The organism is Chryseobacterium pennipullorum, from assembly GCF_003384725.1.
Lineage (GTDB): Bacteria > Bacteroidota > Bacteroidia > Flavobacteriales > Weeksellaceae > Chryseobacterium > Chryseobacterium pennipullorum.
In genome coordinates, this window is record NZ_QNVV01000008.1 from 115,344 (window position 1) to 208,445 (window position 93,102).

Sequence of the window (93,102 nt, forward strand, 5' to 3'; positions counted from 1 at the left end):
CTCCAGAGGCTGCATTTCCCAGGTATAGGTATTCAGTTCAAGTCCTTCCAGCTTATTTTTATTGGGCGAGTATCCGAGACTGCCCTTCTGAAAAAAGCAGGAAGCCTCCTCCAGCGTTCCGAAGACAGAATGGCTATTGAACTCTGCTGTTTCTCTGGCATCGATTGATGTTTCCAGCTGATCGGAGCTTTTAAAATCGATATGATAATTCTGATCGTTTTCTTTGACATTAAATCGGGCATGGTAGTGCTTACCCGGAAAAATGCGTCCGCCCACCCATGTATTAATCCTGGATGAGGTGTCTCTTCTCGGAATATAAACGCCTGATTTAACCTCTCCGCCTTCATCCCATTCAACCGCGATCCGATGCGCTCCATTCTCTGAACTAAAGCCCATAAAATCCGGAAGACCTAAGGCTTTTATACCTTTAAGCCTGATGAGGCAGATGCCAACTATGGCCTTATTCTTATAAAGCTTTGGCCTGAATGGAAAAGGAATGATCTTTTCTACCACCTGTGGATCTGCTGTAAAATTGATAAGGATCCTTCTGTCTATATAACCATGGATAACCGGTAATTTCATCGTTGTTGATTTTTTGGAAAATTTGATGCCATAGCCTGGAAAGCGCTGCAGTTCAAAAAAATTATTGAGGAGACCTGTATTTTCGGATCAGAACATCAGAGGCCCGCTCACTGATCATGTACACTGCACTTACAATAAAGAATCCTGGAATTTTTGCAAACACACTGGCATCTACAACCCGTAATCCTTCCGTTCCTCTCACACGAAAGTCGCCATCCAGTACAGCCATCGGATCATGATCAGCTCCTATTTTACAGGTACAGGATGCATGATGCCCCCATGCTTCGTTGTGTACAAACTCTGACAGAGCGGCCCGGCTGTCTGCATCTTTGCCAGGAATAAGTTCCGTCTTGATCATTGTGCCAAGACGGTCGGCAATTTCGCGGGCGATCTCTATCCCTTCTACGACTCCCTGCATGTCTTTTCCCTCTGTATCATTTCCCTCTTCAAAATACCGGAAATTAATCGCAGGACGTTCTCTGGGATCTGCTGACCGAAGCTGGACAAACCCTGATTTATTTTTTGTATGGGCTTTGAGAATGACAAAAGTTAGCCGGTCATGAAGTTCTGCGGACTCCCCGGAATAACCGGGATAATATCCTTTGAAGCTTATAGGCAATGCAAGAATAAAAAGATCCGGATCTTCCTCTGCTATACTGGATTTGGTAATGAAAGCGGCTAGTGATCCGTTGGTAGAATACGGCCCTCCTTTGGTATTGCTCCATTCCCGGAACAAAGGATCCCCCGGTTGTCCTTTTTCCGGCACATCCAGGGTTGCTTCTTTGAACAGGGAATACTCTTCTTTTAACTGATAGACCAATCCTACTTCATACCGATCCTGTAAGTTTTCGCCTACTCCCGGACTGTCGACTACAACATTTATTCCATGGGATTCAAGCTCTTCGCGGGGGCCGATTCCTGATAATTTGAGGATTTGAGGAGTATTGAAAGCTCCTGCCGCAATAATAACCTCTTTACTGGCAAATGCCTGAAATATCTTAGGCTCAGGCAATGCTTCTGAAGCTTTCGGATCGGCACTGTAAAGGTGCTTCCCGGATAAGTATTCCACACCGTAAGCCCGATTGCCCTCAAAAATCACTTTTTTCACCAGTGAACCATAGCGTATCGTTAAACGGTCAGGATATTTTTGAAGCGCTGATAAAATACGTTCTCTGGCCCCGTTTCTTGTGCCATCTCCTACGGCAACAGGGACAAAAGACATTCCCTCACCTCCGCTGCTAACAAAACGCCAGTCATTGGGATCATTGGGAAGTGCGGTATCCGCCGGAGTCTGGTATTTTTCACGGCTTATTTCCTCCATTGCGTTAATGATATCCAGAAAACGGGGTTCTCTTCCGGCAAGTTCCGGATTGGCCCGTGAAACCTTCAGCCATCCCTCAAACCCATGTCTTGATCCATCATGGGGTGCAGCAGGCTTTTGACGGTCCACATCAGGACCCTGCCAGTTTTCAATGCGGATGTATCGGTGTCGCATGGCTTCAGCATTCCAATCTTCATTTCCTGTAAGTCTGGCCAGATGATCCCAATCACTGTTATGGGGATAGACATTCACCATGGCATTGGTAGCGGTACTTCCTCCTAAAGTTGCTCCGCGGGGATACAAGACTCCATCATTGCTTTTCATAAATTTGCTGTCTTTCGCCTGTACGGTATCAGATGCATAATGACGGACAAAAAAATCCCAGCGCATTTCTGCATCTTCACTGGCTCTTCCCTGCATAATAGGAATATTGTAATAGTCACAGCTGTGATCTGTACCGGCTTCGAGTATCAGCACGCTGAACCCTTCTTCAACCAGATTTGCAGCCAGCGGACCTCCACCGGCACCGGAACCTACAATAATAAAATCATAGGTCCGATGTTCACTTTTATTGTTTTCTTCCATTTTTTATGCTTCGTTTTAGTCAGACCGAAAAATATTAAAATAGGTTACTTATTCATCTGCTCTTGCCAATCCGGTGGTACTTTCCCTTCCGGTCCCGGTACAGGCTGAGAAAGCGGACGACTCTGAGGATCTGCCAATTGAGGCCCTTCGAAAAATTTTCTGGTGCCATAATGATAAAACCAATTTTCTCCGGGTTCAAAACTTGTGATAATGGGATGCCCTGTGGTATGGTAATGCTTGGTAGCATGCTGATGGGGAGAATTGTCACAACAGCCGATATGACCGCATTCTGTACAACGGCGCAAGTGAACCCACCAGGTTCCGCTTTCAAGGCATTCGACACAACCGGTTCCGCTCGGCTCCACTTCCGGATTAATATTTTGCTCTTCAGGATTCATCGTATTTAATTTTGGGGTTCTTTACTCATTTAAGCCTCCTCTTATTACTTTCTCATTTGTGGCATAGAAATAACAATTGATTACTTGATTTATAAACAATTAGAGGTAGAAAAAGGTACAAAATTTATTTGAATGGGAGTAAAGCCTTTCAACAAATAATAACAGTTAATAGTATAAACAACGATCCCACCCCATACATTACAGGGTTGGATATTTAAATTCAGTTTTTAGCGGGAAACTATTTTAATTTTTAACGTTTTCCTGTTTTTGGAATGTAAAGAATCGCTGTTATTTAAGTAATGATCTGATATTCTCACAAAGCTCATCCAGCTCATCGCGCTTAGGCAGACTGTGATAACTTTCATCAAACCTCAGCCCAAAACCATCATTAGTGAATCTTGGAAAAACATGCAGGTGGGTGTGAAAAACTTCCTGTCCGGCCGCTTCGCCATCAGCCAGAAAATAATTAATTCCTTCACATTGCACCTCCGATTTCCGGATGGCCCGGTTAATCCTAGAAGCCATGTTGAACATCCTGGAGGTCAGGTTTTCATCCAGTTCCGAGATAAACACTTGATGTATTTTCGGGACGACTAAAATGTGTCCGGGATTCACCGGCTGTATATCCATAAACGCAATGATGTGATCATCTTCATGGACGATGCTTGCGGGAAGTTCTCTATTGATTATTCTGCAGAATATACAGTCTGTCATAAGGTTTATTTATGGTGATAAAATTAATAAAACCATTTTGTATTGCCAGGTTAACTTTTCGATAAAATCGTATACGCTTTCTTCACAGTTTCCTTTCCTAGTCCGTTTGCTGCAGGTTAAAAACCGTTCCTGCCGGATCAGTAATCCAATGCATATTTTCCGGCAGTTCTTCAATTTCATCACAGGTTTCTACGTTGTTTGCCTTCAGATACCGGGTGGCTTCTTCAACATCCGGAACGGTCAGTTGCAGCCACGTCTCAGAGTGGGTATAGTTGTCCACACAATCCAGCCATATGATATTATGACCGAATTTTACCTCATGTGTTCTGGAAACCGTTGGGTTTTTAATCGGCTTTTCTTCGACATGCAGCTTGAGAACATCTCTGTAAAAAGCCACTGTTTTTTCATATTTATTTTTTGGAATTTTTATAGCGATATTGATTCCTGCTTCGAATTTTGTATGCATAATGAGTATGTTTTTACACGAGTTAAAAAAAATGGCTGGTATTAGGGGAACCTTTGAACTACACAAAAAGAATTTCCATCCGGATCCAGCAATACCACGTAATCCGCATCTTTTTCATAGTCCCAGTTTTCAAGCTTCGATGCCCCTAGCTTAATCAGTCTTTCCACCTCAGTTTTTTGATTTTCAGCCAGTAAATCAATGTGATGACGTTTGGGTTTTTCTGAGGTTGTTAGTTTTAATGATAACTGGATCCCCTGCCCTTTTTTGGGGACTAGAATGGCAAAATCCTGATCAGGTTCTCTTTTCAATTTATAATTCAACGCTTCGCTCCAAAAAGCAATCGCAGAATTTAAATTTTTAACGCCCCAAACCACTGAAAGAATTTTTAGGCTCATATAAGTTTAATTTAATTGGATTTTCAACAATTCAAATAAAGCGGTTAGTCCGCTACATTACCCGTCACCACTTCGCCTGCTCTTTTGTAGTGGGTAATAATCACTCCTTTTGAGGTTACATGGCTTTCGCTTAATGTAAATGCTCCCGGAACAGCTATATTATCAAAAAGCTTCTTGCCTTTGCCAAGGAGGATCGGATATATTTTCAGCCGCAGCTCATCGATGAGATCATGCTGTAATAAAAGCTGAATCAGCGAGCTGCTGCCCCAAACCTGGAGGTTAGGACCTTCAGAGTTTTTAAGTCTTTCAATATCTTCTTTATTTCTGAGGAAAACCGTGTTTTTCCAGTCGGAATGTTCCATATCTCCGGATAGCACATATTTTGTACCGTCATTAATCGCAGGCCAGACCTCAGCATGAACAGGCCAGTAGGATGAAAAAATGTCATACGTTTTCCGACCCAAAAGATAATCTGCCGGTTTCATTTCTTCTTTCATGATCTCCCCGAAAAGCTCATCATCATAGGAGACCGTCCAGCCTCCGTACCGGAAGTCTCCGGAAGTATCTTCACCGGGTCCGCCCGGTGCCTGCATCACTCCGTCCAGTGTAATCATTGATAAAACAGTTATTTTTCTCATTGTCATTTATTTTTGTGTGGGGTATTGGAAGGGCTATAAATCCTGGTCACTTTAAAAAACTGTTCAGATAATTCAGAATGGTTGCGGTCTGCATCATCAGGCTCACGTGTCCCTGCCCTGGAACAACAGCAAGCTGGGATTTGGGCATCGACGACAGGTCTCCGGATTGATCCCCTCCCAATAACCGATAGGTTTTGATGAGCTCAGCTTTATCCAGCCCGTCATTATCTCCTGCTATGATCAGTACAGGTGCTGTAATTTTTGAAATATTGGAATCACCCATATCGTATGGAGTTCCGGCTGAAGCGATCATCTGCTCCAGAAAGGGTGTCCATTTAGATTTATCCGGAGCTACTGCATCGTATGCATCATGCATTGGGCTCTTCTCAAAGAGCGCCGGCTTCATCGCTTTAAAGGCATTGCGTACTTCGGGCAGCCAGCCGCTGCTTTTATAAGTGGCAGAAATAATCACCAGATTGTTCAGCCGTTTGGGATTCCGGATGGCAAACTCATAGGCGATGGCACCGCCAAAACTATATCCTACAATATCTGCACGCTCTATTTTAAGATGATCCATCACTCCTGCCACATCACCCGCTAATGTAGAATGTGACAGCTTCCTGTCTGAAAATGGGGTGTGCCCATGTCCCTGAAGTTCAACAGCTATTACTTTATGATTTTTTGACAGCTCTGGGATCAGCTGCCCCCAATTCATATCAATGGTCATAAAAGCTCCATGCAGCAATACAACAGGCCTCCCTTCTCCATATACTTCATAGTAAACCTTAATACCATTCACAGAAGCGTAACCGCTGTCAGAAGGTTTTATTTTTTGCCCATACGCTAAACATGCTGTCAGCAGCATGAACATCATTATAAGTAACAGCTTAAATGTCTGATAAGGTTTTAATAGATTTTTCATAATGTACCTGGATTTGGTTTAAATTTTATAGACCTCAGCCATCAATCCCATCAACTTTTAATCAAAATTACCAAGTGTTTATGAAAGCCTACTTGCCAAAGGGCAAGATTTTGCAAGAAAAAAAAAATACTGTCAGCGATCAGTTTTTAAAAAGGAACTATAGCCCCCATTAGTCCGCACTCTTAACTTTGTTTTAAGAAAAATTAAAAATAAAATGCCTTCTAAAAGCATTCATTGAAGATGAAAAATTTTATAAAAAATTTACTTCATTTAATGAAAATTGATTAATTTCGAGAACAACTAAACTTTATTATTATGAAAAATTTAAAAAAAATCGAAAGACAGGAATTGAAAACAATTAAGGGCGGAATCAATTGTCCAGGCGGTCAGATCTGCTTAATCGGCGGCAAATGGCAATGTATGCCATACGACGGGTGTGGTGGTGGAAATCAGCCGTAAGCGGTAAGTATAACCAATTCTTTTTATTATGAAAAATTGTAAAAAAATTTCAAGAGATCAGTTGAAAAGTATTAACGGCGGAGCGTCAGGTTGCTCTCAAGCATGCTGCCCACCTCCGGGAATCAAGAGATGTCCATGGGTAATTTGTGTAGCACCGTGTGATATATTAAGTTAAAACTAAAAAGTTAACTATAAGTGCGGAAGGACCTATAATTGCAGAAAATATTCATGGGTACATTTTCGCAAATTGTTAGATATTTGTATGGTATACATACAACAGCCTGTCTCATTGTGATGACAGGTTTTTTTTAAGTTACACTCAAGAAAATCGTATTATCTCCGGAGACAGGGCGGAATTTGTTCCACTTTTATATGATCTATTGAAAATCATATCATGAATTTACAATCTTGCTTTCTACCTCTGATAAAATGAGTAACACCATAGGCAAGTGAAATCTATTCAGCATTTTTTCTAACCACATCGATCATGTGGTCAATATCAAATGGTTTCTGAATAAAATCATCAGCCATGCAGTCTTCAGCAGTCTTTGCAATATTATGTGCGGTAGAAGTAAGAACAGAAGAAACATCTTCCGTCTCAGGATCAGACTTGAGTTCTTTAATGACCTGTGATCCTTTTTTGGGGCCTTTGATATGATCATCCACCACCACAACGTCCGGATCAATTTCCTCAATCTGTTCAATAGGCTCTGTTGTAAGAGACGAAGTTACATCGTACCCCTCGTCCTCCAGCACCTCGTCCATAATATTCAGGATATCTTCATTCTCCTGAATAAGTACAACCTTTTTTTTCATACCGTGTAATTTTATGTAAATATATGAAGGATTATTGAATTTGGATATAAGGGATTAATTTCAAAAACTCAACACTGGAATCTTTTTGTGAAAATTTATCCAATCCTCTTGTCTTACAGCTTTCTTTTAGCACAAATCAATATGGTATGTGATCACTGCGATAAGTAGTTAATGGGTTAATTTACATTTAGAACAAACTTCAGATCCGCAAAATCTGTATCAGCTTCAACTAATGTGCAAATTCCGTTGTGGTAAGTGTACGTCGTCGTATTTCCGTTCGGCAGATTCATCCTATACTTCTGGGAATTAATCTTCTGAATAGAAATCATTTTTTGAAATTTTTCCGAAAAAACAGATCTTATATTTGCAGGCTCATTAAAATAAAGACTTGCCGTAGAGCAAACAATGGACTGTTTCAGAGAACCATTGGAACCATCTTTATCCCAAAGGTTATAAGAACTTCCGTTCCATGCAGCAGTATTGTTCACTTTTATTTTCCCGTTCATGGTTCGGTAAAGTTTGGCTTGCTGCAGCATATTCTGTTTAAAAGTAGCCCCCATTTTGTCGTAAACTTCAATACTATAAAGAATTTTAACTTTAGCGCGGGATTCAAAAAGATATTCTGTGATATCGCCTTTAAAAGAACGTTCCACACGGATACTGCCAATTGTTTTATTGTCTTTTATAATGGAATAACTCAGATAGTCATTCGTAATTGCTGCTGCACTCTTAGGCTGGAAAAAATGGTACAACATGATCGAAAAAATGAGGAATGTTTTCATTGTATTTTATTCTTTAATAATTGATGGCTTATGGTATAGATTTTCTATGAATGCATAGTGAAGAAGCGGAAAGATTCTGGTAGACGTGCTTATAAGAAGAGTACGATTTTCTTCAAACAAATTCTGATGAAATTGTGATGACTACTTTCAGGTCAGCAATGTCCCCAGTTAACTGCTCATTTTAGTTAGTTCTTCATTCATCACTAAAATTTATAATGCAAAATTACGCATAGGAAAAACCTACAATGTTCAACAGGATAAATTGGAACCCATCAATCCAATAGTGTTTAAATAACTGAAAATAAGATATTTACATAAAGCAGGACGTTCCAATTTATAATCCTGAACTTTGTTTTTTTAAACTCTTAAAGAGATCTTCTAAACAAGACTACTAAATTTCAATATAGAATAGAAAAAAATAAAAGTTTTTTATTTAAAAATAATATCGTAATATTGCGATATTAAATTATTCATTATGGGAATTACCAAAACTGAAATATATACCGATGAGCAAAATAAATTGGCTTCGCTTCTTAAAGTTTTAGCACACCCTGCCAGAATTGCTATTCTTCAATATATTATTGATCAAAAAGCTTGTATCTGCAATGATCTTGTTGATGAATTGGGCCTGGCACAAGCAACCATATCACAGCATTTAAAAGAATTAAAGAGCATTGGAATTATTCAGGGATCAATAGAGGGAAAATCCGTTTGTTACTGTATCGAAGAGAAGGCATGGAAACAATTTCAAAATGAATTCAATACATTTTTCAATCAGGACGTCAAAATAAACCAATGCTGTTAAAAGCATTTTTTTAAATTTTAATATCGTTATATTGCTATATTACATTATTATTTTAACAAGCAAATCATTCTAAAATTTAACTATTATGAAATTATCAGAAATCAAAGAAATCCTACCAGCATTAGAAAACGTTGAGTTCCAGTTAGAAAACGGAACATTGATTCCCGAACATTTCCATGTTACTGAAGTGGGCATCATAACCAAACATTTTATTGATTGTGGAGGAACAATAAGGAGTGAAAGGGTTGTCAATTTTCAATTATGGAATGCTAATGATCTTGAACATCGATTAAAACCAAGCAAACTATTAAACATCATTACGCTATCGGAAGAAAAATTAGGAATCGAAGATCGTGAAATAGAGGTAGAATATCAGAGCGAAACAATTGGCAAATATGATCTGAACTTCAACGGAAACCACTTCATATTAAGAAACAAACAAACCGCATGTCTGGCAAATGATGCTTGCGGTATTCCAACTGAAAAACAAAAAGTAAAATTATCAGAGCTGAACAATGCCTGTTGTGCACCTAACTCAGGATGTTGCTAAACAAATCTAACATGGAAATAAGGACAATCACCCAACATAATTTTCCGGAAGTCACAGAAATCTACAAACAGGGATTAGCAACAAATATGGCTACATTTCAAAATGATATGCCACAATGGAAAGAATGGGATAAAGGACATCTTGTTTTTTGTAGAATCAGTATTTATGAAAATAATAAAATGCTTGGCTGGACAGCTTTAACACCAATTTCGAGCAGGTGTGTGTATACCGGTGTTGCAGAAGTAAGTGTTTACATCGCCGAGAACGAAAGAGGAAAAGGCATCGGTAAAATACTCCTTAATGAGTTGATCATACAAAGCGAAGCAAACGGAATATGGACGCTACAGTCGGGGATATTTTCTGAAAATCAAGGAAGTATCATGCTGCATGAAAAATGTGGCTTCAGATTAGTGGGTTTTCGAGAGAAAATCGGTAAGAAAAATGGTGTTTGGAAAGATAATGTTTTAATGGAACGAAGAAGCAAAACCATTGGATGGAACTAACAAATATTAAATTAAAAAGATAACTATGTATTCTCTATTATTGCAGACTATAACCCAAGTACAAGATATTACCGAAGAACGCAAAATCGTATTACAGTCATTAATAGATTTTATCCAACAAAAAGTAAGTAGCCGACAGGAAGTAAAACTCAATTTCATTTGCACCCATAATTCCCGCAGAAGCCATTTATCTCAGGTCTGGGCACAGGTTGCCGCCTCACATTTTAATATCCCTGATGTCCTTAGTTATTCGGGAGGAACGGAAGAAACGGCATTGTTCCCGAAAGTTGCTGAAACATTATCTGATCAGGGATTTAACATCTTCAGGATTGCGGAAACCAATAACCCTGTATATGCTATCAAATATGGCGATAATGCCTTCCCAATCATTGGCTTTTCAAAAAAATATGATCATCCCTTCAATCCTTCGTTCGCATTTGCAGCTATTATGACCTGCTCACAGGCAGATGCTGGATGCCCTTTCATTACAGGAGCGGAGAAGAGAATACCAATCACTTATGAAGACCCAAAAATTTCAGATAATACTCCCTGGCAAGCAGAGGTATATGCAGAAAGAAGCTTACAGATAGCATCAGAAATGTTTTATGTCTTTTCAAAAATTATTAAATAGCCCATGCAACCCAAATTAAAATTTCTTGATCGTTACCTTACGTTATGGATATTCCTTGCGATGGTGATCGGTATTGCTTTGGGATACTTTTTTCCGAACATTTCCGAGATCACAGATTCTCTATCAACAGGCACTACCAATATTCCATTGGCAATCGGGCTCATATTGATGATGTACCCGCCATTGGCAAAGGTTGATTACTCTCTTTTATCTATGGCGTTTAAGGACAAAAAAATAATAGGCATTTCTTTATTCCTTAACTGGATCATAGGGCCTGTCCTAATGTTTGTATTGGCTATAATTTTTTTACGTGATGAGCCTGATTATATGATAGGCTTAATCCTGATTGGATTGGCAAGGTGCATTGCGATGGTGATTGTTTGGAACGACCTGGCAAAAGGAAATAGAGAATATGCTGCATTGTTGGTAGCATTGAACAGTATTTTTCAGGTATTTACCTATAGTTTTATGGTTTGGTTACTTGTCAATATCCTGCCAAGCAGATTGGGCCTGGCCAGTTTTAATGTAAGCGTGTCAATGAAGGATGTTACTGAAAGTGTCCTGATCTATTTGGGCATTCCTTTCTTAGCAGGTTTTTTGACCCGTTATATCCTGGTAAGATCAAAAGGAATAGGATGGTATAACAGAAAATTTGTACCGAAAATATCGCCCATCACATTGTGTGCTTTGTTGTTTACGATAGTCCTTATGTTTAGCTTAAAAGGCAATAAAATTATAGAACTGCCAATGGATGTCGTGAAAGTGGCCATACCTCTGGTCATCTATTTTGTCCTTATGTTTTTCGTAAGCTTCTTTATGAATAAATCGCTGAACGTACCTTACGATAAAAACGCATCCATCGCATTTACAGCTACAGGCAACAATTTTGAATTGGCTATTGCAGTGGCGATAGCGGTATTCGGCATCGATTCATCACAAGCATTTGTAGGTGTAATAGGGCCTTTGGTAGAAGTTCCGGTATTGATATTACTGGTAAGAGCAAGTTTATATTTAAGGAAGAAGTATTATATATAAAACTTATAAAAATAAAAGGGCGCCATTTGTTATTAATGGCGCCACTTATTGCGGAGAGTGAGGGATTCGAACCTAAATTCTACAATCAGCACTCTACCTAATATTTCTATCTTTGCAAATAACTACTGCCATGATTCTGCCATAGTTTCAGTTATTATCAAACTTAACTTTTTAGTAATTTAATCCTTTACAAAAATAAAACTTTTCATGACATCTACAAAGTCCTTTTAAGGGACCTCAGCGGTGTATTTTCCGAACACTTTTGTAGAAGATTTGGATAAACTCGCTAAACTCTCATCATTCATTATCTCATAAAAGTTCCGATTTAATACTCAATAAAAATCGGCAATATTTGTTAAAAAAGAGTTACATAGGTATACGGAAGTCTAATTAAGGTTAGTTAGGAATAAAAAAGATTTAAATGATAGTTGATGTTTTATTTATTCCATTTTAGATTTTGGGCATACTTGGTATGAGGAGCAATTTCATACTTGAACCCTTTTGCACCTGCATCATGTCCCAAACCTTGAATAATTTCATCTGTAACCCAAATATAATTCTCGGAAGAATTTTCTTTCAGTTTTTTTAAAATAGGTAATTGTTCATTATTAATTACCAGATCAAAGACATCATAAACAAACATTCCTTTCCCCTTCATATTCAAATCTATTATTGGGGTTTTAATTGTTTTTTTAAATTTATAATCTATATATCTGAATTCCCATCCTGGTAAAATTTTCGTTGTAAGAAGCTCTTCACAAAATTCTCTCCAAGGAGAAGTTTCTCGATCTTCTTTTGAATCATACCATTTAAAAAATTCTATTACATTCTTACCTTTTACATACACTCTCAAATCATTTTTAGCAATTCCTTTTTCTGTTTCAAATTTTCTATCCGGTCTAACCTCTAATTTTTCGTAAATCTTTTCTGAACCGGGTAATGTTTTATAACATCCTCCAACAGGCTGAAAATAATTTCTGGTTCTACTTTTTACAAGAAGATATTCGTTCTCAACTTGAATTCTGAATAAATAAGAAATAGACAATCGAATTTCTTCTTCTCTGTAAAGCACTTTTGTTTTTAAAAAGAAGCCTAACCTATTGTAGTTTTCCCATAGAAAGTTTACTAATAAAGTTAGCACTATTACGTAACCTGCCCTTGAGTATGATGATTCATACAGATTATGTTTATCAAAATAACCAACCGCGATTAGAACAATAGGAACGGATAACTTTGTTAATATACTTTTCATACAATTTTGGGGCTAGGATTAAGTTTTTTAATTGTCTCGGCGACAGTTTCAAAATCTAAAGCTTTATCCGGGAAACATTTTGCAACAGCTTCTGGCAATATTCTTAATCTTATATCTGAAAAAGAAAAAGATAGTCCATTGTTCGATTCCTCTCCTGACAGGTTAGCCAATTCCTCTAACTGCTTATCTGTAATTTCAACACCAGCGAGAGAGGTTTTAAAAAGAAGCACTCTTTCCTCAAAAGTGGGACGCTCAAATTCTAAAATAATTGCCGCCCTTCTCACAATAGCTTCATCAAGAAAATGCAATCTGTTTGTCGACATAAACAATATTGCTCGCCCATTTAGTTCACGAATTTCATCAATTTTTTGAATTAATGTATTTACAGCTGCTTTTTCTTCCTGATGCATCTGCATGGTAGATCTTGCCGAAGCAATTGCATCAGCTTCGTCAATTAGTAAAAAAGCTATTCGTTTCTTACCTGCTTGAGTTTTTAGTTCAGCAAATGCATCATTTACTAAATTCCCCATTTGACCATGAAGACCTTCTCCTCTAACTCTTGTACTCAGTTTTAGAAAAAAACCTTCCTTTTTCAATTCCCTAAGCATTCTGTCCGCAATGGCCTCGGCAGAAACAGTTTTGCCTGTTCCTGCGTCACCTGCCAATATAATTAATGGATATTTTTCTTTCAGTTGTGAAATTACTGGAAGTTCTGTTTTATGAAATTTTTTGCTCCACTCAACAAGACCTTCTTGATCCAGCAAGAGCTTTAAGTTCGAAAGTATCCTATTATATTTGTTTTCAAAACCAATTAAGTGTTTAGCTCTTTCGGCAATTTCTCTACTAGGAAGTTCTGTTATATTATCGAAAATTGTACTCATATTTATTTATAATTCTTTTTTTGTAATTCATATCCATTGCTTGCATACAACTGTGCGTCTGACTGTTGAAGATGCGGAAAATTAGTATTAATATCTGTACTACCCCAACTGAGTTTTAATTCCTTTTGAAAATTTGTTTTCTCTTCAGAAGTTAGGTTCCTCCATTTCTGAGTATGAGATAATATAATTGATAGTGAAGTGTTATCAGTATCTGGCCAATCATTATTTTTCCCAGCACGTTCGCTGTCGGTTGCATCACCTAAATCATTTACAATAAATTTAGCTGCTTTCACGGGCAAACCCGTATTTGTATTAATCAAGGTTATGCTTACTGATTGTAAATAATATTTTTCTGCATATTTGAGCACATCATGGAAAACCTTATCTACATATTCCATTGTCCACTTATTAGTGCGTCTGGCAATTGTTCTGATATCTGCCTCACAGCTTTCAAATGTTTTTCTTATATCAAGGACCGTATAAGTATTTGTTTTTGTATTTGTTCCGTACATAGTTTAATTTATTTAATGTTAAAGGTTGGACCGAAGACACTTTTCCATTCTTGTATAGTATCTCCTTCATTATTTCTTGCTTGAGCAAAGTTCAAAGTATCAAATGCCTCTTCAGCCTCTTCAATAATTTCGTTCCATCTAGGTTTGGTCATTCTCTTTGCAACATTGTTTTCCTTATTAGTGTTGTCTGCTACATAAATAGCTGAATCGTATTGCGACGGAACACTACGAATGGAATCTTGAAAAATAATTTCTGGAAATTCAGTAGAACTTACAAATTCAAAAAACCGAATGATTCCTTCTTCGATATTTGTTTGGATTCCTTTATTTATGTCAAGATAGGCAACAATCAATTCAATAGTAAAAGAAGATAATCCTGGTTCATTATCAGAAGGTTTTAATTCTTTGTAATTTCTCCACCATTTTATAGCTCTTACAATTGAAGTGTAAGCAGAATTTTCTTGTCTTCTGTTAAGTGAAAAACTTAGCTGCTTGGAAATACTGGTAATATACTTTTTACCATTTCCGTGTCTGCTGGGTTGCCATACATAATCCTTTGGTGTGCTTAATGGGACTACAGGAACAATATCAACACTTAATCCTGAGCCTGAAAAATAAATGGTTACCGACTTTGTATTTCCAGCAGCATCCACATCTTTAGAAATGTCTTTTTGTGGATAAATTTCTTCCAAATATTCTACAATAAAATCAAAAAGCTTCCCAATATCATTATGAATATCTTCGTCACCAGTAACAAAAAGCACAAGATCAATATCTATGGGATGATCTCCTGTAGGCTTCAAAATCGTATGCTTTTTCCAAGAACCAGCAAGAAGATATTTCTCAACCTTTAATCCGTGTCTGTCATCTTCAGCAATTTTTTTATCTAATTTTTCTTTCAGGTTGTTTACCTGATCTCTATACTTGCCCATGTTTTCAGGCTGCAGTTTGATTTTACTAATAAAAAACTGTAAATCTTTGTCTGATAATTTCATTTTTTTGTTTATTAAATTTATTACATCAAACTTTTCTCCTATAATAACAGTAATGACAAACTGTCATAAAAGTCTGATTTTAATATAAATAGAGCCAAATGTAATTTTATTTTTTAAAAATATATTACGGAAATCCGTAAGCATATTATAATCTTTTAAAGAACCTCAAAAAACTACTACCTCTTTCTGATTTATATAATGATATTAAAAATTGGTAAACTCCAAGTATCATTTTTAGGATACCTGGAGCTTAAATGGAGTTACTTTTCCTTGGTAACTCCTTTGAAGGGAGTGTTACTAGAAGTTTTCACATCCATAAATCTACCTGTAGCAGTATCACGTTTTACCCAAGAATCTGTTTGTGGATTGTAGGTTTGTGAACGCCCTTTAACTGCTCCATTTCTGTGACCGTCTCCAGTCGGTTTGTTAGTTGCCATAATTAGTAAGCATTTTTTCCTTTAACATTCTAGGTCATAAAGGAATTGACCATTGAACAAACTTCAATCATATACTAATTCCATTAGAAAGATTTTTTTAACTTTGAAGTATATGAGCCTATCCACTCATATACTAATTCCATTAGTAATGCTTTTTGGTATATAGATGAATGTAGAACAAAAAAAAACCGATGAAATAGTTTTTGAGACATTACCCAGTGATGAGCTTATAGATTATATTTCTTTTAAAGAAGAATATCCTGAAGAAGCTGCTGCAGCGTTTACCGAGTTTTGTAGTAGGTTTGAAAGAGATATTTTGCAAAAAGCAGAAATATATTGTAATAAATTTAATTACAGTGAGGTTGTTGCACTTGAAATAGCAACTTGTGCTTTTGCCCGCGTTTGGAAATATCACTCTTTTAATAAAAGTAAAGCCAAGTATCCGGATGATATTGATCGGTCGATTTTGTTATGGCTTTATCCAATAGTATATACTCAATTGGTAAAATATGGAGATGTAAATACCTGTGCGGAACCTGATGAAGACGATTTATCAATTGTAGAGAATATTGATGATCTAATTTCGTTAACAGTAGGAGACGACGATATACAAAAGAAAAGAGAGCTGAAAATTAGATTAGAAATCATTGAGAGAGCTATGCTAGGTTTATCGGAAAAACATAAGATTGTGTATCTTACATATAAAGCTTACGAAAATACCGGAAAAAAAAATATACCAAGGTCAGTGGGTAAAAAATTGAGAGACAGATTGAATTTAGTTCAAAATTCAATTCAGGTTTATAAAAAAGAAGCTAATGATCACATTAATAACTATCTAAAAGCTTTCAATGGGAATAGATAAAAAATATATAGGAAAGGTTACAGAGACTAACCTTGATGATTGGTTACACTCAACAGGTTTTTTATTTCCTCAGACTAAAACTCAGATAGAGAGGTTTAATAAACTTTATGAAGATTATGATTTTAAGTTGAAAAACACTAGCATCAATGTTAAATCAATCATTGATGGTTCTTTTTGCGTTGAAAAAGAATCAAAAATTTTATCAATTGACACAAACCTAAGTCATGAAATAGAAAGTTTGAAAATGGTCGCAAGAAAAGGCCAAAGTAATATTTCTCAAAGCGTCTTTGACAAAATGAAACAGAATCAGAAAAAGAAGAAAGGTGATTGATAGCAGTTCCTTATCAAAAATAAAAAAGCTTGCTGGAACCATTAGTGGAAATTTCAATACTGAAAAAATAATTCCATTAGATCTTATTGCAGAATCTGAGGACATTGAGGTGTTTTATGATCATTATGACAAAGGAACTTTTGATGGAATGACTGTATATGAGGACAATGAATTTTATATTCACATTAATATTGATAATCATAATAGGTATAATTCTCCACGCTCTAGATTTACACTAGCCCACGAACTTGGACACTATTTTATAGACACACATCGCGTTGGACTCAAACTGGGAATTTTAGAACCTCATCCCTCGAAAATTGACAAGATTCAATTCGATAAAATTGAAAGAGAAGCAGACTATTTTGCAGCTTGTCTCTTAATGCCAGAAGAATCTTTTCAACGAGATTTAAGGAAGAGAAAAAAATTTAGTTTTGATGTAATTGATGAGTTAAGCAGGGAATATAATGTGAGTAAAACTTCATGTGCACTCAGATTTGCAGAAATAGGAAATCATCCTATCAAAATAGTTTATGCTGAGAATGGATTTGTGAAATGGCAAAAAAACAGTCAGGGCTTTCCTTTCTGGCACCTACTTAATGATAAAAAAGTTCCTGAAGGTTTAGCTATGGCTGATTATTTTAAAAATGTAAAAACTTTAATTGAAAATCCAGAAGAAATTTTTGCCATAGATTGCTTTGAAGGTGTAAAATCTGAAGACTCCAGAAGAACTTTCTATGAACATTGTATAGTGTATGAAAATTGTGCACTAAGTATTATTTGGGAAGATTAAGATTAAATTTATAAATATACTTTTATAATCTACAAATAATATTTATCTACAATAAAATACAACTTGATAAAAATGGTATTTTATTTTCATTCGGCACATCCAAGAACATAGTTGCTACAATTTATACAAAATTCTAAAAAAGAATTTTAAAATATATTTCTTCATAATTAATAAATTCTACATTAAAATAACTTCTTGAAAATACGGAAAACCGTATTTTTCAAATTTTTCATTTCATCCTTTCCTGTTGAAGATAGTCATATCTTAACTTCAGCCACTCAAAATGCTCTTTCTTAAATTGTCTTCTAGACAATTCCTTATTTACAATTTTATCAAGAATACCTTCAACTCGTCTTGTAAACTGTCTCATAGTAGCAATAAGATCTACCTCTTCAATTTCTTTTTTTCTTCCTATCAAACTTAAATTGCTACCCCATTTATCAATGCTTGTCATTGCTAATCTATAAAAATCAGTGTCTTCGTCTTCTCCAGCATTTATATAACTGGTTGTATGTGAGCCAAGTTTATTTCTAAGTTCGATAATTTTTGCAGATTTCAGATCAGCTCTAATTTGCTTTTGTCCCTCAACATTAAACAATCTTATCAGATCAGTAATAGCTCCCAACTGAAGATAGTAAGCATTCAATACTCCATATAGTCTTAAATACTGTTCTCCATGGGAATTAGATTCAGTAATTAATCCATTTTTAAAAACTTCGTCGATAGCATATTGTGAATCCTCCAGTAAATCTATACAAGCTCTGAATAAGTCCGGATCATAATTATTTTCAAATTTCAGCACTTTTGTTAATTTACTTTGATATTCATCCTCATCACAAAAATTTTTCACAGGTACATATCTTAAAATTCCTAAAAGTATTTCTGCATAAATAGCCACCGTTGAGGTAGAGTCCAAATATTCTTTATCAGTCATATTTAATTCTATAATGTGTATTAAAAATTAGGTCTATTTTTCAATTTTAAACAATGGGTTTAACAAATTACATTGACGAACTCCCCATTCATAATATTTCTGTTGATTTTCTGTATACAAATTGTTTTCAAGAAGGAATCTTTTTCTTTCATTTAGATAATTTAATATTCGTTGTGATTTGTCAAAATTTTCTGCATCTATCATCAAATTTTCAACTTCCCTTTTTTCATCTTCAATCTTTTTTTGTTTCTCTTTTTCCTGCTCTCTAATAATCGCTTGTTTTCTCCAACTTTCTTTTAGCTCCAAATGATATTCATGTGAATACTTCGCATAAAGTTCAATATATGCCACAACACGAATTAATTTTTCTTCAATGGCAGAATACGGTGTATCTTTCCATTCTTTACGGTTCCATGTATCTTCATACATTTGTACACACAAGAATTCTGTCATCACAAAATCTCTTGAACTATACTTACTATCATCATTCGTTACATACTTTCCCACATTTCGAATACTTAAATGAATTTCTCGATCTAAAATTTTAATAATGTTTTGATCATTAATGTCAAAACCGAAATGATGCCCTCTGAATTCAATTAGTTTTACCAGAAAATCCACAATAAGCAGTGTTCTTGCTAAATACTTCTTATCTACTGCTATAGGCACAATTAATTTCTTCCTTGCTTTTTTTTCCCAATAGTTCTCGGCGGACTCAAACCAATCCTTAGTATTTGATGTAATCTCGTGAGGGTTCGATAACCTTTTTAAAAACTTTATTGGAGCACATTTATCATTTTCGATCTCCTTTATTCTGTCTTCAATTTCTTGTCGGGGTATGGTTTTGAACATAATGAATCATCTTTTTATTTAAGTACATTATAGTTGAGTTATAATTTTTAACTACTAAAAAGCTATTCTTTCACCCATTTTCACATAGGTCTCAAATCCTTTCTTTGTATTTTCGATAATATCACGATCGATTGTTATATGACCTTTTTCGATAAGCATCACGATTGTCGAGCCACCAAATGCAAAATATCCCATCTCCTGCCCTTTTGAGATCTCTGTATATGGTTTAAAAGTGTTGATAATACTTCCAAACATGGTCGCTCCCACAGCAGAAATCAATATTTTACCTTTCTGGTCTGTTGATAAAATGGTATATTCTCTTTTATTCTCGCAAAACACTCTTCCAAAATCTTTAATCAAGGCATAAGGTGATACCGACAAATAATGTCCCTTTATCTTTACAGGTTCCGATGGGATTCCGTTATAAGGAAAATGAAAGCGATGATAATCATTGGGGGCAAGCCTTAAAATAAAAATTGATGAGTTTTCAAAAGAGCGTGCTAATTCCTTATTTCTAAGAAAGCCTTCCAATGTAAAACGCTGTCCTTTGACATAGAACTCATGTACATCTGCCACGTTTTCGAAAGCGATTATTTTTCCATCGCCGGGCGAGACAAGTCCGTCCTCTATAGTTCTTGCCCCTGTCTTCAGCTTTCTGAAAATAAAGTCATTAAACGAGGAAAAGTCGCCCATATTTTTTTCGGACTCAGACAAATCAATTTTCAGAGTATCTACAAAACTTTTAATCCTCTTTACAGATGATTTTTTATACATTTTTCTGCCATACCAATCCGAAACAATTTTTTGCTTAACCAAGGGAAGAATAGCCGTTTTTCCGAAAGGATGATGGTACAAAAATTTAAGCATACGTTCCGCTGGCGGCACTTCTCTTTGAATTTGTCCTGTTTTTCTTACAATATATTTTATTTCCATATTTAGGCATTCTTTTTATTTGAAAATCTGAATTCATCTTGGTAAAATTAGCAATAATTATAAGTTGACACTAAACAGACAGATCCAACATGCAAATTAAAACACTGATTAAGCGAGATTTACAAATACGGTATAAATAGTGAATTTTTATCCGGAATTCAAATTATGGTAATATTATGAATACTTGTGGTAAACTTAATCACTTCTGAACACTAATGTTATAAATCAACGACTTGTTTTACAAGTACTTACACCACAATCCGATATTAGATTGTTACCTATGAGATGTTCCGTAAGAAAATGAAAACAGCATTATTCAATAATTTTGCTCCTACAAAATAGTGAACAAGGAAATTATACTTTTCGTTTACTGAAAGTGTTGAAATATCTTAAAATAATATAATGTTATTTACCAAATATAAAATTCCGGATACTTACAAAGAGTATGTGACGAAACATGTAAAGGCCTTTAGTTTGATATTTTTAATGCTGGGGACATCATTTTTTGTCAAAAGCAGAGAAATTATACTTCCAGAAATGGCAGCACTATCCATCGGCTCTTTCATCTACCTAAAAGACGATTGGCGAAGAAAGCCTTTGCATCTATTCTACCTACCATCTATTACCGCTATAATTGGTTTTGGCATCAATATGTTAGATATTTCAATGGTAATGAAGCTTATCATCTCTCTAATATTGGTATTAGCCGTATTAAAAATTGCAGAAAACTTCTTGGCTCCTGCAATTGCAACAGGCCTTCTACCAATCATCACCAATTGTTCATCATGGGAATTTTTAGCCTCCATTTTCTTTTTTACTTTTATTTTGGGTTTTTCTATTTTTATTAATAAAAAAAATAACCCTGTAAATTCTATCAACAAATCTTCCGCAGGTAAATCTATTCATCTTTTTACCTATCTATTCATTACCATTGTATGGTTTATAATTTGTGATATGTACGAGCATATGGAAATGGCTGCTATCCCCCCAATAATAGTCATTGCATTTGAAAATATGACTAAGACTTCGTACACTATTACTACACTGGTCACACAAATTGTTGCTATGTCAATTGCATCAATGATTGGCTTTTATTGTTATAATTTCTTTAATCAGCACATTATAATAAGTGGAGCAGCGAGTTTTACTCTTATTACTCTGGTACTATATACTTTAAAGGTAAAACTACCACCTGCCTACGCAATGGCAATTCTTCCAATGATACTGGACAGGCAGACGCCTGTCTATTTTACCACAAGGACTTTAATAATGTCTTTAACTTTGTTCACTTTGATTTACATTTCAAAAAGGCTGATCGAGAATTACTCAACCCATCAGAAATAGCCGTCACAAGAAATAATAAGTTGCTAAAAATCATTATTTGGTATTATACAAAATTCTGCTGTCTGAAAATAAATACAAAATTAGTTGACTAAAGCAACTAATTTTGTATATTTGCTCTATGAAAAAGCAAACTGCACAAATAAGATCGTTTAACAGATTTTACACAAAACATATTGGCCTGTTAGAGAGTAGTTTTCTGGATAGTGAATATTCTCTTACCGATGTAAGAATTCTCTTCGAAATTGGTAACAATGACCAAATAACTTCTCAACAAATCAGTAATGCGCTTAATGTTGATAAGGGCTACCTCAGCAGAATTCTAAGATCACTCATTGCAAAAGGATTAGTCATTAAATTTCAATCCATCAATGATAAAAGAAATTTTAATCTGAAACTTTCAGAAAGCGGAGAAATTCTTTTGCAGTCTTTAGACAGTAGATCAGACAATCTGGTTGAACAATTAATCAAAAATTTAAACGGAACTGAAAAAGAATTGCTTATCAATTCAATGAACAATATTAAAACCCTACTGGAACCTGATTACAATAAATCAAGTTTAGCGGATAGGGTTACATTTAGAGAGGAATTAAAACCTGGAGATATCGGTTATCTTATCCATCTTCACGGAAAACTATATGCAGAAGAATCGGGATACAGTTTAGATTTCGAAAATTATGTCATTAAAACTTTTTATGAATTTCTTCAACATTATTCACCTGAAAAAGATAGAATTTGGCTTGCTGAATATAATGGGAAGATTGAGGGTTGCATTGCCATTATCGGTCAAAGCAATAATGAAGCACAATTGAGATGGTTTCTTATAACACCACTGCTTCGGGGAACAGGAATTGGTAAAAAACTGTTTACTTCTGCAATAGAATATTGCAGAAACCGAAAGTATGACAATTTGTTTTTAATGACTACTAATAAGCAGGGAAAAGCTATCTCAATGTACGAAAAAGCCGGATTTGTAAAAACGGAATCTATAAAATCACTCCAGTGGGGGCAGGAAATGGTGGAAGAGCGTTTTGATTTAAAACTTTCATGAAATGGATGATTTTCTAAACTCAATGGGACTCATCCCCGTATGATGTTTAAAAAATCGCGTAAAGTTGGCAGGATATCCAAATCCCATCTCAAATGCAATCTCATTCAGTCGTTTTCGGGGATCAAAAATTTTATTCTTAGCAACTGAAATAATTTTCCTATGTATATACTCCTGAGCTGAATAGCTAGTTTTCTTCTTTATAAGATCGCCAAAGTAGTTGGCAGATAAATTCATTGCATCAGCGCACCAACCCACGGATGGAAGTCCAATGGTTTGTGGTTTCTCAGAGTCGAAATAATGATCAAGCAGCGCTTCAAAATCAGATAAAATACCGCTATTAATCTCTTTTCTGGTATCAAACTGGCGATCGTAAAACCGAAGAATATAATTTAACAGCAATTCAAGATGGGCAATAATAAGTTTATTACTGTATTGATCATGCCCATTTTTAAGTTCAGTTTGAATGTTAAGAAAAATATCAGTCACAATCTCCCTCTCATTATCAGCGAGATGTAATGCCTCTCTTGATTGGTAAGTAAAATAGTGGAATTCTTTAATCTGTTCCGCCAGATTTGTTCCATGAAGTAAATCCGGATGGAAAATCAATCCTATTCCCATTGGTTGATAATGCTCTGATGAGCCTTCATAACCAACGATCTGACCTGGTGCAAAAAAAACAAGAGTACCGTTCTGATAATCATACGTCTCCTTTCCATAAATAATGTCTCCACACGCTATATCTTTTAGAACAATACTGTACAAACCAAGATACATCATTTTTTCATTTCCCGGCTTGGACTTGGAATAATCTATTATATTAATGAGCGGATGAAACGTTGGATGGTTATTATAACTACTATACTGATCTACAGTCTCGAATCGAATGATATTTTCCACTGAACTGAAAGTTTTAATCAAAATTAATACTTTTTTCTCATTCAGTCTCACATATAACTCATACTGTAATAATGATAAGTAATACCGTAATCTGCATAACAGAATTTCGTGTTATAATGCTGAATTTCGTATTACTAAAATTTAAAATATGCAAAAAAGAAAATTAGGAAACAATGGGCTTGAAGTATCAGCGCTGGGGCTGGGATGTATGGGACTTACCTCGTTTTACGGACCGGCAACTAATGAAAGCGAAGCAGTCAGCCTGATAGAAAGAGCGGTAGATTTAGGTATTACCTTTTTTGATACTGCAGAAGCATACGGATGGGGAGAAAATGAAAAGTTATTAGGAAAAGCGTTAAAACCATTTCGGGAAAAAGTCGTCATTGCAACCAAATTTGGATTTAAGAATTCTGACGGCTATCAGGGATTCGACAGCAGCCCAAAAAACATTAGAACAGTTGTTGAAAATTCTTTACGTTTTCTAGAGACTGATGTTATTGATCTGTTGTATCAGCACCGTGTTGATCCCAATATCCCGATTGAAGAAGTCGCAGGAACCGTTAAGGATCTGATAACAGAAGGCAAGGTGAAGTATTTCGGATTAAGTGAGGCAGATGCAGAAACCATTCGAAGAGCTCACGCAACACATCCTGTTACAGCGTTGCAGAGTGAATATTCTTTATGGTTTCGTGAACCGGAAAAAGAAATCTTTCCGACGCTGGAGGAACTGGGAATAGGATTTGTTCCGTTCAGTCCTTTGGGAGGAGGTTTTCTAACAGGTAACATCTCTGAAAATCATGAATTTGACAAGAATGATTACAGAAATATTGTCCCTCGTTTCTCAAAGGAAAACCGAATCGCTAATCAAACTTTTATTGAACTACTTGAGAAAATGGCGAGGGATAAAAACGCAACAAAAGCTCAGGTAGCGTTGGCGTGGGTAATGGCTCAAAACGACTGGACTGTTCCCATTCCCGGCACAACAAAGATCAATCGTTTGGAAGAAAATATAAAAGCGCTTGATATCACACTTAGTGCAAATGATCTGCAACAAATGCATTCAGCTCTTTCAACAATTCAGACTCAAGGATCGAGAATTCCTGTCGTTGAGTAAATACTAAACCTGAGTTACATTTTAAAATCAAAAAAGGCTGCTTAATCAGCAGCCTTGCAGAATCATCATAAAGGCAAAATTAATTCGATTTTAGCAGATCACTTAAAATCTTAATTAACGATTCTGAAGAATAAATACCGGATTCACGCCACTTCAATTCATTACTTTGAAATATCATGGTTGTCGGAACACTTCTGATCTGTAAATGAGAAGCTAATTCATGATTTTGGTCTATATCGATTCTCTCATACTGAATCTGATCTCCTATGGATTCAACAACTTCTTCTAATTGAGGTTTCATCATAACACAAGGCATACACCATGTCGCATGAAAATTAACCAATGTTGGTTTATCGGATTTTATAATTTCATCTAAATTCATCTCTAACAGTTTATAATTTTTATATTGTTTTACTTTCCATAAATAAAATGGTAAGTTCTTTCGATTTCCGGATTTAAACTGTTTCCTACGGGACACATTTTCGTCGCGGCAGTTTCCAGCACTTGTTTCTGCTCATCAGAATAGTCTTCTTTATAGATGTAGCACGTTATATTAATTTGATCCAGTCGGCTCATATCTGGCAGCGGTTCATAGCTGATTTCGGTTCTTGCTTCGGAAAGGCTAAAGCCTGACTCACCGGCAATTTTATCCATTACATTCATCATACAGCTTCCGTATCCGCCAATCAAAAAGTCAATAGGTCTGAATTTTTCTGAATCTGCATTAAGTAATTCTGTATTTAATGGTGATACAATTGCAGATTGGTTGTTACCAAAATATTTTGTTTCTATAAATGTTTCCATTTTGTTTTAATTATTTTTAATTATAATTTCTTCTTCCATTGGAAGATTATGTGAAGAGCATTTTGTCTATTTTAAAGTTTTTGCATATCAATAGTAAAGCGATACTTTACGTCTCCCTTAACCATTCTTTCAAAAGCTTCGTTAATTTCATCGGGCCTGATTAATTCCACATCAGCTGTAATCTTATGTTTTGCGCAGTAATACAACATTTCCTGCGTTTCTTCGATACCGCCGATGAAAGACCCGGTAACTTTTCTCCGTTTACCTGTTAATGCGTGCGCGTGAAGCGTTGAAGGTTCAGGAGGAACCCCAAGTAGAATCATCGTTCCATCCTTCTTCAGCAGATTTAGATAGGTATTATAATCGTGTTTTGCCGAGACCGTATCAACAATAAAGTCGAAATGATTGGCCAGCGAGGCAAACTGCTCTTTATCAGATGTATTGACAAAATGATGGGCTCCCAGCCTTTGTGCATCATCTTCCTTTGCGGCAGAACTGCTTAAGACGGTAACTTCTGCGCCGAATGAGGCTGCAAACTTGACTGCCATATGTCCCAGGCCGCCTAATCCCAAAATAGCTACTTTATGTCCTTTGCCCACTTTATTATGCTTTAAAGAGGAATATGTTGTGATTCCGGCACAAAGAAGAGGGGCTGCACCGGGTTGATTTAAAGTCTCAGGTACGCTCAGTACATAGTTTTCATTAACAACAATGCAATCTGAATAGCCTCCTTTTGTAAATGTTCCATCTGATAGTTTTCCGTTTTGAGTTGGGGTTATCCCATTGTCGCAGAACTGCTGTTCCTGGGTAATACAGCTGGGGCAGTGTCCACAGGACAAAATAAAGTACCCTACTCCTACCAATTCATCTTCTTTAAACTTTGAGACCTTTTCTCCGATAGAACGGATGCGGCCGATAATCTCGTGACCGGGAACGAGCGGATATTTTGTATTGCCATACTCATTTTTACTCTGATGAACATCGGCATGACAGATTCCACAGTATATAATATCAATTAGAACATCATAGTCGCCAGGTTCTTTGCGCTCAAAGGAATATAATTCCAAAGCTGCATCTTGATTGTGTGCAGCATAACCTTTTGCTGAAATCATAAAATTCGAGATAAAAATGCTGTCACGAATGACAGCATTTGTTAATCAATCTAATTATTAAACAACACTGTAGATATCTATTACAGGATCCGCCTTCAGGTAAGGTTTCAAAGCTACGACCACATCATTGTTGAAAAGGTCAGTAGACAGATAATCTTTGGCTTCTTCCACCGAATCAAATCCATGAAGAACCTGAACTTTTTCTTCACTTACCAAAAGTTCTTTAGATTTTGCTCCTTTCACAGTATCTAAAAATGGAGCTTTATACTGATTGTATACCCCTGCAGCACTTGCTCTGTCTGCGTCGTCGATCTTTAAAGTGATCTCTAAATATGCATTAGCCATAATGAATTGTATTTTGTATGACAAAGTTCAATAAACTGGCATTCACAAGCGGTGACCGTTAACGAATAGAAATGGTAATTTTACGAAATAGACTTCCTGAACTCCAATGGTGACTGATGGCTATGTCTTTTAAAATACTTTACAAAGTAAGAGGGATCTTCAAAACCAAGCCGATATCCAACCTGAGCAACATTCAGACTCGAATGCAATAAAAGGCGTTTTGCTTCAAGAATAATCTTTTCCTGAATCATCTGGGAAGGAGTTTTTCCTAAAAACTGATTGGTGATATCAAGCAGAGTGCGGGTTGATATGGACATCAGTCCGGCATATTCGGCAACAGTAAAACCTTTTTTAAAATTTTCGTCAAGAATGGTTACAAACTTTAGCAGTTGCAACCTTTTCTCATTCTGAGTAGCATCCACATCCATTTGCTCTTTCCCGAAATCATTTTTACATCGTTGAACCTGTATCAGAAACATTTTAAGAACGGATCTTAACAATTCATTTTTTCCGAATGAATTGATGTTTTGTAATTCTTTCTTTATAATCGAAAGATACATTTCAAGATCAGGAGTAATCGCATTTCCAATACAGCATGACGGTTGCTGAAAAGGACTGTTAAACATATTGCATTTTAAGAAAAATTCGACTTCATCATCATTCTGCACGAGGAAAGATTCATTAAAATGCAGAAGCACTCCCTCATAGTTGGGATTTTCATCAAAATAATGAACTTGATTTTTGGCAATGAAAAATATGGCATTATCATGAACGTCATATGATTTAAAGTCTACAAAATGCTTCCCAACCCCTTTTTTAAACCAAATAATCTGGTAAAAACTGTGGATATGGGGCTTGGTATTGTGGTGATTGTTTACTTTCTGATATTCGTTCAAATCATATACCGTGAACTGAGGTTTACCTTCTTCCAGGCCACTCAAATGATACTCATTAATTTCCTTTATTGCTTTTATCCTCATATGACTTCTGATATTTTGTCTAAAGCACAATGATCTTCCAACATGTAGTTTTAACTATTAAAAATAGGTATTTAAAGTAAATAATATTGTATCGGTTCTCAATATTACCATTTTTTTTCACATTTGTACATTCACTAAAAAAGAGGATATTTCGAATTTTGCAGTCATGCAAAAAGACAAAAAAATTGTTATTATCGGTGGCGGTTTATCCGCATTAACGACAGCTTATTACTTATCAAAGCACAATATAGATTCTGTAATTTTAGAAGCTTCATCAAGGTTAGGCGGAAGAATCCAAACGGTTAAAGGAGTGCTGGACACGCCGTTGGAACTCGGAGCCACCTGGTTTTCAGGAATACACACCCATCTTTTTTCATTAACTGAAGAGTTGGGACTAAAGAAATATCCGCAATTTTCTGATGGTATTTCATTGTTTCAGACAAAATCTTTTGAACCGCCACAGAGATTTTTTGTTCCGGAATCTCAAACGCCGTCTTACAGAATTGCAGGCGGAACACAAAAACTGATTGATACTTTAGAAGAGACGTTACGTCGTGAGCAGATATATCTGAATTGCAAGGTTACTGATGTTGAAGAAGCCGGAGACGGGCTTTTAGTGAAAACAGAAAGCGGAAAACGGTTTACTGCAGATCACGTAGTAGTATGTATACCTCCTCATCTTGCCGCAAACAAAATCTCTTTTACTCCTGAGCTACCAAAGGAATTACAAAGCTTACTGCCAACCGTACAAACCTGGATGTCAGGAGCTATTAAGTTTACCATTGAATATTCAGAGCCATTCTGGCGTCAGGAAGGATTTTCCGGAATGCTTTACAGCCATGCTGGAATCGTTGTTGAGATGTATGATCATACGAATTTTGAGGAAACAAAATTTGGTTTTACCGGTTTCTTAAACGGAGGCGCTGCCGGTTACTCACAAGAGGTCCGTAAAGAATATGCATTAAAACAATTAGCCGAACTTCTGGGCGAAAAAGCATTGGAACCGGTCAGTTACTATGATAAAGTTTGGACGGATGAATATATTTCAGGAGGGCCTCAGATGATCAGCAGACCTCATCAAAACAACGGGCATCCGCTTTTACAGTTCGGATATCTTAATGATAAACTGTTCTTTTCCAATACAGAAACATCTGCGGAGTTTTCAGGTTATATGGAAGGAGCCGTTATTTCTGCAAATAACATTGTAGAAAGATTAATAAAATAAATTCTTATAGATGATTAAACTGTAATTTTGCTTTCATCTTTATATATAATGTTTAGACCTTATGACAGAAAATAAATTAACGCATAAAGCAATTCAAGATCTTTATTCTGATGACTTAGCGCATTGCTTTGGCTGTGGAAAAAACAATAAAGAAGGACACCAGCTAAAGACTTATCTTATAGAAAATGAAACCATTGCTCACTTTACACCTGATGCAAAATATACCGCAATTCCGGGTAGTGTATACGGTGGGCTGATAGCCTCTTTGCTTGATTGCCACGGCACAGGATCAGCAGCAGCCTTTTATTGCCAACATGAGAATATACTGTTAGAAAATCCACTTCCTGTCCGATGCGTAACTGCATCACTTAAAGTAGATTTTAAAACAGCAACCCCTATGGGAACGAAGTTAGAACTTAAAGGCAAACTTCAAAAAATCGATGGAAGAAAAATTTGGGTTGACATGACACTTTCTGCTGACGGTATTGTATGTGTTACAGCTGAAATACTTGCAATAAAATTAAAATAACAGTATCTAATATTAAAAAAGCCTTTCTTGTGAAAGGCTTTTCTTATGATATATCATATTATGGTTTTACAATATCCCAACCTTCATATTGCCGAAGAATAATGATATGATTTTGGACTTGCTTTAGCGATTTGAAACTCTTTTATACTTGATGTTTGCGCATTGATTTGTTCGCAAACAATGCTAAAACAATCATTGCTATTTTGATACCTTGTCTCATATTACTTTTTTAAAAGTTCATCAATCTGTTCATAAAAAGACTCCTTACTGTAATCAGCAAGTCCCTGATGATGAAACTGGATTTGTCCATTCTTGTCGAGCACCACTGTTGTAGGAAGTGATCCGCTAAAGTAAGGTGTTGGAATTTCACCATCAGGAATAAGAAAAGGAACAGTGAAGCCCTTATCTTCAAGATAGACTTTGCCCAATTCAGGATTATCATCCAGATTGACAGTCAGAAACACAATATCGGGATTGGTCTTATACTTTTCATAAAAAGTCTGAATAGATGGAAATTCAGCCCTGCACGGCGGGCACCAAGATGCCCAGAAATTGATAAAAATTACTTTCCCCTTAAGGTCTGCAGTATTAATGACTAGTCCATCCTGTTTTCTTACTCTAAAATTGATCGTTTCTGATTTATTTACATCTGATGTTTCTACTTTAGGATCAGGAAACTGTGAGTTCAAAATTCCTGTAGAGGCTATCTGGCGCATTAGCCATGCTTTTGCATCTGTATTGAAAAGAAGTACAGCAAATAGTACAACCATTAAAGCAGTCGACCAGTTTTTTCTGATCCATATTTTAAAATTTTCCATATGTTCTACTTTTCTAATAATTGTTTTATGGCTTCATAAATCTTAGGATCATTAAAATCCATCATTCCCTGAATATTTCCCTCCAATTGACCCTCTTTATTATAAATCAAAGTTGTAGGCACAACATTTTTAAACAAGTCTGGCGAAACAGTTTTTCCAGCAACATAAACGGGTAGATCAAGTTTTCGTTGCACCATAAATTTTTTGGCCTTTTCCAAATCGGCTTCAATATTCAGCATTACAAAAACGATGTCTTTATCTTTAAATTTCTTCTTTAGTTCATTAATTGATGCCATTTCTTCAACACAGGGTCTACACCAAGTCGCCCAAAAATTGACAAAAACGACTTTACCTTTCAAATCACTTAATGCTATCTTTTCTCTTTTTTCATTAACAAAAATAAGATCATCGCCTGTTAAGGACGATACCAATTCTGAATTTACATCATTACTGTTCAATTTCTTTTCTTTCGCAAAAATAAAATTCTGAAAGAATATAAAACCAAGGATTAAGAATGTATTTAATTTCATTGTCTGTTTCATTTTGAGAGATTTTTATTAATTAATTTTTCCTTCTTTAATTTCTTCTGAAGGTTTTTTAAGTATTTTATCATTAACCGACAGATCACCGAAAACTTCTGTCATATTATCGGAGGTAATTCCTTCTTTTACAGGAATCTTCTTTATTTCATTATTATTTAAGAGCAAAACAAAAATGCCCTGCTGTGACTGAACAATACTCTTTTGAGGAACAAAAAGTGTTGGAGCATTTCTTTTAAGATGCAACCTTACCTGCGCGTATTCTCCACCTTTAAGCAATGGATTGTTTTCAAGATCAAATTCTACAGTCAATGCTCTGTTTTCATCATCAATCAGATGCGAATCACGAGAAAGATTTGCTGTAAATGATTGCCCAGGAATTGAATTAACAGTAAAATTTACTTTTGTTGACTTACTGAGAGATGAAGCATATTTTTCCGGCACGGAGACGGTCAAACGAAGTCTTTCTTTTTGTGCAATTTTAAAAATAGGAATCCCTGTATTGGGTCCGGTTAAAGCTCCAGCTGAAAGATTTCTTTCTGTGATCACTCCATTAAACGGAGCTGTAATGCGCAGGTATTCGTTCATTTGGGAGCTCCTTCCCGCTCCTGCTTTGGATGATTCATAAGCTGACCTGGAACTTTCCATTAAACTTTTAGCTCGCTCCAACTCAATATCAGCAACAGCCCCTTTAGTTTTTGCCGCATCCATTAATCTCTCATAAGCCTGTTTGTTATAAAGAAAATCCGTGTACATCTTCTTCTGGGAAGATTTATCGGCAAGATAATCCTGATTCATTTCGGGAGCTTCAAGAACTGCTAACAATTGACCTTTCTTTACCATTGATCCTCTATCCACATAGATTTTCTTTATAAAACCCTGAACTTTTGCAAATAGCTGAGCCGATTCATAAGGTTTCAGTTCACCCGGAACAGAAACTGTAAAATCAGGATTCATTTCTTTGACATTGACAGTTTCATAGGATACTGTAGATTTTCCTGATGGTTTAGTCTGCTTTTCTGTTTCCTGTTTTGAGCATGCTATTGATACTAGAAAAACAGTGGTTAAGCAACTTAGTTTTATATACTTTAAATATTTGATTTCGTTTGAATTCATAATTATAATGAGGAGTTTGATTGTACATAATATCTGCTGTCCTGATCTTCCGGATCAAGTGACGGATTGACAAGCGATGCCTTCGACATGAGACCTGAGAAAAAGTGAGGCAGAAACAAGAGAATAGTAATCGTTGAAGCGATGATTCCCCCAATTACCGCTCTACCTAACGGAGCAACCTGCTCAGAACCTTCACCCATACCTATCGCCATCGGAATCATTCCGGCTAACATTGCCAATGCGGTCAGCAGAACAGGTCTGAGTCTTGATGCTGCAGCCATCTGTGCAGAATGTACAGAACTTAGTTTGTACTGCTTTCTGTAGAATTCTGCCTGATTGATCAGCAGAACGGCATTGGAAACCGATACACCGATAGACATAATAATTCCCATATAAGACTGAAGGTTTAAAGTACTGCCTGTTACAAATATCAGAATCATACTTCCCGCAAGTACAGATGGAATTACTGACAAAATCACCAACGGAACTTTAAATGACTGATAAAATGCTGCCAGCATCAGGTAAATAGCCATTACTGCCGCGACCAAACCAATTCCTAAACTCGATAACGTATCATCCAGCAATTGAAGATTTCCTTCCGTCCATACAGATACACCTTTCTGTGGCTTTCCTGCTTTTTCAATGGCTTCTTTGACTGCTTTAGAAGCTGATCCCAAATCTTTTTTGTAAGTATTCCCCAGAATTGTTACATACCGCATCGGTCCTTTACGATTGACCTGAGCAGGAGCCGTAATTTTTTTGATGGTTGCAATATCTTCAAGCAGCGGTCTTGGACTGTCTTTTTTCAGAGGCAATGATTTTAGCATTTCTTCAGAATTCATAATCCCTTCAGGAATCTGAACCTGCGTCTGAAATACCAAACCTGACTTCGGATCAACCCACAGATTTTTATCTGTATATCGCGTCGATGATGTCGCCGCCACAAGGCTTCTGGTTACATCCTGCATACTGATTCCAAATTGAGCTGCTAAATTACGGTCTACATTGATCTGTAAGGTTGGATATTGAAGTGGTTCAGCGATTCTGACATCTCTTAAAAAAGCAACTTCACTAAGATTTTGCTTGATTTTATTGGCGTGCTGAGCTGCAAGCTTAAGATTGGCAGCACCCACTTTTATTTCCAATGGAGTCATAGAACCCTGTCCTATGATTTTCTCTGTCAGTTCCATTGGTTCAAAATTTATTTTAGCTTCAGGATATTTTTTGGCAATACTTTTTCGGATCTGTTCTTTGAGATCTTCCATAGAGCCATCATACAATTCCCTTTTAATAGCCACCTGTAAGACTGCCTGATGCGTTGCATTGGTAAACAAAAAGATTGGATTGATTGGTGAACCTGCGGGCTGTAACCCTACATAAGCCGAACTGATATCGATAGCATCTTTAGAGACTATTTCTGTGATATCAGCTAATATATTTTTGACCAAATTTTCGGTTTTCTCAAGTCTGCTTCCTTCCGGAGCATCAATTCTGATTTGGAAATCTCCCGATTCAGAAACAGGCATTATATCCGTTCCCGTTGATTTCATTAATAAGAAAATCACCAATCCACTCATCAAAATATAACCCGAGAACAGCATTAAGCTTTTTGCAGACCATTTTCTCATTGAATGGCTGTAACCGGTTCTGAATTTGTAAAAAAAGCTCCGGTCTTTGCCTATGTGCTTTTTTAAATGCGTATTTTTCATCATCCAGTTAGCCAGAATAGGAACAAAGGTCTGTGAAGCGAGAAAAGAAGCTATCATTGCAAAAGCAACTGCAAGGGAAAGAGGCAGAAACATATCTTTTGGGATTCCGGTCATTATAAATGCAGGCGTCAGTACAGCCAGGATACATAACAGGATTAGTAGTTTCGGAACGGATATTTCAAGAACTGCATCTAAAATAGCCTGTGGTTTGGATTTCCGCATTTCCATATGCTGGTGAATATTTTCAATGGTAACCGTTGCTTCATCTACAAGAATTCCAATCGACAAGGCTAAACCACTCAATGTCATAATATTAATTGTATACCCTGAAAAGTAGAGAACACTTACGGCAGCCAATACAGCAATCGGAATGGTAAAAACAACAATTAAGGCACCTCTTAAGTCACCAAGAAACAGAATAATAACCAAACCTGTAAACAATGCTCCCAGAATTCCTTCGTGAATCAGGTTGGAGAGTGACCTCTCAATATACTTTGACTGGTCGAATTCGTATCTGATGTTCACGTCATCCGGAAGCTGATCTTTGAGTTTTGGAAGTGCATTTTTAAGATTTTCGACCGCGGATAATGTTGATGCATCCGACTTTTTGATAATCGGGAGATATACAGATCGCTTTCCATTGATTAGTGCGTATCCTACAGTCTGATCTGCTGCGTCCTGAACATTCGCAACATCGCCCACATATAGCGTTCTTCCATTTTCAGTTTTAATAGGAATATTCAGAAATTCAGAAGGATCTTTTGCAATAGAATTGACAGGTGCCATATAGTTGGTCTCTCTGATTCTGATATTTCCTGCTGGCGAAGGATGATTATTTTTAGTGATTGCCATTGTGATTTCCTCCGGGCTCAAGCGGTTACTCTGCATTGTCTGAGGATCAATGTTGATGACAATAGATCTGATATTTCCTCCAAAAGGTGCCGGAGCCGTAATACCGGGAATTTCAACAAACATAGGCCTGATCTTGGTCAAAACCATTGTTTGCAGTTCCGTAACGGAATGATTGTCGCTCTCAAATACCAATTGACCAACAGGCAATGAATTTCCATCAAAACGTACGACCATTGGAGGAACTGCTCCCGGTGGAAGGAAGCCCATTGCCCTGGACACCTGGGTCGAGACTTCTCCTGCCGCCTGTGCCATATTGGTGCCGGGATAAAAAGTAAGCTTCATCAACGTTAATCCCTGAACACTTTTGAAGTCAATATTTTTAACGCCTCCAACGAATAAGAGAACTTTTTGGAATTCATTGGCCATAAAGCCATCCATATATTGAGGGGATAATCCACCATAAGGCATTGCGATATACATTGAAGGTAATTCGACCTCAGGGAAAATATCAACTTTTATTTTTTTAATTGCACTGAAAGAAATAATCCCAATAGCCAGTACCAGTACCATTATCGCTATCGGTTTTCTTAAAGCAAAGCGTATTAGATTCATATTTATTTTTTAGAGATTATTAAATAGATAATCAAAATCAGTAGTCATTTCTGCAAGGTTAATCACCTGTTTCCAATACTCTTTGACAGCATTAAGCTGGTTATTTTCAGCTGTTTCAACAATCTGCTGAATCTGAAGAAGTTCTGTTAAACCAATGAGTCCACTTTTATATCGGGCAAAATACATTTCGTAAGCTGATTCTGCTTTTTTAACTGCTTCTGCCTGCTTGCCAAGCTCATCAAATTGTGCAGAAATAGTTTTCTGCAGAGCACTGGTTTCAATCTGGATAGCCGTTTTAGATTGTTCTTCAAGATAAGCGAACCGGTGAGATTCTTTTCTGAACGCATCAGCTCTTTTACCATTGGTATATACACTGGTAATATTCCAGGTAACTCCAAGCCCTATCAAAAAATTATTAGCCGGATTTGAAAATCCTTCTATCCAATTGCCTGACGAATAACCTTGACTATTAATACCTGATCCTCGATAGGCATATCCCGCCAAAGCTTTAATGGATGGTAATGATGCTTTTCTTTGGATTTCAGCTTTCTTTTGAAAATACGCGGATTCAAATTCTAAAGTTTTGGTCAGTGGATGTGTAGTATTTAGTGACAATTCAAATCCAGATAGTGGTATCGGCTCAAGAAAATGAGCAGATTCTAATTTCGCCGTATCAATCTCTTTCGGATAAAACTCTTTGAGTTTCTCCGTCGTTGAAAGAAGCATACCATTAAGATTATAACTTACAGCCGAAGCCTGAAGGTAGGAAGAATACGTTAGGACACTATCTGCCGGAGGTCGTAGACCTGAACGTGAAAGAGCGCTATTTATCGCATGGATTTTCTGTATTCTGCTTTTATTTTTATCAGCCAAACGCAATTTTGAAACTGCGAATACTGCATCCACATATTTTTCGAAGACAGTTTTTTGAAGACGAATCAAATAGGCACTCTGGTTGCTCTTTGCCTTTGATGTCAGTAAAGACGCAGCATTTTGATCTGCTTGTTGTCTTCCGAAATTATAAATCTCATATTCTGTGACCATCGAAACAAAAGTGTTTGCCGAGAATGCTGAACCATCAGAACTTACCCTGCTTCCACTTACAGTAAAAAATCCCTGCTGCGGAAAGGAAGCTCCATTACTCCCTTCAAAAGTCCCATAGGTATTTTGCAGTTGGGTTTTAATCTGCGGTAAAGCATTACTTTTAACAACCGTTTCATTGATTTGGGATGATTCAACTGCTGATCTGGAAGCAAGAACTCCCGAATAGTTTTTCTCCGTTTCTGACCAGATATCGCGGAGCAACGACACCTGCTGTCCATATAAATCAGAACAGCTCAGTATTAGCCATCCGTACAGAATGGCTAAAAATGTTTTTCTTATCATTTTATAGATTATTGACTACCAGACAATCTGGTAGGATTAATATATATTTTAAAAACAGCTAATCACGTACTGACACGTGTTTGCTGAATCAAATGATAAGTTTTCGGTATTGGAGGAAAATAGGAAGCGTTCCCCGTATTTTAGAAGAATTATAGAAAGGATGATTCGGTGCTTTAATCAGTAAAAAAGCTCCGCAGATAACAAGAAAAGTAAATGTTAAAATTTCCTGAGCATCCGCTAACGAGAAATCCTTCAGATTATGATCCTTAGCCAGGATTTCTCTATCCTTGCAAAATTTACACTTTAATGCAGCTGAAACTGAATAGAAATTGCTTTTCCCAGATGAAGTGGTTTGAGAATGGGAAGCACTGTCAACATTTAAGAACTGTTTGATGCTATTCTTAACCGCACAGGACGAGATGATAATACAGAAAGCAAAAACCACAGCCAAGATGGTTTTAATTTTAATGTTGGTATGAATTTTCTGATTATTCATCGCTCACAAAATTATATTATTTGTGCTGAATTTCAAAATTTTCCACCTCAAATACTTCGGATAAAGCTGTAAAAGATATAAAACAGCAGTTTTTTGATCCACGTTATTTAATGTTCATATGAAACTATATCGTTATTTTCGTAAGACTGTACCTTTTATTTTGATTTGTACTTACTGATTAAAGCTATTGCGAATCAGTTCATGAACATCAGACAATTTGTAGTATAATTTTCCGCTGATGGTATAGTATGGCAGTTTTTTTTCAGACCTATATCTTTGCAGGGATCTTGCACTTATCTTCAGCATTTGAAGTACATCTTGATTATCAAGCAGCTGTTCTCCATCAATAGTATTGAGTTCATTCTGCTTTGCATTTAATTTTTCATGAAGAATATCAAACCTGGTCATAATCTTCTCCATCCATTTAATAAATTCAGTTCTCTCAATATTCATAAGTAAAGTATTTTATAAAGGTTAATGAACTTCACATCATACCGTGATGTTTAATTTTAAATTCCTTACGTTTACCTTACAAATTTGAAAAAGTCCATTATAAAAAAATCACTACTTTCTCGTAATACCGATAAAAAATTACTTACAAATTTTCACTGTCAATAAAATGCTGATTAAGATTATCCGTCAATAACTGAAGAAATTTAGTCGTACCATTTTTCCGGCTTCTGATCTCAAATATTGTTTTATGGTAATTTCCAAGATCAATATTGAATGTTTTTTCAGTAAACTTCATGACTTCACTCAATTCAATATTTCCTCCGTTAAAACAGCGCATTTTATGCAGTCCATAGATCAATTCGATCAAAGCAACCTTTGTGGCAGACCATGCTATATTCTGATGTTCCGATTGACTAACAGTTGTACCATCGGCTGCTTTAGCGGCCATACGCTTATAAAACAGTTCAAGTTTTTGATACGCAAGAATCTGCGCTGCATGATGATCATGGGAGGTGGTGAACGACTCATCATAATTATAAAAAGTCTGAGGCATTTTCATTTTTATATCAAAAGCATTCCGAACAAAGTACTTATGATCCATATAAGTAGCATTCCTTCGAAAATAGCTGTAAAATTCTGCGTTTTCCTCATAAAATACATTGAGTTTTTCAATTTCATTTTCATAATACTTTCGTAATATCTTCTGACCTGCTATTGGACGGCATGTCTCCACGTTCAGTACCGTTGAATGATAGATATAAAGAGAAATAAACTGTGGCTTTATTTCTTTAAAGAAATAGATCTCTTCGGCAATATTTCGGAATTGATACTCTGAAATTAATGCTTTTAGCCGTCTTGTTACTTCATCGATTTCCATCAGGCTGAGTTCTGAAATTACAATAGTTTCCTGCTCCTCTAATTCAATTTCACTGAGTCTCTGTTTAAGCTTTTCATGCATTTCTGCAATCTGTTTAAAGATATCAATATGTTCCATGTCCCTTTTTTAAAGGAAATTACAAACTTTTATTCAAACAGTAAAGAATTAAAATATTAAAAATCAATCACCTACATTACATATTATATTGAACTATACAATTAAATCGGCAGTTCTTATATATCCACACCGACCTCTTCTTTTCGCTTTCTGATGTAGTCTTTAGGCCGGATTCCGTTTATTTCATAAAACAGCGCTGAAAAGTTCTGTCTTGCAGCAATTCCGCATTCTTCTGCTAAAGCCTCAATAGTATAGTTTAAGTATTTTTTATTGGTATTCAAAAGATTAGTGATGTAATTGATTCGGAGTTCCGCCATATAACGTGTAAAACTCATCCCTTTATTTTCATTGATTAAAATAGATAAATAATGAGAGTTCGTTCCCAGTTTTGTTGCTACACTTTTCTGTGTTAACCCTTTCCTTGTAAAATATAAAGTCTTTTCGAAGATCTTCAGTTTTTCAAGTAATTCCTCTGTTAATTCCGGTGATAAAGATGCCTTTCGTAAAGGAATATCATCAATGGTTTCGTTATCATTTCCTTGCTCATTGCTATTAAGTTTTTTTTGTAAAGTTTCATATTGAATCCTGATTTTACGATCACGGTATAAGCGAATGCAGAAAATAATGATAATCACTGCGGAAATTCCAATGAGAACAAGTGCATTACGCAATTTCCTCTTTTCCTTTCTCTCCAGACTTTCCTTTTCTTTTTTCAATGATTGTACATCGTATTCCCTGCAGATTTTAGAAGCGATATATGAAAAGTCTTTATTGATGGTATGATCAGCTTTTAAAAGCTGGTTGGTGTAATACAACTGCTTGTCAACATTATCTGTTTTTGCAGCATTATTCATAAGATAACGATAGCAATCGGCTGCTTCCGGCAAAATAAACTGCTGTTTGTTAAATATGGAATCGATTTTCATGAAATTATTCATTGATTTGTCCACTTCATTCCGTGCAAAATAAATCTTCCCCAGATGCAGGTAAATGATGGAACATGTGGCGAAGTCATTTCTTTTTACGATTCCGGGCAACGCTTTTCTTAAACTTATCTCTGAATTTTTGTAATCCTTCTTATTAAAGTACACAAGCCCCTTGCTTTTGTGAAAATAGCTGTTTTCCAGGAAGTAGTCCGGTTTACTGACTGTATTTTTAAGACCGAGTTCAGCCAAGCTGTCAACTTTATCAAACTCACCCAGATACCGATATACAACAGCCAGTTGATGCAAACTGTTATAATACCCTTTACTGTAATTATACAGTTCATTTTCATGCAGATCTTTTTCTAAGGAGGATTGGTAAAAGAGCGTACAATCTAAAAAATGCTGCAATGCTTTTTCATAATATCCAAGATGGCTTTTAACAATTCCCATGTGATAGATCACTTTGTATTTATGATACTGATCTTTAGAATGTTCAGCAAACTGGTATGCTTTAAGATACTGATCTAAAGCTGCTTTATACTTTTTTGCATTAAAATAGAATAAGATTCCTTTGCTGAGATAAGCCTTGCTGATTTCGGCAGAATCATTCAAAGCTATAGCTGCTTGAATCGTGCTGTCGGCATATTTAAATTTTTTATCCAGCGATATGCAATACTGACGCGCATCACGGTATCCCTGAACCAGTTTTTCCTGATTTTTCTCTTTTTTAGCTTTATTAATGTACAATTTAACGAAAGGAAGTGCTCTCCGATCGTCATTTAACATTTTTTCATAATTCTTGCGAATATCGCTGTATGTTTCAGCACTGTTTTTTTGGGAATATACCCACAGTGAAAACAGCGAAAATACAAACAGGCAGTATTTACACTTTTTCATAGCTCTTTATATTAACCACACCTCTCAAAAGTAGCCATTTTAAAACGTAATAATTCAAATTTCATAGAATTACAGCAGAGAAAAGAGCTTTTACTGCAGAAGTGTTTATAGTAGCCATATTACTGCAATTTCTATATGTCTCAATTTTAAAATTAAGACGTCTCAATTTTAAAATCACACCTCCGGTAACTGTTTTCTCGTCCCTAATCCGATTAATTTTGGATCAACAATTCAATTGAATCCGGCCGGGATCAAGTCTCAAAAAAATGAAAAAATGAAAAAATTAACCTTACTTATCAGCACAATATTTTTGACATTGATTTTACATCAATGCACTGATCGTAGCCTTAGTCTTGAGCAGACCGAATTACCACTGGATAGATCACTTGCAAAACAGGAAAAGGAACATAACTCCGCCAAAGATTCGACAAAGTCAGGATCAGAAATACTAATTGTAAAAGATCCTCCGGTTCGTGATGGAGACGACTGGCGGCAAAGTTCAACAAAATAAAGAATGGTGATGAATCCTCAAACTTCTTTATCAATTGCCACAGGGTCACCATGTCCGACCAGTGGTATTTGGGAGAGTGTGGGGAGTTTTAAAACGACCATCGCTCTCATGGAGGGTGTTGAAATGCCACCTTACTGTGGCAGAAAGGTACTCTGGAAATTACTGATAGCCTGTTAACTAAATAAAACTAATGCTATGACACAATTTATTGAACGGTTGTATACTTTGGTCTGCTTCTTTTTCATCCTTTTATTTTGCTATGCTGCCATCGGCAAGATCATGGACTTTGAAACGTTTCAGGTTCAGATTACCCAATCGCCTTTATTGAATATTATTTCAGGTTTGGTATCGTACGGAATTTTAGCCGTTGAACTTGTAATCTGTGGGCTTCTTATTTTTGAGCGCTCAAGGCTTTTGGGTTTATATGCTTCATTTACTTTAATGGTCTTATTCACCTTTTATATTTATATTATTTTACATTACAGTGAGTTTGTTCCCTGTTCATGTGGTGGTATTCTGGAAAAGATGGACTGGAATACCCATCTGGTTTTCAATATCGTCTGTGTGATTATTGCTGGTGTTGTGCTTATTGTAAAAACAAAGATCTCTGGCCATCGCATCATAAAACCTGCGATCCTGCTGTTACTAATTTCAATCCTATGTGGAATTTCATTGGTACTACTCTACCAGAGATCCGAGTATATGCTTGTTAAAGAAAACAACTTTACCCGTCGATTGCTGAAACATCCTTTTGATTTGGAAAAAAAGTATAACCTTGAACTCGATTCCTATTATTTTGCAGGTTCCAGTGAAGATTCCATTTATCTGGGTAACAGTAACACACCGTTTTTATATTACAGCATTGATGCGAAACTCAACTATCTAAAACAGCATACCGTTATTCCGGATCACTTTAACTTTGAGTTCAAGAGTCCACGTATAAAAGTTAACCATCCGAATTTCTATTTTTTCGATGGAACAGTACCCGTTATTTATCAGGGGATTGTGGGAAAAGAAAAGATGCGTACCATCAGTTTTCATCAGAGCTATTTTTTGCAACTTCAACCAATGATAGAAGATCATTTCGCAATGATCGGTTATTCTAAAAAAGAAGATATTCAGTCTTTAGGGCTGTTATCAACAGGCTCCTACCCTTCATCACTGTTGAAACCAAATCTTTTGGAGAAAATCAATGACGGAATCTTTGATACCGATGGAAAATTGTTATTTGATGAGACTGCGGAGAAGTTGGTCTATGTCTACAATTATAGGAATCAATTTGTCGTTGCAGACCAGCAGCTTGAACACAGCCATACTTTTCAAACCATTGACAATCTCCAGATCCCAAAGATTGAGGTGACCCAGCTGTCCGACGGAACTAAAAAAATGAAAAATCCTTCAACGACTGTTAATAGAAACGCATTTGTGTATAAGGGTGTTCTTTTTATCGAATCACCCCGTATGGGAAAATCCGAAGATAAAAAGCAATGGAAAAAATCTTTTAGTATTGATATGTATGCTATCAGTGAGCAAAAATACCTGGGTAGTTTTTATCTGCCAAAAACCTCTGAGTCGTCGATGACGGGACTGATGGTCAGTAACAATACCCTATTTACAATTATTGGAAATGAGTTGATCAGATATCGTTTAGCGCAAAACATTACTCAACATTTCATTCAGGGGAAGCCGAAAACCTGATCCAAGAGTAGGCACCAAAACAAATTTTACATCATGAAAAAAATGAGAAAAATCGCGCTGCCTCTAGCTATTTTCGCTTTAGGAATCGGAAGTGCGTACGCTTCCACAGCGTCAGACAAAACAGAAAGTGCAATTCAAAACGGATTCCGTTATGATCCAATGGCTCCGGTAGGAGAAGAATGTGTCGAAACCACTAATTCTTGCAGCACAGAATTTAACGATGAAATCTGTACTTATACAGACTCTTCGGGACAGCACAATCTCTTTGATCAAGGTTGTGTCAATGTATTGTTCAAAATACCTTAACCATCAACCAATTAACCAAAGAAGGATGCTAAACAGCATCCTTCGTTTGTTTCAATATCCACGGAACATTTCTTTTACCTTTTAAAAAATACTGCCACCATTCTATTATTCTCGTTGTAAGATCTTTCTGAAGTTTGGAATCTATAATACCGTGATTTTCGTCAGTATAGAACAATGCGATGACCGGCTTTCTATATTTCCTAAGAGCACTGAATGTTGACTTATTTCCTTCGGGACTGACATTTGTATCCTTCAGACCTGACCATAGCAGCATAGGAGCTGTAACCTGCTCCATATAAAATAAAGGACTGTTTTTAATATACTTTTCCTTATTTTCTGAAAAATCTCCAAATGAATACTGTCCATGTTCCAAGCGTGCATAGTCAGGAGAATAGCTACCATAATTAAACGCAAATGCGGAATGCATAGGGTCTGAAAAACCAGTTCCTGAAATATAGGCTGCAAATCGGTTCGATTGCGTTGCAATAAAATTGGTTTCGTACCCTCCAAATGACCTTCCCATCAGTCCTACCTTTGTCATGTCAGCCTGCTCAATTTTCGAAAGCTGATCCATTGCCTGATTCACACAATAGAGCGCTGAAATTCCCGGACCTTCAGATCCCTTTGTAATATCCGGCAACATCACCATAAAACCTGCTTCCAGCAATAGCCGAATGCTGAATCCATCCTGATTTCTGAAAGTGGGCTGCAAATAATCATTGTGATACTTTCTTTGAACTTCATAGATATATACTACTACAGGCAATTTTTCATTCTTCTTTATGTTCGGCGGTAAATACAACAAAGCAGTTAAGTCTTCATTATTAGGCCCTTTGTACTGTAATCGCTCCATCCCAATTTTTAACGTAGTATCCGGCTGTTTTGAGTCATACAGTTGCTCCGCTGTCTTTTTTGCAAAGCCTTTCTTCATGATCACCGGATTTTTATTGTAATTTTCAGCAATCCAATAGTGTGATTTGGAGGTATTATTCCCGGACAGTGAACTAATTTTATCATTCGTCTGATTAATAACCGTTTTGACAACTCCATTTTTCCAACTGATAACCGAATGTTTTACATCATCTTCAGCAATAACTTTTAACAGCAGTTCCTGATGCAAATCGACAACAAACCCTGAAATATTGCTATCATTAAAGATAGGATCCTTTCTCGCGTTCAGAACCTCCAGTTTCCCCTCAAAAGTCTTTAGCTTGTGAAACTTCGAGCTCTTCATATCCTGAGACCACAATTCATTGTTTAAAGTCCATAATACCGTTTCACCTGCGAAGTACGGAGAAGCATCAATTCCAATAGACAGGGCTGTTTTTTTCCCTGTAGCTATTTCGTAGCTTATCCATTGTCCATCTTTTTTATACAACAAAATTTTACCTAAAGGATCAACCATTGTATATTTAAGAATTTCGTCAACATAAATATCTAATCCCGTTTTCGTATCATACAAAAAGGTCTTTTCAGGGACAGGACTGATTTCCGTATCCCTGTAATCTACTTGATTAGGATTCTTTTCAATCGACAGGTACATGCCTGATTTTCCTGCTGCAATACCGTCGATAAAACGGCTGTCTATCTGTTGGATTTTATTTTCTTCAGGAAACCAGATCACACGATTAGGTTCATAAACCTTACGAAAGTGTCCTGTGAGATTGACTTCATTGCCATACCAAATATCGAGTCCGTCATTGTTCATTTTTTCGTAATTCCCTAAAAACAAAAACAATCCATCTTCATTAGCCGACGGCTTATTACTGATTACATCAAAGTACTTTTGCCCATTCACTACCAATTCTTTCGATTGATGATTGTGATCCACGTAGATAGCTTTCAAACCTTGCTTTTCCATTACAGTTATCAACCATCCGCCAGATGCTATTTTGGATTCCGCCAGTGAATACACCTCACTTTTTCCGCTGTATATTTTTTCTGATTTTTTTTGAACACTGCTGAAAATTGAAATTTCCTTCAATTCATCAGTACTTGTGTAGAAAGCTAAATTCTGATCTAACGGCTTAACCCGGTCGACTTCAGACATTTTGTAAATCACTTTCAAATCTTTACTGTACACTTCAACCGCGTTAGCCTTTTTCGCATCATAATGGATCCAAAAAAGATCATTTGATTCAATGGATCCGAATGCTTTTACGTTTTGAAACTCTTTTGTCGTTCCTTTTACCGGGTCTTTAAACTCTACTGCACTTCCCTTTTGGATCAGCAGATTATGATCATGGATAAACAGTATATTTTTAGCATCAAACTTCATCATCTTTTCAGGATGTTTTGTATCTATGACCTTCATTTCCGAAGGTTTTGTTTCGTATACTCCCTGCCACATCATCCATCGTCCGTCTCTCGATACTTGCAACAAACGAATTTCTTCGGATTGCTGAACTATTTTCTCTAGTTTCTCAATATTACTTTGTGCGGGAAGCTTTTGTAACAACGCCATCACAATAATGATGAGCAGTTCTATAAGCCTATTCAATATTTTCATTGTTTTACTTCTTGTTAATTTTAATTATCTCATCCATACACTTTTCTTTAGTACCCTTCATTTTGAGGATTCAAATTAGGATTCAGCAGAAGTTCTTTCTGAGGAAGAGGCCACTGACGATGGTAAGATTTCCAGTTTGCTTTTACAGAAAGCAGCTGATCCAATTGCCCCCATCTCTTTAAATCAAAAAAGCGGATCCCATGTTCAGAGAAAAACTCCTTTCTTTTCTCCTGCTTTAATTCTTCTTTAGCGGAAGTGGGATTCAATCCTGTTGAAAGGGCTGACAGACCAGCTCTTTGCCGGGTTCTATTGATATAAGGAATTGCTTCAGCAACTTTATTTTGCTGAATGAGAACCTCGGCATACAAAAGGTAAACTTCCTCCAACCTGAAAATCACGGAGTCTTCAGAAGTGTTGGCTCCGGCAAGGTTTTTATATTTTACCGCTCTGTAATTAGTCTGTCCTTGGGACGTCACGGTAGCAATATAATTCTGCTTACGCAGATCATTTGCCGAAAAACTATTCACCAGATTTACATTGAGCATATAGGTTGTCGGAATTCCTGAGAAATTATAGAGGGCTGCTTCCTTTGTGGCATCACCGCTGTTTTTGGGTTTCAGCTGCCAGATGATGTGCGTACCCGTTTTCTGAAAAACCTTTGTGATATCATTTTGAAAAGCATAATCCGAGGACTGCAATACCAATTGCAGAAGATTTTCAGCCTCAGGCCATTGTTTACGCAGTATTTTCAATTTTGCCCAAAGCAGATTTGCGATGCTCTTATTCACATAAATCCGTTCGGCATTCCGGTATGCAGAAGGTAAAAGATTCACTGCCTGCTCCAAATCAGCATCTATACGGCTTAGCAAATCATCGGCTGAAAGCTTGGAAAGTTTGCTGTTAATCTGATAATCTGTCGTATCGGTGTATGGTATCTCTCCATAGATCTGCTGTAAATAGAAATACAGTAAAGATCGGATGAAGAGAGTTTCTCCGGTGATACGGTTTCTGGCACTTTGAGAAAGGGTTTTGGAATTCTTTACCCCTTCAATGATACTGTTTGCTGCATAAATATGCTGATAAGCATTTGTCCACACATTGGATACAATCAGGTTGCTTGATATTTGCTGATTGTAATACAAATCAATAATGCTGTTGCTTCCCGGTGAAGACACTGAAGCAGTATCATCGGTATACAGACCTAATAGAAGCCCCATTCCGTCTGATCCTCCGGAGATCAAAGAATTATTCCATAAGTTAGCATAGAGCCCGGCTAAAGCAGCCTCGGCGGTCTGTTCATCTTCAAATACCAGTTCTGTGGGTAATTGATTGGAAGGAAAATCTGTTTCTATCCACTGCTCACAGGAAACAGTGGTCAATGCTGCAGAAACAGCAATTATGATCATATATGGTTTTACTATTGTTTTCATTATAATAGAACATAGAGGTTAAAAAGTGAGTTGAAATCCTAATGAGTAGGTCTTCAGAGGAGGAAGGTATCCTACCACTGTAAACTCGGGATCAATTCCAAAATAGTTGGTCAGCGTAAGAAGATTCTGTCCCTGCACATAAATCATGGCTTCCTTGATTCCCGTCTTCTGAACAGGAATACTGTAGTTGATCTGTACATTTTTAAGACGTATAAAAGAAGCATCACTGATGGCTGCCGTGGAATTCTGGAAATAAGAATGTAAAGAATTTTTCTGTGCATTTGTTCCTGAACTGTACTGCATATAAGTTCCACTCGGATTTGACGGCGACCATGCATTTAATACTTCCAGAGGCTGATTGCTCATCATTCCCGGAATCAGCATACTTTTATTGTAGTTCCAGTTTCTTTGTTTGACAAACTGGAAAAGAAATGATGCTGACCACCTTTTATATTTCATAGCAGCGGTCCATCCACCGAAAAACTCCGCGCCTATTTTCTCCACCACTTTATTATCATCGGGGGAACTGATCTTTCCGTCACCATTAAAATCCGTAAAACTGTAGAGCCCCGTCTGAGGGTTAACTCCTTCAAACTGATATACTTTAACCAGGGTCATGGGATATCCGATGACGTATTGGTTCGCATAGGTTGAACCTTCAAGATTCGGAAATTCTAACAACGTATTTCGGGGTATGGACAGGTTCAAAGATGATTCCAGGCGTAGCTCTCCAGCTCTCAGTATCTGTGCTGACAGATCAAATTCCCATCCTGTATTTCTGACTTTTGCAGGAAGATTCGACTGAATCGTTGGAAATCCCGTTGTTGCCGGCAGCGGAATACCTACCAATTGATTGGATGAGGTATTGCTGTAGTAAGCGGTTGACAGATTAATTCTGTTCTTCAGAAACCCCAATTCAAGGGCAATCTCTTTTTTGGTTGTCTTTTCCCAGCTAAAATCACGGTTGTACAACCTTGAGGGAGACAATCCGGTAATGCCATTGTAGATATTGGTGGTTACCGAATAAGTATTCAGATACTGATAATCTCCGATTTTATCATTCCCTGTTGTTCCGATGCTTCCCCTAAGCTTTCCAAAACTCAGCCATGATAATTTCTTCATCCATGGCTCATCTGAAAATATCCATGCTGCACCCAAAGCACCGAAATTTCCGAAACGATTTTCAGGACTGAACCTGCTGGATCCGTCTCTCCTACCCGTAAGATTCAGAATATACCTTTTCCTGAACTGATAATTGAACCGGGCAAAAGCAGCGGTATAATAATACTGGTTGACCACCTGATCCGATACCGTCTTTGTCTTGGCAGCTCCCAGGTTCTGAATCAGTGCATTGCTTTCGAAGCCCACTCCCTGTATGGAGCCCTGCTTTGTTTCGGTCTGCTGTAAAGTTGTTCCCACCAGAATATCAAAATGATGATCCTTCCATTTAAAATCTGCATTGATCTGCGGTTCCAACAGATAAGAAAACACGGTCTGACGATTAAGAGATGAAATGGAATTTGCGCTGGTCAATCCGGATGCGGGATTATACATAGTATGAGGTTTCAAACTTCTTTCTTCAAAATCCTGATAGGTTACCCCTCCATTTAATTTCAGAGACAGGAACGGAAACAGGCGGTAAGAAATATTTGTCCCGTTGTTGATGAATGTTGTTGAATTCAGATATTGACTGTTAAAGGTTGCGACCGGATTGGTAAACGTATTGTTCTCCCAATTCAGATTTCCATTAGTATCATATAAAGCCGGGGCATTGGGACTTAGCTGAATACTTTTTTTGGTCATGTCATCATTCTGAACATTATTCTTCTGAAACGAAAACGTATTGTTCATATTAGCCTCCAGTTTTTTATCAGGTGACCTGAAAGTAAAATTACCCGTCAGATTATTCGTTTTATATTTAAAATCCGCTGGAAAAACCGTGCCCTGCTCCTGATGTCCGTAACTGATGAGATAGGATGAATTCTCTGCTCCACCACTTAGAGACAACTGTACCACGGAAGCATCGGAAGTGTTTCCGATCAGTGTTTTCTGCCAGTCCGTATATCGATTCTGATCCCATGCTTTGAGATCATACGCCGAAGCAGGAATCGTTGTCACTCCATCATTGACATAACCTTCACGTCTCATATTGAGATACTGCTCGGTGTTCATCATCTCCATATGGTTGGCTACTCTGCTTAGAGAATAGGCAGTGTTCAATTTCAGTTCCGTTCTTCCTTTCCTCCCCTTTTTGGTTGTCACAATTACAACCCCATTGGCTCCGCGCGAGCCGTAGATAGCCGTTGCATCGGCATCTTTTAATATTTCAAAACTTTCGATATCATTAGGATTAATCGCATTCAGCGGATTAATTGAGGCAGATGGCAGAATCGTTACAGCATATAAAGAGGGCGTTTCCGCACTTAAAGGCACCCCATCTATTATATAAAGCGGCTCGTTTCCTTCCTTTCTCAGGCTGTTCTTACCCCGAATCTGAATATCAAATCCACCTCCGGGAACTCCTGAGTTCTGTGTAATGCTAACCCCTACCATGCGTCCCTGTGCCGCAGAAAGCACATTGGTGACAGGCTGGTTCTCAATATCTTTAGCCGATACCTTGACAATACTTCCCGTTCTCTCTTTATCTTTTACTTTATAATATCCTGCATTGATGATCACTTCCTCAATTCCTTTGATCTTAGTATCCTGATCAGCATTACGATCAATACTATTATTAGCACTGGAGTCAGAATCAGAATCAGAATCAGAATCACCATGCTTACCATGACGATCACCATCCACATTATCACGCAACAGGTCTACATCAATGACCATTTGTCCTAATCCTGCTGTACCAGTATTACTAGCCTTCTCATCCAAAATAACAGGAATCGCTCTCTCTTTGTATTGCGGATGCTTAAACAAAAGAACAGGCTTTTGTTTATTGTAACGGGCATCACTCATCTTCAAAGTGAGCATAAAAACACCTTGGGAATTGGTTAGGGTGGTTTGATTGGAATTCTTCTCTGAAACAGTCACCCCGGAAAGAGGTTTATTTCCTGCAGTGACCGTACCTGAGATAACTTGAGTCTGAGCACTGACATGCGTGCACACTACTGTTAACATTAGGGTAAGAACAATGCCTCCTATGTTGATATAGGATTTTTTCATAGCTTTGTAAAGGTTTTTAATTAACTTTAAATTCTCACGCTCTTTCCCGATGTCGTCAAACTGTAAGGGAAAGGGCTTTTTTTATATTTTCATTTATATTTCGTTTATCAGTATTTCTTTCCAGTCATTATATATGATAGGGTTCCTATAAAACAATAGCGTAAATTTTCGTCGTTTAAGATTCTATTTAATCAGGATAAATTAAAACTTTCCAGGTGCCCATGGTATAAACAAAGGGTGTGTGGTCCAAAAGAGCTCAGTGACCTCAGACACCGGAAAGCATATGAATGAAAATTTGTCCCATGTAAGCTTAAAAAGCCACAATAGGCTGTACCCTCCTATTGTATCGTGCACTCTGATACTTATGTTGTAAGCGGGCTTAGATTTTAATGTAGAGATAAAGCGAACAGCATGAAATAAAATGGCATGGGAACTCTACATTATCCGATTCGAGGTACTGGTATACCTTATCCCAAGATAAGAGAGACCCACGCCTAGGTCGTGAGCCGCATACTTATCGTCTTAGGGATTAAAAATTACCAGTTTTCGAACCAAGACTCTAAGCAATAGCTTCTAATATTTCGTTGAAGTATCGCAAAGTTACATTTATAATGTAACTAAAGCAAATATAGTAAAATAACGACATATACGTCGTTGAATATGCAATTTTTTATAAATTATTTTACAGCAGTGCAATATCAGAAAAAAGTTTTTAGGTATAAAGTTGCTGTAGGCATTATAAACAAAAGATTGAGGGAAGCAATTTCCATCAATAGTAAACCTATGACTCAAATATATTTAAATAATGATATTAAAGAAAAATACAATATTGACTGGAACTGTGCTAGAGAAGAGTCATTACCTAATACGACTCTTCAAAATATTTTTTTAATCTGTGATTACTTTAATATAGATGTTAGCAAATATTTTGAGATCGTAAAAAATGTGTCAGATGAAGAAGTTGATATTGCTATAAATTCAAAGAAAAAACTAACAAGACTTTACTCAATATATTTAAAATACTAAATCCTGACAATCTCGGGATTTTTTTATTTCCCAATTGCATTGAATTAGCTTTCAGAGCATTGTTGGAGAACTTCTTCTGTTCCTTTAAATTCATTTTTGGCTTTGCTGTAGTCTTTGTTTGCTTGATAAAGAGCAATTGATAAAACAATAATTGCAATATTTGAAAAAATTACCGTAGATTTTTATTGCTTTCATATTTGTGGTTTTTGTAAAGATAAGCAATGCATAAGATTAATAATTGGAAAAATGATTTTATTGAGCCTAGAATCAAAATGTTGTGATTAACTACACTTCATATCTTCAATTCTATGCTTATATTTGACTACTTTTATAACTTAAAAATATAATAAATTTACATTTATATAAATGACTAGCACAATTCAAAAACAAGAATTACTCAATAAAATATGGAAAATCGCCAACGAAGTAAGGGGCGCAGTAGACGGATGGGATTTTAAACAATTTGTTCTGGGCACACTTTTCTATCGATATATAAGTGAAAATTTCAGCAGTTACATTGAGGCAGGTGATGAGAGTATTGATTATGCAGCTTTACCCGACAGCGTAATTACGCCAGAAATTAAAGACGATGCCATTAAAACAAAAGGCTATTTTATTTATCCAAGTCAACTTTTTGAGAATGTAGCTAAAAATGCCAATACAAATCCAAATTTAAATACGGAATTAAAGGATATCTTTAATTCAATCGAAAGTTCCGCAAATGGCTACCCTTCAGAACAAGACATTAAGGGTCTGTTCGCTGATTTTGATACAACCAGCTCACGTTTAGGAAATACTGTTGCCAATAAAAATAGCCGTCTAGCAGCTGTTTTAAAAGGCGTTGAAGAACTTAATTTCGGAAACTTTGAAGACAACCAAATAGACCTTTTTGGAGATGCATATGAAATTCTAATTTCTAATTATGCTGCTAATGCAGGAAAATCGGGAGGGGAATTCTTTACACCTCAAACCGTTTCCAAACTTATTGCGCAGCTAGCCATGCACAAACAGACTTCAGTAAACAAAATTTATGATCCGGCGGCAGGCTCTGGTTCTTTATTATTGCAGGCAAAAAAACACTTTGATAGTCATATTATAGAAGAAGGTTTCTTTGGACAAGAAATAAATCACACCACCTATAACTTGGCACGTATGAACATGTTTTTGCATAATATCAATTACGACAAGTTTAATATTGCACTCGGAAATACTCTTTTAGAACCTCACTTTGGTGATGACAAGCCATTTGATGCAATTGTCTCCAATCCTCCGTATTCGGTAAACTGGATTGGTTCCGATGATCCAACTTTAATTAACGATGACCGGTTTGCTCCGGCAGGCGTGTTAGCACCTAAGTCAAAGGCTGATTTTGCATTTGTACTGCATGCTTTAAGTTATCTTTCCAGTAAAGGTAGAGCCGCTATTGTTTGCTTTCCTGGTATTTTTTACCGTGGCGGTGCCGAACAGAAAATCAGAAAATATCTCGTAGATAATAATTTTGTAGAAACCGTAATTGCATTAGCACCGAATTTATTCTATGGCACTTCTATAGCCGTAAATATTTTGGTTCTTGCCAAAAATAAAACAGAAAATAAAACCCAATTTATCGATGCTACTGGTGAGGACTTTTTTAAAAAGGTTAGCAACAACAATGTATTGAATGACATTCACATTGATAAAATCATGGAACTCTTCGACACAAAAGATAATAATCCACATATAGCTGTAAATATTGACAATACTAAAATTGCCGAAAACGATTACAATCTTTCAGTAAGCAGCTATGTAGAAGCTAAAGACAACCGCCAAAAAATTAACATCTTTGAACTCAACGCAGAAGTTCGTAAAACTGTCGAAAAATTAGGTAAACTTCGTACTGATATTGATAATATTATTAAAGAGATTGAAGCATGAGTTTTTTAGAAAAATTATTAGAAGGAGCGAGGGTTGAATGGAAAACTTTGGGAGATATTTCTGAAATATACGGAGGATTAACAGGAAAAAACAAAGCTGACTTTGAAGGTGGCAATGCAAAATATGTATCATATAAAAATATATTTAATAATATCGAAGTAAACTTTAAGCAACTAGAAAATGTAAAAGTATCTTCAAATGAAAAACAGCATAAAGTAAAATACGGTGATATCCTTTTTACTGGATCATCGGAAATTGCCGATGAAGCTGGAATGTCATCCGCTGTCACTAAAAGTTTTGATGAAAAGGTTTATTTAAATAGTTTTTCTTTTATTTTAAGATTTAATTCAGAAATTGATATAATTCCTCAATTTTCAAAATATTTATTTAGAAGTCATTTTATGCGTAAAGCCATAGCTAAGACGGCAAGTGGTGTTACTCGCTTTAATATATCAAAAGATAGATTTAAAAAAATCCAAATACCAATCCCCCCTCTCAAAATTCAACAAAAAATAGTTGCGATTCTAGATACTTTTACAGAGCTTACAGCAGAGCTTACAGCAGAGCTTACAGCTCGTAAACAACAGTATGCTTATTATCGAGAGAAGTTGCTGAGTTTTAAGGAAGGGGAAGTACAATGGGAAACTTTAGGAAATTTAGCAGAAAATTTAGACTCTCTTAGGAAACCCGTAACGAGCGGATTCAGAGAATCAGGCGAAATTCCCTATTATGGCGCTTCTGGAATAGTAGACTATGTTAAAGATTATATTTTTAATGGCGACTTCCTGTTAATTTCAGAAGATGGAGCAAATTTACTTGCAAGAAATACACCAATAGCATTTAGCATTAGTGGGAAAAGTTGGGTAAATAATCATGCCCATGTATTGAGATTTGACACTTATACAGAACGAAAATTTGTTGAATATTTTTTCAATAATATTGATTTAACTCCATATATTTCTGGTGCAGCCCAGCCCAAATTAAACCAAAGAAATTTAAATAACATAAAAATTCCTAATCCTTCATTTGAAGAACAAGAACGCATCGTTTCTATCCTCGATAAATTCCATACCATTACAACATCCATAAGCGAAGGTTTGCCTAAAGAAATTAAATTGAGAAAACAGCAGTATGAATATTACAGAGAGCTATTATTAAACTTTCCTAAAGATGAAATAAGAGAATAATATGGGACAAACAATAACCGAAATAGCCCAATCTTTAAAGGATGCCAATAAAAAAGTGCAACTAATTTATGCATTTAATGGTACTGGTAAAACTCGTTTATCAGGTGAGTTCAAAGAATTGATAGCACCCAAAAATCCAGAGACTGATGAAGAAGGTAAAGAAATCAAAGTAATGTATTATAATGCATTTACTGAAGATCTTTTCTATTGGGATAATGATTTGCATAATGATGTAGACAGGAAATTAAAAATACAACCAAATACATACACCAACTGGATACTTGTGGAACAAGGACAAGAACCCAATATAACAACGCACTTTCAACGTTACACTAATGATAAATTAACACCTCATTTTAACGAAGATTTTACTGAAGTTCGTTTCTCTTTTGAGAGAGGAGATGATTCACTTTCGGATTTTATTAAAATTTCTAAAGGCGAAGAAAGTTGTTTTGTTTGGAGTGTGTTTTATAGCTTGCTGAAAGAAGCTATCGATGCATTGATTCCATTAGGAGAAGCACAAGAAGAAATAAAATCTTTATCATTATTAACCGAATCCAAAAATAGAGAAACAAAAAAGGCAGAAGATCTGGCTAAAAAAACAGGAAAGGAAGAGGATATCAAAAAAGCAGAAATATTAAGAAATGAAGCAGAAGTAGCTAATATTGAAATGAATAGTGCACAGGAAAAACTAAAAAGCTTAAGCGGGCTATTTAATAATTTAGATTATGTATTTATTGATGATCCTGTAAGCTCTTTAGATGATAATCATTTAATTGAATTAGCTGTGGATATAGCTTCCCTGATCAAATCCAGTAACTCTGAATTAAAATTTATCATTACAACACATAATCCGCTTTTTTATAATGTATTATTCAATGAATTCAATAACGCAGATTCGAGTTCCGGTTATAAAGTAAAACATTGCTCAAAACATCGTTTTGAAAAATTAGCAGATGGTACTTACTTACTGAACGAACAATCAAATGATTCACCTTTTTCCTATCATTTATTTCTTTTGTCTGAATTAGATAAAGCTATATCGCCATCAGGTAATATTCAAAAGTATCATTTTAATTTTCTTCGTAATATTTTAGAGAAAATGTCCACTTTTTTAGGCTATAATAAATGGAGAGATCTTTTACCTGAAGAATCACGTGAAGCATATTACAATCGTATAATTAATCTGTCAAGTCATAGTAAATTTTCAGGCGAAGAAACCTCTATGATCCTTGATAGTGATAAAAGAGTTTTAGAATATTTGGTAAACCAAATAAAAACAAATTATCGTTTTAATTCTATTAGTAACACAATTATAGAACAATAACAAAATGTCACAATATAACACCATAGCAGAATCAAATAATTTTATTGTTTTAGATAAATACACCAAGCATTCGTCAATTACTGATACACCTGCAGGTTATCAAACAGAATCGGCTTTAGAAAGTGAGTTTATACAGGATCTTATCAACCAAGGTTATGATAATCCTACTGAAATTAAGTCTTCAGAAGCAATGTTTGCTAATGTTAGAGTGCAACTTCAAGCACTCAACGACATGCAATTTACAAATATTGAATGGAAACGTTTTGTAGAAGAATACCTAGACAATCCAAGCGATACATTGGTTGATAAAACCCGTAAAATACACGATAATTACATCTATGATTTTGTATTTGATGATGGGCATATCCAAAATATTTATTTAGTTGACAAAACAAATATCGTCCGTAACAAGGTGCAAGTTATTAAACAGTTCGAGCAAAAGGGAACGTATGCCAACCGTTACGATGTTACCATTTTAGTCAATGGATTACCTTTGGTACAAGTTGAACTTAAAAAGCGTGGGGTTGCCATTCGCGAGGCTTTCAATCAAGTTCACCGTTACAGCAAAGAAAGTTTCAACAGCGAAAGTTCTCTTTTTAAATATTTACAGATATTTGTCATTTCCAACGGTACTGACACCCGATATTTTGCTAATACCGTACAACGTAATAAAAACAGTTTCGACTTTACGATGAACTGGGCAAAGGCAGATAATTCTTTAATTAAAGATCTTAAAGATTTTACGGCTACTTTCTTTCAAAAAAACACGCTGTTAAATGTATTATTAACCTATTCTGTTTTTGATATTAGTGACACATTGCTCATTATGAGACCATATCAAATAGCAGCTACCGAGCGTATGTTGTGGAAGATAGAAAGTTCTTTCAATGCCAAAAACTGGTCTAATACCGAAAGTGGCGGATACATCTGGCATACTACAGGTTCAGGGAAGACCTTAACCAGTTTTAAAGCAGCTCGTTTGGCTAAAGATCTCAATTTTATTGATAAGGTGTTTTTTGTAGTAGACCGTAAAGATCTCGACTTTCAAACAATGAAAGAATACCAACGCTTTTCCCCCGACAGCGTAAATGGCTCCGATAGTACTGCTGGTTTAAAACGAAATATAGAAAAAGAGGATAACAAAATTATTGTTACCACGATTCAAAAGCTCAACAATTTAATGAAAACCGAGGGAGATCTGGCTATATACCAAAAGCAGGTTGTTTTTATTTTTGATGAAGCGCACCGTTCACAATTTGGCGAAGCTCAAAAAAATCTTAATAAAAAGTTTAAAAAGTTCTATCAGTTTGGTTTCACTGGAACGCCTATTTTTCCACAAAATGCTTTAGGTGCAGAAACTACGGCCAGTGTGTTCGGTCGAGAGTTGCATTCATACGTAATTACAGATGCTATCCGAGACGAGAAGGTGCTGAAATTTAAGGTAGACTATAACAATGTACGCCCAAAATTTAAAGGAATAGAAACAGAACAAGATGAGAAAAAATTAAGTGCTGCAGAAAATACCAAAGCCTTATTGCATCCTGTTAGAATCAAAGAAATTTCTCAGTATATTTTACAGAATTTCAGAATTAAAACCCATAGGACACAAGGTGGTAATAAAGGTTTTAATGCTATGTTTGCTGTGAGTAGCGTAGATGCGGCAAAATGTTATTATGAAGAGTTGAACAAATTGCAAAAAGACAGTGACAAGCCTTTAAAAATAGCAACTATTTTTTCTTTCGCGGTCAATGAAGAGCAAAATGCAGTGGGAGAAATTCCTGATGAAAATTTTGAGCCAACAGCTATGGATCAAAGTGCCAAAGAATTTTTGGCTAAAGCCATCAATGATTATAATGCTATGTTCAAAATGAATTTTAGCGTTGAGAGTAAAGGTTTTCAGGACTATTATCGTGATCTTGCTAAAAGAGTTAAAAGTAAAGAAATTGATTTAATTATTGTTGTAGGTATGTTTCTTACTGGATTTGATGCCCCTACTCTTAACACACTTTTTGTAGATAAAAATTTGCGGTACCATGGTTTAATGCAGGCTTTTTCCCGTACAAACCGTATTTATGATGCTACCAAAACCTTTGGGAACATTGTTACATTCAGAGATCTAGAACAAGCAACCATTGATGCCATTACGCTATTTGGTGATAAAAACACCAAAAATGTAGTACTTGAAAAAAGCTATAAAGAATATCTGGAAGGTTTTACAGATGTGGCTACGGGAGATGCTCGCAGAGGTTTTGTAGACGTCGTAAATGATTTGATTACCAGATTTGCTAATCCAGATGAAATTGTTACAGAGAAAGATAAGAAAGAATTTACCAAACTATTCGGGGAATATCTTCGTGTAGAAAACATTTTACAGAACTACGATGAATTTACACATCTAAAAGCATTACAGCAAATTGATTTAAACGATTCACAAGCTGTCGAAATTTTTAAGGAAACCCACTTTGTAACAGATGAAGATATTACTTTGATGCAGGATATTACATTGTTATCAGACAGAACAGTTCAGGATTACCGCTCAACGTATAATGATATCCGCGATTGGTTCAGACGAGAAAAGCAAGGCAAAGAAGCCGAAGAATCTAAGATAGATTGGGATGATGTTGTCTTTGAAATCGATTTATTAAAATCACAGGAAATAAATCTTGATTATATTCTAGAATTGATTTTTGAACACAACAAGAAAACCAAAGATAAAGGAGCTTTAGTTGAAGAAGCGCGTCGTGTTATTAGAGCCAGTATTGGAAATAGGGCAAAAGAAGGCTTGGTCGTTGATTTCATCAATGAAACAGATTTAAACAGTATACTAGATAAAGCGAATATCATTGATAGGTTCTTCGCATATGCACAAAACAAACAAAAAGAAGAAGTTTCAGAATTAATTACAGATGAAAATCTGAATGAAGAAGCTGCCAAAAGATATTTGGCCACATCATTAAAAAAGGAATTCGCTACTGAAAATGGAACAGAACTAAATGCAATTTTACCTAAAATGAGTCCTCTAAATCCACAGTATTTAACAAAGAAACAAAGCGTTTTTAAAAAGATTATTGATTTTGTTGAAAAATTTAAGGGTATTGGTGGGCAACTTTAAGGATTGTAAGTATTATTTGTGTATTATTATATGCTATCACAAATATTTAATAAATTATAACCGTTAATCATATTAATTCAATGTTAGATGTTAAAAATATACCACTACATGGAAGGAGAATTATAATGATAGCTTCTGATGATTCCAAATTGAAACAAAGAAAAATTGACTGGTCAAAAATTTTTATTTCTGAGGAAGATGTATCGTTTTATAAATCATTATTAAATATCAAAAAAGATTCTTCTGATTCAAGAAGTATAATAAAAAAATTCAAAGATAAATTTCATAATGAGGTAAAGGATGGGTTTGCATATTATTTTAAGGAAAAGAGATTACCTTTTGTTATTTGCAAAATAGATGATGTTATTAATAATTTTAAATTTCCTCCACAACATCCAAAAAATGGATTTGTATATGCATGCAGTGATGCAGAGCCAGATTTATATCTTCCCTTATCTATGTTTCATTCGTATATGTATCAGTCTAAACTCTCAGCATTTAATGAATTGTGTTCAGCTTTGGGTGCAAAAACTTGTCGAGTTATATCTGTAGAAGAAAACGGAAAAATTATTACTAATAATATAGAGATTGATAAAATACCTTCTAAGTTAGGATTACTTTCTTCCAAACTAACGTTAAAAACAACTAAAAAAACAAATAGTGAATCTATAGTATATTTAGAACTACCTAAACCAAACAAAATAAAATCATACGAAAGTCTATGGTTAGATTCCGAGCCGACTTGGAAATCTCTTCAAAAAATTAGGTTAAATAATGACCTGCTTAAATATACAGTGGATCTTAATTACACTGATGAAATGGGAGTTGACACCAAATTAGCGGCATCAATAAATTCCATAGGTGGTAATATTGGTGGCACATTTACTGGAATTACTAAAGTAATGTACAGGTTTGAGGTAGAGTTTTGGCCAAAAGATCAAATTTTGTAAAAAAAATTAGTAGCTAGAATTTAAACTAGACTTTCCGTAGAAAGTCTAGTTTAAATTCTTGTCCTAAACCATTTTTTACGTACATAAAGATATCGTTAACCTTTGCAAGAAAGCAATAATCTTCAATCTGATTAATTTTACTTAAACTTAGATTTGATCTGGTAGAGAATTCCTTTTTTGAGCACATACGCATAGTTTTAAGTCTTAGCCCAATAAGAAAAGATTGATATTGATATTCAAATATTTCTCTATTTAAATTAAGCTCTTCTAACAAACTTTCTTTTAAAATCTCCCAATCACTCTTAGCTTTTTCATCTGGTTTATTAAACATATCATCTGGTATAGAAAAAAGAAACTTACTATATTGCTTATAAAAGGATGTTCTTACCTGCTTATCAAAACCTAAATTTTGATAATCGGGATATGTCCCAAAATCAGTATAATAATCGCAATTATCAGAAAGATATATACCCGCTTCTAACATGAATAACATCCTCATTTGTCTATTACTATCTAACGACTTTAGATATTTCAAAAACTCTTCCATTGAAAAACCATAATAAGAATTCATAACTTCACATTATTTTTTTAGTATTAGCAACTATATAATAGTTATTATAAATAAATCAGTCTTGTTAAATTCATAATCTTTTTTTTCGAATTTAATTTTTTGTAGTAATGCAGTTAATACTATATAGGTTCTAATATATTCTATTTAGTATATTTGAGAAATAGAAACTAATATAGAATGAAGATTAAGTTAAATTCCTTTAGCACCACAACTGAAAATACTAAAGATCTATCTAGATCCTAATTTTATAAAATTTACAATAAGTAATTCTGCTCATCGATTTACCATGAAAACAAATATTTTTTTTAACAATATAAAAAATACATAGTTAATTTTATTATAAAATTAAGACACTAATTGTATTTCCGTTAAAAAGACCTCAAACATCCTTATATTATTTTCTTAGTAATAGCAATATTAGAAAGAATTTACAGTAAATACTTTGGAAATATTATAGGGATCATTTAAAAATACAAAATGCATTTATTTACAAAACACGAAAATAATCTAAAAGCTTTAGAAGAAAAAAACTTTAAGTTGGAAAAAGATATTCAAAACATTTTCGAAGCCAATTTAGAAATATTGACTGGATGGAAATTCATCAAATCAGAATTTACAATTAAAGCTAATAGGATTGATACATTAGCATACGATACAGAAAACAATTCTTTTATTATCATTGAATATAAAAAAGAAAGACATTTCTCTGTGGTTGACCAAGGAGTTTCTTATCTTAATTTAATGCTTGAATATAAAGCAGATTTTATCATAGAATATAATGAAAGCCAAAATGAAAGCATTAAAAGAGCGGATACTGATTGGTCTCAATCTAAAGTTGTTTTCGTCTCCCCTGCCTTTACAGATTTCCAAAAACAAGCTTCAAATTTTAAAGATTTACCCATAGAATTATGGGAAATAAAACAATATGAAAATGGAACTGTATTAATCAATCCTATCAAAAAATCTAAAGCGGCTCCTAATATTAGGGAGGTTAAATCAGAGCAAAACTCCGCTATAAATAAAGTGACAAAGGAAGTTACTGTTTATACTGAAGAGCTATATCTTTCTAGCAAAAATGACACAGTTATTGAATTGTATGAAGACTTTAGACGAGCAATTTTGAATCTATCTTCAGAAATTGAAGTTCACCCAAAAAAATGGTATATTGCTTTTAAAACAAAAACAAATATTGTTGACATTGAAGTTCAAGCCAACACATTAAAAATATGGATCAATTTGAAAAAGGGGCAGTTAGATGATCCAAAAATATTATGAGAGATGTTTCTGAACTTAAAGGACATAATGGAAACGGTGATTATGAAATTATTGTTAGAGATACACTGCATTTAGAATATATAATGAGTTTGGTAAAACAAACTCTATCATAAAAAATACGATCAGAATGGATTACGACTATATTATTGTTCATAGTATTTTAACAAACGAAAGAGGAAAACATGGCCCCATCCACATAAAGCCTCTTCCTGGACAAGCCCCCTACTTGGAAACAATGTATGTACAATGTTCAAAAAGCATGTCAAATGACTACCCTGTAGGTACAAAATTTAGAATAAAGGCTAAAATCGTATACCCTGAAAATAAACGGCCATTTATTTCTACACACTATACGTGGAAATATGATGTTCTTGATAATAATTAAACTTTAAAATAAAAAATGCTATAATGACATTACATGAAGCTATAGTTAGAATTTTAAAAGAAAATGGACGTCCAATGTCTGCTGATGATATTGCATTAGCAATTAATTCAAACAGATACTATGAACGAAATGATAGAGAACCACTTAATAGTAATCAAATCAATATTCGTGTTAAAAATTATCCTTCCTTATTCGAAAACATAAATGGAATAATTATTTTATCAGATGATTACCATTGGAAAAATATCATTACAAGCTATTTATATCTCAAAGAAATACTAAGAGGAATTTTCTCTGAATCTCAAATTCAATTTATCATTGCTGTTTTATTTTTTTATAAAAGATTGATTGATATTAATGAGCGACCGGGTAGAGGATATCCATTTAATTTTATAGATTTAGAACCTTCTATAAATCATTTTATAGACGGAGGAAAAGAATGGATAGCATCTCTAAAAGAGATAGATCATCTGTCAATTGCTCCAGATCGAATTTTCACAGATCTTGCAGAGGATATCCTCAAATTAGATTCAACAAAAAGAGAAGCTATTAGGAGAGTGATTTTACAAGTAAACACTTCATCATTTTCAGATTTTGAATTTGGAAATATATATGAATATTTACTTTATTTAAGCTCTAGAGAACATTTTAATTATGAAAACTCAACACCTGAATCAATCAGAATTCTTATTTCTAAATTACTTAGACTATCCGATGGAGATTCAGTATACGATCCAGTTTCTGGACTAGGAGGACTACTTACTAAGGCATATAATTTAAACAGAAATATACGCATTAAAGGTTCGGAAATTAATAAACGTATTGCACAGCTTGGCAATATGAACATCATGATGTATGGCGGAGATTATCTATCTTCTATCGTTGCTGAAGATTGCTTTTCTGAAATAAATAATGAGAATAAATATGAATATATCATTGGTGATTTACCTATAAAAGGTATAACAAATTCTTACGAACATTTTATGCTTTATAATCAATATAATGTTCAGCCCGCAAAATCAGGAAAAAGTTTTAACTCCTTGGTTCTCTTTAGCTATTATAAGCTTTCTGCTGCTGGCAAAGCAATCGTAACAGTTTCTGATAGTTTTTTAACAAAAAGAGGAAAAGAAAAAGAAATAAGAAAAATACTAATAGATGATGATGTAGTAGAGGCAATCATAAGCTTACCACGTGGGACATTTAGGCCATATACTGAAGCCAAAGCATCAATTTTAATAATAAATAAAGACAAACCTTATTATTTGAAAAATAAGGTGAAGTTTATTAAAATATCTGCTATAGAAGAAACTAAGAAATATCTACTACTTGATAATGAAAGAATAGTTCGCGAATATTTTAGTGAAACTTCGAGTCCTAAATTTACTCAGATTATAGATATTGAGGACCTAGACAGTGAATTAAGCCTATCGGCGGAAAAATATGACATTGAATTTTCAATAATAAATTCAATGCTGAAAGATGGAACCGGTAAACAATTAAAAGATATTGCGCGTATAGTTTCTGGTAAACAACCATCTAAGCAAGAATTAGTAGCTAGCGGTGACTTACCAATAATTAAAATTGAAAATTTATCAAAAGATATACTAGATATTAATCTTAATGTAAATTATTCTGACTTAGATATTGTCTGGACCGAAAAAAAGTTTTCAGCTTCAGTGATTGATCGGGAGTCTATTCTTATAGCTAAAATCGGCGATAATTTAAAACCGACAATATTTAAGCCTAACGAATTATTACCAAAAATTTTAATTCATAGCGGAGTATTTGCTTTAATGCCACTAGAAAATGTGGATATCGACTTAAATTACTTGTACTATCAACTGAATTCAATATTTATTGATAATCAAATCAGCTCACGAAGAGTAGGATCGCCGATACCATACTTAAATAAAACGGATATTGAAAAAGTTATTATACCTTATGATACCTTAGAAGTACAAGCAAAATTCATTAATACTCAAAAAATTAATTTAATTGCTGAAGAAAACAGAAGATTCGAAGAAAGAAAAAAAGCTTTAGGTTATGAGGAGGAAATTAAAGATACTGAAAGCACTATAATAAAGGCTCTAACTCATCAATTAAATCCAAAATTTCTTGCTCTTTCGAACCTTACAAAAAGGATTGAACTAATTGTTAAGAACAACAAATTAGGAGAAATAAAAGAGTATAATGAAATACAAAATATCGACCCTGACTTACTTGATCTTATTACAGAAGCTGAGAATAATAGTCTATCTGAGTTAATATTGACATTTGTAAATGATTCGGAATACTTAGCTGAAACGATTGATAATGTTGATAAAGCATTAAATATGGCCATTTCTCCAGACGCATTTGAAAAAGTAGATATAAAAGAGTTCTTAAACGAGTATGTTAAGCAAAAAAAAGTAATTATTGGAGAAGCTTACAAAATAGTTGTAAAAGGAAATTCTATTATTACTTATATTGATAAATCTTTTTTTAAAGAAGCGCTGGATAGCTTGTTAATTAATGCGGAAAAGCATGGTTTTATTAATAAAAACAATAAATCATATCAGATTCTTTTTAACATTAAAGAAAATTCAAATACTAACACTCTAATTATTGAATATTCAAACAATGGAGAGAGATTTAAATTAACTCAAAAAGATTTTGTAACTCCATTTGTAAAAGGTAATAAAAGTGGTGGATTTGGAATTGGAGGTAATTTGATTAGTAAAGTGATTGAGGGTCATGATGGAGCTATAAAAATTGATGAGAAATACAAAAACGGATTTTTTTTAACCATAGAAATACCAATAAAAAACAACGAAGAATATGAATAACATAATTCTAATTGACGATGATCCAAATTTTTGCACAAGTTTTGTAAACATGGCAAAAACCAGAGGGATAAATGTTGCTACAGGAAACAATTTTAATGACCTACAAGAGCTTTTACCCTCACAAGCTCACAAATTTGCTGCCGTAGTTCTAGACATTAAGGGCATAATCGATGAAAATCAAGCAATTGAAGATTCTTCCTTTATTCCGGTTGCTTTACAATACTTAGACATTTCTATTCCTGGATTCAAAAGATTCTTGTTTACAGGTGATAAGTCAGAATACGATAAATTTAAGAGTTTATTTAAGAAAGAAGCTGTTTTTATTAAAAAACCGACTGATCAAGAAGCATTACTTGATCAACTCGAAATTTGCATACAAAATTTTGATCAATTTAAATTCAGAAGAGAGAACATCGCAGTTTTTGAAGCGTTTGAAAACAATAAATTACCTGCCGCTAAAGAAATCAAGATGCTAAATATTTTAAAAAACTATAATGAAAGTAATCCTGTAAATTTTACTGGACTTATAGGAGATATTAGAGAGATACATGAGGAAGTTTACAAATCGCTAAATAGCAGGAATAAAAATATAGTCCCTAACAGATTTGTGAATTCAAATGGTTCTCCATCTTTTACTGCTAATTTTTACAAACATCTTCTTGGCAATCCCGTACGTCCTACATTCGTACCAACCTCAATAGTTTACCAAGATAGTACGGTTCAGAGCCAAACTAAATTTATTCATAGTACATGCAGTGAATTTTTACATGGTAGTTCTAGTACAGGATATAGTATTTCTTCATATACACTAAAGAGCCTGATTAATAGTCTGATGGAAATAATTATATGGTCAAAACAATATTAGAAAATATTAAGTATCACTTTTTAACAATTTAAATAAAAAGTGGTACTTAATTTATCAAATATTGTATTTAAAACAGTATAAAAATCTAAAATTACTTCTAACAAAAATATTGATAGAAATATAGAAAACATTCATTGTTGCAAGCTTAATTTTATAGAAAAGATATAATTAAACTGCAAAATCATGTAAAATTTGTATAAAAATTCGAGCAAAATGAAGTTGCTCATCACTTTCGATCTTTTTTGCTCCAAAATAATAAATCAACGTTGCCAAAACAATAGCACATAAAATACCAATCCATAAATTCGTGTACCATCGAAGCTTAGATTTAATAAAGGCTACATCAGCTTTGTGCTCCTCATCATTATTAACGATTCTTTCAATATCTTCATCCGTCAGTAAATCAGTATATCTTTTTTTAAAATCCTCATAACTTTTTTTGAATCTTTTCTCCTGCTGTATTAATTCAGCTCTTGAAACAAGCATATATAGAAAGGTAACAACGATAAAAACACCAGTAATCAGAGTACTATAAAGAATAAAATCTTCATTATTTTTTGGAGCAGCCAACACCTTAGTTACAATCAGCGAAGAAAAAAAGGTGACAAGCGCCAATGCAGATTTTTGAAAACCACTTGCAAAATTATCAGTTATTGTTACTACTCGCTTACTGTAGTCCAGCAACTGATCCGACATTTTATTTCTTACCTCAATATATTGTTTTATATTTTGTTTCTCATAAATTTTGAAACTTGATTTCAGCGATTCGAATACATTCCCTTTAAGCTCAAGCAATGCATTATCTTTAAGATGAAGAGAAATAATATTACGCGCCAAACCAATTTTATCTACAATATTTCCACCTACATAAATCCATTGGTAAATATTGTAGAAATCTTCTAAGTTTTTGGTACTAATATCCTCAATCTTCTCGGTATGACTTATAGATTTATATCCATTTAGTTTATAATAGAATACATTGCCTGCAAGATCAGTAATATCGAAGATAGCAGAAATAACCAAAACTTTGGCAACTTTTTCAATGTGCTCCTTAACACTCTGTTTCAATGATCCATCTCCTTCGAAAATAAAATCTTCAGGCAAGACCTTTAGCTTTCCAAAAAATGACGAGTGGTTATTAGCAATGATGTTGTTAAATCGTTTTTCTCTGCCTTCGAATTCCTCAATTTGTGGATCATATGAAGTAGCGATGGTAATTTTATCACTGCTTAGAGTTCCCACAAAATCTCTGATAACAATATTTATTTTTGAATTGTGATCAAAAAAATCACTAGAAAAAAAACTTGCCAAACCATATGTATCAAATGATTGAATATAGTTAAAGAAACAGTCTCTGGAGTAAAAGTAAAAATTGTTTTTGTCGTTTTCTTTATAAATATTTATTTTCAGATTTACAATCTCACCTTCCTCGTGTCCTGAAAAAAGTATTTTTACATTTTCTAAATCTGACGTAAAGTCAACATCTTTAGTAATAGCTATAGCTTCTCCATCATCAATAGAAAAGAAAATCTCACATTTATCTTCGGCTCTAATTCTGTTAAAAAAGTATCTAAAATTTTCTTCCTTTGGCAAGTTGATACTTGAAAACTCATACTCCAATTCTAAAGTTTTGAAGTTCTCACTCTCAGATACAATAGCTGAAGGATTACCAAATAATTCTATGAAATTCTTATAGCTCATCATGAAGGTTTTTTAAATTCTTCATAGCCTTTAGACGTTTTTATAAAAATTCCTTTCTCTTGATTACCATTCACAAAGCCTTCAATAGTTCCGGAATGCACTTCTCCTTTAAGCACAAGATCTATGTTTTCCTCAAGCTTAATCGTTGATTTAACCTTTGCGGTTATTGCTTTTCTAACTAGACTAAATCGAGTATCAAAGTTCTGTTTTCTTGGCAGCTCCCGTATTGTATCTTTAAACTTATTTAGGTCCAGATCTTCAAACTCAGGAGTATAGCGATTGAAACATTTTTCAATATAATCGTCAATATCAAACTCATCATTTGATCGAAAATAGTGGATTGTAGTACTTCTAAGATTCCAGTAATCAGGATTAGATTCTTTTTTGATCTTTGTCAAAACTTTTGAATCGATCATTGTAAAGGCTCTTTTGGTATTTTCCTCATCATCATACTTCTTTGATAACTCCAAAAATCCATCCCACCAATACCTAGGAATGGTATCATTAATATCATTTATTAATATGTCTGTAATTTCATGAGATTCATCAAAAACAATTTGGGCTGATTTAAAGATCTTTTTCTTGATAGGAAAACCATCTTGCTGTGTAAAAGTTGTTCTTTCAATGTAAGACAGGGTTTCCGCTTTACAAATAATAATTTTTTCTGTTCCCCGGTCAGTTATATGAGAAATAATCAATAATCCTTCATGTAATTGTTTCCCCAATTTTGCGATCTGTTCTTGAGCATCAATTTCAACTCTCAACAGTCTTTCTGCAATAACTTTGACCTCCACAAATTCTTGAGTTCCGTCCAAGATTCCATTAATAATACTTAAAACTTCAGTATGCTCACTATTAACGACAAACTGACGACCATCTTGAGTCGAGACTTCATGTACGATTCCGTGTACGAAGCGTAAATAATCTTCATCACTTTCTGCAACCTCTAACTGTGAAAGTTCTTTTTTCTCAATATCTAAAATAAACGCTGAAGTATTGTGAATTTGAAGATCACGTTCTGGAATATGTTCTTCTTCCGATGAATTATTACTTTCTATCATATGACTTTAGTTTTTAGAGGGTTATTAGTTTATATTATTACAAAGTTTTAAGATAATTCAAATATATCAAAAATACATTTGTGAAAAATATGGATTCCCGTAAATATAAAATTAACAAATAATTGTCTTTGAAATTCAGCATATAGTATTTAAAGAAATGATAAATTCAAAACTTTCCTTCTGTTTTTTCATATTCTAAAACAAGATTGCATTATTAATAGAAATTACTATTTTTGGTTTATATAGAAAATGACTTAAAGTTGATCAAAAAAGGAAAAAAATATGGATAAGGGAAAAAAAACAGGATACAGTGTCCCTCTAAAATATTATTGGGACGAGCTTTATCGAAAAACAAAAAAACTGTACCCTAAATTTTCGAATGACAATATTTTTGCATTATTGAGATACAACATTTTAAACTCTGCTTCTACGGTAGACCAAGACATACAAAGTAAAGATTTAATAGTATCCGGTTTAGAACTATGGAGAGAAGATTCCAAAGGGGAACTACTGCATATTTTCTTCTTAGAAAAGTATTTACAAGATTTTCTTGAAAGTACTCCCCTTTCAGATTTAGATGGAATTAGAAAGTATCTTTATGATAATGGTGAAAAAAGGGAAATCATCTATACCAAAGTGAAGACTAAGGCAAACTGCGTTAATTATTCATTTGGTTTACATATACCAAATGAGAAAAATGGTTTTGCTTTTGCGCTGAGCTTATTTGATGATAATACTTTAGAATTGTATTTTTCTCATGGAATAAACAACGGACGTTTGTCAGACAAATTCTATGCTGATCTAAATAAAAAGCAGGATGTACAATCTATTACATTGTCTAGGATGTTCAGACTTGCAGTCAATACGATTGCCTATATGAAGTGTTTTCCAGAATGCATTACAGATGGTGTTCCAAAAATTTCTTATCCCAGAGGTGAAGATAGATCAGATAAAAATGTAATTTTCAAAATATCAGAAAATATTTGTGATCTTAACGAAGCTCAAATTTCTAAAATTCCTCATTTCAGAAAAGGATACTTTAGGCTATTGAAATCAGATTATTACACCCACAAAAAAGGACAACTGATTTATGTTACCGAGACTATGGTTAAAGGCAAAGCCAAAACTGTTGCAAAATCAGATAATCTTGAAAAGTTTAATTAATGTAAGTATTAAAATACATTTATATAACCAAAAGAAAATTTTTATAAATTCAAACCTCGACGTATACCAAATTTCTTGTTTTTTAAATTTTCCCTCCACACATTCTTAAAAGAAAACTCAAACTTCCTCACCCTTTTATCAAATCTCAAATACCCCTGATATTTTTTCCCTTTCCTATCCACGAGCCCATCAATATATGCTACCTCTCCTTTATTCAATTTCTCTACCTGCCACAATCTCAATTTTTTCCCTCTAAAAGTAGCCGGAACATCTTTTTTAAAACTAAGATTTGAATCTAAATTCAAATTACTAATATTACGAGGAAATAAAAACTCAACATACCTTTTATCTGTATTAAACTGAACCGTTGCGTTAAAAAGTGTACCTCTCCTGGAAAGCATATTTTCAATATACAATGGCTTTCCCTCTTTTAGCGTCTTCTTCTGTAACTCATCCAGTGTCACCCCTTTTATCACCAAAGGAATTCTTACCAAATCAGCTCTAAGCGGCACTAAGTCATTGGTCAGCTTATCTCTGCTAACCAAAGAAGGAATTACTTCTCCAGTTATGGGATGTATCAACTCCACCACCCGTCCCATATTCCCAATTTCCAGTAATTTTTCTTGATCCTCTTGGCTGAACTGATGCCCAAAGAACGGTTTTGTGAAATTACATTCCTTCCTAATAGGATGAATCCGAGTTTCAAGCTTTCCTACCTCATTAACCTTTAAAGACAAGCGCGCATCCAGTGTACTGACAACTGTTCCAAGGTCAATCTTCACTGGGATAAGCATTGATGTTTTATATCCCTTAAGCAAAGATTCCAATGCTCCCATACTTTCCAGCTTTTCTCTGGTCAATCCAATCTGAGACATCACTTTCCAATCCACTTGCTCGACATCATATTGATAACGTTCTTTCTGAGTTCTAGCAATATATTCTTTCTGCGCCTCCACTTTATCTATAGAAACGGAGTATTCATTCAGTTTTTCTTTTTCATCATCAGAAGCGGTATCAATATAATGTTGTAAATCTTTTACAGTCTGCTCGGCTTCAAATTCAGTCACTTTAAAAAATGAAAACTCATCCGGATTTTTTAGCTGATGATAGAATGTACTGTATATCTCGAGAAAACGGTCATCTCCCCGATCAAAACGCAACCTATTTTTATAAGACTCCCTGGAGACATCAACTATTAGCTCTCCATTCAAATCAACTCCTTGCACTATTCCAATGGTATTGGTTTGGTGGTGAAGAGCAAGTAGTGTATCCTGAACTTTAATTTTTTCAGTAGATTCCTTACCATTATTTGTTTTCATAACACTGTATCATTAGAAACTCAAACTAGGAAGTTCTTTAATAGCAATTGATTAAGTGATTGAAAGATGTATAATTTGGCATTCAGGGGCGTAATTCTCTTTAAACTTCAATTCTTATCAATTTTATTTCTACATATTATGATATAGCTTTCTGTAAACTTTTGTAGATTTGAGATATTTAAAACTAACCATGAATTCTGATTTTATCAATAAAGCTAGACAATATATCAAATGTAAAAATTCAGCAAAAAAAAGGATTAAACAATGCTTTTATCCTGGTTGTCCCAATGAATCAATAAATTCTCACATTCTTCAGAGACAAGGAATCTTAGATCAAATTTCTATAAATAGCCATCTTTGGACTTTCGAAAAAGATGTATTTGAGGAAAATGAATTTGCATTCAAACGAACCGGTTTAAAAAAAGCATTTTCATTTAACGGCTTTTGTAATACACATGATACAGAGCTTTTTAAAGAGATTGAAAGCGGTATGATCGATTTCACCAGTTATCGAACCAATCTTTTATTCACACTAAGAACTGTTTACGATGAAATTTACAAAAAGATGGTTTATGCCAATACCCGAGACTGTCTGTTAAAAAATGACACAACGCTTTTTGATAAAGATAAACTACAAGAAGAGAGTGAAAATGCAAAACTTGCAATCGATGATTTGAATACACTTTCAGGCAAAATACTCTATGATTTAGATAATAACTCACAGCAATTTGTTTTTCAAAATAGAACATTACCTCAAATCGGAATATGTCTTTCTTCATTCTTTACATATGACACTTCTGAAGAGATTGAACAGATCGAGAAAGAAAAAGGCAGCAATTTGGAAAGATACACTGAACTATTCATGACAATCTTCCCTTATAAAAATAATACTAAGCTCATTATAGCCTACGAAAAAATTGATGAAGAAAAAGTTAAAGACTACGTTGATGAATTTTTCTTAAGTAATAATCCGGAAATTTGCTACAAAAAGATAACAAATCTAACTATTTTCAATTGTCAAAATAAGGTATTCAGCGAAGATTTTTTTAACGAAAAAATTAGGGGTATTGAATATAAATATATTGAAGCAACACAATTTATGCTTAATGAAGAAAATAAAATTGAAAGAACATCTTATGATATTAATTTCTACGACAATAGTTTTAAAGATGACTTCGTAGGTTTAAATTTTCAATTAACATAGTAGCAGTAAAATATCTTCTCATTATTAATAATCAAGAATTATTTTTTAAGTTTAATCGCATGATTTAGATAATAATTTAATTATAAAACCATAACATTATGTCCCAATATAATCCCGCTGAAAGAATTGGCGTAAATGCAGTTGAGGGAATATTTCTTAAAAAATTTAATTGGATTTTTAGAGATCAACCTATTTCTGATATGGGAATTGATGCTCAAGTAGAGGTAGTAGCAAATGGAGCCCCAACAGGTATTTTAATATGTTTACAAATAAAAACGGGTGAAAGTCATTTTACAATTAATGAGGAAAAGTTAACCTACTACGGAAAATTGAAACATATGGAGTATTGGAAAAATCATTCTTTACCAGTACTTTTAGTGGCACACTTACCAGGATCGGATGAGACTTATTGGGTACATGTCAATACAAAGAATATTATGCTAACTAATACTTCGTGGAAAATTGATATTCCTAAGTCTCAAAAGTTAAGCGAAAGATTCCTCTCTGAAATTGCTGAGATTGGAGATGGAACAGATGAGTCAAAACGAGCAAGAAAATTAATTATGGACAAATCGCTTATGGAAAATATTCAAAATGGCAATAAGGTTTCTGTAACCTTTATGGAATATTTACATAAAAGTTTAAATCGAACGCCTTTTAAAATCATCTTTACAATAGATGGAGAAGAAAGTCTACATAAAAAATGGGGAATTGCATATGCAGGCTATAGCAATGAGGAAATACTACAAAAAATATTTCCATGGGCAGATTTGCAAGTTGACAACGACTTCTATCAAGAGAATCTTAATGAGGAGTCTTTAAGAGATATGTATAATCTTGATTGGCTTTACGAGCAGAAGTTTTATCCTTATGAGGTTCTTTTTAGGGAAGCTGCAAATTTTAGATTAGAGTTATCGCTGAATCATTTAGGAAAATCATTTTTGATATATAATAAATATATCGAAGATGGAGATGTTTCATAATACTTGTATAAATCTAAAAAGTATAAATTGAGTAGTAAATGGAAGAGAACTTTAGTATCGATCAAATACGCGATCATATTATTAAATTTAAAAATGATCCAGATTTTCAAAAATTAGAGAATTTCTATTATTCAAAATCATTTTCTGAAATCTTAGGAGTAAGTAGACGGGAAGTGAGTCACAGTCGTTTTCTAGCATGGTTATTAGGGAACTCTGAAAGTCATAATTTAGGAGAATTTCCTATTAAAAAATTTCTAGACATTATTTTAAAGTTCAGTAATGATAATTTTAAGAATAAGCATAACGAACTATTTAACGCATTTGCTACTGAAGATTACGGGATTGAAAAACTGCTTATCCAACCAGAATATTCGATCAAAAATGTCGGCAGATTGGATATCTATATTGAATTACAAATTTTAGTATCATCAGTAGAGGAAAAACATATTAAAATAGTAATCGAAAACAAAGTTGAAAGCAAGGAGAATAATGATCAAACAAATACCTATTACAATTATTTTAGTCCTTTAGAAAATGACGATAATATAGTAATCTATGTGTATCTTACGGCATTACCAACTTTACAACTTATTGAACTTGTCGAACCACAATGTAACTGTAAAGCATTTACTCAAATTAATTATCAATCAATTGTTGACTATTTAATTGAGCCAGCACTCAACCAAAATATTTCATCTCGAACAAAAAATATTTTAACGGAATACTTAAACTCTTTAAGCCAACCGGCGATTGATGAAGAGGATGAAGGACATAAACAAGAATTAATTATGGCACTCGGAAATGAAGAGCGAAAACTATTATCAAGTTTTTGGCAGAAAAATCAAAAATTAATTTTAGCAGCATTATACGCAATAAGCTCAGACCCAGAGCAGGAGAAAGATACAAGAGACAATATTAGAGATGCCCTTGATAGTCTTTCTTCAGAAAAAGACAGAAGCACATTTAATATTAAATACAAAGATGTAACGTTCAAAGAAAAATTCAGAAAATCTGATATTGGACTGCAGACCATAAATCTACTTAAAACTTATGGTTTAATTACTGATCATACAATCAATTTTTTAAAAGAAGACAAAAGTTGCAGCTTCTTTCTTCTTAGAAAAAAAGAAGATTTTACAACTACAGAGATTAAACATAAAAAGTATCGAACTAATGATTTACCAGAGTTGATATATAACGAAGAAGAATTTTATGTCGCTAGAAACTGGGGTATCGGGAATATTTATAAGTTTATAGATAAGTTTACTGCAAAATTTCCTGGTCTTGAGTACGAAATAAATGAATAAGCTTGCATATGAATAGCAAGCTAAACAAGTTACTATATAATGCATTCAGAACTATTAAACGTCTGGAGAGACATATTACAAAATAGCACATCGAATTATCGAAATTTGATTGAAAAATTAGTTGATGTATCTCGAAATTACAATAACAGAAAAAAAGTAAGTTTAGATGTTGGATATAATATCTTTACGATCATTTCGGACTATTATTATAGAGAAAATTTTCATAGTGATATTATCAAATCTTTCATCGAAAATGAAAGAGATACAACATTTCCTATTTTTTTAAAAATGATTAATTTGATAAGGAAGCAAAATGAAATAAAGAAATCAGATTTTTCAAAGTTTAGCATACATCGTGAGAAAGAAAGAATTGATATTTTGATAATAGATGATTATTCAAAGAAGGCAATTATTATCGAAAATAAGATTAACAATGCTGCAGATACCAATAGACAGTTACCGAAATATTATGATAAAATTTCAGAAAACTACGAAGTGGTCGCTATCGTATATCTTACCCTAAACACTTCAAAAACACCTCATAAGGTGGACTGGAGCGATGAAGAAATCAAACAAATTGAAAATCTGTTAGTTATAGTTCCTTCAATGAGTAGTAATTCTATTAATCTTTTAGATCATTTTTTAAACCCGTCTATTTTAGAAGTAAAACAAATAAATCTAAACTCAACAATTAGACAATACACTAAATTAATACAATATATAAATCACAATTCCATGGACTCCATAAGTTTAAAAAAATTCAGAGAGGAGATGTTAGTAAATGATAATCTAGAAACTGCTATTTCAATTAAAAATATGCTCAATGATCTTCCAGAATATCTAGCAATTAGAATAGAAGAAAAATACAATCAACACTGCTATCCTTTTAAAAATGTTTGGCGTTATAAAAATACAACCACTGTGTTTGATGGCTTAGAATTTAATGATATGTATTTAAAACTGGATATTCAATGTGATATGAAGGGCTATAAAGCTATATTTTGGAATCCAAAGATTGATGATTTTAATACAAAGGAGAAATTTCAACATTTAGAATCTTTGAATGAATTTATTTCAGAAACCGATAGAATAACTCATATCTACAAACATTATAATTTTAATGAAGAAGATGAGCTATTTAAATTTATAAATCATTTATTAGAAGAATTAAAACTCATGAAAGAAAGTTAAGTGAAAAAATAATAACTTGAACTATTTGTACATTAAAATTGATCTCAAACTAAATGCTTAAAATTATATCAACATTTGCAGTCATTCTATCCCTCAACATTGCTGCACAAGAAATTCCCATTAAAGACAACAACCTCAAAACGGCTCTCTTACAGCAGTTCGATCAAAACCATAACGGAAAATTAGAAGTTTCAGAAATAAACACCGTACCCGAACTGAAACTGGATGAAAAGAATATTTCCGATTTAAGCGGTCTTGAACACTTTCAGAATTTGAAAGAACTTAATCTGCGCAAGAATAATATTTCAGATTTTTCCCTTGTAAACAAACTTACAAAGCTTGAAAATCTTTATATAGGTGACAACAATAAAATTGGAGTTCTAAATTTAAAAGGTTTGGTTAATTTGAAAGGTATTTATGCTTTCAGATTGGGATTAACCAAAATTCAGTTAAACTCTAAAAACATAAAGTACATTTATTTACAGGATAATTTATTTACTGACTTCGACACCAGAAAATTTCCAGCCCTCCACACGCTTAATCTTGACGGATGTAAAACACTGGTCAACCTTGATCTATCAAAAAATAAAGAATTGGTACAATTGTATCTACTCGATACATCAATAAAAGATCTGGATATTACGAATAATAAAACCCTAAAAACATTCTATATCGAAGATTCAGTAAAATTAATTAAAGATGCTGATCAGGAAGCAACGAAACGTGCGCCTATTATTACCGTTAAATAAACACAGTCACAATAAGACAGCATATAAGTAAAAAAAAATGATTACCATACAAGAACTGCTTTATAACAGAGGGTTAGAAAAGAATGTAAAAGTTAAAATAGTAAGGCACAAAGACGGAAGGCAGAATTTATATGATCTTTATAAGAATCACCGTTCAGAATTCCTTGCTTATCAGAGTTCACAATCTAAAGATGTTTTTAAAGATGTCGATTACATCGTTTCGTTTATTGGTGAAGAGGGGATCTTCGCTCGATTTATAGGTGTATATCAAATTACAGACAGAAAAAAGTTTGCTGAAGACTGCTTCCATTATGAAATGATAGAAGTACCTGAGCAATATGACGATCTTAAAGAAAGGGTTATTATCAAGTGGAGCAATGCTATTTCCTGGCATCAATGGATAAAAAATGAAATGGAAGTCATAGAGATCAAACCCGGACTTCATTATAAGCAGTTTACAGATTATTTCGATTTTATTCTAAGTTTTAGCGAACTGAAAGAAATAGTAACCAATCAATACAGCGACTGGAAAAAGGTACTTTCCATCACAAAGGGTGTGTATCTTATCAATGATACCCAAACAGGCAAGCTTTATGTAGGATCAGCATACGGTGAAAATGGAATCTGGGGTCGCTGGTCAGCTTACGTTTTAACGAATGGTCATGGAAATAATAAGATGCTAAAAGAACTTCTTGATTTTGACCCTTCACATGGTAACCATTTTCAATTTTCAATTTTAATGCTGCTTCCGAAAACGATAACTGCCGACGAAGCCATCAAAAAAGAACGTCTTTTCAAAAATAAACTTGGAACTAATTCATTTGGTCTAAACAACAATTAATCAACTATTTTATTTTCAATTCTTCAATTAACTCCAATGCCCAGGCACTAGGAAATTTATTCAGAAGTGTGTAATACGGATATTTTCCCGAAAGAAACTTTCTTGCTTGGGTATAATGCGTAGTGCTTGGTCTATCGTCAAGATCGAACCCTAATTCAATTACCTCACTTTTCTTATAGGTTTTTCCCTTTATTGCTATAGAGATGTAAAAATCTATTTTATCATCCGGAATCATAAAATCATCATCCTTACTTCTCCTATCCTTTTCTACAATAAAAAAATCATTGTACATTCTAAGATATTCAGATAAATTAATCTTTTTTCGCTTAACAAAAGGGTTAGATTGATACATGATTTCAAACCATTTAGATAAGGTATCATTGTCTACCTCCCATTCTTTGGCGATGTCAGCCTGACTAAATTGAATTTTCTTGTCAAAAAACTTTATTATATCTTCTTTTGAGTAAATAAGAGTTTTTTTCCTAATTGAAATTAATGTCAGGATATGCACATACTGTAAAATAAAAAATCCAAAAATTAAATACAGAACCTTTTCACTGCTGGAAATAAACCGCGTGATATCATCTAGTTTTTCTATACCTGAAGACAAGTTATTGAAATTAAATTCGCTTATATTAATGTTGTTATCTTCTGGCATATTTTCATTACAATAGTGTTTATACCTCAAAATAAAATCATTAAAATTATCTGGTAAATCATCTTTATACTCACTAAATCGATCTGCGATAAATTTTGGATAAACCATTGAAGAATACTTTTGATAAGCAGAAGATTCTAAAGAGTATTTTTTTTGATTTAAATAACTTAGCAATATATCTATCATTTTATAAGACTTTAGAAAGGGCACCATTACAGGCACCCTTTAATAAATATTTACTTTCCTTTTTTAGCCAATACACTTTGAGCTTTTGCTGCAAAGCTTCCTTTAGGAGTTACTCCTCCATTCGATAGAACTGTTGCTTTTTGAATTCTTGCTACAGCCGCTGCAGTAATTTGTTTTTTTGACATTTTTTTTGTTTTAAAATTCTTTCACAAAGGTAATTACTGTAAAAATCAACTAGAAAACTTTCCCCGATAGCCTCACTAAAAAAATCATCATCATCATTTAAAAAGAAATTAAACAATTAATTATTAGGTATAAAACTCTATTTTTACTCAATGGAAAACAGAGATTTACTCATCATAAAATATCTATCAGAAGGCTATAAGGTCACAGAAATCAGCGAACAACTAAGCACCCACCACTCCATCACAATCAGTGAAAGTTTAATCGAAAAAAGATTAAGTGCTCTCCGGAAACAGTACCAGGCAAAAACACTTTTTCACTTAGCCGTTTTACTCACCAAGGAAAAAATTATTTAAAAAGAGTAGCCAATACAAAACCAACAATTAACGAAATAATCACAGCAATAATAATCTTGGAGTAATCCCCTTTGCTTTGCTGAACTTCTGTAGTCAGTCTGGAATTTTCTTTCTGTAAAGATTCCATTCCTGCTTTCAAAGATGCGGTCTTCTCATTAATAACAGATTGCAAATTCTTTTCGTACAGTACGGATATTTCTTTTTTATAATTATCCATCTCCAGCTGTCTTTGTTTTTGCTGTTCAGTGAAGTTTTTCTGTGTATCAATAAGTTGCTTAGAAGAAAGCTCCTGTAGTTTCTGAAATTCTTCCGTCTTTTTAGCAAGTTGCTGGGACAATGTTTTCACTTGCTCAGTAAATTGCTTGCTGACATCTTTTTTAACCTCATCAATAAGCAACGCTCTCGAATTGGACTTTTCATGTAGTAGCTTCTCTACAATAGCGTGTAGACCCGCTCCATAATCATGAGGTAGATGAAAACGCTTATCTGCGAGTTTATCCAAAAGGGTTTCATCCACGGTATGTCCTATGGCCGTTACCGACACTGCCGGTAAATTGATAAAGAGTTTTGATAATGTAATATTATTAAAGGTTTCCATGCTTTGGCGATCCCCTCCTCCTCTGACTAACGCAATAATATCATAATCAGATTTAGAGACCTCCTTCAGTTTTTCTGCAATAGATGTCGTAGAAGTAATGCTGCAGGTATATTCAGAAATCTGAAAATATTTCTGCGAAACATCAAGTCCTTCAGCAAAATCTCTTTGAACAATCGCATTATTCCCATAAATATTCGCAATTCTGATAGGCTCTTCTTTTAGGATTTTATTTCTGATTACCGTTTCCAGATCCATTGATCCTTTTTCCAGTTTTTCCTGTATAAGTTCATACCGTTGTAACTCTTCTTCCGAGATTGCTTTCTCTTCCTGTTGTATGATTTCATCTACCACAAACCTTAACTCAACAGAAGAGTTCTTTATACTTTTTTCAATATACCCACGTAAAGTATACACCTCATTATTAACAATCTTTGTTCTTAATAATGCTGAAATTCTAACTCCTATTGAAATATTATCCGATTCCGAAAATAAATTATCGTAATAGTAATTACCATAAGATTTACCTCCACCATATGCATACCTACCTTTTAAATAAATCAGGGTCGTAGTAGCATTAATTCTTAAAGCATTGCTAAAAAGACCTAAAATAGAAGCTGGAGAATATATTGAGCTATTAATATCTAGAGACTGCATAATAATCATATTATATTACAAAGTTATTACATTTTAATGCCAGTTTAAAAGTGGATTTTATTATCAGGTATGATAAATCAGTTTAATAGTGATATATCAAAATAATTTGTATTTTTAACAATAAACTAATAACCAAAATGACACAATACATTTTTGATACGAACTATTATCGAAATAAATACCACGAACTTAGCAATATAAATGATTTTGACAAGCAAATTATTATAGAGAAAGAGAAGGGCGTAAAAGTTTTATTTCCCACTATTGTTGGACTTGAATTATTAAATCATTTTCAAGATCCTGATGCTGTTTCTGGGATATGTTATGATTCATTAAAAATATTAATGAAACATGCTTATAATAATGATGGATATGCAATAGTTCCGACAATATATCCGCTTATGTGTATGGATTTGTATAAAAAAAGATCAAGTTTAGAAGATCTGAATATGAATGTGTTTAACTTAAGCGCACAGGTTACACAAAATAGTCTACAAGAATTCAATAAAAAGTTCCAAACCTACCTATCAGACGTCCAGAAATATATTGTAACCGAAAAGAAAATAATCATAGATAATATTCAAGAGAAATATATTAAGGAGCTTAGTCCTGATAGCAGTAATCCTGACTGGGAGATTTTAAAAAATGATGCAAAACTCAACAATGAGTTTAGAACTTTTATTAGAAATAAGGACATGCACAAAATTATAGGACTTTCATTTATAAAAATGGCTGCGGAACAAACTCAATCAGATGAGTTACCATTTGACAAACAATATTTTGAAAATATTTTCATCAATGATTACAAGGTTTCAATAGATTTTTTTATTGAAAAAATTCTAAAAAAATTAGTAGATCTGCCAGAACTTGAAAATTTCTACAATCCTGCATCAGACAAGAAAAAAAGATGGAATAGTTTTTACGATATGCAACTTATTCTTGCAACTGAATTTGAAAATAAGTGCAATAGAAAAACAATCTACGTCACTTCAGAAGCCAAAATCATTAAAAGCTTCAAAGATAATGGAAAAGAAGATTTAGTTATTCATAGTGATGATTATGATACCTTTTTAAGAAGCTAAAAATGGAGGTAGGAATTTGCCATGCTTTTGCTGCATGTTCACGTGAAATATTACATTGGCAGAATAAACAGGCTAATGTTAATGAAGAATCAATATCCGATTGGCTGTTATTCAAATTAAATGACCTGAATTCTTGTATCAAATCTATACAATTTACAAGATTTGAAGAGGCGAGATTTACCGGCGCAGATTATGAATTATGGGTTATTGATGACAGGCATGGTCATAGATTTCGAATTCAGGCTAAAAGACTCCGAAAAGATTATGATCATTACAGTAGTATCGGATACAGTAATAGCCATAATATGCAAATAGAAAAACTAATTTCGGATGCCCAAAGAGTAAATGCTATTCCTCTTTATGCTTTTTATAATAATGAGAATTTCCCCAGTCGATGTCCTTTAGTTTCTCAAGAAGGAATGTATGTGGCTAGTGCGGAGGAAATTTTCGATAATGTCATTAAGCCAGCGAAGTCTTTCACATCGACAGAGAAACTTATTTCACTATCTATACCTTTCAAATGCTTATTTTGTTGTGATTTACAACATGAAGTTGATTTTGATACTTTTCTCAAAAGATATTTTAAAATGATTGATAGTGAGAAAGGAAAGATTGATATTCGAAAACTACCAGCATATGTTACCGAACTTCTAACATTTTCAAATGAAATTCCTTCTTGGTACTACAAGGAATTTGAAAGAGATTTTATCGAGTTTACAAGATTAATCATTGTTGATAATAGAAATAAGCCAGTATAAAATTTAATTATATTCTATTTCAAAATGATATTAATGAAATAAAAATCTCCAATATCTATGAAAAATTATTATTGTATAAACTTAAAATTTAGAGATCAAAGAATTTCCGATAAGATTCATCATGCACATTTATTCATTTCCGACGAAGAGATGTATTTTCAAATAATTGATGATAGTATCAATTCTCGTATTGACCTTTATTATTCACTATCCGAAAATGCACTAGGCTTATTCGAAGAAAGTTTTGAAATAGTAGATACTGAAGTTTCTCTTATATTTGATAAAAGTAGAGTTTATAAATCCATTTCTTTTCAAAGTGATGGCAAAAATCGTTTTTTCACTATCTTTCTTAGTAATGTCTGCATTATCAAGGATAACATTCACAAGGAATTTATCAATGAAGGTATTGCTTATCTAAATAGAAATGGACTCAAAGTTGTCAATTTATTTTATTCTTTTTTCACAAATCTTGGTAATAAAAATTTATTTTCCATATCCCGGATGAAAGGTATGTCAGACTATTATAAAATAGATAATTTGTCATATAGACCTGAGTTAGAATTTACAGACAATGAACGAAGATCAAGTGAAGAATTTACTGTAAAGAAAATGGGGACTATTAATTTCAGATTTGAAGAGATTGAATTTGAAGAAATTAGATATAGGCTTCAAATAATCTGCAACTGTCTTTCATTCTTCTATGGAATAAGAGTAATAATAGATAAATTAGTTTTTAGAACTGAGAATTATATTTATATTTTTAGAAATATGGAGCCTACAAACCAAACCTATGTCTCAGATATGGAAAGTGTTTCGGAGTTTCTAAACAAAAATTATAGAATAGAAAAATTTCTAAAGAATGATTGGTATTCAAATTATATTAAAAATGAGAAAAAAATAACAAAAGCAATAGATAATATTCTCCATGCTAGAGAAGTAAATCCGGCATCTGCTTTTCTCCTATTATTCAACATTATTGAAATTTTTAATATTAATCAAAAGCAGGAAAAATTTAGTTTCAACACAGATAAGAAAATAATTTCTGAAAACTTATTTGATACTTTAAAACTTTATCTAAATAATAAAGAGGATGAAGCAGAATTTGAGAAAAAACTTAAAGGAGCTATCGACAAACTTGAGTTTAAGCCTTTCAAAAGTCCTCTTGAAGAAACTTTAAAATTAAGCAATATTGACTCATCAGCTTTTGGTTTTAATTTTGGAACATTAAAGAAAACCAGAGATAGCATTACACATGGGAGCCTGAAATCTATTAAAGAAGATGATTTGCAATCTCAAGTATATTGTTTACGAAAGATTGCAATATCATTAATATTATCTAATCTTGGATTTAAAGATGAACTTAATAATAATATTTAAATTACATAACCAAGAAAACTTCATTTTTGTTAATACATTATATCTTTTCTGAGACATGATGTATTAGTAAGAATTATCTTATTCTGGTTGAACTCGATGTGATTCCCATTCTTTAACATGTAATAGCAAGGCGTAATCTCCTTCATTATTCCAAACAAAACTTTTAAGATTCCAATAGAAAAAATGAATGGTATTTTCTGTTTTTTGTACACTTTTGTTACTACCTTCCTTTGTGTATAAAACGACCTTATCACCTTTTTTGACCTTTTTATCCGGAAACCAATAAGGATGTCTTACTTTATTAGATACTTTTCCTGAAGATGTATAAGTAGTATCTAAGATTAAATATTCACCAATATCAGTATCTTCTAATACATTTAGTACTATTCTCTCACCATCACTTCCGGGATTTATAATTTTGTCAATTTTTACTTCATAGTATTTTTATTTAAAATAATTTATTAATCGCCATTCTATATAGCTTTAACAAAGGTACAATCATTCTACGCAATGTATTTACGTAATCAAAAATGACATGATTTTTTTTCAATTACCTCATCTTTTCCCTCGGCAACCCAATCTCATGTTCCTGTGGATAAGGTTTTCTAAAGGTCATACTAACGTCTTCCCTAAGATTTCTTTGTGTTTCCTGAGATTTTTCCTGGTCCATTGAATACCTGGGATCGGGAATGAAGGGCATTTTTGCCATTTTATGAATGGTAATCGTAGGAAAATGGAAGTCGACTTCCACAGTTCCCAACAGCAGATAACATCCTCCGCCCTGAAAAGGATATTGTTTAAGAGAATCCGGAAAATGAGCGGTATCAAAATACTCCCCTTCTGCGTCAATCCAGGTCCCAAAAAACATTTCATCTCTTTTATTTCCTTCCCGTTTATTTTTGATAGGAACATGTTTTCTCGAAATCAGATATGCCAGCATTTTCACCTGCTTCTTATGGTATTTTATCAGATTCTTAGCCATGACTGATCCACGGTATTTTGTCTGCAGAAGATCAAAAGGAGAAAAGGAAACCGGAAACCCCAGAATTTCTATTTCATCAAAAGCATCTTCAAACTTATTTCTTTCAATCTTAGGAAGGTGATAACTTTTTTGCGGCTCCTCCAATAAGGTAGGCTGCCGGTAAACCTCTTTATTATTACCTAATAAAAATCTTGCTTCAATAAGCAGCTCATGTTTTTGTTTTCCTGTAAACCGGAATGCACCGATAAAAATCAGGATCTGTAATATTTCGATGCCTATAGGAATTCTCTTGACAAAGTTCTCTAAGGACCGATATTCCCCATTCTTTTTTCTTTCTTCGGGAATCAACTGACCCAGCCTTCCTTCCAGTTTTTCGATATGCATCAATCCCAGATAGACATCAGTCCCATATACTGTGGTCTGCCATTCACTGAGATTGACACAGGGATTATTAATGGTAGCACCAGACATCTTAGCTTCATGCACGTATACTTCCGTTCTGTAAAAGCCACCGCCGTTATTGATTGCGCACACCATGAACTCGATAGGATAAAAGACTTTAAGGAATAGACTCTGGTAGCTTTCAACGGCATAAGATGCGGAATGTGCTTTACAAAAGGAGTATCCGGCAAAAGATTCTATCTGGCGGTAGACTTCTTTAGACAGCTGTTCAGGATGCCCTTTTGCTCTGCAGGATTCAAAAAAATGATCTTTCACTTTCTGAAGTGCAGCCAGAGAACGTCCCTTACCGCTCATTGCCCTTCGAAGAACATCACCATCGGAGGCAGGCAGTCCTCCGAAGTGTAAGGCAATCTTGATGACGTCTTCCTGGTATACCATAATGCCGTAGGTTTCACCCAGTTCCTTTTCGAAAACCTCATGAAAGTATTCAAACTGAGTAGGATTATTATGTCTGAAAATATACTCTTTCATCATTCCGCTTTGCGCTACACCCGGGCGAATAATCGATGAAGCAGCCACGAGCACTTTATAATTATCGCATTTCAGTCTTCTCAGCAATCCCCGCATGGCGGGCGATTCAATATAAAAACATCCGATAGTTTTTCCGATACTCAGAAATTCATTACATTTTACCTCATCTTTAGAAAGGGCTGTATCTTCGATATCTACTTTAATCCCTCTTTTTTTTTCAATTAGTTGTACGGTATCATTAATAGTTCCCAACCCCCGTTGTGAGAGAATATCAAATTTTTCCAGTCCGATATCTTCAGCGGTATGCATATCGAACTGTACAATCGGAAATCCTTTAGGAGGCATCTCCAGTGCAGAATAATTGGTAATAGGTTCTTCCGATATCAAGATTCCACATGAGTGCATACTTCTCTGATTAGGAAATTTCTCTAATAATTTCCCATATTTATGAACCAATCTGAATACTGAATTATCATCATGCTGATTCATGGGTTTTGTCGCCAGGGCATCCAGTTCTTCTTTCGGAAGCCCAAATGCTTTTCCCACTTCACGGAAAATAGAACGGTATTTAAACTCAACATTGGTTCCGCAAAAAGCCACATGATCTTTGCCATACTTTTTAAAAATATATTCCAGAATAATATCCCTTCTCTGCCAGCTCCAGTCAATGTCAAAGTCAGGGGGAGTCTTGCGGTTCAGATTCAGAAACCGTTCAAAATACAAGTCAAGTTCTAACGGACAGATAGCGGTAATTCCGATGCAATAACTAACAATTGAGTTAGCTCCACTCCCCCTTCCTACATGCATAAACCCCATTTTATTACTGTATTGGATAATATCCCAGGTAATCAAAAAGTACGCACAGAAATTCAACTGGTCAATGACTGCCAATTCCTTTTCCAGCCTTTGTTTAGCTTCTGTATGATTCATTGAATACTTTTTTTCCAAACCTTCATAGGCTAATTTTCTCAGCAGCTTAATGTCATTTTCTTTTGAATCCGTATAATACTTCTTGTTTTTAGGAGTGGAAAAATCAAAATCAAAACTGCAGTAACCGATTATCATTTTAGTATTTCCGATAATCTGAGGATAATGAATATATTTCTGTAACAGTTCTTTTTTATCAACAAAAGTTTCTGTAGCCTTACATACATCTGATTCATTAAGCTTTGATAACAATGTATTGTTGTCAATGGCCCGCAATATCCTGTGCAGGTTATATTCCTGTTTTGTTTTAAATGTTACGGGATGAAGAATAACCATTTTGGGAATCAGCTTTTTCAGTTTAGGTTTGATCAGCAGATTAAGTTCCTCATATCGAATACCGATGAATTCATTATCAGATAATTTTTCCGGCAGATTATGCAGAGGATAAATGATGATATTGTCAGGCAGATCAGGATTGATCTTTGGAATCTGTACATGTTCACAATTGTAATTGGTGAGGAGTTTATTGACTTCTCCGATCCCTTTCGGATTTTTGGCGAGGCAGATATAGTATAATTCATAATCTACCCTGACTTCCATGCCTACAATAGGCTTGATCCCCTTTTCCTTACAAAGCTTATAGAAATCATAGATTCCGGTAACAGTATTGATATCCGTTAATGCTAAACATCTTACATTATGCTCAGCAGTCTGCTGAACAAGATCCTGAATAGGAATGGTTCCATAGCGTAAGCTGTGAAAAGAATGACAATTGATAAACATAACCTAAAATTTTTAACGTATTAAACCTGAAGCCCTGCATACACTGGTTGTACCAAACCTGTTTTTAATCTTGTCCATTGCCTGATACAGTGAGATCTGTTCCTCAGTATCTTCAAAAAGATTCATCTGGTGGCATCCATGAACCAGGTTGGTAAATTTTACACCCACCATTCTGATCCTGATTCTTCTGGTATAGAGTTTATTGAACAGTTCAAGTACATATTTGAGTAAGGTATGATCAGCTGAAGTATGAGGGATTCTACATTGCTTTGTTTCCGTATCAAAGTTGGAATATCGGATTTTTACCACCACTGTGGAAGTAAGCCATTTCTCTTCTCTCAACTGGTAACATAACTTTTCCACCATTCCTGAAAGAATGCTTCTCACAGCAAACACATCAATGGTATCCTGTGAAAAGGTATCTTCCGTAGAAATGGATTTTCTTTCAGAATACTGCATGACGGGCGTTTCATCAATCCCATTGGCTTTTTTCCAGAGCACTGTTCCGTTTTTGCCAATCAACTGCTGCAATACATCAGGCGGGGTCTGGGAAAGCATTTCAATGGTACGGACTCCTAATCTTGACAGTAACTGGAATGTCTCATTGCCTACCATTGGAATCTTCTTAATAGATAAAGGATTCAGAAAAGGCTGAACATCTTTTTCTTTAACCTCCAGTTTTCCGACAGGTTTAGATTCGCCTGTTCCTATTTTAGCCACGGTCTTATTGGTAGAGAGTGCAAAACTGATGGGAAGCCCTGTGTTGTCTGTTACTGCCTGTGCCACTTCCTGAGTCCATTTATAGCAACCAAAAAACTTATCCATTCCTGAGAGATCAAGATAGAACTCATCAATACTTGCTTTTTCCATTACCGGAACTTTATCTCTGATTACTTCGGTGACAAGTTGAGACATGTTAAGATACATATCCATATCACCTTTAATCACCATTGCTTCAGGGCATAAGCGTAAAGCCATCTTGATGGGCATAGCCGACCGTACGCCAAAGAATCGTGTTTCATATGAGCAGGATGCAACAACCCCACGGTCACCACCTCCAATGATGATCGGTCTTCCCACCAATTCTGAATTCTTTTTCCGTTCGCAAGAGACGAAAAAAGTATCCAGATCCATATGTACTATCGAACGATTCATGCGACAAAATTAGATACTATTTGTCTCAAAATTTATATATTTGCTGGTATAAATTATACCAATGTCAATTTTTTCAGAAAACATCAGGTTTCTGAGAGATCAGAAAAAAATCTCTCAGGCAAAGATTTCAGCTGACCTTACCATTACCCGTGAACGGTATGCGAAGTACGAAGATGGTCGCTCTGAACCACCGATTGAAATCTTATTAAGGATTTCAAAATATCATAAGGTCAGTATTGATTTACTGGTCAGTATTGATATTCGTAAATACCCTTTAGATGATATTGTTAAACTTCCGGGTAATAAAATTATTTTACCTGTTGTCGTAGATTCAAATGGCGATAATTTTATTGAGATTGTTCCTCAAAAAGCTTCTATGGGTTATCTGAACGGATACAGCGACCCTGAGTATATGGAAAACCTTCAGAAGATGCAGCTTCCGTTTCTGAAAAACGGCAAGTTCAGAGCCTTTCTTGCAGATGGAGATTCTATGCCTCCTTTTGCAGATCAGTCCATTATTATTGGGGAATATGTTGAAAGACCTGAAGATCTCAAAGCCAAAAAAGAATATATTTTTGTTACGACTGAGGGAATCACCTATAAAACTTTTGTTAAGCGGAATTCAAGAACAATTACGGTGGCTGCGGATAATATGTTTTATGAGCCTTATGATATTCTTCTTAAAGATGTCGTGGAAATATGGAGGTATGTCAGAGGAATTTTACCTCAGGACTACAAACCGCATTATCTGCCTGATGAGGAGAGTCTGAAAAATCTGGTCAATGATGCCAAACGCAGTATCAGTAATCTAGAAAACAGGCTGCTTAATATGAAAACAAAATAAAACTTCCCCGAAGGGAAGTAAAAAACACAAATGATGAAAAAAAAAATCCCAATGAATCGGGATTTTGTAAAAGTAAAAATTTTATTAAAAATTGACAATGAGCCAGCTCAGTTTATTTAATGCCGAAGAATTTTATGAGTTTCCAAAAGATCTTTTGGAATACAGGGAACATTTTTTAAGTGCGGAAGAGGCGGATACACTTAAAGCATTACTATTAGAGAATACTCCTTGGGAACAGCGTACTCAAAAGATGTATGACAAAATGGTTTTGACCCCGAGATTAACAGCATGGTACGGTGATGATAAGAAATCGTATCAATCAGCAGACAGCAACTCCTCAAAGACTAATTCATGGACCCCGGAACTACTTTCGTTAAAAGAAAGAATTGAAAATGAGTTCGGATACAGATTTAATGGTGTATTGTTGAACCTTTACAGAGATAACAATGATTCTGTTGCATGGCATAGGGACAAAGAAAGCAGATATGGGAAACGACCGGTTATTGCTTCAATAAGTCTCGGACAAACCAGGAATTTCGATTTCAGAAAGAAAGACCATCATCAGAGTAAATACAGTCTGCCGCTTCCCCATGGTTCTTTGCTTATTATGAAAGGTGATTTACAGGAAAACTGGGAGCATCGAATTGCTAAATCAGCCACTCCTATGAAAGAGCGCATCAATCTTACTTTCAGATTAATTAATAATATCTGATTCAACCTTTTACCGCCAAAGGCTTCCACTTCATTCCAACCTATTTTCTTAACGAGTTTAGTCCGCTAACTTCGATGTTAAATTAAATATTTAGCATCATGGAAGACATTCAAAACACTCAACCGGATCCTTCTTTAATCAATATTCTGTTGGTTTTCAATCCCAAAACCAATAAGATTGAAGCTGTGAAAACAGTAGATGATAAAGGAGATCTGAAAACAGTACCCAACACCAAGAAAAATCAGAATCAATTTCTCAAGATTGATAAACAGGGTGATCTATTCTCTAACTTTTTCTCCAATTTTTTGAGTCAACTTAAAAATCCGACTCTGTTCAACTTTTTTAAATTGCCACTCAAAGAATCAGAGAAGATCGGAAAACAGATCCAGCATCACCTTACCCACCCCAGTACTGAGGGTGAAGAATTTCTGAAGACCTACAAAATATTAACCCCAAATACCAATACGATGAGTACAAACCCTTTATCAGAAAAAGAGTATCAGTATTCTGCTGATCAAATCGACTGGAATATGATGTCAAAATTCGGCTTAACTCAAGAAAAATTAGAAAAAGCAAATGCTTTAGATCCTATGTTAAAAGGATTTAAAACCAACGGTCTTGTTCCTGTCACCATCAATCTCGGAACAGCCCTTACCAGAATGGATGCCCGGCTTTCACTGAATACCAATGATGCCGGAGATGTGGTCATCAATATTCATGGAATCAGAAAAGAACCCAATTTCAATTTTAAATTTCTGGGTCATGAGTTTACTGCAGAAGACAAAAAAAATTTAATGGAAAACGGGAATATGGGACGTGTTGTGGAGCTTATTAATCCAAAGACTGATGAAATTATTCCTTCTGTTATCAGCAGAGACCGTCTCACGAATGAACTGGTTGCTTATAAAGTTGAAAATATCAAAATTCCCGATGAGATTAAAGGTATCAAATTAAATGAAGAGCAAAAGCAAACTTTAATAGAAGGCAGGGCATTATATCTGGAAGGCATGATTTCTTCCAAAGGAGAGCCCTTTAATGCACATGTTCAGTTTAATGCTGATAAAAAATATGTGGAATTTTTATTCGATCATAAAGAGCGTCAACAACAATCTCATTCAGAAATTCCAAAAACATTCAGAGGCAAAGATTTAAGTGATGAACAGTATGAGAAATTTAAAGGTGGGCAAACCATCTATCTGGATGGACTGCTGGATAAAAAAGGCCAGCCCTATCAGGGTTATATCACCCTTAATCAAGAGACAGGAAAAGTAGATTTTTCGTTTCAGAATCCAACTAAAGCGAGAGAACAGGCAAGACCTACGGAGGGACACAAAACACAAACGGCAGTTAATTCAGAAGGTAAAACCAATGAAGCCACTAAGAATTTAAAAGAACCGTTACAGAAAGGACAACAAACCCCTAAAGATAAAATTCAGCAGGCAAAACAGGATAAGACACAGTCTCGTGCAAGAAGACGCGGTGTCTGATGTAACATAATGAAGAACGGTATGAAAGTAGTATTAGCAGAAAAACCCAGTGTTGCCAGAGAAATAGCGATAGTCTTGGGAGCGACTGAAAAGAACGACGGATATTTAACAGGTAATGGCTATGCCGTTACCTGGTCTTTTGGCCATTTACTGGCATTGGCGATGCCTGAAGATTATGGTATTTCAAGTTTTAGCAAGGAGGCATTGCCTATTTTACCCGAACCATTCAAACTAACTGTCAGAAAAGTAAAAAAGGGCAAGCAGTTTTTAGTGGACCCTGGAGCATCCAAACAACTGAAAATCATTGAAAAGTTATTCGATGCAGGTGACCGTATTATTGTCGCTACAGATGCAGGAAGAGAAGGAGAGCTTATCTTTCGGTATATCTATGAATATCTGAATTGCAAGAAACCGTTTGAAAGGCTATGGATCAGTTCCCTAACACAAAAAGCCATTCAAAATGGTTTTCAAAATTTAAAACCCGGAGATCAGTATGATGGCTTATTTCATGCGGGTCAGTGCAGAAGCAGAGCCGACTGGTTATTAGGGATTAATACCACTCAGGCATTGACTATAGCTGCAGGTAGCGGATTGTATTCCTTAGGTAGGGTTCAGACTCCGACATTAGGTTTAATCTGCAAACGTTATCATGAACACAAAAATTTCATCAGTCAGAAATACTGGCAAATTGGGTTGCGGCATCAAAAAGATTATACAGAATTTAAAAGTCTTGGTAAACTAAAATTCACAGAAAGAAAACAAGCTGAAGATATTGTAAAAGCATTGGAAAGAAACCCGACAACAGCAACCATTACTTCCATTGATGTAAAGACGGTAAAAGAGCAACCCCCTCTCCTTTTTGATTTGACAGGTCTGCAAAAAGAAGCAAACAAGAGGTTAAATTTCAGTGCAGAGGAGACGCTGAATATTGCTCAGAGTCTCTATGAGAATAAATTTATTACCTATCCCCGAACGGGAAGTCAATACATCCCGGAAGATCTATGGCAGGAAATACCTGATCTCATCAGAATTCTTCAGGAAAAGGAGCCATATAAAAATGCAGTAGGCTCACTTCCTTGGGGAAACTTCAGCAAAAGAATTGTCAATGATGTGAAAGTTACCGATCATCATGGACTGCTCACTACTGAAAAAATTCCTTCAGCACTTACGGCAAAAGAGAATGCTATTTATGAACTGATCGCTTTTCGATTACTGGAGGTTGTTTCACAGCCTTGTATCAAAGAAATTACAGATGTTGGTTTAGAGGTGCTTCATTTTGATTTTGCAGTCCAGGGATGTAAAATCCTGCAAAGAGGTTGGCGTAATATAGCCGGTATTTCTTCAGATGATTTTGAGACGGTTGAGGAGTTGCCTGAGGTCAGGGAAGGTGCAGAACTTAAAATTAAAGAAATTACGATCTTTGAAAAGAAAACCCAGTCTCCAAGCCTTTATACTGAAGGAAGCCTATTGTCTGCAATGGAAAATGCAGGGAAAGATATTGAAGAAACAGAACAACGGAAGATATTAAAAAATATAGGCATTGGCACACCTGCAACAAGGGCATCTATTATTGAGACGCTAATTCATCGGGATTATATTAAAAGAGATAAAAAATCAATCATCCCAACTGACAAAGGTCTATATGTTCATGATCTCGTAAAAGATAAAAAAATAGCTGATATTTCTTTAACTGCAGAATGGGAACTGGAAATGCAGCGTATAGAAAATAATGAATCCAAGGAAGCTGAATTTCAAAAGCAAATCGAAAGCTATACAAAATCTGTTACTGATGAATTACTGCACATCCACATTGAACGGCCTGATGTTCCCAATATTATATGTCCAAAATGTAAAACGCAGTATTTGGTTATTCATGATCATATTGTAAAATGTCGTGATATTCGTTGCAGTTGGTTGCAGTTTAGAAATATCTGCGGTATACAAATCTCAGTATATGATATCGAAAGCCTTATTAACACAGGTAGAACTTCATTAATAAAGGGAATGAAAAGTAAGTCAGGAAAAACTTTTAACGCTTATATTACACTGAATGAAAAGGCTGAAAGCTCATTTGAATTTGAAAGAAGCTGATAGATTAATTTCCTTTTAAGTGAAGCAAACTATATTTACAATACAACTCATAGATGAGGTGAATCGGAAAAAAAAGGTAGTATCTCACTAACTGTGTAAGTTAAAAAGTTATTCTGGAAAATTTTGAGCCCTTACAGCTCAAAAAATTTTACGGAAATAACTTTTTATTATTTT

The 93,102-nt window shown here is 34.6% G+C and carries 88 protein-coding genes (1 of these 88 cut by a window edge); 43 read left to right on the forward strand and 45 right to left on the reverse strand.

The genetic code is table 11. From position 1 onward, the window contains the following. From DRF67_RS10705 to DRF67_RS10740, 8 genes are all read right to left on the reverse strand, one after another. Positions 1 to 582 carry the 5' portion of a DUF2071 domain-containing protein gene (locus tag DRF67_RS10705; RefSeq protein WP_115928297.1) on the reverse strand. It extends 138 nt beyond the left edge of the window, so 582 of the gene's 720 nt are visible here — the first part of the coding sequence; its start codon is at positions 580 to 582; its stop codon lies beyond the left edge, outside the window. A 61-nt stretch (positions 583 to 643) separates the two neighbouring features. Continuing rightward, positions 644 to 2,488 carry a GMC family oxidoreductase gene (locus DRF67_RS10710; RefSeq protein ID WP_115928298.1) on the reverse strand — a complete coding sequence of 615 codons (1,845 nt, stop codon included), beginning with the start codon at positions 2,486 to 2,488 and terminating at the stop codon, positions 644 to 646. A 44-nt stretch (positions 2,489 to 2,532) separates the two neighbouring features. Further along, the gene (locus DRF67_RS10715; protein ID WP_115928299.1) at positions 2,533 to 2,886 is read right to left on the reverse strand and encodes a UBP-type zinc finger domain-containing protein; all 354 of its coding nucleotides are present in this window, start codon (positions 2,884 to 2,886) and stop codon (positions 2,533 to 2,535) included. 288 nt (positions 2,887 to 3,174) lie between these two features. Next, positions 3,175 to 3,600, reverse strand: a complete 426-nt coding sequence (locus tag DRF67_RS10720) for an HIT family protein (protein ID WP_115928300.1) — start codon at positions 3,598 to 3,600, stop codon at positions 3,175 to 3,177. A 97-nt stretch (positions 3,601 to 3,697) separates the two neighbouring features. Next, positions 3,698 to 4,066: a VOC family protein gene (locus DRF67_RS10725; protein WP_115928301.1), complete on the reverse strand. Its 369-nt coding sequence runs from the start codon at positions 4,064 to 4,066 to the stop codon at positions 3,698 to 3,700. A 41-nt stretch (positions 4,067 to 4,107) separates the two neighbouring features. After that, entirely contained in the window at positions 4,108 to 4,461 is a 354-nt protein-coding gene (locus DRF67_RS10730; protein ID WP_115928302.1) for a VOC family protein, read from the reverse strand. 44 nt (positions 4,462 to 4,505) lie between these two features. Further along, complete coding sequence (locus DRF67_RS10735; RefSeq protein ID WP_115928303.1) at positions 4,506 to 5,099, reverse strand: dihydrofolate reductase family protein; 594 nt, start codon at positions 5,097 to 5,099, stop codon at positions 4,506 to 4,508. Positions 5,100 to 5,145: 46 nt separating this feature from the next. Further along, the gene (locus DRF67_RS10740) at positions 5,146 to 6,021 is read right to left on the reverse strand and encodes an alpha/beta fold hydrolase (protein ID WP_115928304.1); all 876 of its coding nucleotides are present in this window, start codon (positions 6,019 to 6,021) and stop codon (positions 5,146 to 5,148) included. Between the two features lie 315 nt (positions 6,022 to 6,336). On the opposite strand from DRF67_RS10740, the gene DRF67_RS21535 reads away from it, so the two are divergent. Together DRF67_RS21535 and DRF67_RS22045 are read left to right on the forward strand one after the other, a co-directional pair. Further along, the gene (locus tag DRF67_RS21535; RefSeq protein ID WP_165851781.1) at positions 6,337 to 6,480 is read left to right on the forward strand and encodes a bacteriocin-like protein; all 144 of its coding nucleotides are present in this window, start codon (positions 6,337 to 6,339) and stop codon (positions 6,478 to 6,480) included. 28 nt (positions 6,481 to 6,508) lie between these two features. Next, positions 6,509 to 6,655 (forward strand): bacteriocin-like protein, encoded by a 147-nt coding sequence (locus DRF67_RS22045; RefSeq protein WP_449384852.1) that lies wholly within the window; start codon positions 6,509 to 6,511, stop codon positions 6,653 to 6,655. A gap of 281 nt (positions 6,656 to 6,936) precedes the next feature. Here the strand turns inward: DRF67_RS22045 and DRF67_RS10745 are convergent, their stop codons facing one another. Beyond that, the gene (locus DRF67_RS10745; protein WP_115928305.1) at positions 6,937 to 7,296 is read right to left on the reverse strand and encodes a response regulator; all 360 of its coding nucleotides are present in this window, start codon (positions 7,294 to 7,296) and stop codon (positions 6,937 to 6,939) included. A gap of 176 nt (positions 7,297 to 7,472) precedes the next feature. After that, positions 7,473 to 8,078, reverse strand: coding sequence for a DUF6134 family protein (locus tag DRF67_RS10750; RefSeq protein ID WP_123912726.1), 606 nt, complete (start codon positions 8,076 to 8,078; stop codon positions 7,473 to 7,475). A 475-nt stretch (positions 8,079 to 8,553) separates the two neighbouring features. On the opposite strand from DRF67_RS10750, the gene DRF67_RS10755 reads away from it, so the two are divergent. The 5 genes from DRF67_RS10755 (at position 8,554) to arsB (ending at position 11,602) form a co-directional block, all read left to right on the forward strand. Next, complete coding sequence (locus DRF67_RS10755) at positions 8,554 to 8,883, forward strand: ArsR/SmtB family transcription factor (protein WP_115928307.1); 330 nt, start codon at positions 8,554 to 8,556, stop codon at positions 8,881 to 8,883. Positions 8,884 to 8,968: 85 nt separating this feature from the next. After that, a complete protein-coding gene (locus tag DRF67_RS10760) occupies positions 8,969 to 9,433 on the forward strand; it encodes a DUF6428 family protein (protein ID WP_115928308.1) in 465 nt (154 codons plus the stop codon). Between the two features lie 11 nt (positions 9,434 to 9,444). Further along, entirely contained in the window at positions 9,445 to 9,936 is a 492-nt protein-coding gene (locus DRF67_RS10765) for a GNAT family N-acetyltransferase (protein ID WP_185142093.1), read from the forward strand. 25 nt (positions 9,937 to 9,961) lie between these two features. Next, positions 9,962 to 10,567: an arsenate-mycothiol transferase ArsC gene (locus tag DRF67_RS10770; protein ID WP_115928310.1), complete on the forward strand. Its 606-nt coding sequence runs from the start codon at positions 9,962 to 9,964 to the stop codon at positions 10,565 to 10,567. A gap of 3 nt (positions 10,568 to 10,570) precedes the next feature. Then, a complete protein-coding gene (gene arsB / locus DRF67_RS10775; RefSeq protein WP_115928311.1) occupies positions 10,571 to 11,602 on the forward strand; it encodes an ACR3 family arsenite efflux transporter in 1,032 nt (343 codons plus the stop codon). A 436-nt stretch (positions 11,603 to 12,038) separates the two neighbouring features. Here the strand turns inward: arsB and DRF67_RS10780 are convergent, their stop codons facing one another. From DRF67_RS10780 to DRF67_RS21540, 5 genes are all read right to left on the reverse strand, one after another. Next, on the reverse strand, positions 12,039 to 12,854 hold the full coding sequence (locus DRF67_RS10780; protein WP_115928312.1) for an SMODS-associated NUDIX domain-containing protein: 816 nt from the start codon (positions 12,852 to 12,854) through the stop codon (positions 12,039 to 12,041). Then, positions 12,851 to 13,735, reverse strand: coding sequence for an ATP-binding protein (locus DRF67_RS10785; RefSeq protein ID WP_115928313.1), 885 nt, complete (start codon positions 13,733 to 13,735; stop codon positions 12,851 to 12,853). Before DRF67_RS10785 ends, DRF67_RS10780 begins: the two co-directional genes overlap by 4 nt. A gap of 2 nt (positions 13,736 to 13,737) precedes the next feature. Next, positions 13,738 to 14,247 (reverse strand): HORMA-1 domain-containing protein, encoded by a 510-nt coding sequence (locus DRF67_RS10790; RefSeq protein WP_115928314.1) that lies wholly within the window; start codon positions 14,245 to 14,247, stop codon positions 13,738 to 13,740. An 8-nt stretch (positions 14,248 to 14,255) separates the two neighbouring features. Then, positions 14,256 to 15,242 carry a CBASS oligonucleotide cyclase gene (locus tag DRF67_RS10795; RefSeq protein ID WP_115928315.1) on the reverse strand — a complete coding sequence of 329 codons (987 nt, stop codon included), beginning with the start codon at positions 15,240 to 15,242 and terminating at the stop codon, positions 14,256 to 14,258. 260 nt (positions 15,243 to 15,502) lie between these two features. Next, positions 15,503 to 15,679 (reverse strand): hypothetical protein, encoded by a 177-nt coding sequence (locus tag DRF67_RS21540; protein ID WP_002981080.1) that lies wholly within the window; start codon positions 15,677 to 15,679, stop codon positions 15,503 to 15,505. 166 nt (positions 15,680 to 15,845) lie between these two features. On the opposite strand from DRF67_RS21540, the gene DRF67_RS10800 reads away from it, so the two are divergent. From DRF67_RS10800 to DRF67_RS10810, 3 genes are read left to right on the forward strand one after another with little or no spacing between them, the layout of a single operon-like run. Further along, positions 15,846 to 16,541: an RNA polymerase subunit sigma gene (locus DRF67_RS10800; RefSeq protein ID WP_115928316.1), complete on the forward strand. Its 696-nt coding sequence runs from the start codon at positions 15,846 to 15,848 to the stop codon at positions 16,539 to 16,541. Beyond that, positions 16,528 to 16,872, forward strand: coding sequence for a hypothetical protein (locus tag DRF67_RS10805; RefSeq protein ID WP_115928317.1), 345 nt, complete (start codon positions 16,528 to 16,530; stop codon positions 16,870 to 16,872). Before DRF67_RS10800 ends, DRF67_RS10805 begins: the two co-directional genes overlap by 14 nt. Continuing rightward, entirely contained in the window at positions 16,865 to 17,665 is an 801-nt protein-coding gene (locus DRF67_RS10810; protein ID WP_115928318.1) for an ImmA/IrrE family metallo-endopeptidase, read from the forward strand. The genes DRF67_RS10805 and DRF67_RS10810 overlap by 8 nt, the downstream gene beginning before the upstream one ends. A 229-nt stretch (positions 17,666 to 17,894) precedes the next feature. Here DRF67_RS10810 and DRF67_RS10815 read toward each other — a convergent pair whose 3' ends face one another. Genes DRF67_RS10815 through DRF67_RS10825 form a run of 3 tightly spaced genes read right to left on the reverse strand, consistent with a single transcriptional unit; the run spans position 17,895 to position 20,384 of the window. Further along, positions 17,895 to 18,599 carry a hypothetical protein gene (locus DRF67_RS10815; protein ID WP_115928319.1) on the reverse strand — a complete coding sequence of 235 codons (705 nt, stop codon included), beginning with the start codon at positions 18,597 to 18,599 and terminating at the stop codon, positions 17,895 to 17,897. A 33-nt stretch (positions 18,600 to 18,632) separates the two neighbouring features. Then, positions 18,633 to 19,451, reverse strand: coding sequence for a hypothetical protein (locus tag DRF67_RS10820; protein ID WP_115928320.1), 819 nt, complete (start codon positions 19,449 to 19,451; stop codon positions 18,633 to 18,635). A 54-nt stretch (positions 19,452 to 19,505) separates the two neighbouring features. Next, entirely contained in the window at positions 19,506 to 20,384 is an 879-nt protein-coding gene (locus tag DRF67_RS10825) for a phosphatidylserine decarboxylase (protein ID WP_115928321.1), read from the reverse strand. Between the two features lie 402 nt (positions 20,385 to 20,786). Between DRF67_RS10825 and DRF67_RS10830 the strand changes: the two genes are divergently transcribed. Both DRF67_RS10830 and DRF67_RS10835 read left to right on the forward strand, forming a co-directional pair. Beyond that, positions 20,787 to 21,728, forward strand: a complete 942-nt coding sequence (locus DRF67_RS10830; protein ID WP_115928322.1) for an HPP family protein — start codon at positions 20,787 to 20,789, stop codon at positions 21,726 to 21,728. Between the two features lie 118 nt (positions 21,729 to 21,846). Next, entirely contained in the window at positions 21,847 to 22,776 is a 930-nt protein-coding gene (locus DRF67_RS10835; RefSeq protein ID WP_115928323.1) for a bifunctional helix-turn-helix transcriptional regulator/GNAT family N-acetyltransferase, read from the forward strand. On the opposite strand, the gene DRF67_RS10840 is transcribed toward DRF67_RS10835, so the two are convergent. After that, positions 22,771 to 23,673 carry a helix-turn-helix domain-containing protein gene (locus DRF67_RS10840; RefSeq protein ID WP_115928324.1) on the reverse strand — a complete coding sequence of 301 codons (903 nt, stop codon included), beginning with the start codon at positions 23,671 to 23,673 and terminating at the stop codon, positions 22,771 to 22,773. The two genes, DRF67_RS10835 and DRF67_RS10840, sit on opposite strands and share 6 nt — an antisense overlap. A gap of 148 nt (positions 23,674 to 23,821) precedes the next feature. On the opposite strand from DRF67_RS10840, the gene DRF67_RS10845 reads away from it, so the two are divergent. Then, positions 23,822 to 24,787 (forward strand): aldo/keto reductase, encoded by a 966-nt coding sequence (locus tag DRF67_RS10845; RefSeq protein WP_115928325.1) that lies wholly within the window; start codon positions 23,822 to 23,824, stop codon positions 24,785 to 24,787. A 79-nt stretch (positions 24,788 to 24,866) separates the two neighbouring features. Here DRF67_RS10845 and DRF67_RS10850 read toward each other — a convergent pair whose 3' ends face one another. The 5 genes from DRF67_RS10850 to DRF67_RS10870 form a co-directional block, all read right to left on the reverse strand. Next, positions 24,867 to 25,169, reverse strand: a complete 303-nt coding sequence (locus DRF67_RS10850) for a thioredoxin family protein (protein WP_115928326.1) — start codon at positions 25,167 to 25,169, stop codon at positions 24,867 to 24,869. A gap of 29 nt (positions 25,170 to 25,198) precedes the next feature. After that, positions 25,199 to 25,591, reverse strand: coding sequence for an OsmC family protein (locus DRF67_RS10855; protein WP_115928327.1), 393 nt, complete (start codon positions 25,589 to 25,591; stop codon positions 25,199 to 25,201). A 71-nt stretch (positions 25,592 to 25,662) separates the two neighbouring features. Further along, entirely contained in the window at positions 25,663 to 26,703 is a 1,041-nt protein-coding gene (locus DRF67_RS10860) for an NAD(P)-dependent alcohol dehydrogenase (protein ID WP_115928328.1), read from the reverse strand. A gap of 57 nt (positions 26,704 to 26,760) precedes the next feature. After that, on the reverse strand, positions 26,761 to 27,048 hold the full coding sequence (locus DRF67_RS10865; RefSeq protein WP_115928329.1) for a hypothetical protein: 288 nt from the start codon (positions 27,046 to 27,048) through the stop codon (positions 26,761 to 26,763). 80 nt (positions 27,049 to 27,128) lie between these two features. After that, positions 27,129 to 28,028 carry an AraC family transcriptional regulator gene (locus tag DRF67_RS10870; protein ID WP_115928330.1) on the reverse strand — a complete coding sequence of 300 codons (900 nt, stop codon included), beginning with the start codon at positions 28,026 to 28,028 and terminating at the stop codon, positions 27,129 to 27,131. A gap of 166 nt (positions 28,029 to 28,194) precedes the next feature. Between DRF67_RS10870 and DRF67_RS10875 the strand changes: the two genes are divergently transcribed. Then, positions 28,195 to 29,253: a flavin monoamine oxidase family protein gene (locus DRF67_RS10875; RefSeq protein WP_115928331.1), complete on the forward strand. Its 1,059-nt coding sequence runs from the start codon at positions 28,195 to 28,197 to the stop codon at positions 29,251 to 29,253. Between the two features lie 61 nt (positions 29,254 to 29,314). Next, positions 29,315 to 29,782: a PaaI family thioesterase gene (locus tag DRF67_RS10880; protein WP_115928332.1), complete on the forward strand. Its 468-nt coding sequence runs from the start codon at positions 29,315 to 29,317 to the stop codon at positions 29,780 to 29,782. Positions 29,783 to 30,003: 221 nt separating this feature from the next. On the opposite strand, the gene DRF67_RS10885 is transcribed toward DRF67_RS10880, so the two are convergent. From DRF67_RS10885 to DRF67_RS10925, 9 genes are all read right to left on the reverse strand, one after another. Further along, positions 30,004 to 30,600: a TlpA family protein disulfide reductase gene (locus DRF67_RS10885; RefSeq protein ID WP_115928333.1), complete on the reverse strand. Its 597-nt coding sequence runs from the start codon at positions 30,598 to 30,600 to the stop codon at positions 30,004 to 30,006. A 5-nt stretch (positions 30,601 to 30,605) separates the two neighbouring features. Beyond that, on the reverse strand, positions 30,606 to 31,142 hold the full coding sequence (locus DRF67_RS10890; RefSeq protein ID WP_115928334.1) for a TlpA family protein disulfide reductase: 537 nt from the start codon (positions 31,140 to 31,142) through the stop codon (positions 30,606 to 30,608). A 15-nt stretch (positions 31,143 to 31,157) separates the two neighbouring features. Then, a complete protein-coding gene (locus DRF67_RS10895; RefSeq protein WP_115928335.1) occupies positions 31,158 to 32,255 on the reverse strand; it encodes an efflux RND transporter periplasmic adaptor subunit in 1,098 nt (365 codons plus the stop codon). Between the two features lie 2 nt (positions 32,256 to 32,257). Beyond that, positions 32,258 to 35,428 (reverse strand): efflux RND transporter permease subunit, encoded by a 3,171-nt coding sequence (locus DRF67_RS10900; protein WP_115928336.1) that lies wholly within the window; start codon positions 35,426 to 35,428, stop codon positions 32,258 to 32,260. 9 nt (positions 35,429 to 35,437) lie between these two features. Continuing rightward, entirely contained in the window at positions 35,438 to 36,814 is a 1,377-nt protein-coding gene (locus DRF67_RS10905; RefSeq protein WP_115928337.1) for a TolC family protein, read from the reverse strand. Positions 36,815 to 36,902: 88 nt separating this feature from the next. After that, positions 36,903 to 37,310, reverse strand: coding sequence for a hypothetical protein (locus tag DRF67_RS10910; protein WP_115928338.1), 408 nt, complete (start codon positions 37,308 to 37,310; stop codon positions 36,903 to 36,905). Between the two features lie 171 nt (positions 37,311 to 37,481). Next, a complete protein-coding gene (locus DRF67_RS10915; protein WP_115928339.1) occupies positions 37,482 to 37,763 on the reverse strand; it encodes a helix-turn-helix domain-containing protein in 282 nt (93 codons plus the stop codon). Between the two features lie 142 nt (positions 37,764 to 37,905). Further along, a complete protein-coding gene (locus tag DRF67_RS10920; RefSeq protein WP_115928340.1) occupies positions 37,906 to 38,757 on the reverse strand; it encodes an RteC domain-containing protein in 852 nt (283 codons plus the stop codon). Between the two features lie 116 nt (positions 38,758 to 38,873). Beyond that, entirely contained in the window at positions 38,874 to 40,580 is a 1,707-nt protein-coding gene (locus tag DRF67_RS10925; protein WP_115928341.1) for a helix-turn-helix domain-containing protein, read from the reverse strand. Positions 40,581 to 40,854: 274 nt separating this feature from the next. Between DRF67_RS10925 and DRF67_RS10930 the strand changes: the two genes are divergently transcribed. From DRF67_RS10930 to DRF67_RS10940, 3 genes are all read left to right on the forward strand, one after another. After that, positions 40,855 to 41,091: a hypothetical protein gene (locus DRF67_RS10930; protein WP_123912727.1), complete on the forward strand. Its 237-nt coding sequence runs from the start codon at positions 40,855 to 40,857 to the stop codon at positions 41,089 to 41,091. Between the two features lie 195 nt (positions 41,092 to 41,286). After that, positions 41,287 to 42,789, forward strand: a complete 1,503-nt coding sequence (locus DRF67_RS10935) for a MauE/DoxX family redox-associated membrane protein (RefSeq protein ID WP_123912728.1) — start codon at positions 41,287 to 41,289, stop codon at positions 42,787 to 42,789. Positions 42,790 to 42,822: 33 nt separating this feature from the next. Beyond that, a complete protein-coding gene (locus DRF67_RS10940; RefSeq protein ID WP_115928344.1) occupies positions 42,823 to 43,095 on the forward strand; it encodes a DUF6520 family protein in 273 nt (90 codons plus the stop codon). 28 nt (positions 43,096 to 43,123) lie between these two features. Here DRF67_RS10940 and DRF67_RS10945 read toward each other — a convergent pair whose 3' ends face one another. The 3 genes from DRF67_RS10945 to DRF67_RS10955 are packed head-to-tail and all read right to left on the reverse strand — an operon-like array spanning position 43,124 to position 50,205. Further along, positions 43,124 to 45,604, reverse strand: coding sequence for an alpha/beta hydrolase family protein (locus DRF67_RS10945; RefSeq protein ID WP_115928345.1), 2,481 nt, complete (start codon positions 45,602 to 45,604; stop codon positions 43,124 to 43,126). A 47-nt stretch (positions 45,605 to 45,651) separates the two neighbouring features. Further along, a complete protein-coding gene (locus DRF67_RS10950; RefSeq protein ID WP_228435784.1) occupies positions 45,652 to 47,010 on the reverse strand; it encodes a RagB/SusD family nutrient uptake outer membrane protein in 1,359 nt (452 codons plus the stop codon). A 42-nt stretch (positions 47,011 to 47,052) separates the two neighbouring features. After that, positions 47,053 to 50,205, reverse strand: a complete 3,153-nt coding sequence (locus DRF67_RS10955; RefSeq protein WP_228435785.1) for a SusC/RagA family TonB-linked outer membrane protein — start codon at positions 50,203 to 50,205, stop codon at positions 47,053 to 47,055. Positions 50,206 to 50,865: 660 nt separating this feature from the next. Here DRF67_RS10955 and DRF67_RS10960 point away from each other — a divergent pair. The 6 genes from DRF67_RS10960 (at position 50,866) to DRF67_RS10985 (ending at position 59,721) form a co-directional block, all read left to right on the forward strand. Next, positions 50,866 to 51,231: a hypothetical protein gene (locus DRF67_RS10960; protein WP_115928347.1), complete on the forward strand. Its 366-nt coding sequence runs from the start codon at positions 50,866 to 50,868 to the stop codon at positions 51,229 to 51,231. A 366-nt stretch (positions 51,232 to 51,597) separates the two neighbouring features. Further along, positions 51,598 to 53,145 (forward strand): type I restriction-modification system subunit M, encoded by a 1,548-nt coding sequence (locus DRF67_RS10965; protein WP_115928348.1) that lies wholly within the window; start codon positions 51,598 to 51,600, stop codon positions 53,143 to 53,145. Continuing rightward, the gene (locus DRF67_RS10970; RefSeq protein WP_115928349.1) at positions 53,142 to 54,332 is read left to right on the forward strand and encodes a restriction endonuclease subunit S; all 1,191 of its coding nucleotides are present in this window, start codon (positions 53,142 to 53,144) and stop codon (positions 54,330 to 54,332) included. The genes DRF67_RS10965 and DRF67_RS10970 overlap by 4 nt, the downstream gene beginning before the upstream one ends. A gap of 1 nt (position 54,333) precedes the next feature. Next, positions 54,334 to 55,659, forward strand: coding sequence for an AAA family ATPase (locus DRF67_RS10975; RefSeq protein ID WP_115928350.1), 1,326 nt, complete (start codon positions 54,334 to 54,336; stop codon positions 55,657 to 55,659). A 4-nt stretch (positions 55,660 to 55,663) separates the two neighbouring features. After that, positions 55,664 to 58,771 carry a type I restriction endonuclease subunit R gene (locus DRF67_RS10980; RefSeq protein ID WP_115928351.1) on the forward strand — a complete coding sequence of 1,036 codons (3,108 nt, stop codon included), beginning with the start codon at positions 55,664 to 55,666 and terminating at the stop codon, positions 58,769 to 58,771. Between the two features lie 80 nt (positions 58,772 to 58,851). Further along, positions 58,852 to 59,721 carry a hypothetical protein gene (locus tag DRF67_RS10985; RefSeq protein ID WP_115928352.1) on the forward strand — a complete coding sequence of 290 codons (870 nt, stop codon included), beginning with the start codon at positions 58,852 to 58,854 and terminating at the stop codon, positions 59,719 to 59,721. 25 nt (positions 59,722 to 59,746) lie between these two features. On the opposite strand, the gene DRF67_RS10990 is transcribed toward DRF67_RS10985, so the two are convergent. Beyond that, positions 59,747 to 60,292 (reverse strand): hypothetical protein, encoded by a 546-nt coding sequence (locus DRF67_RS10990; protein ID WP_123912730.1) that lies wholly within the window; start codon positions 60,290 to 60,292, stop codon positions 59,747 to 59,749. A gap of 477 nt (positions 60,293 to 60,769) precedes the next feature. On the opposite strand from DRF67_RS10990, the gene DRF67_RS10995 reads away from it, so the two are divergent. From DRF67_RS10995 to DRF67_RS11010, 4 genes are all read left to right on the forward strand, one after another. Then, positions 60,770 to 61,567, forward strand: coding sequence for a DUF5655 domain-containing protein (locus DRF67_RS10995; RefSeq protein WP_317048004.1), 798 nt, complete (start codon positions 60,770 to 60,772; stop codon positions 61,565 to 61,567). 127 nt (positions 61,568 to 61,694) lie between these two features. Further along, positions 61,695 to 61,952: a hypothetical protein gene (locus DRF67_RS11000; protein WP_115928354.1), complete on the forward strand. Its 258-nt coding sequence runs from the start codon at positions 61,695 to 61,697 to the stop codon at positions 61,950 to 61,952. Between the two features lie 23 nt (positions 61,953 to 61,975). After that, on the forward strand, positions 61,976 to 64,777 hold the full coding sequence (locus tag DRF67_RS11005) for an N-6 DNA methylase (RefSeq protein WP_115928355.1): 2,802 nt from the start codon (positions 61,976 to 61,978) through the stop codon (positions 64,775 to 64,777). Next, positions 64,770 to 65,642, forward strand: coding sequence for a response regulator (locus DRF67_RS11010; RefSeq protein WP_115928356.1), 873 nt, complete (start codon positions 64,770 to 64,772; stop codon positions 65,640 to 65,642). The genes DRF67_RS11005 and DRF67_RS11010 overlap by 8 nt, the downstream gene beginning before the upstream one ends. Positions 65,643 to 65,810: 168 nt before the next feature. Here the strand turns inward: DRF67_RS11010 and DRF67_RS11015 are convergent, their stop codons facing one another. After that, positions 65,811 to 67,346, reverse strand: coding sequence for a hypothetical protein (locus tag DRF67_RS11015; RefSeq protein WP_123912731.1), 1,536 nt, complete (start codon positions 67,344 to 67,346; stop codon positions 65,811 to 65,813). Continuing rightward, on the reverse strand, positions 67,343 to 68,404 hold the full coding sequence (locus DRF67_RS11020) for a hypothetical protein (RefSeq protein WP_115928358.1): 1,062 nt from the start codon (positions 68,402 to 68,404) through the stop codon (positions 67,343 to 67,345). The genes DRF67_RS11015 and DRF67_RS11020 overlap by 4 nt, the downstream gene beginning before the upstream one ends. Positions 68,405 to 68,686: 282 nt before the next feature. Between DRF67_RS11020 and DRF67_RS11025 the strand changes: the two genes are divergently transcribed. Then, positions 68,687 to 69,568: a hypothetical protein gene (locus DRF67_RS11025; RefSeq protein ID WP_115928359.1), complete on the forward strand. Its 882-nt coding sequence runs from the start codon at positions 68,687 to 68,689 to the stop codon at positions 69,566 to 69,568. Positions 69,569 to 69,609: 41 nt separating this feature from the next. On the opposite strand, the gene DRF67_RS11030 is transcribed toward DRF67_RS11025, so the two are convergent. Continuing rightward, positions 69,610 to 70,887, reverse strand: coding sequence for a DUF3945 domain-containing protein (locus tag DRF67_RS11030; protein WP_115928360.1), 1,278 nt, complete (start codon positions 70,885 to 70,887; stop codon positions 69,610 to 69,612). Positions 70,888 to 71,077: 190 nt separating this feature from the next. Here DRF67_RS11030 and DRF67_RS11035 point away from each other — a divergent pair, with 190 nt between their 5' ends. From DRF67_RS11035 to DRF67_RS11060, 6 genes are all read left to right on the forward strand, one after another. Further along, positions 71,078 to 72,091, forward strand: a complete 1,014-nt coding sequence (locus DRF67_RS11035; RefSeq protein WP_115928361.1) for a hypothetical protein — start codon at positions 71,078 to 71,080, stop codon at positions 72,089 to 72,091. 98 nt (positions 72,092 to 72,189) lie between these two features. Next, positions 72,190 to 73,074, forward strand: a complete 885-nt coding sequence (locus DRF67_RS11040; RefSeq protein ID WP_115928362.1) for a DUF4365 domain-containing protein — start codon at positions 72,190 to 72,192, stop codon at positions 73,072 to 73,074. A gap of 38 nt (positions 73,075 to 73,112) precedes the next feature. After that, positions 73,113 to 74,381 carry a PD-(D/E)XK nuclease family protein gene (locus DRF67_RS11045; RefSeq protein ID WP_115928363.1) on the forward strand — a complete coding sequence of 423 codons (1,269 nt, stop codon included), beginning with the start codon at positions 73,113 to 73,115 and terminating at the stop codon, positions 74,379 to 74,381. Between the two features lie 105 nt (positions 74,382 to 74,486). Then, a complete protein-coding gene (locus DRF67_RS11050) occupies positions 74,487 to 75,572 on the forward strand; it encodes a PDDEXK-like family protein (protein ID WP_165851782.1) in 1,086 nt (361 codons plus the stop codon). A 53-nt stretch (positions 75,573 to 75,625) separates the two neighbouring features. Continuing rightward, positions 75,626 to 76,321 carry a leucine-rich repeat domain-containing protein gene (locus DRF67_RS11055; RefSeq protein ID WP_115928365.1) on the forward strand — a complete coding sequence of 232 codons (696 nt, stop codon included), beginning with the start codon at positions 75,626 to 75,628 and terminating at the stop codon, positions 76,319 to 76,321. 37 nt (positions 76,322 to 76,358) lie between these two features. Beyond that, positions 76,359 to 77,162 (forward strand): GIY-YIG nuclease family protein, encoded by an 804-nt coding sequence (locus tag DRF67_RS11060; RefSeq protein ID WP_115928366.1) that lies wholly within the window; start codon positions 76,359 to 76,361, stop codon positions 77,160 to 77,162. Between the two features lie 4 nt (positions 77,163 to 77,166). Here DRF67_RS11060 and DRF67_RS11065 read toward each other — a convergent pair whose 3' ends face one another. Together DRF67_RS11065 and DRF67_RS21930 are read right to left on the reverse strand one after the other, a co-directional pair. Next, positions 77,167 to 78,006 carry a hypothetical protein gene (locus tag DRF67_RS11065; RefSeq protein WP_123912732.1) on the reverse strand — a complete coding sequence of 280 codons (840 nt, stop codon included), beginning with the start codon at positions 78,004 to 78,006 and terminating at the stop codon, positions 77,167 to 77,169. A gap of 50 nt (positions 78,007 to 78,056) precedes the next feature. Further along, positions 78,057 to 78,191 carry a hypothetical protein gene (locus DRF67_RS21930; protein WP_262511404.1) on the reverse strand — a complete coding sequence of 45 codons (135 nt, stop codon included), beginning with the start codon at positions 78,189 to 78,191 and terminating at the stop codon, positions 78,057 to 78,059. A 150-nt stretch (positions 78,192 to 78,341) separates the two neighbouring features. On the opposite strand from DRF67_RS21930, the gene DRF67_RS11070 reads away from it, so the two are divergent. Then, entirely contained in the window at positions 78,342 to 78,545 is a 204-nt protein-coding gene (locus tag DRF67_RS11070) for a helix-turn-helix domain-containing protein (RefSeq protein WP_115928368.1), read from the forward strand. Here the strand turns inward: DRF67_RS11070 and DRF67_RS11075 are convergent. Next, entirely contained in the window at positions 78,538 to 79,797 is a 1,260-nt protein-coding gene (locus DRF67_RS11075) for an exodeoxyribonuclease VII large subunit (protein WP_165851783.1), read from the reverse strand. The two genes, DRF67_RS11070 and DRF67_RS11075, sit on opposite strands and share 8 nt — an antisense overlap. 137 nt (positions 79,798 to 79,934) lie before the next feature. Here DRF67_RS11075 and DRF67_RS11080 point away from each other — a divergent pair, with 137 nt between their 5' ends. Genes DRF67_RS11080 through DRF67_RS11090 form a run of 3 tightly spaced genes read left to right on the forward strand, consistent with a single transcriptional unit; the run spans position 79,935 to position 83,014 of the window. After that, the gene (locus tag DRF67_RS11080; RefSeq protein WP_115928370.1) at positions 79,935 to 80,879 is read left to right on the forward strand and encodes a hypothetical protein; all 945 of its coding nucleotides are present in this window, start codon (positions 79,935 to 79,937) and stop codon (positions 80,877 to 80,879) included. A 2-nt stretch (positions 80,880 to 80,881) separates the two neighbouring features. Continuing rightward, on the forward strand, positions 80,882 to 81,637 hold the full coding sequence (locus DRF67_RS11085) for a DUF6615 family protein (RefSeq protein WP_115928371.1): 756 nt from the start codon (positions 80,882 to 80,884) through the stop codon (positions 81,635 to 81,637). A 57-nt stretch (positions 81,638 to 81,694) separates the two neighbouring features. After that, a complete protein-coding gene (locus DRF67_RS11090; RefSeq protein ID WP_123912733.1) occupies positions 81,695 to 83,014 on the forward strand; it encodes a HEPN domain-containing protein in 1,320 nt (439 codons plus the stop codon). Between the two features lie 550 nt (positions 83,015 to 83,564). On the opposite strand, the gene DRF67_RS11100 is transcribed toward DRF67_RS11090, so the two are convergent. Further along, positions 83,565 to 86,639 (reverse strand): DNA polymerase III subunit alpha, encoded by a 3,075-nt coding sequence (locus tag DRF67_RS11100; RefSeq protein ID WP_115928373.1) that lies wholly within the window; start codon positions 86,637 to 86,639, stop codon positions 83,565 to 83,567. A 12-nt stretch (positions 86,640 to 86,651) separates the two neighbouring features. Continuing rightward, entirely contained in the window at positions 86,652 to 87,794 is a 1,143-nt protein-coding gene (gene dinB, locus DRF67_RS11105; protein ID WP_115928374.1) for a DNA polymerase IV, read from the reverse strand. A gap of 61 nt (positions 87,795 to 87,855) precedes the next feature. On the opposite strand from dinB, the gene DRF67_RS11110 reads away from it, so the two are divergent. The 4 genes from DRF67_RS11110 to DRF67_RS11125 all read left to right on the forward strand — a co-directional run bounded on the left by DRF67_RS11110 (position 87,856) and on the right by DRF67_RS11125 (position 92,928). Beyond that, entirely contained in the window at positions 87,856 to 88,638 is a 783-nt protein-coding gene (locus DRF67_RS11110) for an XRE family transcriptional regulator (protein ID WP_115928375.1), read from the forward strand. A 97-nt stretch (positions 88,639 to 88,735) separates the two neighbouring features. Next, positions 88,736 to 89,350, forward strand: a complete 615-nt coding sequence (locus DRF67_RS11115; RefSeq protein WP_115928376.1) for an alpha-ketoglutarate-dependent dioxygenase AlkB family protein — start codon at positions 88,736 to 88,738, stop codon at positions 89,348 to 89,350. 98 nt (positions 89,351 to 89,448) lie between these two features. Beyond that, positions 89,449 to 90,837, forward strand: coding sequence for a DUF3945 domain-containing protein (locus DRF67_RS11120; protein WP_115928377.1), 1,389 nt, complete (start codon positions 89,449 to 89,451; stop codon positions 90,835 to 90,837). Between the two features lie 21 nt (positions 90,838 to 90,858). Further along, positions 90,859 to 92,928, forward strand: coding sequence for a type IA DNA topoisomerase (locus tag DRF67_RS11125; protein WP_115928386.1), 2,070 nt, complete (start codon positions 90,859 to 90,861; stop codon positions 92,926 to 92,928). The last annotated feature ends 174 nt before the right edge of the window (positions 92,929 to 93,102 follow it).

Excerpts from the sequence above, each read along its gene's own strand:
- DRF67_RS10710 (WP_115928298.1), bottom strand. The coding sequence starts at position 2,488 with ATGGAAGAAAACAATAAAAGTGAACATCGGACCTATGATTTTATTATT.
- DRF67_RS10715 (WP_115928299.1), bottom strand. The coding sequence starts at position 2,886 with ATGAATCCTGAAGAGCAAAATATTAATCCGGAAGTGGAGCCGAGCGGA.
- DRF67_RS10720 (WP_115928300.1), bottom strand. The coding sequence starts at position 3,600 with ATGACAGACTGTATATTCTGCAGAATAATCAATAGAGAACTTCCCGCA.
- DRF67_RS10725 (WP_115928301.1), bottom strand. The coding sequence starts at position 4,066 with ATGCATACAAAATTCGAAGCAGGAATCAATATCGCTATAAAAATTCCA.
- DRF67_RS10730 (WP_115928302.1), bottom strand. The coding sequence starts at position 4,461 with ATGAGCCTAAAAATTCTTTCAGTGGTTTGGGGCGTTAAAAATTTAAAT.
- DRF67_RS10735 (WP_115928303.1), bottom strand. The coding sequence starts at position 5,099 with ATGAGAAAAATAACTGTTTTATCAATGATTACACTGGACGGAGTGATG.
- DRF67_RS10740 (WP_115928304.1), bottom strand. The coding sequence starts at position 6,021 with ATGAAAAATCTATTAAAACCTTATCAGACATTTAAGCTGTTACTTATA.
- DRF67_RS21535 (WP_165851781.1), top strand. The coding sequence starts at position 6,337 with ATGAAAAATTTAAAAAAAATCGAAAGACAGGAATTGAAAACAATTAAG.
- DRF67_RS22045 (WP_449384852.1), top strand. The coding sequence starts at position 6,509 with ATGAAAAATTGTAAAAAAATTTCAAGAGATCAGTTGAAAAGTATTAAC.
- DRF67_RS10745 (WP_115928305.1), bottom strand. The coding sequence starts at position 7,296 with ATGAAAAAAAAGGTTGTACTTATTCAGGAGAATGAAGATATCCTGAAT.
- DRF67_RS10750 (WP_123912726.1), bottom strand. The coding sequence starts at position 8,078 with ATGAAAACATTCCTCATTTTTTCGATCATGTTGTACCATTTTTTCCAG.
- DRF67_RS10755 (WP_115928307.1), top strand. The coding sequence starts at position 8,554 with ATGGGAATTACCAAAACTGAAATATATACCGATGAGCAAAATAAATTG.
- DRF67_RS10760 (WP_115928308.1), top strand. The coding sequence starts at position 8,969 with ATGAAATTATCAGAAATCAAAGAAATCCTACCAGCATTAGAAAACGTT.
- DRF67_RS10765 (WP_185142093.1), top strand. The coding sequence starts at position 9,445 with ATGGAAATAAGGACAATCACCCAACATAATTTTCCGGAAGTCACAGAA.
- DRF67_RS10770 (WP_115928310.1), top strand. The coding sequence starts at position 9,962 with ATGTATTCTCTATTATTGCAGACTATAACCCAAGTACAAGATATTACC.
- arsB (WP_115928311.1), top strand. The coding sequence starts at position 10,571 with ATGCAACCCAAATTAAAATTTCTTGATCGTTACCTTACGTTATGGATA.
- DRF67_RS10780 (WP_115928312.1), bottom strand. The coding sequence starts at position 12,854 with ATGAAAAGTATATTAACAAAGTTATCCGTTCCTATTGTTCTAATCGCG.
- DRF67_RS10785 (WP_115928313.1), bottom strand. The coding sequence starts at position 13,735 with ATGAGTACAATTTTCGATAATATAACAGAACTTCCTAGTAGAGAAATT.
- DRF67_RS10790 (WP_115928314.1), bottom strand. The coding sequence starts at position 14,247 with ATGTACGGAACAAATACAAAAACAAATACTTATACGGTCCTTGATATA.
- DRF67_RS10795 (WP_115928315.1), bottom strand. The coding sequence starts at position 15,242 with ATGAAATTATCAGACAAAGATTTACAGTTTTTTATTAGTAAAATCAAA.
- DRF67_RS21540 (WP_002981080.1), bottom strand. The coding sequence starts at position 15,679 with ATGGCAACTAACAAACCGACTGGAGACGGTCACAGAAATGGAGCAGTT.
- DRF67_RS10800 (WP_115928316.1), top strand. The coding sequence starts at position 15,846 with ATGAATGTAGAACAAAAAAAAACCGATGAAATAGTTTTTGAGACATTA.
- DRF67_RS10805 (WP_115928317.1), top strand. The coding sequence starts at position 16,528 with ATGGGAATAGATAAAAAATATATAGGAAAGGTTACAGAGACTAACCTT.
- DRF67_RS10815 (WP_115928319.1), bottom strand. The coding sequence starts at position 18,599 with ATGACTGATAAAGAATATTTGGACTCTACCTCAACGGTGGCTATTTAT.
- DRF67_RS10820 (WP_115928320.1), bottom strand. The coding sequence starts at position 19,451 with ATGTTCAAAACCATACCCCGACAAGAAATTGAAGACAGAATAAAGGAG.
- DRF67_RS10825 (WP_115928321.1), bottom strand. The coding sequence starts at position 20,384 with ATGGAAATAAAATATATTGTAAGAAAAACAGGACAAATTCAAAGAGAA.
- DRF67_RS10830 (WP_115928322.1), top strand. The coding sequence starts at position 20,787 with ATGTTATTTACCAAATATAAAATTCCGGATACTTACAAAGAGTATGTG.
- DRF67_RS10835 (WP_115928323.1), top strand. The coding sequence starts at position 21,847 with ATGAAAAAGCAAACTGCACAAATAAGATCGTTTAACAGATTTTACACA.
- DRF67_RS10845 (WP_115928325.1), top strand. The coding sequence starts at position 23,822 with ATGCAAAAAAGAAAATTAGGAAACAATGGGCTTGAAGTATCAGCGCTG.
- DRF67_RS10850 (WP_115928326.1), bottom strand. The coding sequence starts at position 25,169 with ATGAATTTAGATGAAATTATAAAATCCGATAAACCAACATTGGTTAAT.
- DRF67_RS10855 (WP_115928327.1), bottom strand. The coding sequence starts at position 25,591 with ATGGAAACATTTATAGAAACAAAATATTTTGGTAACAACCAATCTGCA.
- DRF67_RS10860 (WP_115928328.1), bottom strand. The coding sequence starts at position 26,703 with ATGATTTCAGCAAAAGGTTATGCTGCACACAATCAAGATGCAGCTTTG.
- DRF67_RS10865 (WP_115928329.1), bottom strand. The coding sequence starts at position 27,048 with ATGGCTAATGCATATTTAGAGATCACTTTAAAGATCGACGACGCAGAC.
- DRF67_RS10870 (WP_115928330.1), bottom strand. The coding sequence starts at position 28,028 with ATGAGGATAAAAGCAATAAAGGAAATTAATGAGTATCATTTGAGTGGC.
- DRF67_RS10875 (WP_115928331.1), top strand. The coding sequence starts at position 28,195 with ATGCAAAAAGACAAAAAAATTGTTATTATCGGTGGCGGTTTATCCGCA.
- DRF67_RS10880 (WP_115928332.1), top strand. The coding sequence starts at position 29,315 with ATGACAGAAAATAAATTAACGCATAAAGCAATTCAAGATCTTTATTCT.
- DRF67_RS10885 (WP_115928333.1), bottom strand. The coding sequence starts at position 30,600 with ATGGAAAATTTTAAAATATGGATCAGAAAAAACTGGTCGACTGCTTTA.
- DRF67_RS10890 (WP_115928334.1), bottom strand. The coding sequence starts at position 31,142 with ATGAAACAGACAATGAAATTAAATACATTCTTAATCCTTGGTTTTATA.
- DRF67_RS10895 (WP_115928335.1), bottom strand. The coding sequence starts at position 32,255 with ATGAATTCAAACGAAATCAAATATTTAAAGTATATAAAACTAAGTTGC.
- DRF67_RS10900 (WP_115928336.1), bottom strand. The coding sequence starts at position 35,428 with ATGAATCTAATACGCTTTGCTTTAAGAAAACCGATAGCGATAATGGTA.
- DRF67_RS10905 (WP_115928337.1), bottom strand. The coding sequence starts at position 36,814 with ATGATAAGAAAAACATTTTTAGCCATTCTGTACGGATGGCTAATACTG.
- DRF67_RS10910 (WP_115928338.1), bottom strand. The coding sequence starts at position 37,310 with ATGAATAATCAGAAAATTCATACCAACATTAAAATTAAAACCATCTTG.
- DRF67_RS10915 (WP_115928339.1), bottom strand. The coding sequence starts at position 37,763 with ATGAATATTGAGAGAACTGAATTTATTAAATGGATGGAGAAGATTATG.
- DRF67_RS10920 (WP_115928340.1), bottom strand. The coding sequence starts at position 38,757 with ATGGAACATATTGATATCTTTAAACAGATTGCAGAAATGCATGAAAAG.
- DRF67_RS10925 (WP_115928341.1), bottom strand. The coding sequence starts at position 40,580 with ATGAAAAAGTGTAAATACTGCCTGTTTGTATTTTCGCTGTTTTCACTG.
- DRF67_RS10930 (WP_123912727.1), top strand. The coding sequence starts at position 40,855 with ATGAAAAAATTAACCTTACTTATCAGCACAATATTTTTGACATTGATT.
- DRF67_RS10935 (WP_123912728.1), top strand. The coding sequence starts at position 41,287 with ATGACACAATTTATTGAACGGTTGTATACTTTGGTCTGCTTCTTTTTC.
- DRF67_RS10940 (WP_115928344.1), top strand. The coding sequence starts at position 42,823 with ATGAAAAAAATGAGAAAAATCGCGCTGCCTCTAGCTATTTTCGCTTTA.
- DRF67_RS10945 (WP_115928345.1), bottom strand. The coding sequence starts at position 45,604 with ATGAAAATATTGAATAGGCTTATAGAACTGCTCATCATTATTGTGATG.
- DRF67_RS10950 (WP_228435784.1), bottom strand. The coding sequence starts at position 47,010 with ATGATCATAATTGCTGTTTCTGCAGCATTGACCACTGTTTCCTGTGAG.
- DRF67_RS10955 (WP_228435785.1), bottom strand. The coding sequence starts at position 50,205 with ATGAAAAAATCCTATATCAACATAGGAGGCATTGTTCTTACCCTAATG.
- DRF67_RS10960 (WP_115928347.1), top strand. The coding sequence starts at position 50,866 with ATGCAATTTTTTATAAATTATTTTACAGCAGTGCAATATCAGAAAAAA.
- DRF67_RS10965 (WP_115928348.1), top strand. The coding sequence starts at position 51,598 with ATGACTAGCACAATTCAAAAACAAGAATTACTCAATAAAATATGGAAA.
- DRF67_RS10970 (WP_115928349.1), top strand. The coding sequence starts at position 53,142 with ATGAGTTTTTTAGAAAAATTATTAGAAGGAGCGAGGGTTGAATGGAAA.
- DRF67_RS10975 (WP_115928350.1), top strand. The coding sequence starts at position 54,334 with ATGGGACAAACAATAACCGAAATAGCCCAATCTTTAAAGGATGCCAAT.
- DRF67_RS10980 (WP_115928351.1), top strand. The coding sequence starts at position 55,664 with ATGTCACAATATAACACCATAGCAGAATCAAATAATTTTATTGTTTTA.
- DRF67_RS10985 (WP_115928352.1), top strand. The coding sequence starts at position 58,852 with ATGTTAGATGTTAAAAATATACCACTACATGGAAGGAGAATTATAATG.
- DRF67_RS10990 (WP_123912730.1), bottom strand. The coding sequence starts at position 60,292 with ATGAATTCTTATTATGGTTTTTCAATGGAAGAGTTTTTGAAATATCTA.
- DRF67_RS10995 (WP_317048004.1), top strand. The coding sequence starts at position 60,770 with ATGCATTTATTTACAAAACACGAAAATAATCTAAAAGCTTTAGAAGAA.
- DRF67_RS11000 (WP_115928354.1), top strand. The coding sequence starts at position 61,695 with ATGGATTACGACTATATTATTGTTCATAGTATTTTAACAAACGAAAGA.
- DRF67_RS11005 (WP_115928355.1), top strand. The coding sequence starts at position 61,976 with ATGACATTACATGAAGCTATAGTTAGAATTTTAAAAGAAAATGGACGT.
- DRF67_RS11010 (WP_115928356.1), top strand. The coding sequence starts at position 64,770 with ATGAATAACATAATTCTAATTGACGATGATCCAAATTTTTGCACAAGT.
- DRF67_RS11015 (WP_123912731.1), bottom strand. The coding sequence starts at position 67,346 with ATGATGAGCTATAAGAATTTCATAGAATTATTTGGTAATCCTTCAGCT.
- DRF67_RS11020 (WP_115928358.1), bottom strand. The coding sequence starts at position 68,404 with ATGATAGAAAGTAATAATTCATCGGAAGAAGAACATATTCCAGAACGT.
- DRF67_RS11025 (WP_115928359.1), top strand. The coding sequence starts at position 68,687 with ATGGATAAGGGAAAAAAAACAGGATACAGTGTCCCTCTAAAATATTAT.
- DRF67_RS11030 (WP_115928360.1), bottom strand. The coding sequence starts at position 70,887 with ATGAAAACAAATAATGGTAAGGAATCTACTGAAAAAATTAAAGTTCAG.
- DRF67_RS11035 (WP_115928361.1), top strand. The coding sequence starts at position 71,078 with ATGAATTCTGATTTTATCAATAAAGCTAGACAATATATCAAATGTAAA.
- DRF67_RS11040 (WP_115928362.1), top strand. The coding sequence starts at position 72,190 with ATGTCCCAATATAATCCCGCTGAAAGAATTGGCGTAAATGCAGTTGAG.
- DRF67_RS11045 (WP_115928363.1), top strand. The coding sequence starts at position 73,113 with ATGGAAGAGAACTTTAGTATCGATCAAATACGCGATCATATTATTAAA.
- DRF67_RS11055 (WP_115928365.1), top strand. The coding sequence starts at position 75,626 with ATGCTTAAAATTATATCAACATTTGCAGTCATTCTATCCCTCAACATT.
- DRF67_RS11060 (WP_115928366.1), top strand. The coding sequence starts at position 76,359 with ATGATTACCATACAAGAACTGCTTTATAACAGAGGGTTAGAAAAGAAT.
- DRF67_RS11065 (WP_123912732.1), bottom strand. The coding sequence starts at position 78,006 with ATGATAGATATATTGCTAAGTTATTTAAATCAAAAAAAATACTCTTTA.
- DRF67_RS21930 (WP_262511404.1), bottom strand. The coding sequence starts at position 78,191 with ATGTCAAAAAAACAAATTACTGCAGCGGCTGTAGCAAGAATTCAAAAA.
- DRF67_RS11070 (WP_115928368.1), top strand. The coding sequence starts at position 78,342 with ATGGAAAACAGAGATTTACTCATCATAAAATATCTATCAGAAGGCTAT.
- DRF67_RS11075 (WP_165851783.1), bottom strand. The coding sequence starts at position 79,797 with ATGCAGTCTCTAGATATTAATAGCTCAATATATTCTCCAGCTTCTATT.
- DRF67_RS11080 (WP_115928370.1), top strand. The coding sequence starts at position 79,935 with ATGACACAATACATTTTTGATACGAACTATTATCGAAATAAATACCAC.
- DRF67_RS11085 (WP_115928371.1), top strand. The coding sequence starts at position 80,882 with ATGGAGGTAGGAATTTGCCATGCTTTTGCTGCATGTTCACGTGAAATA.
- DRF67_RS11090 (WP_123912733.1), top strand. The coding sequence starts at position 81,695 with ATGAAAAATTATTATTGTATAAACTTAAAATTTAGAGATCAAAGAATT.
- DRF67_RS11100 (WP_115928373.1), bottom strand. The coding sequence starts at position 86,639 with ATGTTTATCAATTGTCATTCTTTTCACAGCTTACGCTATGGAACCATT.
- dinB (WP_115928374.1), bottom strand. The coding sequence starts at position 87,794 with ATGAATCGTTCGATAGTACATATGGATCTGGATACTTTTTTCGTCTCT.
- DRF67_RS11110 (WP_115928375.1), top strand. The coding sequence starts at position 87,856 with ATGTCAATTTTTTCAGAAAACATCAGGTTTCTGAGAGATCAGAAAAAA.
- DRF67_RS11115 (WP_115928376.1), top strand. The coding sequence starts at position 88,736 with ATGAGCCAGCTCAGTTTATTTAATGCCGAAGAATTTTATGAGTTTCCA.
- DRF67_RS11120 (WP_115928377.1), top strand. The coding sequence starts at position 89,449 with ATGGAAGACATTCAAAACACTCAACCGGATCCTTCTTTAATCAATATT.
- DRF67_RS11125 (WP_115928386.1), top strand. The coding sequence starts at position 90,859 with ATGAAAGTAGTATTAGCAGAAAAACCCAGTGTTGCCAGAGAAATAGCG.